We start from the raw sequence: 82,537 nt of genomic DNA on the forward strand, positions 1-82,537 counted from the left end.
CCGCCGCCAAAGCGGCCGGTCGGCGGCCTGCGCATCCTGTGGATCACCCCGATGCGCGCCCTGGCCGCCGATACCCTGCGCGCCCTGCAGGCGCCGCTGCCGGCGTTGCTGCCGCACTGGCAGGCCGGCATGCGCACCGGCGACACCTCCTCGGGCGAGCGCGCGCGGCAGATGAAGAGCTTGCCGCAGGTGCTGGTGACCACGCCCGAGAGCCTGTCGCTGCTGCTGTCGCAGGCCGATGCCCAGCAACGCTTCGACCGGCTCGACGCCATTGTGGTCGACGAATGGCACGAGCTGATGGGCAACAAGCGCGGCGTGCAGGTGCAACTGGCGCTGGCGCGGTTGCGCCGCTGGCGGCCCGAACTGGTGATATGGGGCCTGTCGGCCACGCTGGGCAATCTGGAGCAGGCCATGCGCGCCCTGCTGGGACCAGGCGCGGCCGGCGATGCCGGCGTGCTGGTGCAGGCCGGCCAGCGCAAGCGCATCGAGATCGATACCCTGCTGCCGCCCCAGGCCGGGCGTTTTGCCTGGGCCGGCCACCTGGGCCTGCAGATGCTGCCGGCGGTGGTAGCCGAGATCGAGCACAGCAACAGCACCCTGGTGTTTACCAATACCCGCTCGCAGTCCGAACTGTGGTACCAGAACCTGCTGGCGGCGCGCCCCGATTGGGCCGGCCTGATCGCGCTGCACCACGGCTCGCTCGACCGTGAAGTGCGGGAATGGGTCGAGGCCGGCCTGCGCGAGGGCCGTCTCAAGGCCGTCGTGTGCACTTCCAGCCTGGACCTGGGGGTCGACTTCACGCCGGTCGAACGGGTCTTGCAGATCGGCAGCGCGCGCGGCGTGGCGCGGCTGTTGCAGCGCGCCGGCCGCTCCGGCCACCAACCGGGACGCACCGCGCGCGCCACGCTGGTGCCGACCAACAGCCTCGAGCTGCTGGAGTCGGCCGCCCTGCAATCGGCGGTGGCCGCCGGGCGCATCGAACAGCGGCCGGTACCCGACTGTCCGCTCGACGTACTGGTACAGCACCTGGTGACGATTGCGCTGGGCGGCGGCTTCAGCCCCGATGCGCTGCTCGACGAAGTGCGCCAGACCTGGTCCTATCGCCACCTGCGCCATGACCAGTGGCAATGGGCACTGGACTTCGTGGTGCGCGGCGGCCAGAGCCTGACCGCCTATCCCGAATACCAGCGGGTGCAGCCGGACGAACAGGGCATCTACCGCGTGCCGGTGGCGGCCATTGCGCGCCGCCACCGCATGAACGTCGGCACCATCGTGGCCGATGCCAGCATGCATGTGCAATACCTGCGCGGTGGGCGTATCGGCACCATCGAGGAAGGCTTCATCGCGCGCCTGCGGCCGGGCGACCGTTTCCTGTTCGGCGGGCGCATGCTGGAATTCGTGCGGGTGCACGAGATGACGGCCTGGGTCCGGCGCTCCACCAGCAGTAGCGGTGCCGTGCCGCGCTGGCAGGGCGGCCGCCTGGCGCTGTCCGATACCTTGGCCCATGCCGTGCTGGACCGCTTGCAGCAAGCCGAAGAAGGCCACTACGATGGCCCCGAGATGCAGGCCGTCAAGCCGCTGCTGGCGATACAGCAACGCTGGTCGGCACTGCCCACGGCGCAACGCCTGGTGGTGGAACAGCTCAAGAGCCGCGAAGGACATCACCTGTTCTTCTACCCGCTGGCCGGGCGCCTGGTGCATGTGGGGCTGGCCGCTCTGCTGGCCTGGCGCATCAGCCGCGAGCAAAGCGCCACTTGGTCGATCTCGGTCAACGACTACGGCTTCGAGCTGCTGGGCGCCAAGCCGCCGGACCCGGCCCTGTTGATGCCCGAGGCCGCGGCCACGCTGTTTTCCGACGACCACCTGCTGGCCGACGTGCTGGCCAGCCTGAACGCGACCGAGTTGTCGCAGCGCCGCTTTCGCGAGATCGCCCGCATCGCCGGGCTGGTCAGCCAGGGCTATCCGGGACAGGCAAAGAGTACGCGCCAGTTGCAGGCGTCGGCGGCGCTGTTCTTCGAGGTATTTCGCAAGCATGACAGCGGCAACCTGCTGTTGACCCAGGCCCAGAGCGAGGTGCTGGAGCAGGAACTGGAGCTGCAACGGTTGCGCCAGACGCTGGCCGAGCTGCGCAGCCGCCGGTTGCAACTGATGCCACTGGCGCGCCCGACGCCGCTGGCCTTCGGCTTGATGGTCGAACGTTTTCGCGAAAAGCTGTCGACCGAGAAAATGTCGGACCGGGTAGCCCGCATGCTGGGAGAACTCGAACGCGCGGCCGACCGGAGCATGCCATGAGCAGCGACCGCTTCGAGGTCGAGGGCCAGCAATTGACCATGCTGCCCGAACGCGCCCTGTTGTGGCAGCAGCGTGCGATCCTGGTGGTGGCAGACGTGCATTTCGGCAAGGCCGCTGCCTTTCGCGCCAGTGGCGTTCCAGTGCCGCACGGCACCACGCGCGCCAATCTCGACGCGCTCGATGCACTGGTGGCGCGCCATCGGGTACGGCACATCGTATTCCTGGGGGATTTCCTGCATGCCCGCGCCGGCCGCGCGCCGGCTACGATGGCCGAGCTGGCGCAATGGCGCGCCCGTCATGCGTGGCTGGAACTGACGCTGGTGCGCGGCAACCACGACCTGCACGCCGGCGATCCGCCGGCCGCGCTAGGCATGCGCATCGTCGACGAACCATGGCACCTGGGACCGTTGGCGTTGTGCCACCATCCGCGGCAATTGCCGGGCGCCTTCGTACTGGCCGGCCACGTCCATCCGGTCTACCGCCTGGCCGCCGCCGGTGACGCCCTGCGCCTGCCCTGCTTCGTGGTCGATCGGCACGGCGCCCTGTTGCCGGCCTTCGGTGCCTTTACCGGCGGCTACCAGGTCACGCCGCAAGCCGGGCAACGGCTGTACCTGGTGGCCGACGATCGCATCCTGCCGTTGCCGGCGTTGCCGGCCTAGAACTTGACCTAGAACTTGGACGACAGGCCCACGTTCCACTTGCGCTCGGGGTCGCCCGAATCGGGCAGCAAGCCCTTCGAGTAATCCAGGCTCACGCCGATGTTCTGGTTGAGGTTGTAGGTCAGCACGGCCTTCCAGTAATGGATGCTGCGGTCGCCCTGCAGCGCCTTGAGGCCGGTAAAGGTGGTGGTGAAGTCGAACGGCAAGGCCGGGTTGGTCGAGGCCAGCGTGAAACCGGCCTGCGCGCCCAGGCGGACGAAATCCTGGTGCTGGTCGTAGACCGCCGGGTCGCCCCGGTCGAGATAGGTACCGTTGCGGCTCTGGCCGATCAGGATCGGCTTGACGGCCAGGCCGTTGCTCCAGCGCACGAAGTCGTTCAACCACCCCTGGCGCACCGGCGTATAGGTGAAGTTGACGGTCAGCAGGCGGCTGCCGTCGGTATTGTTGATCAGGTAGTCGGGCCGCGCGGTGAGGTCTTCGGTATTGCCCGAGTCGGCATGCGTGAAATGGAACCCCGACAGCATACCGAACTGGCTGGTGCGGGTGGTGGTGGCATTGGGGTTGCCATCGGTGTAGACGGTGACCCGGTTCTGCTTCAGGCCCACGTAGGGCACCGCCTCGTAGGTGCTGCCGGGCTCGCCGAAGGAGCGCTTGCCGAACGAATAGCCGGTGTAGACCACGATGTCGTTGGTACGCGACTGCGCCACGTCATCGCTGGCCAGCGACAGGCGCGCCCGCTCCACCGAGGCATAGCCGGCCGCATTGCTGCGGTCGATCGAAAGCTGGTCGGGGTTGCCGCGCACCCGTACATTGTCGAACCAGCTGGGTTCACGGGCCGGCGCGGCAGGCGCGGCCGCGGGCGTGGCGGCCACGGTAGGCTGGCCGGCGGTCCCGGTGGCGGCGGCGGCCACCATGCTGGCGGCGGCTGCCGAATGCGGCAGGCTCGGGCGCGCCGCGGCCGCGGTGCAGACCAGCGCGGTGGTATTGCCCTGCGCCAGGAAGGCCCGAGCATCGGACTTGCCGCTAGACTTGAATTGCGCGTCCTTGCCGTCGAGCAGGCCTTGCAGGTCCTCGCCGAGGTGATCGACGTTGCAGCTGTCGCCGCTGCAGCTGGCCGCACCGGCGCTCTTTTCGGCCGCGCGCTTGGCCAGCAGCCACGACGCCAGCGCACGGTAGGAAGACAACGGCGCCGGATGATCGCCCACCGACAGGTAGGCGGTACTGACCGGATAGGTCTTGAGCAGGTAGGCCGCCAGTTTTTCCTTGTCGAGTGCCTGCCCGGGGGCGCAATCGATGGCGCCGGGCCCGCCAGCGCTGGAGCCGGCGGATTGGGCGTGGACGACGGCCCAGGGCAAGGAACACAGCATGACTGCTGCAAGCGAATGCATTTTGCGTTGCATGGGTTTCCTCTTGAGGGGGATTGAATGGCGTTGCAACGGCACAGGCCGCAGCCGGCACGGCGACCGCCCGGGACCGGCAGGCGACACTGCGCTCAGGCAGGCCAGCTGATCGGTGGACGGTCAAACGCAGGTATGGATGCGCTGCAGCGCAAAATGTTCAATTCGGCTGCAGTTTTTTACGCGGCGACGGGACGCCACTCGAGTTGGCCCAGCAGATGGCGATGGATGATGATCTTATAGCTGTCCAGATCGAAGCCCGGGCGGTTTTTCTGCGAGCTGCGCATCGTCAATTGACGATGCTCGTGGTCCAGCGTGCCCAGGTAGCGCCACTGGTCGACCACATGCACCTGGCGCAAGCCATCCTGGTGCTCGACGATGCCCATGCGGCCGACGAAGGGCCAGGGCACGATACGCAATTCTTCCAGCGCTGCGTTCAGGCGTTGCTGGTGGTCATGGTGCGACTCCTCGCCGGTGCAGGCGCCGCGGCAGCGACGGATCTGGCGGCCGAAGCAGGCCATGCCCTCGCCCGTGGACGGCTCCAGCCCGGTGACGAACGAGCACAGGCCGTGTTGCGCCACCAACTGGTGCAGCGCCTCCTGGGCGGCGCGTTCCGATCCGAACACGCCGAACAGCGGATGATTGGCCGCCACTTCGTGTTCCGACACCCGCGCCACGCCGGGGCGGCCCTCGGCATCCAGGCGCAGCGTAAACAGGCAACGCTTGTCGCGTGCCTTCTTGTTATGCAATGGGCGCAGTTCGCGCAGCAACTGGGCTTCGAGCAGTTCGGCGCCGATCTCGCCGGCGCAACGGTGATGCTCCACGCGGCGGGTCTGGCGCACCAGCATCTGCTCGTCGTGGTTGTTCAACTGGGCCAGCACGCGACCGCGCAGGTTCAGGCTGCGGCCCACATACAAGGGCATGTCGTTGGCGCCGCGCAGCACGTACACGCCGCAGGCCTGCGGCAGGCTGTCGATGCTGGCGCGCTCGATATGGATCGGATAATTGGCGGTGGCAGCCCGATGCGCTGCCGGCTGGGCGGCATTGAAGGTGGCGGTGGTGCGCTGGCCGTCGCGGTTGCGCGCCATCGCCGGTGCGCCCGGCATCAACGCCGGGTAGCCCCCACCCAGCAAATGGCTGGTCAGCATGTGGTTGAGCGAGTGGCGATAGCTGGAGTGATTCATCATCTGGGACATTCTTATATCTAAGCTTGCAGTACGGGAGCGCGGCGATGGCACCCCCTGAAAAAGTTAAAGTGGATTATGAAGTTCAGGCGCCAACTGCTCAGTCGGCAGGACGATGAAGCTCATGTAGGACATCGCCTCTAATCGTTGCAACCGGGAAATATCGTTGACATCATGTCAAGCCTGTTTCCTGGCCGGGGTACGGCTCTTGGCGGTACCGGATCGGGCCGTGCCCTTGGCCGTGGCGGTCTTGGCGGTGCCTTTCTTTGCCGTGCTGCGCTTGGCGCTCGGCTTGGCCGCCTTGCCGGTCCTGGTTGCCTGCCTGGACGTGGGAAGTGCATGGACCGTGGCCTGCTTGTCGGCGACCTCCCTGCCCTTGCCCTTGCCTTCCAGGCTACTCTTGAGCAAGGCCATCAGGTCGACCACCTTGCCGCTACCGGCGGCACTGGCCGGCGCGGATTGCGCGTCGGCCTCGGCCATTTCGTGGGTCTGCCCGCTCTTGATCTTCTTCTTGATCAGCGCCAGGACGTCATCGCGATAAGTATCGCGAAACTGCTCCGGGTTCCATTGGCTCGACATCTGGTCGATCAGGGCCCGGGCCATATCGACCTCCTGCTTCGACACCCCCGACTTCCTGGCATTGCGTGCCGGCAATTTCAGGTCATCAGGCGGGCGCAGTTCGGTCGGATAGCGCAGCGTGATCAGGTGCAGCAGGTCACCCTGGGGAATCAGCGCGGCCAGGTGCTGGCGGGTACGGATGACGATCTGGGCGATGGCCATCTTGCCGCTGGCTTGCAGCGTCTCGCGCAGCAACGCATAGGCCTTGTCGCCGCCCTTGGTGGGCGCCAGGTAATACGGTTGCTCGTAATACAGGATAGGCACCGATTCGATCTCGACGAAGCTCTGGATATCGACACTCTGGGTGGCCTCGACGTTGGCCTGGCGCAGGTCTTCGTCCGACATCAGGACGAACTTGCCGTCTTCGTATTCGTAGCCCTTGACGATGTTCTCCCAGGCCACCTCGCGGCCGTTCTTCTTGTTGTAGCGCTTATACCCCACCGGCGACAGGTCGCGCTTGTCGAGCATCGTGAAGTCGAGCTCGTCGTGTTGCTCGGCGGTGTACAGCTCGACCGGGATGTTGATCAGTCCGAAGCTGATGGCGCCTTTCCATAGTGCACGTCGCATGGCAATTTCCTCCCTGACCAGATGCCGGCAGTATCGTGCGCAAGCCCCGCCGACACAGTCGGCCTGAGGATGAACTTGCCGTAGGACAGCCAGTTATCGCACGCGGTTCGGGCCCGCCGCGTGGCCTGGCTTATGAGTTCTCCTACAGGCATTTACCGCTGGGTCCGATATGGACGAGTCGCCGGCTGGCATAACCTGATGCTCTTCGTTGTCATCGCCAGAGGAGCCCTCATGACCGCCACCGTTGCAGACATTCTTGTCGATACCCTTTACGAGATCGGCGTGCGCCAGATCTTCGGGGTGGTCGGCGACGCCTTGAACCCCTTGACCGAGGCACTGCGGCGCGACAAACGCATCGAATGGATCGGCGTGCGCCACGAAGAAGGCGCCGCCTTGGCTGCCGCCGGCCAGGCCAAGCTGACCGGGCGCCTGGCGGTGTGCTGCGGCACCACCGGCCCCGGTGCCAACCACCTGGTGGCCGGGCTGTATGAAGCCCGCAAGGACCACGCGCCGGTGCTGGCCATCTCGGGCGGGGTGCCGGCGGCGCGGCGCGGCACCGATTACCTGCAGGAAAACAATCCCGATATCCTGTTTCGTGACGTGGCCGTCTATACCCAGACCGTCACCAGCGCCGAGCAGGCGCCAGCGGTGATCCACCAGGCCATCGCCCAGGCCCTGGCGCAACAGGGCGTGGCGCACCTCAATATCCCGGCCGATGTCATCGGCGCCAAGGTCGGCCAGCCGGTGCCCAGCGTCAATACGCTGCAACCGCCGCTTGAACTGGCGCCGGCCGAGCAGTCGCTGGACGCGGCCGTGGAACTGATCGACGGCGCCAAGTCGGTGGCCATCTTCGCCGGCAACGGCTGCCGCGACGCCATCGACGATGTGCTGGCACTGGCCGAGAAACTGCAGGCGCCGGTAATGCATACCTTCAAGGCCAAGGACATGGTGGCCTACGACCACCCGCAATGGATCGGCGGCGTCGGCCTGATCGGCGGCGCCCCCGGCACCGATGCCCTGCAGCGGGCCGAGGTGGTGTTGATGCTGGGCACCGACTATCCCTATTCCGAATTCCTGCCGACCAAGAGCCGCATCATCCAGGTCGACCAGCGCGGCTTTGTACTGGGTCGCCGGGCGGCCGTCGAAGTGGGTATCACCGGTTCGGTGGCGCCCACGGTGAGGCAACTGCTGGCCCGCGTGACGGGCAAGACCGATAGCGCATCGCTGCAGCAGGCCAATGCCGAGCGCGAGAAATGGAACGCCACGCTGGACACCAAGGCCGAGGCCAAGCGCCACCACAAGAAGATCAAGCCGCAGCGCCTGGCGCGCGAGCTGGGCGAGCATGCCCGCAGTGACGCCGTGTTCGTGGTCGATACCGGGGTGGTGACGCTGTGGTGCGGCAACTGGATCCGCCAGCGTGCGCGCCAGCGCCTGCTGGCTTCTTTCAACAACGCCGCGGTCGGCACCTCGCTGGGCCAGGCCAACGGCATCCAGAGCCTGGACCGCAAGCGGCAGGTGATCGTGGCGGTCGGCGATGGTGGCTTCACCATGCTACTGGGCGAGTTCATGACCAGCGTCGAGCACCGCCTGCCGGTCAAGGTAGTGGTCTTCAACAATCGCCAATGGGGCCTGGTCCATCTGGAGATGGAAGAAGCCGGCCTGCCCGCCTTCGACGGCGCCGAGTTTCCCAACCCCGACTTTGCCGCATTTGCCGTGGCCTGTGGCGGCGCCGGCTTTACTGCCCGCACCCCCGACGAACTCGAGGCCGGCATCACGCAATTGCTGGCCGCGCCGGGGCCGGCCGTGCTCAACGTGTTCATCGACCCCGACGAACTGCCCAGCATGCCGCACATCAAGATGGAACAGATCCTGCGCTTTGGCCTGGCCAAAGTGAAGGAAAGCCTGATTGCGATGAAAGGAGCCTGACATGACCCATCCCGACGCTACCGACCACCAACGTCGCCAGCAATATGCGCAAGAATTGCACGCCCGTTTCGAGGCCTATCGGCTGGGGGCCATCGAGCACTGGCCGGTGGCCGAGCAGCCGCTGACCGAGACCGCTTTTGCGGCGGCGCGGCGCGAGCTCGAGCTGATGACGGGCGCCATGTTGCACCCCGGCGAAAAACCACGCGACCTGAGCGCGCCACCGGCGGCCGGAGGTGCGCAGTATGAAGATGTGACCCCGGCGCCATGGCCGTGAATTCTTCCGGCTTTCTTACACTCGCTTGGGCGGCCATCTTATAGCCGCCAACGATGGGTGACGGTAACCTGCAATGACTGGCACTCTAAAGGAGAATCCCATGACTGAAAAAAAACAGGAAACGCGCCCTGTCAAGTACGACACCCCGTCGGAAGTGGCGCTGGACGAGGCAAGTGAGATGAGCTTTCCCAATAGCGACCCGGTGGCTACATCCAACATCACGCGCATCACGAAGGCGCCTGAGATGCCGCACGCGGCAGAGGATCACCAGAACAGCCACCAGGTCAAGCAGTCCGAAAAGGCCGGCAAGACCTGAGGCATGGCTGCTGACACCAGGGCGGCCCGCAGTTCCGGCCGCCTTTTTTGCGTCGCGCCGATCAATTGCAACTTCATAGGAGAATCCCATGGCAAATCGTTTTGACAATCTCAAGGTAGCGGTGCTGGTCACCGATGGCTTCGAACAGGCGGAGTTGCTGGAACCCAAGAAGGCGCTGGAGGCGGCCGGCGCCACGGTGCATATCATTTCCGACCGCAAGAGCAGCGTGCAAGGCTTCAAGCACGTCGACAAGGGCGAGGTGGTGTCGGTCGACAAGTCGATCGACGAAGCCCGCGCCGAAGATTATTCGGCGGTGCTGTTGCCGGGCGGCGTGGTCAATGGCGACGCCCTGCGCATGCTGCCCCAGGCACGCACGTTCATTCGCGCCGCCAACGATGCCGAAAAGCCGATCGCCTCGATCTGCCACGGCGGCTGGTTGCTAATCTCGGCAGGCATCGCCAAGGGACGCACCGTCACCAGCTGGCCCAGCCTGCAGGACGATTTTCGCAATGCCGGTAGCCAGTGGGTCGACCAGGAAGTCGTGCGCGACGAGAATTTCGTCTCTTCGCGCAAGCCTGACGATATCCCTGCCTTCAACAATGAATTGCTCAAGCTGCTCGATGAACAGCAACGTCGCGAGCAGAACAGCCCTGCCGTTGCCGCCACCGATGGCGACCCTACCATCGCCCAGAAAGGCCGCCTCAGCGCCAAGGGCACCGCGCCTGCGGCCCCGCCGCAGCACGAGAACGAAGCCTTTGCCGTGGCGCGCGGCCAGGCCGAGCAAGACGCAGGCTGAGCGCAGCGTCGGCCCCCGCCGGGGGCTGGATCAAGTGGCCAGGCCGGACGTACCCGATACAGGGCCCTGCACAAGCAGGGCCCTGTTGGTATTGGTCGTCATGGATCGGATTTGTCTTGAAAATGCCGCAGGAAGGCATGCAATGAACAGGCCGAGCCGTGTGAACTCACGGGCATTGCGGCAACCTGCCAACGAGGCTCGATTGCTGCGTGAAGTCAGCTGAAGTCAGCTGAAGTCAGCTATTGACGATCTCGCCGCCATTGGGATGCAACACCTGCCCGGTCATGTACGAGGCACCCTGCGTGGCGAGCAGCACATAGGCGGGTGCCACCTCGTCGGGTTGGCCAGGGCGGCCCAACGGCACGTTGCTGCCGAATTTCGCGACTTCCTCGGCGCTGAAGCTGGAGGGAATCAGCGGCGTCCAGATCGGGCCCGGCGCCACCGCATTGACATGGATGCCGCGCTCGGCCAGTTGCAGGGCCAATGAACGGGTAAAGGCGACGATGGCGCCCTTGGTGGCAGCGTAGTCGAGCAGGTGCTTGCTGCCGCGATAGGCGGTCACCGAGGCGGTATTGATGATGCGCGCGCCCGATTGCAACAGCGGCAGCGCGGCGCGGATCATGTAGAACATCGAAAACACGTTGGTGCGGAAGGTATGCTCCAGCTGCTGCGGCGAGATGTCTTCGATGCTCGCCTGGGGGTACTGCTGGGCGGCATTGTTGACCAGGATATCGAGCTGCCCGAATTTCTCGACCACGGCCTGCACGGCAGTCGTGCAAAAATCGGGATCGGTGATATCGCCCGGCAGCAACAGGCATTCGGTGCCGTATTGCTGCGCCAATCGCTGCGTTTGGCGCGCATCTTCGTGTTCGTCCAGGTACACCAGCGCCAGGCGGGCGCCCTGCTGGGCGTAGGCCAAGGCGACGGCGCGACCGATGCCGCTGTCGCCACCGCTGATCAAGGCCACCTTGCCGGCCAGTTGCGGCCCGGTTGGCGGTGGGGCGTAGCGCGGCGCGGGGTCCATGGCCGCTTCACTGCCCGGCTGATGGGACTGGTGCTGGGGAACGAGCGTATCGGACATGCGGATTTCCTAGTGATGCGGCTTGTGCGTGGCTTGCTGCGTCTTGCGTGCCAAGGCCACCAGTTGCTGGGCAACCTTTTCGGCCTGCTTGCGCTTGCTGCAAATGCGCACGCCGCAATTGGCTACCGCCATGTCCCACAGGTGATCGACGTGGATGTCGACATAGGCGGCGTACTTATGCTTGTCGAGTTTGGCCACGCGCGGGACGAACTTGTCGAATGCCAGTTTCATGCTGCACTCCTTGGAGAAATGCAAAACGCTCATGCAAGTTGGGCAGCATCGCATGGAGTGCGATCCTGCCCGCTTCAAACCGGTCCCGGCGCGACAAGTCGATTACTTGACGGCGTCGACCTTGGCCTTGAGATCGTTGCCCATCTGCAGATGTTCTTGCAGGTCAGGCAGGGTCTTGACGGCAAAACTGCGCACTTCCGGATCTTGCGCCGAGGTGCTTGCCTTCTGGAACAGCTTGACCGCATCCTTGTGCGCGGTGACACCGATCATGCTGGCGTAGCGCTTGTCGAAGGTGGTACCGCTGAGCTTGTCGAGGATCGCGATCTTGCCGCGCTGGGCCATGCTGGGCTCGCTGGGCACGCTGACATCCTTGCTCGAGGCCAGTTGCTTCAGGTCGGCGCCGACCTTGGTATGTTCGTCGATCATCTTCTGGGCGAATTTCTTCACGTCAGGGTTCTGGCTCTTCTCCAGTGCGATCTTGCTGGCGGCAACCTCGGCATTGCCGGCTTCGGCCGCATTGACCAGGAAGCTCTTGTCCTTGCCCTTGACGCTCTGCGCATGGACGGCACCGGCGGCCAGGGCCAGGCCGGCGAAACACAGGGCGGCAGCGCCGGCGGCGCGGCGCAGTCGGGTTGGCGATTGAGTCTGGAGTTGCATGGCGTTTCTCCTATGGTTATTGAATACGGATTGCTTCACTGTAATGGCTGTACGGTGGCGCTTGCATCAGACAGCGCCAACGACGGGTGTAAGAATCCCGGAAGCGCCGGTAAGTGCCAGGCAGCAAGGATCGACCCGGCCGAGCTTGCTTCACTGGTCGTTGCGACGGCGGTTGCGCAGGTAAAGTACCTGGCCCAGCAAGGCGGTCAACAACAGGAAGATGTTCGATACCACGAACACCACGTCTCCCTGCAGCATGCTGTAGGTCACGAATCCAGCCGATGCCACCAGTTGCCCGGCGAACAGCCAGTGCGACACGCCCTGGGTAGAGCGACTGCGCCATTGCTGGTAGACCTGCGACGAAATCGTCAACAGCAGCACGATGGTGGCGCCCCATCCAATGAGGTCGGTCAGTTCAGGTTTCATGGCGTCATCATGAGCCTCCACCGTGGCCATGGCAGTCAGCCGGGTGCGCAAGTTGCTGTAGGACAGGTCCATGGTCAGTGCTTCGGGTATGCGCATGCGCGAATCGGCTGACTGCCATTAAGGCGATTGATGCATTGCATCATGGGCGCGCCTTGCCTAGTCTGGTTGCAGATCCCCTTTTCCCTGCCTTTTCCCTTTTATTCCTTTTTATCATGGAGAACGACATGCACCCTACCCGCACCATTGCCGATGTCATGACCCGCAGCGTGCACACGTTGCGCCCTGACGATTCCATTACCCTGGCCGCGCGCACGATGGACGAGCTGGATATCGGCGCCGTGATGGTACTGGACGGCGAACAGCTGGCAGGCCTGGTGACCGACCGCGACATCGTGCTGCGCGCGGTGGCACCCGACCTGGGCCGCGACAGCACCTTGCGCGATATCATGAGCCACGATGTGGTGTGGTGTTACGAAGATGAACCGGTCGACGATGTGCTCGACGACATGGTCCAGCGCCAGATCAGGCGGGTACCGGTGCTGGATCGCCAGCGCCAGCTGGTCGGCATGGTCAGCCTGGGGGATATTGCAGCCAAGACACAGAATGCCGGCATCGCTGGGGCGCTGGGCGAGATCTCGCTACCGGCCGCGCCGCGTCGCCGCAGTGCGACATCAAATGCTGGCGAACTGCCCGAAGTGGTCAATGCCGACCTGGCAGAGGTCAACCTGGGCCGCAGTTAGACTTGCCATGAAACGGCGCATTCTGTAAGGGTTTTTCTGACACGGCAATACGGCACTGTCCGATCTTTTTTTTTGCGCTGCGACTATATGATTCGTTCACGTACTCGAAACCGATGGACAAAAGCTTCTAGCCGGAACGTCCCCCTCCGACCGGCCATGAACATGTCCTCCCCCAATCGGTTTATCCCCACGAGTCGTTTCATAAGCAGAAATTCATCAGAGATTCCCCCGATCTTTGGCGTCTATATCCCCTCCCCCTCTGGCCGCCTCCCCCGGGCGGCCATTTTTTTTCCTCTTGCCAGCGCCTATCAGAGATGCGCGCTTTGGTCGTCGCGTACGGCCCCGTGGATGCCGCGTTGTGTCTCGACATATTCGACCGCCTCGCGATAAGCCGATTCGCGCAGCTCATGCAGGCTATCCAATACATGGGTATGCGCATCGCCGCCATCGGCCGCGCCGATCAGCACCACGCCCCTGAACCCGCCCCCGGGCAATTCCTCGACGCCGGCCTGCAGATTGGGCGCGGGCCATTCGTGTACGTTCTGCCCGCCGGGCAGATCGACTGGTATCGACATGCGGTTCTCCTTGTGTGGTTGAGTTGCCTGGCCTGGTTCGCACCAGCCCCGACTTTATCGCTGCTTCCTCAAAGCTTAGTCATTTCCCTTCGGCACCACCATGAGACGAGTCCTTCAATAGGCGTAAGATGACTTGAAGATGAGCCGCAGGGCATTGCGCCAGCGACCGGCTCGTCCATTGCCACCGGGAAATTTAATGCCGATCGATTATCTTCGCCAACTGACCAGTCCTACGCGCTCGGAGTTGTCAAATCGCCACCTGGGCTATTGCCTGGCCTTCGTTGCCGGTGCCGTCAACGCCGGCGGCTTTCTGGCAGTCGGCCAATATACATCGCATATGTCGGGCATCGTTTCGGCGCTGGCCGACAACCTGGTGCTGGGCCAGGTCATGCTGCTGGCCAGCGGGGCCGCTTCGCTGCTGGCCTTCATACTGGGCGCGGCGACAGCGGCGGTGCTGGTCAACTGGGGGCGCCAGCGCCGCCGGCACAGCGAGTACGCCATGCCGCTGCTGCTGGAAGCCGGCTTGCTGCTGGCCTTTGGCGTCATGGGGCACCAGTTGCAGGGACAGCACCTGCATGTCGTCACGGCGACGGTGGTCTTGCTGTGCTTCGTGATGGGCTTGCAGAACGCGCTGGTAACGAAGATATCCCGCGCCGAAATCCGCACCACCCACGTCACGGGCCTGGTGACCGACCTCGGCATCGAGATCGGCCGCATGTGTTACTGGCGCGTGGCCGCACGCACCGAGCGCGCGCTGGCGCCATCGCCGCGCAGGTTCTTGCTGCTGGGCATGCTGTTGCTGATGTTCTTTTGCGGCGGGGTCATTGGCGCCATCGGCTTCTCGGCTATCGGCTTCATGGCCACGCTGCCGCTGGCCGCTGTGCTGCTGACGCTGGCACTGGTACCGGTGTGGGACGACCTGGTCCATCACCAGGCCCGATAAACGCAGCGGCCAACAAAAAAGGCGCTCAGCGCGCCTTTCCGTTTTTTTCTTGTCAATTATCTGCAGTTCAAGCCTGGTGCTGCACCACGTTGTCCGATTGCGGCTGCTGGGACGAGGCCGATGACGACTGGGGCGTGCTTTGCGTCATCTGTGCCGCGCCGTTGGCTGCATTGGCGTTCTTGCGACCATGGCTGTTCAGGCCACCCTTACGACCCGCTTCGCGTGCCTCGGCCGAGGTGAACTCATGGGCAGCGCCCTTAGCATGGGCTGCCTTGCCGCCCATGCTCGCAATCTGACGTTGTTTCTGCGGATCCATCGCTGCAAAGCCACGGTTGCTGTTGCTACCGGGATTTTGTGCATTTGCCATGTCTGACTCCTTTGTCTGTCTGGAATGGTCGGATGAGGGTTCAATTAGCGTACAGCCGGCCGATCGAGCCTTCTGTCCACGTTTGCAGTGTAGAAAGCATCGACGGATGTAACTATCAGTCAAGGCCATCAGCTACTGTAGGCCTCGACCGTAGGAATTGAAGGAATCGGTGAAGATGAGCTTACCGTGCGGCAATCAACCGCGCCCGTTGCCCTCCAGGCCGACCAGCTCGCATCACAGGGCGCCCGGTCTTGTGACCGCGCTGTTCCAGCCGAGTTTGCTGTAGAGCCGGTAGCGCAATAGGCCCAGGTATTCGTGCAACGCCACCTCGGTCACCATGAAGTTGTAACTGCAGGGTATCCAGCAAGGAATGGCCGCCAGGTAATCGGCGCGTACCGGCAGGGCCGTGACACCGGCGTGCTCGAAATAAAGCAGGCTTCGCATCAGGTGCACGCCGGAACTGACCAGCAGCACCTGGTCGTGCGCCCGGTCCCGCAGGACAGCCGCGGTGAATTGCGCGTTCTGCCACGTATTCATGCTGCTGGACTCGAGCACCAGGTCTGCCCTGTCGATTCCCAACTCGTTCAGGTAGACGCCATAGACGGCAGCCTCGGAGGCGCCATGATGGCGGGCATCGCCGCCGCTGACGACGACGGTGCAGCGGTTGCCGGATTGCCTGCAGTGGCGGTACAAGGCCAGGGTCTTGCTCAACCGGCCATGGCCGAACATGCCGACTTCCACGCCATTGCCAGGCAGCACCTGTTCGGTGCCCACCCCCAGCATGACGATGGCGTTGCGCGGTTGCCAGTGCAGCTGTGCCGGGCTGGCAAAGGGCGCCTGCAAGTGTTCGAGCAGGCGCTGGGGCAGTATGCCGCAACCGATGGCCAATAGCAGGACGAACGCGGTCGCCATGAGGGTCCGGCTCAGCAGCAAGCGCTGGTACCGTCCAAACACCCCTGCCACCAGCAGGATAAGGAGCAAGGTAGTCAATAGCATGGGCCTCGTTATACCCGCATGTCCTGGGCGGGACAATGGAAGAACTTTGCAACCACAGGATCTTTGCTGTCTCCGGCAGGCCGGGAAATCCCTGCTATGTCCATAAGGCGATCAAGCACAAGACAAGGCAAGGCTGGAATAGAAGAACCAAGTACTGTATATTTATACAGTACTGAATTTTTCGATATTTTTTGAGAGCCTACCTTTTTCATGCTCAGCTCCAGGTCCGGCATGGGTGCTCCCGAGCGCATCCATCCTTCGTTATGGCTAGCCTCCCAGCTGGCGCGCGGTGGCGCGCGCGGGGTGCCGACCGGCTTCGATGCGCTGGACGCGGAGCTGCCCGAGCGCGGCTGGCCCAACGGCATGCTCATCGAGTTGCTGCTGCCCTACAGCGGCATCGGCGAACTGCGCCTGTTGCGTCCGGTGCTGGCCGACCGCCCCGAGGCTGGCCAGCACGGCCGCATCGCCCTGCTGCAGCCACCGCATCCGGTCAATGCGCCCGGCTGGATGCATCTGGGCGTGACGCCGCAGCGCCTGCTGCAGCTGCAGGCGCAGCAGCGCGATGCGCTGTGGGCGGCCGAGCAGGTGCTGCGGGCCGGATGTTGCCATGCGTTGCTGATGTGGCAACCACGACTGCGCGGCGAGGCATTGCGGCGCCTGCAACTGGCCGCGCAATCCAGCGCCACGCTGTTTTTCATGATGCGCCCGATGTCGTGCGCCGCCGAGTCCTCGCCGGCACCCTTGCGGCTGGCGCTGCATCCGGCGCGCGATGGCCTGGAAATCGGGTTCATCAAACGTCGTGGGCCACGGCGCGACAAGCGCCTGTTCATTCCTCTGTCGCCTTCTCCGAATTTGCAACGCCATGTCCCTGTGGATCGCCGTTCACCTGCCATTGCTACAGCTCGAAGTCTTTCGCCCGAACTGGGACGATGAGATCGCCGCCGTGGTATTCCACCAGGACCGCGTCAGCGCCCTGTCGGCGGCGGCGCGCGCGCAAGGCGTGGCCGAGGGCATGCGTCGGGGCAGCGTGCAACTGCTGTCGCCCCAGGCCAGCTCGCACGAACGCGATATCGCCCGCGAGAGCGTCCTGTTGCAGGACACCGCCCTGGCGCTGCTGCAGTACACGCCGCAGGTCACGCTGGCCGAACACGACTGCGTGCTGCTGGATGTGGGGGCCAGCCTGCGCCTGTTCGGCGGCATTCGCGCGCTGTGCCGCAAGGTGCGCACCAGCATCGCCCGCCTCGGGCTGTCGGCCACCCTCAGCTGCGCCGTGAGCGCCACCGGCGCCTGGTTGCTGGCGCGCTTCGGTTACGTGCGCACGCTCGGCATGGCTTCGTTGCATCGCCGTCTCGACCGCTTGCCGGTGGCCCTGCTCAGCGCCGCCCTGCCGCACCTGGACTGGCTGCATGGCCTGGGTTGCCGATGGCTGGGTGAACTGCGCCGGCTGCCACGCGCCGGATTGCAACGACGCTGCGGCAAACCCATGCTGGACATGCTCGACCGGGCCTACGGCCAGGTGCCCGAACTGCATCGCTGGATCAGTGCCCCGCCGGCGTTCCGGATGCGCCTGGAATTGCCCGACCGTATCGACCAGGCCGAGCTGCTGGAACGCCACGCCCAGCGCCTGTTGACCCAATTGGCCGGATGGCTGGCGGCGCGCCAGCTGGCGCTGCAGCAACTGCGCCTGCTGCTGGAACACGAACGGGGTCGCCAGGCCATCGCACCGACCGACATCGTGCTGTCGCTGGCCGCGCCCACCTGGCAGGAAGACCACCTCTTGCTGTTGCTGCGCGAACGACTGGCGCGCGGGCAATTGGGCGCGCCCGCCATTGCCATGGTGCTCAGTGCCGAACGGGTGGCGCCGCGGGCGCCGGTGAGCGACACCCTGTTTCCCGAACCGGGTGGCTCGGTCGACGACCAGCGCCGCCTGATCGAACTGCTGGTGGCGCGACTGGGGGCGCAACACGTATTGCAGGCGGCCCCCGAAGCCGATCACCGCCCCGAAACCAGCAACCGCTGGCTCAGCGTGCTGCAGCGCCCGGCACCACGCCACGCATTGCGCGCGGCTGCCTCGCACCTGCCGCCACGCCCCTTGTGGCTGCTTGATACGCCACTGCCACTGGCCCTGCACGATGACTTGCCGGTCTACCGCGGCGCGCTCACCATGGCCTCGCCGGTCGAGCGCATCGAGGCCGGCTGGTGGGAAGGACAGCCGGTGACCCGCGATTACTACACCGCGCATGACGCCAGGCATGTCTATTACTGGATCTTCCGCCAGTGGAGCGCCGGTCCCGCCAGCGGGGCGCCGGCGCAATGGTTCCTGCACGGCCTGTTCGGCTGAGATCGCCATGCAATCCTCCCTGCCCCTGCCGCTGGCCTCCTATGCCGAGCTCTACTGCCGCAGCAATTTCAGCTTCCTGCATGGCGCCTCGCATGCCCAGGAGTTGGTGGAACGCGCCATCGAGCTGGGTTACCAGGGCCTGGCCATCACCGACGAATGCACGCTGGCCGGGGTAGTACGCGCCCATGCCGCCCTGCTGGAACTACGCAAGAAGCATATCGGGCTCGACTTCCGGTTGCTGATCGGCAGTTGCTTCCGGCTCACCTGCGATGCCTCCGATGCGCCCCTGGCGGCCATGACGCTGGTGGTGCTGGCCCAGAACCGCGAGGGCTACGGCAACCTGTGCGAACTGGTCACGCGCGCCCGCACCCGCGCCGCCAAGGGCAGCTACCTGCTCACACCCGACGACCTGGCCGCACCACCGCCGTCGCTGTCGCACTTGCGCGCCCTGCCCGACTGCCAGGTATTGCTGGTGCCGGACTATCCAGCCGACGAGGCCGTGCTCGATACCCAGTTGCGCTGGTTCACCCGCTTGTTCGGGCCGCGCGGATGGCTGGGACTGGCGCGGCTGTACCGGCCACTGGACGACGTGCATCATGCGCTGCTGGCCCAGGCTGCATTGCGTCATGACGTCGGCCTGGCGGCCGTGGGCGAGGTGCTGATGCACCATCGCATGCGCAAGCCCCTGCAGGACGTGCTGAGCGCCATCCGCCTGGGGCAGCCGGTGCAGCAATGCGGTTACGCGCTGGCGCCCAATGCCGAACAATGCCTGCGTCCGTTGTCGCGACTGGCGAAGCTGTACCCGTCGGCGGCACTGGCGGCGACCATCGAGATCGCGCGCAGCTGCAGTTTCTCGATGTCGGAACTGGCCTATGAATATCCGGACGAAGTGGTGCCGCTGGGCATGACGCCGGCCCAGTACCTGCGCCAGGAAACCCTGGCCGGCGCGCAGCGGCGCTACCCGCGCGGCGTGCCGGCGGGGGTGCGGCAACAGATCGAGACCGAACTGGAGCTGATCGCCAAGAAGGACTACGAGGCGTACTTCCTGACGGTCTACGACCTGGTGGTGTTTGCCCGCGAGCGCGGGATCCTGTGCCAGGGCCGCGGCTCGGCCGCCAATTCGGCGGTGTGCTATTGCCTGCACATCACCGAGGTCAATCCGGTCGAGACGCGGTTGCTGTTTGCGCGCTTCATCAGCGAGCAGCGCAACGAGGCACCTGACATCGATGTCGACTTCGAGCACCAGCGCCGCGAAGAAGTGATCCAGCACATCTACCGCAAGTACGGTCGTCGGCGCGCGGCCCTGGCTGCGGCCGTCCACAGCTATCGTCCGCGCGGGGCGTTGCGGGAAGTGGGCCGTGCGCTCGGGGTCGATGCGGCACTGGTCGACACCGTGGCCAAGACCCAGCACTGGTTCGATTCGCGCGAGCAATTGCTGCAACGCTTCACCGAGGCCGGGCTCGACACCAGCCTGCCGCAGGTACAGCGCTGGGCCGAGCTCAGCGCCGCGCTGCTGGGGTTTCCACGGCACCTGTCGCAGCATACCGGCGGCTTCGTCATCGCCCGCGGCCAGCTGTCGCGACTGGTGCCGATCCAGAATGCGGCCATGGCCGAGCGCTCGGTGATCGAATGGGACAAGGATGACCTGGAGTCGCTCAACCTGCTCAAGGTCGATGTGCTGGCGCTGGGCATGCTGAGCGCGCTGCGTCGCACGCTGGAGCTGGTGAGCCTGTGGCGTGGCCTGCCGCAGGTGATGTCGATGTTCGATATCCCGCGCGACGACGCCGCCACCTTCGACATGATCTGCCGGGCCGATACCATCGGCGTGTTCCAGATCGAGAGCCGGGCCCAGATGAGCATGTTGCCGCGCATGCAACCGCGCAACCTGTACGACCTGGTGGTGCAGGTGGCGATCGTGCGCCCCGGCCCGATCCAGGGTGGCATGGTGCATCCCTATCTCAAGCGGCGTGAGCTGGTGCGCAACGGCGGCAGCTTCGATTACCCCGACAATCGCCAGAAGAGCGGCCGCATCGAAGAAGTGCTCAAGCGCACGCTGGGGGTACCGATCTTCCAGGAGCAGGTGATGGAGGTCGCCATCGAGGCGGCCGGCTATACCCACGACGAGGCCGATCACCTGCGTCGCTCGATGGCCGCCTGGAAACGCAAGGGTGGCATGGGGCCACACTTCGAGCGGCTGGTCGGGGGCATGCTCGACAATGGCTATACGCGCCAGTTTGCCGAAAGCCTGTTCCTGCAGATCCAGGGTTTTGGCGAATACGGGTTCCCCGAAAGCCATGCGGCCAGCTTCGCGCTGCTGACCTATTTCAGCAGCTGGCTCAAGTGCCACGAACCCGAAGCCTTCCTGTGCGGCTTGCTCAACAGCCAACCGATGGGGTTCTATTCGCCGTCGCAACTGGTGCAGGATGCGCGTCGCCATGACGTCACGGTGTTGCCGGTCGACGTCACCCGCAGCAATTGGGAATCGACCCTTGAAATGCCGGCCGCCGGTGGCCGGCCAGCGGTGCGCCTGGGCATGAGCCTGTTGCGCGGCATGCCGCTCGAGGCGGCCCTGCGCATCGAGACCGCACGCGCCGGCCAGGCGTTTTCCGATGTGTCGGACCTGGCGCATCGTGCCCACCTCGATCGCGCCGCCCTGGAGGCCCTGGCCTGCGGCGACGCCTTGCAGCGCCTGGCCGGCCACCGGCGCCATGCCTTGTGGCATGCGGTGGGAGCGGTGCCCGACCGCGACCTGCTGCAGGCGGCCCCACGCCAGGACGAAGCCGCCGAACTGCGCGCGCCCACCGAAGCCGACGATATCCTGGGCGACTACCGGGCCACCAACCTGAGCCTGCGTCGCCATCCGCTGGCACTGCTGCGCCCGCAGTTGCAACGGCGCCGCTTCATGACGGTGGAACAACTCGATACGCTGCAAAATCGCCAGTTCGCCTGCTGCTGCGGGATCGTGACGGTGCGCCAACGCCCCGGCACGGCCAAGGGCGTGATCTTCATGACGCTGGAAGACGAGACCGGCTCGGCCAACGTCATCGTCTGGCCGGCAGTGCTGGAGCGGCAACGCAGCGAAGTGCTCAATGCGCGCCTGCTGGGGGTATTCGGCAGTTGGCAATGCCAGGGCGAGGTGCGCCACCTGGTGGCGGGCCGGCTGGAAGACCTGACCCACCTGCTGGGCCAGCTACAGCCGCGCAGCCGCGATTTTTGCTAGCCACCGCCTGCTTACGCGGGCTGGGCCAGGCGGTAGGCGTCGCGCCCTTCGTGCTTGGCGCGGTACAGGGCCACGTCGGCCTGGTGCACCAGCGCGTCCCAGCCCAGCATCTGGCCCGGGCGCAATACCACCAGGCCGACGCTGATGGTGACGGTGGCGCCATGCTCGAACCGATGCTGGCGCACCGCCTCCACCAGGCGCTGGCCGATGCGGGCCGCCTCGCCTTCGTCGAGGCCGGGGAAGACGGCGCAGAACTCCTCGCCGCCGTAGCGTCCCAACAGGTCGCCCTGGCGGCAGTTCTGCTTCAGCAGCCCGGCAATGGCCGTGAGTACCCGGTCACCGACCAGGTGGCCGAAGGTGTCGTTGATACGCTTGAAGTGGTCGACGTCGATGAAGGCCAGGGTCAGGCTTTGCCGCTGGGTCACCGCCTGCTGCAGTGCGACTTCGCCACAACGCACCAGCTCGCGCCGGTTGAGCGCGCCGGTGAGTTCGTCTTCGGTGGCCAGGCGTTGCTTGTCGGCCACCAGCCGCTCGAAGTACAGCAGCAGCAGTGCCGCCGAAAACAGCAGGCTCCCCCCCATCGGGATCATGTAGATCAACAGCACGCCCAGCGAACTCATCTGCGGCGGCTCGAACAAGGCCGGCTGGCTGGCCGCCAGCACCATGCGCGCGATATAGGCGCCGCTCAGGGTGAGCACCGAGGCCAGCCCCATGCCGCGTCCGAAGCCCCAGCGTGCATAGTGGCGCGCGGCCGGTCCCGACAGGCCCCGTACCAGTTCGATGAACACCAGCGTGAAGACCAGTTGCATGGCCGCCACGGCCAGGTAGGCGCGCCGGGTGAAGCTGACGTCCTGCGCCAGCAGCCAGCCGAACAGCACCGCAAACAGGGCCACCATCAACCAGTTCCACAGCTTGGCCGGGCGCTGGTAGAAATGGCGCAGGCCGCTCCAGGCCGCCACCGATCCGGCAAACAGTGCGGTATTGCCCAGCAGCAGCGCGCTTTGCCGCCACACGCCGGGTGCCGCCATATAGCCCGACACCACCACCACGATGCCCAGCGCCACCAGCACCCCGGACAAGGCCCAGTAGCGCGTGCAGCGCTCGCTGGGCGTGCTGGTGAAAACCCCGGCCATGACCAGGCTGCTGCACAGTTGTACTATCGCCAGCGAAGTGCTGGCAGTGAAAGGATCCATCCGACAATCTACGGCGTGTTGATACGAAGGCGGCCAGTGTAACCGATTGGATTGAGCAGGTCGCTGCGTCGTCGCGGCGCGGCCACGCCGACGGCCGACATTGACATGGCGCAGGCAGCGTGACGACTTGAGCGGCGATTACGCCACCTTGGCGTGACCGGCCATGGGCCTGGCGGCCAAACCGATGAGCCGGGCGCGGCGTGGTTATAATCAGCCCTTTCTCCTCACGGCCGCCCGGCGGACCTATCATGAAGTTCGATGTCGCCATCGTTGGCAGCGGCCTGGCCGGTCTGTCGGTTGCACTGCACCTGGCCGCCACGCGCCGCGTGGTGGTCATCTCCAAGGGAGAACTCAAGGATGGCGCCAGCAATTGGGCCCAAGGCGGTATCGCCGCCGTACTCGACTCGGGCGACAGCCACCAGCAGCATATCGACGACACCCTGGCCGCCGGCGGCGGCCTGTGCGACGCCGCCGCCACCGGCTTCATCGTCGAGCACGGCAGGCAGGCCATCGAATGGCTGATCGACCAGGGGGTGCCGTTTACCCGCGACATCCAGGCCGAGCTGGGGTTTCACCTGACGCGCGAGGGCGGTCACAGCCAGCGCCGCATCATCCACGCCGCCGATGCCACCGGCCAGGCGGTGCAGCTGACGCTGGAAGAGCGGGTACGCCAGCACCCCAACATCACGCTGCTCGAACACCATTGCGTGGTCGACCTGATCCGCCAGCGCACCGCGCTGGGCTGGTCCTGCAGCGGGCTGTACGTGCAGGACCGGCAAGCGCAGGTCTTGCCCATCGCCGCCCACCGTACGGTGCTGGCCACCGGCGGCGCCGGCCAGGTCTACCTGCACACCTCCAACCCGGAGTCGGCCACCGGCGACGGCATCGCCATGGCCTGGCGCGCCGGCTGCCGGGTGGCCAACATGGAATTCATCCAGTTCCATCCGACCTGCCTGTACCACCCCGAGGCCCGCTCGGTGCTGATCAGCGAAGCGCTACGCGGCGAAGGCGCACTGCTCAGGTTGCCCGCCACCCTGGGTGCGCTGGGCGGCCAGCGTTTCATGCCCGAACACAGCGCCAGCGCCGAACTGGCACCGCGCGACACGGTGGCGCGCGCGATCGACTGGGAGATGAAGAAACACGGCCTGGCCCACGTCGACCTCGACATCAGCCACCAGCCGGCGGCCTTCATCGCCGAACATTTCCCGACCATCATGGCGCGCTGCGCCGGGCTCGGGATCGACATCACGCGCAGCCCCATCCCGGTAGTGCCGGCGGCGCACTATACCTGTGGCGGCGTGGTCACCGACCTGGCCGGCCGCACCGACCTGCCACACCTGTACGCCGTGGGCGAGACCGGGTATACGGGATTGCACGGCGCCAACCGCCTGGCCAGCAATTCGCTGCTGGAATGCCTGGTGCTGGGACGGGCCGCGGCCATCGACATCGAGCGCGCGCTGGCGACCAGCACCGCGCTGCCGGCCGCCGCCCCCCGCTGGGAGCCAGCCCAGGTACGGCCGGGCGAAGCCGACGGCGATGCGGCAGTGGCCATCGGCATCAATCGCGACGAGCTGCGCCGCTGCATGTGGGACTACGTCGGCATCGTGCGCAGCGACGCCCGCCTGCAACGGGCCCAGCGCCGCATTGCGCTGCTGCGTGAAGAGGTCGACCTGTTCTATGCGCGCCTGCCGGTGTCGCGCGCGCTGCTGGAATTGCGCAACCTGATCGATGTCGCCGCACTGATCGTGACCAGCGCGCAACTGCGCCGCGAAAGCCGCGGCCTGCACTTCAGCCTGGACCAACCGGGCCAACTGCCGCGCGCCCTGCCCAGCGTGCTGCCGGGCCTGGCACCGGGTCCGTGATGCCGATCGTACCGCGCCTGCTGCTGGCTTGCCTGCTCGGCGCGGCCTGGCTGCCAGCGAGCCACGCCGCGCGTATCGATGCCGACGCCGATGCCCAGGCCGATGCCGATGCGCGGCATCCGCGCATCTGCCTGGCGCTGTCCGGCGGCGGCGCGCGCGGCTATGCGCACCTGGGCGTGCTGCAGTACCTGGAGCAACTGCACATCCCGATCGATTGCATCGCCGGCACCAGCATGGGCGCCCTGATCGGCGGCCTGTATGCCAGCGGCATCGATGCCGACCAGTTGCAGCGGCGCCTGGCCGATATCGACCTGTCCGACATCGCCTTCGACCGCAACGACCGCGCCCGCCTGCCGCAATCGCAGCGCGAGGACGAATACCAATACCCGATCGCGCTGGCGGCCGGTCTCGACGGCGGCAAGCTCAAGCTGGCCTCGGGCCTGGTCCAGGGCAACAGGCTGCTGACGCTGCTGCAGAACTGGACTGCGCGCTACCCGGCCAATATCGATTTCGCGGCCTTGCCGATCCCGTTCCGGGCGGTGGCCACCGACCTGGGTGCGGGCACCGAAGTGGTATTGGAGCAAGGTTCCCTGCCGCGCGCCATGCGCGCCAGCATGGCGGTGCCGGGCCTGTTCGCCCCGTTTCGCATCGGCCAGCGCACCCTGGTCGATGGCGGGCTGGTGGCCAACCTGCCCGTGCAGACCGCGCGTGACATGGGGGCCGACGTGATCATCGCGGTCAACATCGCTTCGCCACTGCAGCCGGCCGACACGCTGCAGTCGCCCACGGCGGTGGCCCAGCAGATGCTGGCAATCCTGATCCAGCAGAACGTCAAGGCCCAGAAAAGCCTGCTGGGCGCGCAGGACATCCTGATCGAACCCAGCCTGGATGGCGTGTCGTTCACCGATTTCGCGCGCGGCAAGGACGGCATCAACGCCGGTTGGGAAGCCGCCCGGCAGCACAGCGGGCCATTGCTGGCGCTGGCGCTGCCTCCCCGGCAATGGCAGCAGTACCTGGCGCGACGGGCCAGCAACCCCATTGCCCTGGCGCCTGGCACCCGCATCGACGCCATCGAGGTCAATAGCGGCACCCGGGTGCCCAGCGCACACGTGCAGCAGCAACTGGGGGTGGCGCCGGGCGACCGCTACGACGGCCAGGCCATCAACCAGCGGCTCGCGCAATTGTCGATGGACGGCGACTTCAACAATGTGACCCAGGAGCTGATCCGGCAAGCCGATGGACGCAACCGGCTGGTGGTCGACGCCGAGGACAAATCCTGGGGGCCGCAATACCTGCTGTTCGGCCTGGGGCTGTCGAACAGCTTCATCGGCGGCGGTGGCTACAACCTGCAGATCGGCCATCGCTACCCGTGGCTCAATGCCAGCGGCCTGGAGTGGCGCAACGACGCCATCCTGGGCAACCGCGTGGCCAGCCTGCAGAGCGAACTGCGCCAGCCGCTGGGTGGCGGCACCTACCTGGCGCCCTATGTCGAACTCAACCGCCGCCGTGTCGACCTGTATGCCGATGGCGCCGCGTTGAAGGCCTCGCCCCTGAACCAATACCGCATCGACACGCTGTTGGGCGGCATCGACCTGGGGGTGCCGCTGGGCCACATGGGCGAACTGCGCCTGGGCGCCGGCTATCGCTATTCGCGCTACGCGCCCACCTATAACGAGCTGACCTACCCCACCCTGTCGAGCCGCCAGCCGCTGGCGCGCCTGCGGCTGACCATCGACCAGCTCGACGATGCGCTGTTCCCGCGTCGCGGCCACTATTTCCATGGCGAGGCCAATCGCGGCTTCGGCGGCAACGACACGCGCTACAGCACGATAGAGGGGCGCACCCTGTGGGCCTTCGGCAATGGCGCCGACACCATCAATGTGGCGCTGGAAGGCGCCGGCAGCGTGTCGGCCGACGACAGCAGCGGCGACCTCGGTTTTTCGCTGGGCGGCTTCCAGCACCTGTCGGCCTATGCCAAGGACCAGTTCTCGGGCAACTACCTATTGTATGGACGGCTGACCTACCTGCGCGATCTGTCGCGCTACCAGATCGCCGGCTTGCGCAACCCGGTGCTGGGCACCAGCTTCGAGCTGGGCAATGTCTGGCAGCGTCGCGCCGGCTTCGGCGACGGCCCCTATCGCCAGAGCATCAGCCTGTTCGTCGGCGGCACCAGCCCGGTGGGGCCGCTCTACTTCGGCACCGCGCTGGGCCAGCAAGGGGTATGGAACATCTACCTGCAATTGGGACGGGTGTTCTAGGCATCGGCCGCACCGCGCTCGCGCCTGCGGCTGCGGAACTCCTGCGGCGGCAAGCCGAAGAAGTCGAGGATGCTGTTGGCCACCAGGTCGCGGTCGTTGTCCACGCAGATCATGTGATAGCTGTTTTCCAGCACCACCACCCGTGCATCCGGCATCCGGGCCTGCAGGAAATCGGCCGAGCGCAGGCTGGTCAGTTCGTCCTCGCGCGCATGCACCACCAGCGTGGGCGCCTGGATATTGCGCGCACCGGCCATGGCCCAGGCCCGCAGGCGGTCGACCTGGCGCACGCAGATCAACGGCACCCAGCGATAGTGAAAATTGTCGCCGCGCTCGAACTTGGCCTTGACCACCGCCCGCACCAGCGTGTTCTTGATGCCGAAAGGCTCGCCCTCTTCCACCTTCATGCGCGTGGCGACCCCGGGAATCCGGTAGAACAGGCCGCGCAGGCTGCTGTACCAGGGGGTGGACCACCCGTCGATATAGATCGGCGGCGCCAGTGTCACCAGGCGCCCGGTCGCGGCCGTATGCCGCACCCGCTCGGCCAGCACCAGCGCCACCAGCGAGCCCATGCACATGCCCATGATGTGCAGCTGCTCGTACTGCGGCTGCAGCGCGCGGTATTGCGCCTCGACCGCATCGACCCACTGCTCGGCACGCACCCGGACCAGGTCTTCGGGTCGGGTGCCGTGGCCGGCCAGCGTGATGGCATGGGTCTCGACCCCGCCCCGCTGCAGGATCTTGTGCAGGCTGCCCAGGTCGTATTGGGTGCCGCCCAGGCCGTGAATCAGGATCGCGCCGATGCGCCCGCTCATGGCTGCGCCCCAGGCGCCGGGCCGACCTGCCAGGCGCCGGCCACGATGGCCAGGCTGTCGTCGGGGTCGAGCATGCTGCGGCTCATGTCGGTCACCTCGCTGACCTGCCCGGCCGGCAGCAGCAGGCGCAGGCTCATGCCCGGACGGGCGTCGTCGCTGTCGTCGTCGAGCCAGCGCTGGCGCAGTCGGGCCTGATCCAACGGATGCACATGCGCCAGCACCTGCTCGATACTGGCCAGGGCCTCCGGCGCCAGGCCGAGCAAGCCCTGCACGTCACCCGACCAGGTCACGCGGCGGCGCACCGGATCGATGCAATAGACCAGCTGGCGCGATACCGTCAGCGCCAGTTCGACATCGTCGCGCCAGGCCGCGGCTTTTTCCTGGGACTGTTCGCGGGTGGTCTTGAGGGTACTGATGAGCAGTGACAGCAAGGCTGCCACGGCCAGGTAGATCTGCAACTCCAGCAGTGCATTGCTGGAATGCAGCTGCACCAGTTCCACGAAAGGGCCCCGCCCCAGCGAGTTGTAGACGAAGGCGATCACCGCCAGCGCCACCACCGCCAGCGAGCCGCCGCGCCCACCCCAGAGGATGGTCACCAGCGCCACGAAGAACAGCGGCAGGTAGGTGGTCGAGAAATTGATGTCCAGCAGGATGCGGTCGATCTCGCTGCCGAAGGCCAGCCAGGCGGTGATCAGCAGGCCGACGAAACTGGCCAGCCCGAGCAGCAAGTCGGTGCGGTCGATGCCGCCCGAACGCACCGCGCGAAATCTCGACCAGCCCGCCAGCACCGGCGTGACGATCAGGATGCCGACCAGGTCCGACAGGCTCCAGACCCGCCATGTCGGCCAGAACGGCAGCTGCTGCGTGGCACTGAACCAGAGCGCGCCGAACAAACCGCTGGCCAGGCTCGACGCCACCCCCACCAGCAACAGGGCGCGCACGAAATAGAGCCCCTCCAGCGGGAAAGGCGCGCGTCGCACCAGCCACACGGCGATGGCGGCCACGCCGATCTCGTCGAGCGCCAGCAAGGCCATGCGCCAGGTCTCGCGTTCGGCCACCCCGCCCAGCAGCAACTGCGCCACGAACAAGGCCGCCAGCAGGGGCCCCCAACGCAGCCCGGGGGTCAGCATCAGGGCCGCCACCACCACCCCGGCCGGCAGCCACAGGTAGCCGGACGCGACGAAGGCGTCGTTGAGTCGATACGAAAGCAGACCGAGGACAAAATAAAGCAGCGCCCAGGCGAGGGGCGCAAAGACACGACTGGACTGGTCGGGAGTCACGAGGGATCCTTGGAGATACTTGGTGGGCGCATTTTAACAGCGCGATACCGCACGCCAGGTCAGGCAGGGGTGGCACCGGTGAAAGATGCCGCTGGCGACCACGGCCGTCGACGCGGCACTGCGCCGGGCGCATCGACATCGATGTGCGCCGGACAGCCACGCCACGCCCGCCCGAAGGACGACCTTGCGCAAGCTCATCCATGGCGACACGGATCAGCTTTACTAACACCCAGGTCAGAGTTACGAAGCCTCATTTCTCGCTCGACATTAGAAACTTCTAACATTTATCAGCGCCAGTTATTCCCCTCTTATCCCAGTTGCCTGGCCATGAAATAGGTGCCAGAATGCGTCGACAAAAATAACAAAAAGTGGAATCGGGCAAAATATCCAATAAATCTACATGGGGGGAATTGGTAAATGAATAACAAGATACGAGGTAATAAACTTGCGTCCTTGACCCTGGTCGCCGGACTCGGCCTTGCTGCGATGTCGCCGGCCGCGATCGCGTGCTCGGGCGACTCCCCGGTGTTAGCCAGCGTCTGCATCATGGCAGTGCCGGCCACCTTCGGTTCATTCAACAGGACCTACATGCTGGCCGCCGGGCAGCAGATGTCGATCAACCAATCGACCGCACTTTATTCTCTCATCGGCATTACCTACGGTGGCAATGCCTCGACCACCTTCAACTTGCCCGACCTGCGCGGAAAGGTAGTCATCGGCGCGACCCTGCCCAACGACACGACCATCCCACAGGTCTATCCGGCCGGGACCACCGGCGGCAACGCCACCATCAAGTTGGCGGTGGCCCAATTGCCGCCGCATGTCGTCACGATCGCAGCGCTGCCGGTGAACCTGACCGGCGTCACCGCCACCACCACCCTGGCCAGCCTGGCGGCCACCGCCGACCTGTCCGGCGTGGTCATCACGGGCCCGGCGAGCGGATTGACGGTGGGCGCATCCTCGACGGCCAGCGGCCTGACTTCGCCGTCGGGCAATTACCTGGGCAAGTCGAACGGCACGGCCGGCAATATCTATTCGTCGGCCACACCGGACGTCACCCTCAATGCCGCCACCATCGGCGGCAAGCTGTCGGTCACCGTCGATAAAGGCATCGGTGCGCCGGTCACCGTAAGCGGCACCGCCACCACCACCATTGGCGGCACCGCCACGGCCAGCGGCGCCAGCGCCGTCATCGGTGCCGGCATGGAGGTGCCGACGATGCCACCCTATCTGGCATTGACGTATTACATCGCCGCTCAGAATGCCCTCTACCCCTCGCGGGACTAGGCATTGCCATGTCGCCATTGAACCGCGTCAGCGACGCGGTTCAATGGCGAATTTCATCGGGATTCGACCGTGCGTATTCTCGCATCGCTACTTTTTCTGCTGTCGTGCAGCCAGGTTCAGTCATCGCCCCGGGATCTCGCCGCCGAGCTCAAGCCCGCCCAGACCGCCCTCGCCGCCAAGGATTATTCCACCGCCTACGATGGCTTGCTCCAATTCGCCGATCGCAATCCCCTGGCGCAGTTCACACTGGGACTGTTCGAACAGCAGGCATGGGGCCGCCCCGCCAATGCCGCCGTCGCCTGCGACTGGTTCGCAAAGGCTGCCCTTGGCAAGGTTCCGGCGGCGCAGCAATTGCTGGGCGATTGCCTGGCGCGCGGCATCGGCCGAGCGGTAGACGGGCCGGCCGCCTTGCACTGGTATGAGCAGGCGGCCCGATCGGGAATTGCCTATGCATGGTGCTCGGCCGGCGAGTTGTACATCGCGGGTGTGGTGGTCCCCAAGGACACCGCGCGCGGGATCGCGCTATGCGCGGCGGCCGCCCAGGCCGGTTCACCGCCGGCCATGCTGAGGCTGGCCGACTATTATCGGGAAGGCCGCGACATGCCAGCCGATCCGCGCCTGGCGCGCTATTGGTATCAGCAGGCCGCGCAGCAGCACCAGCATGAAGCGCAGTTCCGCCTGGGCATCATGCTCAGCGAAGGCCAAGGCGGTGACGCCGATGTGGTACAGGCCCGGGCCTGGCTGGAACAGGCCGCCACCGAGGGCTACGCACGTGCCTACCTGCCGCTGGCCATCCTGTATGCCAACGCAACGCCGGACCCCGCCACGGGGGCGCTGACACCGGATGACCTGGCCAAGGTGTACATGTGGAACAGCGCCGCCAAGGCCACCACCACCAATCCGGCGCAGCTGGCCGAGATCGCGCGCATCGAGAAACTGTCGCTGGCGGCGATGCCGGCACCATGGAAACCGGTGCTGGACCGCCGCGTGGCGGAGCACCTCGCCCGGCACGACGGTGCCGGCACGCCCTGACCATTTTTTGCTTCACCGTTGCCACCAAGGGGAATCATATGCAACGCCACGCTGCGCTCAACCGTATCTATCGCCTGGTCTGGAGCCATGTCCATCAGACCTGGGTGATCGTCTCCGAACGGACCAGGGGCCAGGGCAAGCGCGCCAGCCGCCGGCTGCTGGCTGGCATGCTGATGGCGGCGGCCCACGCGGCACAGGCCGGGCCTGCGGGGGGGCAGATCACCGGCGGCAGCGGCAGCATTGGCCAGGTCGGCAACACCACCACCATTACCCAGACCAGCCAGGCCCTGTCGGCGAATTGGCGCAGCTTCAATACCTCCACCCAGGAAACGGTCAATTTCGTACAACCGTCAGCCAACGCCATCGCGGTCAATCGAATCCTGGACGCCAATCCCACCCAATTCATGGGCCAGCTCAATGCCAACGGCCAGGTCTATTTGATCAATCCCAATGGCATCCTGTTCGGCGCCGGTTCGCAGATCAACGTCGGCGCCTTGGTGGCGTCCACGCTCGACACCAGCGATGCAGGCCTGGGCGGCGCGGCACTCAACTTCAGCGGCGCCGGCCGCGGCAGCATCGTCAACCAGGGTGACATCGTCACTGGGGCCGGCGGCTATGTCGCCTTCATCGGTAACACTGTGCGCAACCAGGGCACCATCACCGCGCCCGGCGGCACCGTCGCGCTCGGTGCCGGCAGCGATGTGACGCTGGCATTCGCCGGCAACAGCCTGGTGAAAATGCAGGTCAACCAGAACACCCTTGACAACCTGGCCGAAAACGGCGGCGTGATCCGCGCCGACGGCGGCGCGGTCGTCCTCACCGCCGGCGCGCGCGACGCGGTACTGGCCAGCATGGTCAACAACACCGGCATCATCCAGGCGCGCAGCGTGCGCGAGGTCAACGGCAGCATCGTACTCGACGCCGGCAACCTGGGCACGGCCAGCAATGGCGGCACGCTGGACGCCTCCGGCAGCAACAGCGGCCAGACCGGCGGCGCCGTCCACGTCCTGGGCGGCCAGGTCGCCCTGGCCGGCACCAGCCGCATCGACGTGTCGGGCGATGCCGGCGGAGGCACGGCCCTGGTCGGCGGCAACTTCCTGGGCGCCGGCCCGCAGCAGAATGCGCAGAACGTCACCGTGGCCGGCGGCAGCCTGATCAACGCCGATGCCGTCAACACTGGCAATGGCGGCAACGTGGCCGTCTGGTCGGACCTTACCACCAACTTCGACGGCGTCATCAGCGCACGCGGTGGCGCCACCAGGGGTGACGGCGGCGCGGTCGAGACCTCGGGCAAGAAACTGCATATCGGCAGCGATTCCTCGGTGTCCACGCTGGCCTCCCATGGCACATATGGCAATTGGCTGCTGGATCCGCAGGACTTCACCATCGCCCCCAGTGGCGGCGACATGACCGGTACCCAGATCACCAATGCCTTGCAACTTGGCAACGTGACCATCAAATCGTCCCAGGGCGGCACGGCCGGCAACGGCGACATCAACGTGATCGGCGGCGACCTGATCGGTGGTAACAGCTGGACCACCGGCACCACACTGACGTTAAGCGCCTATCGCAATATCAACGTACTGGACTATGCCAATATCGACGCCAACGCCGGCACCGGCAGCATCGTGCTGCGTGCCGACAACACGGCCACCGGCGTGGGCACGGTCAATCTCGATGCCAACACCGTCAACCTCTTCGGCAACAGTACCGGCACGGTCAAGATCTACTACAACCCGACCAGCTATGCCACGCCAACAGATTATGCGGGTATGCAGGGTGGCGGCTTCCAGACCATCCAGAACGCCAACCTGAGCACCTACATGCTCATCAACCTGCATGCCGGTATTGTCGACAAAACCTATGACGGGACTACGGCAGCGACGATCACCGGTTTCTCGGTCACCGGCGCGGTACCCGTGGGCATCACGATCCAGACCACCGGCGCGTCGGCCAGTTTCTCCGACAAGAATGCCGGCGCCAACAAGACGGTCACCGTCAGCGGCGTGACCATGACCGGTGCCAATGCCAGCCGTTATTTTCTCAACGGCCTCGACAGCGCCACGGCGAGCATCAATCGTGCCAATCTCAGCCTATCGGGCATCACCGCCAACAACAAGACATACGATGGCACTGCCTCGGCCACGCTCAGCGGCACCGCAGTGGTCACTCCCCTCGGCGGCGACAGCGTCACTCTTGCCGGCACCGGCATCGGCAGCTTCGTCAACAAGAATGCGGGCACCAGCAAGGGCGTGAGCGTGTCCGGCTATACCCTCACGGGCACCGACGCCGGCAACTACACCCTGATCCTGCCTACCGGCCTGACCGCCACTATCAATCGTGCCAACCTGAGCGTGACAGGCGTCACCGCCGCCAGCAAGACCTACGACGGCAGCACTGGCGCCGTGCTGGCAGGCACTGCCAGCGTCACCGCATTGGGGAGCGATTCGGTGTCGGTCGCAGGCACGGGCGTTGGCACCTTCGCCGACAAGAGCGCCGGCATCAACAAGGTCGTCAGCGTGAGTGGTTATTCGCTCGCCGGCACCGATGCAGTCAACTACAACATCGTGCAACCGACCGGCCTGGTGGCGAGCATCAATCGCGCCAACCTGGTCGTGTCGGGCATCTCGGCCGCCGACAAGACCTACGACGGGACCTCCTCGGCCACGCTGGGCGGCGCGGCATCGGTGAGCGCCATCGCTGGCGACATCGTAGCCCTGGCGGGCACCGGCACCGGCACCTTCGTCAACAAGAACGCCGGCACCAACAAATCGGTCACGGTGAGCGGCTATACCTTGAGTGGCAGCGACGCCAACAACTATAACCTGGTCCAGCCCGCCGGCTTGGCCGCCACCATCAGCAAAGCCGACCTGGCATTGAGCGGCCTGGCAGTGTCGGACAAGGTCTATGACGGCACCACCGCTGCGACGTTGAGCGGCACCGCTTCGGTGTCCGCCATCGGCAGCGACGTGGTGTCGCTCGGCGGTAGCGGCAGCGCTGCCTTCGTCAACAAGAACGCGGGCAGCAACAAGGGCGTCAGCGTCAGTGGCTACACGCTTTCCGGCGCCGATGCCGGCAACTACAACCTGGTCGCGCCCGGCAACCTGAGCGCCACCATCAACAAGGCCGACCTCGTGGTCAACGGCGTGAGCGCGGTCAACAAGACCTACGACGGCACCAATGCGGCGAGCTTGGGCGGCGCCGCTGCGGTGAGCGCCATCGGCGCCGACGTGGTCAGCGTCAGCGGCACCGGCAGCGGTACTTTCGCCGACAAGAATGCCGGTACCAACAAGGCCGTCAGCGTCACCGGCTATACCCTTTCCGGCACCGACGCCGCCAATTACAACGTGATCCAGCCGACCGGCCTGAACGCAGATATCGTTCGCGCCGACCTCGGCGTGTCGGGCGTGACGGCGGCTGGCAAGGTCTACGATGGCACCACCGCCGCGGTCCTGACCGGCACTGCCGCAGTGGCCGCCTTCGGCGCTGACGTGGTCAGCGTCGTCGGGACCGGCGTGGGCACCTTCGCCAACAAGAACGCTGGCAGCAACAAGGCCGTCAGCGTGACCGGCTACACATTGTCCGGCGCCGACGCCAGCAACTACAACCTCGTGCAACCTACCGGCTTGAGCGCGACCATCGGCAAGGCCGATCTCGCGCTATCCGGCCTCAGTGCGTCCGACAAGGTGTATGACGGCGCCACGCAGGCGAGCCTGGCGGGCACGGCCAGCGTCACGGCCATCGGCAGCGACGTGGTCACCCTGGGCGGCACCGGCAGCGGCGCTTTCGCCGACAAGAACGTGGGCAACAACAAGGCGGTGTTGGTCAGCGGCTATACCCTGAGCGGCGCCGACGCCGGCAATTACACGCTGGTCGTGCCCTCCAGCCTGACGGCCCGCATCACCCCGGCCGCCCTCACCGTGAGCGGCATCACCGCTGCCGACAAGTCCTTCGATGGCACCACCGCGGCCACGGTCGACAGCACTCAGGCGACGCTGGCCGGCCTGATCGGCAGCGACGTGGTGACCGTCTCGGCCAGCGGCACCTTCGCCGACGCCAACGTCGGCAATGCCAAGGTGGTCAACCTGAGCAACGTCTTCGGCGGAGCCGATGCCGGCAATTACGCCATCGCGCCGCAAGCACAGGCCGTTGCCAGCATCACGGCGGCGCCGGTCATCCCGCCTGCATCGCCGGTCATCACGCCTGCGTTGCCGTCCCAACCGACCACGATCACCGCCGGCGCCTCGCCGTCGACCCGGCAGATGCAGGACATCGTGACGCAGATACAGTCATCGGTGCTGCCGCCGCAGGCGGCGACCGAACCACGCGCGCTGGAACTGTCATCGACCATCCAGGTATCACGCCGCAGCGATGACGAACCTGGGCAGCAGGCACCGTCCGCCGGCCGCGCTGCCGCCCAGCCGATCAATACCAGCACCGGCTTCGGCACGCCGGCCCCGATGTTGAACATCCAGAACGGCGGCATCCAACTGCCTCCCATGGCCACCAGCATCACCGAATAAAACCGCCCATTCATGACAATCGCAGACCTGTTGCCGTCCTTCCCCAAAACGACACTGGCCGCATTGCTGCTGGCCGCCCTCGAAGCGCATGCCGCCGGCCCGGTGGTCACACCCGATGCGGGCGCGATCCTGCAGCAGTTGCAGCCGTCGGTGCCGCCCACGCCGCAATCCGGCCGGCCGGCCCTGCAAATCGAACCGAAGAATGCCACCGGGGGGCCGGCGACGGCGCCGTTCGAGGTGCGAGAGATCCGCATCACCGGCAATACCGAATTCGCCACCGACGTGCTGCACGCGCTGGTGGCGGACCAGCAAGCAAGACAGCGCACACTGGCGCAGCTCGAAGAAGCAGCCGCACGCATCACCGACTTCTACCAGCGTCACGGCTTTCCGCTGGCGCGCGCGCTGATCCCGGCCCAGACCATCAGCGCCGGTGTGGTGGTGATCCAGGTGGTCGAGGCGCGCTACGGCCGCATCGACGTGGACAATCGTAGCGAGGTCAGCGACGCGCTGGTGCAGGCAACAGCAGCTTCCCTGCAGCCCGGCCAGGTGATCGACGAACGCCATCTCGACCGCACGTTGCTGCTGCTGTCGGACATACCGGGCGTGGGGGTGAACGCCGTGCTCAAGCCGGGCGCTGCCGTCGGCACTTCCGACCTGGCGCTGGAACTGGCGCGCGCGCCGGTGGCACTGGCCAATGCGGCGCTCGACAATTACGGCAACCGCTATGTCGGACGGATGCGGGCCAGCGGCAACCTGAACCTGGTCAATCCGTTTCACCACGGCGATGTACTGAGCCTGTCGGCAGTCAGTTCCGGTGAAGGCATGCAATTTGCGCGGCTTGGGTATGACACCCTGATCAATGGCCTCGGCACGCACGCAGGCGTGGCCTATTCGTTCGTGCATTACCGGCTCGGTGGCAGCGTCGATGCGCTGGGTGCGCATGGCACGGCCGGGGTGGCCAGCGCCTGGCTGCGCCAGCCCCTGCTGCGCAGTCGCCAGGCCAATATCTATGCGCAGGCGCAACTCGATGCCAAGCAGCTGCGCGACAGCATCGATGCCGGCGGCACACATACGGATCGTCACCTGGACAATTGGGTGCTGAGCCTCAATGGCGATAGGCGCGACAGTATCCTGGCCGGCGGCATCAGCATCTGGAGCCTGGGGTGGACCATTGGCCGCGTCGATTTCGACGACACGGCAGCGCAAACGGCGGATGCGGCCTCGGCCCGCACGCGCGGCAGTTTCTCCAAATGGAACCTGAACTTCTCGCGGCTGCAGGCGTTGGGTAACAGGGATATCGTCTATTTCAATGCCGCGCTGCAGTGGTCGGACGGCAATCTGGACTCGGCCGAGAAAATGACGGTGGGCGGCCCCTACACGGTGCGCGCCTACGATATCGGCGCGGTCTCGGGTGACACCGGCGCCTATGGCACGCTGGAATGGCGCCACGACCTGGGCTTGTCGATGCCGGGCAAGTTGCAGACGGTGGCCTTCATCGACAGCGCGCGGGTCAGGATCAATCGCCATCCGTGGAGCAGCGGTGAAAACAGCGTCAGCCTCTCCGGCATTGGCGCCGGACTGAACTGGGATGGCCCCGATTCGTGGAAGGCGGCCTTGTCGGTGGCGACCTCCATTGGCGCTCATCCCTCCACCGTGGCTGCCCCCGCCAGCGCCCGCGCCTGGCTGACGCTTGGCAAGACCTTCTGAGCGCGGCCATGCGCTGCCGGCAATCCCGGGCCTGGCCAAGCGTGAGCGACGATTGCCCGATCGACCCGATAGGTCGCGTTAGCGGACGATGCGCAACGAAAAATCGGCAGCCCGGATATCCTTGGTCAGGCTGCCGATCGAGATCCGTTCAACCCCGGTTTCTGCAATCGCGCGCACGGTATCGAGGCTGATGCCCCCCGACGCTTCCAGCAGCGCACGCCCGGCATTGACCGCCACCGCCTCGCGCATCATCTCCAGCGAGAAGTTATCCAGCAGGATCGACACGGCGCCGGCGCCCAGGGCTTCCTGCAACTCGCCGATGCTCTCCACCTCGACCTGGATCGCCACCCCGGCGTCGAGCTTGTGGGCGGCGGCCATGGCGGCGCTGATGCCACCGGCGGCGGCGATGTGGTTTTCCTTGATCAGGATGCCGTCGTACAGGGCCAGGCGCTGATTGGCGCCGCCCCCCACCCGGACCGCGTACTTCTGCGCCAGGCGCAGGCCCGGCAAGGTCTTGCGGGTATCGAGGATGCTGGCGCCGGTGCCGGCGACGACGTCGACGTAGCGCCGCGTGGCACTGGCCACGCCCGACAGCAGCTGCAAGAAGTTGAGTGCACCGCGTTCGGCGGTGAGCAAGGCGCGCGCCGGACCTTCGATGATACAGACCTCGCTGTCGGCCGCCATCAGGTCGCCTTCGGCATGACGCCAGCCTACCTGCAGGCGCGGATCGAGCCGGGTCATCACCGCCTCGAACCAGGGCGCACCGCACAGCACGGCGGCTTCGCGCACGATCACGCGGGCCGTGACGAATTCGTGCTCGGGCACCAGCATGCCGGTGAAATCACCGTCGCCGACGTCTTCGGCGATGGCCTGGTTGACATTGGCGTCGAAGGCCGCGAGCAAGGCCGCATCGAAGGGCGCAAAGGGATTGTTCAAGTTGCTGGCCACGGTGATGCTGGGGCTGGTCTTGATGGCGTGGAGGGTTGTCATGCCGGGCCGATTCCTGCAAACAGTTGCTGTTCGTCTTCAAGCCGCGCGCCGGGGCGCACATTGGCTTTCCTGTTGGCTGCGAAATCCAGCATGCGGTCGATGCACAGCACGGCGCGACGGCCGACGGCTGGATCGACGACGATTTCGTTGGCTCCGCTCTGCAGCACCTGCAACAGGTTCTGCAGACCGTTCATCGCCATCCACGGGCAGTGCGCGCAACTCTTGCATGTCGCACTGTTGCCGGCCGTGGGGGCGTCGATGAATAGCTTGCCTGGCGCAGCCAGGCGCATCTTGTGCAGGATGCCGTTGTCGGTGGCGACGATGAACGACGGCGCGCTGGACGCCTGCACCGCAGCGATCAGCTGCGAGGTCGAACCGACCACATCGGCCTGCGCTACCACCGCCGCCGGCGATTCGGGATGCACCAGCACCAGCGCCTCGGGGTGTTCGGCGCGCATCAGTTCCAGCTCGCCCCCCTTGAATTCGTCGTGCACCAGGCACGACCCTTGCCACAACAGCATGTCGGCGCCGGTCTGCTGCTGGATATAGCTGCCCAGGTGCTTGTCGGGCGCCCACAGGATCTTCTTGCCCTGCTGGTGCAGGTGCTGCACGATCTCCAGGCCGATCGACGAGGTTACCATCCAGTCGGCACGTGCCTTGACCGCGGCACTGGTATTGGCATAGACCACCACCGTGCGATCGGGATGGGCGTCGCAGAAGGCGGCGAACTCATCGGCCGGGCATCCCAGGTCGAGCGAACAGGTGGCGTCCAGGTCGGGCATCAGGATGCGTTTTTCCGGACTCAGGATCTTGGCCGTCTCGCCCATGAAGCGTACCCCCGCCACCACCAGCGTGGTGGCCGCGTGGTCGCGCCCGAAGCGGGCCATTTCCAGCGAATCCGACACGCAGCCGCCGGTTTCCTCGGCCAGGTCCTGCAGGTCCGGATCGACGTAATAATGCGCCACCAGCACCGCCTGCTTCTGCTTGAGCAAGGCCTTGATGCGGGCCTTCAGGTCGGCCCGCTCGGCCGCGCCCGGTGTCGGTGGGACGCGCGCCCAGGCGTTGGCGGTGCAGCTGCCGCCGGTCTCCATCTGCGGCCGTTCGTATTGGACGACCTTGCTTGCGGTTGCGTGCATGGCGGGAGTGTGCGTTGGGGTTACTGGATACCCTGGCTGGCCAGGTAGTCTTCGTAGTTGCCACGGAAGTCGACGATCTCGTCTTCCTTGACCACCAGGATGCGGGTCGCCAGGGACGACACGAATTCACGGTCATGCGACACAAAGATCAAGGTGCCGGCATACTTGTCGAGGGCGATGTTGAGCGACTCGATCGATTCCATGTCCATGTGGTTGGTGGGCTCGTCCATCAGCAGCACGTTGTGACGGCCCAGCATCAGCTTTCCGTACATCATGCGGCCCTTTTCGCCGCCCGAGAGCACCTTGACCGATTTCTTCACGTCGTCGCCCGAGAACAGCAGGCGACCGAGGATGGAGCGCACCGCCTGGTCGTCGTCGCCTTCCTGGGTCCACTGGCCCATCCAGTCGGTGAGGATCTCGCCGGCGGCGAACTGCTCGGTCGGATCCTGGGGCATGTAGCCGACATCGGCGTTCTCGGCCCACTTGACCACGCCGTGGTCGGGATGCAGGCCGGCCACGTCGCCACCGATGCAGCGCAGCAGCGTGGTCTTGCCGGCGCCGTTGGCACCGATGATGGCGATCTTCTCGCCGGCCTCGACCATGATGCTGAAGTCCTTGAAGATCGGACGGTCATAGGACTTGCCGATGGCCTGCGTTTCCACCGCCAGGCGGTGCAGCTTCTTCTCGCCCTCGAAGCGCACGTAGGGGTTGACCCGCGACGACGGCTTGACGTCCTCGACCTTGATCTTGTCGATCTGCTTGGCACGCGAGGTGGCCTGGCGCGCCTTGGACTTGTTGGCCGAGAAGCGGCGCACGAAGTCCTGCAGTTCGGCGACCTTTTCCTTGGCCTTGGCGTTGACCGCCAGTTGCTGCGCGCGCGCCTGCGACGACGCCAGCATGTATTCGTCGTAGTTGCCCGGGTAGACCTTCAGCGTGCCGTAGTCCATGTCGGCCATGTGGGTACAGACCTGGTTCAGGAAGTGGCGATCGTGGGAAATGATGATCATCGTGGAATTGCGCTCGTTGAGCACGTCTTCCAGCCAGCGGATGGTGTCGATGTCCAGGTTGTTGGTCGGTTCGTCCAGCAGCAGGATATCGGGGTTCGAGAACAGCGCCTGCGCCAGCAGCACGCGCAGCTTCCAGCCGGGCGCCACGTTGCTCATGGGGCCGCTGTGCTGCTCGATGGGCACGCCCACGCCCAGCAACAGCTCGCCGGCGCGCGCTTCGGCGGTATAGCCGTCGTATTCGGCGAACTTGGCTTCCAGGTCGGCCGCCTTCATGTAGTCGTCGTCGGTCGCGTCCGGGTTGGCATAGATGGCGTCGCGCTCGCTCATGGCGGCCCACATCTCGACGTGTCCCATCATGACCACGTCGAGCACCCGCATTTCCTCGAAGGCGAACTGGTCCTGGCGCAATTTGCCCAGCCGTTCGTTGGTGTCGAGGCTGACATTGCCGCCACTGGGTTCGAGGTCGCCGCCCAGGATCTTCATGAAGGTCGACTTGCCGCAGCCGTTGGCGCCGATCAGGCCATACCGGTTGCCGTCGCCGAACTTGACGGAAATGTTTTCAAACAACGGCTTGGCGCCGAACTGCATCGTGATATTGGCTGTTGAAAGCACTGCGAAACCTTTTTCTGAATTGAAACTGGCGCGGATGCGGCCATGACCGGCACTGCCCCGATCTGCCACCACGCGCGCGAAACCCTGCATCTTACCATCGCGAGCCGGCCCCGGCTTGCCTGGCGGGCAAGTCGCCCATTTTATTTCCGCACGGCAATCGATGCTGCCATACGCACTACAATGGCGGGATTTTAACGGAGCCCCGGCGCTCCAAGCTGCTTTGCAGCCTCCACCCTCGACGCATGAAAACAAGCACAACACTGATCGGCACGGCCGTGCTGGCGCTGGGCCTGGCCCACGGCGCCCAAGCGGCCTACAACGTCTGGACCAACGAATACACGCTGTCCCGGCAGGACCTGCAGGGCGCGATCGCGCCGCAGTTCCCCCGCAAATTGAAGTACATGGACCTGTTCGACGTGACCTTGAGCAATCCGCGGCTGGCCATGGATGCGCCCAACAACCGGCTCAGCACGGTGGTCGATGCCCAGATCGCCAACCAATGGCTGTTGTCGCGCCCGGTCAACGCGGTGCTGACCATGAGCAGCGGCTTCAAGTACGACGCGCCGTCGCGCTCGCTGCGCCTGGACGCGCCCCGGGTCGACAATGTCGATTCGAAAGACGTGCCGCCGCAGTACGCCCAGCAGTTGAGCGCGCTGGGCAATGCCGCCGCCGACCAGCTACTGCGCGACTATGCCGTCTACACATTCACGCCCGAGCAGTTGCAGATGAACGGCAAGCGCTTCGAACCCGGCAAGATCACGGTGATCCAGGACGCCGTGAAGGTCGAGATCATCGAGCAGTAAGGGTCGGATAACCCGACAGGGTCAAGGTGAAACCGTCGGCGCCGCGACTGTCGAGGACGGCATGGCCGCCCACCGGCAGCGTCACCAGGTCGCGCACGTGGCCGAAAGGCAGGCCGGTGACGATGGGCGTGGCGATGCGAGCGCGCAAGAACGCCAGCATCTCGGCAAAGTTATAGCCATTGTCGATCTCGGCCAGTCGGTAGCTGGCAAAGTCGCCCAGCACGATGGCCTGCTGGCGCGCCAGGATGCCGGCATGCTCCAGTTGCAGCAGCATGCGCTCGACCCTGAACGGATGTTCGTTCACGTCTTCCAGGAACAGCACCCCGCCCTCCACCTGCGGCATCCAGGGGCTGCCGACCAGGTGCGCCACCATGGCCAGGTTGCCACCCCACAGCATGCCCTCGCATTGCAGCGCGGGGCTGTCGGGATCGGTACTGCGGTCGCCCGCGCTGCCGCCGCGATGCGAATCGATGCTCACCCCGGGCGAACGCAGCGTGTTCCAGAACTGGCGCAGCGCGTCCCACTGCGGCTCGGTCGCGCCGAAGTCGCCATTGAGCATGGGGCCGGCGAAGCTGCTCGCGCCGGCCTTGAGCAAGGCCAGGTGCAGCGCCGTGATATCGCTGTAGCCGACCACCAGCTTGCCGCTGGCGGCCAGGGTATCGAGCTCGAGCAGCGGCAGGATGCGCGAGACCCCGTACGAGCCGCGCAGCGCCAGGATCACCTGCACCTGCGGATCGGCGGCCGCGGCCATCAGCTGCGCCGCCCGCGCGGCATCGCTGGCGCCGAAGCGCAGGTAGCGCTGCTCGTGCCGATAATAGTTGCTCACGGTGCAACCCATCGCCTCGAGCAAGGCCACGCCGCGGTCGACCGCGGCCGGGTCGGGCGCATAACCGCTGGGCGCTACGATGGCAACGTGGGTGCCGGGCGGCGCCAGCATGGCGGGGCTGTCTGCGGATCGGGTCATGGCCGTGCGTCCTCGTGTTGGTCACCACTGGCGGCGAGCTGTCGCTGCTGCTTCGATTGCGCGCGACGCATGGCGAAGAAGTCGCGCAGCAGCTGCCCGCATTCCTGTTCCATCACGCCGCCCTTGAGCGCCGTATGGTGATTGAGCTGCTCGTGCTGGAACAGGTTCACCACCGAGCCGCAGGCCCCGGTCTTGGGGTCGGTCGCGCCATAGACCACCCGCTCCAGGCGGGCATGCATCATGGCCCCGGAGCACATCACGCAGGGTTCCAGCGTCACATACAATTCGCAACCCGGCAGCCGGTAGTTGCCCAGCTTCTCGGCCGCCTGGCGCAGCGCCATGATCTCGGCGTGGGCGGTCGGATCGTGGCGTCCGATGGGATGGTTGAAACCGACGCCGATGACTTCGCCATCCTTGACCACCACCGCGCCCACCGGCACCTCGCCCAGCGCCCAGGCGCGATGGGCCTGTTCCAGCGCGGCGGCCATGTGGCGCAACTCGTCGGGCCCGACGGCCTGAGGCAGTTCGCTCATGGTCCTAGTCGGAAGTGACTTCGGCCCAGCAATTGGGCGTTTCGTGCAGCACCACCTTCTGCAGGTGCAGGCCGGTGCCGTAGCGGTCCTGGTAGGCCGCCTTGAGAATGTTGAAGGCGGTGCGTGCCAGGTTCTCGACGGTCGGGATGCTGTCGATCACCACCGTCTTGTGCCCCGGCAAACTGGCCAGGAAGTCGCGCACCGGCCGGTCTTTCTCGTATACCAGGAATGCGTGGTCCCAGACATCGACCAGGTGCTGCTTGGCCAGCGCCTTGATATCGGAAAAGTCCATGATCATGCCGTTGTCGGAATTGCCCTCGATATCGATCACGGCACCGGTCAGGGTGATCTCGAGCGTATAGCGATGGCCATGCAGGTTGCGGCACTGGCTCTTGTGGTCGGGGATGCGGTGACCGGCATCGAATTCGAGTTTGCGGGTAATGGTGAGCATGAAGGGTCTGGATCAGGGAATCTGCAGCAGCTTGTGGGTCTGGATGCTCAGCTTCCACTTCGGGTTGTCCTTGACCATCTGGATGGCCATGGTGGTATTGGCGGCGGCGTCGGGACCATCCATCGGTTGCAGCAGGAAGTGGGCGAAATCCAGCTTCTCGTAGTCGGCCAGCGGCTGGCCGGCCTGCGGCACCACCACCTTCAGTTCGCTGCCACGGGTGACCTTGAGCTCGGCTCCCATCTTGGGACTGACGCAGATCCAGTCCACGCCCTCGGGCACGGCAATGGTGCCATTGGTCTCGATGGCAATCTCGAAGCCGACCGCGTGCATCGCCTCGATCAGCGGGCCGTCCAGTTGCAGCAATGGCTCGCCGCCGGTGAAGACCACGTACTTGCTGGGTGCATAGCTGGCCGGCCAGAGGCTGTCGATCATCGCCGCCAGCGCGCTGGCCGACTTGAACTTGCCGCCGTTCTCGCCGTCGGTGCCGACGAAATCGGTGTCGCAGAAACGGCAGGTGGCGCTGGCGCGGTCCTGCTCGCGCCCGGTCCACAGGTTGCAACCCGAAAAACGGCAGAACACGGCAGGACGGCCCGCATGGGCGCCCTCGCCTTGCAGGGTATAGAAGATTTCTTTGATGCTGTAGGTCACGATAGTGGAGTGGCGCCGCGAACGGGCCCGAAAGAAAACAGCAGTCGGCCACGCCGATATCATCGCAAGCGACCGATATCGGGGCAGGTTTCTCGACCGCCCAAGGGCGGCATTATAGCCGCTCGGGCGCGCCCATGCAGCCGGCGGGCACCGACACCGTCGCTGTGCTGTTGTTTTTGGCCAGTCGATGATGTCACGGCGGCAATGGTCGGATTCCCGACGCACAGGGCCGATATGCCGCTCTGCAGCCATGTCCATGCCCGTGATGACGCCCGTTTGCAACGCCAGGACGGCAGCATCGATCAATCCCTGTTAGCATTCGCCGCCAATTACCTCGCCAAGTAATGCAAGGATGCCAGTAAGCCAATGAATCAGATCAGCAAGAAAATGACGATGTCGCGCCGCAGCCTGCTGCTCGGCGGAATCACCCTGCTGGGCAGCTACGTTGCCCTGTCGAGCCTGCCCTCGTGGGCCGTGCCGCAAGAAGACGCGGCCTTGCAGGCGCAGTTCATGCGCCTGTCCAACCTGCTGGTCAATCACCGCCTCGACCCGGCCGTGGGCGCGCGCATCCTGGCCGTGGCCACGCAGGAACACACCGGCCTGCCGGCCATGATGAGCCAGCTCATCGGCATCGCCGAGGCGCGCAAGGCGGTGGTGGTGGAAGACTTCTTTGGCGATATCCCCGAAGGCCCGCTGCAGACGCTGGCGCACTGGATCATCTTCTGCTGGTACACCGGCAGTTCGTCGGCCAAGCGCGACGCCCGGGTGTTTACCTACGAACAGGCCCTGACCTACCAGACCACGGCCGACGTGGTGGCCATTCCATCGTACGGCCTCAGCGGGCCCAACCGCTGGAGCCAGGTTACCGTGGCGCTGGCAGACATGCCGCGCTTCTGAACGCACTTTACAGCCCGAGTCAATTCGTATGAACAGCAATAGCAACGCCGACGTCATTATCGTCGGCACTGGCGTGGTCGGGGTCCTGATCGCAGAACAACTGCTCGACGCCGGCATCTCGGTCCTGATGCTGGAGGCCGGCCCGCGCGTGGCACGCTCGGAGATCGTCGAGAACTTCCGCAACCTGCCGCTGGCGCTCAAGGGCGATCCGTCGTCGTGCTACCCGCCCCGTCCCTGGGCGCCGCACCCGATGCCTTCGAGCGACAAACCGGAAGACCAGTACCTGGAACTGACCGGCCCCGACAAGTACGCCCAGACCTTCATCCGCTACGCCGGCGGCTCGACCTGGCACTGGGCCGGCACCTGCTGGCGCCTCACGCCGGACGACATGCGCCTGCATTCGCGCTATGGCGTGGGCCGCGACTGGGCCTTCGGCTATGACGAACTGGAACCCTACTACACCCGCGTGGAACACAAGCTGGGCATCTGCGGTCCGTCCGATCCCCAATTGCAATGGCCGCCCCAGCGCTCGCAGCCCTACCCGATGCCGGCCCTGCCCTTCAGCCCCGGCGAACAACGCTTCACCGAGGTGGTCAAGGCGCTCGGCTATCGCAACATCCCGACCGCCCAGGCCCGCAACAGCGGCATGCCCTACGACGACCGCCCTGCCTGCTGCGCCAACAACAACTGCGTGCCGGTGTGCCCGGTCGGCGCCAAGTACGACGCGGCCACCGCGCTGGGGCGACTGGAAGCCAAGGGCGCCACCATCCTCACCGATGCCGTGGTGTACCGGGTCGACACCGATGCCCGCAACCAGGTCGAGGCAGTCAACTACTTCGATGCCAACAAGCAGACCCACCGCATCAGCGGCAAGATCTTCGTGCTGGCCTGCAATGGCATCGAAACCCCCAAGCTGCTGCTGATGTCGGCCAACAGCCGCAACACGCGCGGCCTGGCCAACAGCTCCGACCAGGTCGGTCGCAACATGATGGACCACCCGCAGCTGACGATGACCCTGACGCTATCCGAGCCGTACTGGTCGGGCGTGGGCCCGGTGGTCAACAGCGGCATCATGGAAACCTCGCAAGGCGACTTCCGCTCCGAGCATGCCGGCGCCTACTTCCGCTATAACAACTTCGCCCGCAACCGCTTCGTCACCTTCGGCGCCTTGAAGAAGGGCCTGGTGGGACGTGCGCTGGACGAGGAAATCCGCCGCATGTCCGGCTGCACCGCCGACATCGTGCTGGCCCACGAGGTCTTGCCCGATCCCGACAACCGCCTGACCCTGTCGTCCAGGAAAGACTGGCTGGGCCTGCCGCGCCCGGCCATCCACTACGATGTGGGCGACTACACCCGGCGCTCGGCCGAGACCTACTCGTTGCCGATCGGCAAGCGCATCGCCGAGGCGATGGGCGCCATCGATATCAAGGTCAGTCCCAAGTTTGCGCAGAGCAAGCACATCATGGGCGGCACCATCATGGGCACCGATCCGGCCAATTCGGTGGTCGACGCCGAATGCCGCGCCTATGACCACCAGAACCTGTTTCTTCCGGGCGGCGGCGCCATGGCCAGCACCGCCTGCGGCAACAGCACCATCAGCATGGCAGCGCTGGGCCTGAAAGCGGCCGACGCCATCGTGCGCCAGATGCGCAAGGCCTGAGATGAAGACACTAACGAACTCCCTCCTGGCCGCCCTGTTCTGCACCGCGGCCCTGACCGCCCAGGCCGATACCGCCAGCGACGCCGAGCGCGCCGTCATCGAACGCGGCCGCTACCTGGCGGTGGCGTCGGACTGCATCGCCTGCCACACCGCGCCACGCGGCAAGCCGATGGCCGGTGGCACCCCCATCGCATCACCGGTGGGCACGATCGTGGCCACCAATATCACGCCCTCGAAGCAGTTCGGCATCGGCAACTATACCGAGACGCAATTTGCCGACGCCTTGCGCCGGGGCGTGCGTGCCGATGGCGCCAGGCTGTATCCGGCGATGCCCTACACCGCCTATTCGGTCATGACCGATGCCGACATCCACGCGCTGTACCGGTACTTCATGAAGGCGGTGGCGCCGGTGGACCAGGCCACGGCCGAGACCCGCCTGCCCTTCCCGATGAACATCCGCACATCGATGCGCGGGTGGAATGCGCTGTTCCTCAATGACAAGCCGCTGCCGCCGGCCGACGGCCGTAGCGAACAATGGTTGCGCGGACGCTACCTGGCCGAAGGCCCCGCGCATTGCAGCACCTGCCACACCCCACGCGGCTTGCTGATGCAGGAAAATCTCGACCTGCAGCTTTCCGGGGCCCAGGTCGGCCCTTGGTATGCGCCCAACATCACGCCCCACAAGACCAGCGGCATCGGATCGTGGAGCCAGGCCGAGCTGGTGAGCTACCTCAAGACCGGGCGCGTCGAGGGCAAGGCGCAAGCCGCCGGCAGCATGGCCGAAGCCATCACCCACAGTTTCAGCCATCTCACCGACGACGACCTGCAGGCCATCGCCGTCTACATCCGCGACCGGCCGGCCATCGGCGACGACCAGGGCCAGGCCCGGGGCAACCGCTTCGAGCAGGGCAAGGCCGGCAATGCGCTGGCCGGTTTCCGGGGCATGCCAACCGGCGCGGCCACCGATGAAGAGGTGCCCGGCGCGCGGATCTTCTCGGCCAGCTGCGCGTCATGCCACGGCTATAACGGCCAGGGCACCAAGGACGGCTACTACCCGAGCCTGTACAGGAACTCGGCGACCGCCGGGGTCAATCCCAATAACCTGATCGCCACCATCCTGTATGGTGTCGAGCGCGACACCGACAGTGGCGGCCACGTGTTCATGCCGCCCTTCGGCAACCAGCCCAACGCCCTCAATTCCCTGAGCAACGATGATGTGGCGGCGCTGTCGAACTACGTGCTGAAGTACTACGGCAATGCCGGCGTAAAGGTCACGCCCCGCGAGGTCGAGGTGATCCGCCAGGGTGGGCCCCGCTCCAGCCTGCTGCTGGCAGCGCGCATCGGCATGGCGGTCGGCGCCCTCCTGGTGCTGGCACTGCTGGTGTGGCTGCTGGCGCGCAAGAAGCGTGTGCGCCCGATCAACGAAGACGACTGGAAGTAGGACCAACTGCCACGACGGCACGGCGAGATGCGCCGTTGCGACTGGTTCGCAACGGCGTTTTTTTTGGGCAGCGGCAAAACAGCTCATCTTCATCTCATCTGACACCGGGTGCCGGAAAGCTCCTATTTTTATCGGCCGGTGGCTTCCCTATGCTAGCGGTGCTCTGTACGCCTGTACGCCACGTTCAGGCCAATCAGTCCCCTCCCCCGCAAAGCCACCGATGAAAGTCCGCCATGCCGACCAAGAAAGAGAACGCCCCCGCATCAAAAACCCCCGCCAAGAATAATAAAACCGCGCCCGGTTCCGGTTCGCTGCTGAGCACCGTATCGGGCCCGGCCGACGGCAAGGCCCCCTTTTCGGCGGGCGAACGCTCGCCCACGGCCCTGCTGCAAAAGATCACCGGCACCAATGCGCTGGCCGCGGCCCAGGAAGCCAACGCCAACAAGCCCGGCGAATATGGCGCTGAAAACGCCATCGCGCCCGCCGGCGCCACCGTGCCCGCACCTTCGCCGGTGGTGACCGGTTCCACCGTCAGCGAAGCCGAGGCCTCGGACAAGGTCGGGGATGGCACGCCGACGCCCGGCGTCAATGCGCTGGCCGCCTCGCTCGACCGCGTGCGCGCCGACGACAGCGAGCAAGCCCTTACCAGCAACCAGGGCGTGCCGATCGCCGACAACCAGAATTCGCTCAAGCTCGGCTTGCGGGGCCCGACCGCGATGGAAGATTTTCTGCTGCGCGAGAAGATCACCCACTTCGACCACGAGCGCATCCCCGAACGCGTGGTGCATGCGCGCGGTTCGGCCGCGCATGGTTACTTCGAGTGCTATCGGGCGCTGACCGACATCACCTGTGCCGCGCCGTTCGCCGAAGATGGCAAGCGCACCCCGGTATTTGCACGCTTTTCGACCGTGGCCGGCGGCGCCGGATCGGCCGACACGGTGCGCGACGTACGCGGCTTTGCCGTCAAGTTCTACACCGACCAAGGCAATTGGGACCTGGTGGGCAACAACATCCCGGTGTTCTTCATCCAGGACGCCATGAAGTTTCCCGACCTGGTGCATGCCCTGAAGCCGGAACCGCATTTCGGCATGCCGCAGGCGTCCAGCGCCCATGACACCTTCTGGGATTTCGTCTCGCTCATGCCCGAGTCGACCCACATGCTGCTGTGGCAGATGTCGGACCGCGCGATCCCGCGCAGCTATCGGATGATGCAAGGTTTCGGCGTGCATACCTTCCGCCTGGTCAACGCCGAAGGCCGGTCCGTATTCTGCAAGTTCCACTGGACCCCGAAAGCCGGTACCCATTCGCTGATCTGGGACGAAGCCGTCAAGATCGGCGGCGCCGATCCCGACTACCACCGCCGCGACCTGTGGGAAGCGATCGAAGCCGGTGCCGCCCCCGAATGGGAGCTGGGCCTGCAAGTGTTCTCGGAAGAAGAAGCCGAGGCCATGCCGTTCGACATCCTCGACCCGACCAAGATCGTGCCGCAAGAGCTGGTGCCGGTGGTGCCGGTCGGGCGCATGGTGCTGAACCGCAACCCGGACAACTTCTTTGCCGAGACCGAGCAAGTGGCCTTCTGCACCGCCCACATCGTGCCGGGCATCGACTTCACCAACGACCCGCTGCTGCAAGGGCGCATCCACTCCTACCTCGACACCCAGATCAGCCGGCTGGGCGGCGTCAACTTCCACGAGCTGCCGATCAACTCGCCACTGCGCGCCGTGCACAACAACCAGCGCGACGGCATGCACCGCCAGACGATCAATCGCGGTCGCGTGTCGTACGAGCCTAACTCGCTGGGCGGCGGTTGCCCGTTCCAGGCGGGTGCTGCCGGCTTCCACAGCTTCCCGCAGCCGGTAGAGGGCGACAAGACCCGCGCCAAGCCCGAGAAATTCGCCGACCATTACTCGCAGGCCACGCTGTTCTGGAAGAGCCAGACACCGGCCGAGCAGATGCACATCATCAACGCCTTCCGCTTCGAGCTGACCCGGGTGCAGACCCCGGCGGTGCGCGAGCGCGTGGTGTCGTTGCTGGTCAATGTGGACGCCACGCTGGCGCAACAGGTGGCCGACGGCCTCGGATTTGCGGTCCCCAAGGCAGCCCCGGTGCTGGTTCCGGCGCAGGCCGACTACACCGAGTCCCCGCCCTTGTCGCTGACCTCCTACCCGGGCGAGGAAGGCATTGCCACGCGGCGCGTGGCGATCCTGGTGGCCGATGGCGTCGATGACGCCGGCATCACCACCATCTATGAGCATTTGTTGAAGGAAGGTGCGGTGCCGCGCCTGGTGGGCCAGAAGCTGGGCCCTGTCAACACATCGCAAGGCAAGCAGCTGCAAGCCGAGATCACCGTCTCGGCAGGACCTTCGGTGCTCTACGATGCGGTGGTACTGCCGGATGGTGAACAGGCATCGACGCTGCTGGCGGCCGACCCGCAGGTAGCCGAATTCGTGCGCGACCAGTACCGCCACTGCAAGCCACTGCTGGCACTGGGCAGCGCCACGGCCATCATCGACGAGGCTGGCTTGCCGGATGTACTGCCCAATGGCGATGACGATATGTCGCTGGTCATCGGCGAAGCGGCAGACCTGCCGGAATTGCTGGCCCAGTTCGTGACCGCCCTGGCCGGACCGCGCGAACTGGGACGAGAAGCGCTGGCCTGATCGGCTGTTGTAGCGCTTGATCGGTCGCGGTTCCGCTACCTCCATGGTAGCGGAACCGTGTGTGTAATGATCCAGCCAAACCTCTTCAATCTATGCGGCTAATGCAGGTACCTCAGCCAGGGTCTTCACACCAAGTGCCTGATCAACTATCGATAAGGTAATGATCTGCGAGTTGTTTGCATACTTATAGTACGATCAGCCTTGCTGATCCAACCTCCTCAAAACGCTATAAAAATCCCGCCAGCGCTACAGAGAGAAAATAATCAATGTCCCCAAAAACGATCCGACACATTTCTTGGCAAACATGCTTAAGGCCGAGCAGCATGCCAACATCACGACCGCTTGTTTATTGAAAAATAGCGTTCTATTAGCAAATTACCTTCCCGCTTCCAACCCAGATCGGGATTCGTGACTGTGCGCCGCAATCGCTTTTCAAAGTTGTCTCGCACGATATTTGGCCGCAACAATTTTGGATTGATAATCGTACAGAATTGGGCAGCGGAACGAATTGCGGAAGTAACGGTATCAGAGAGTGCGACTAGAAGAACAGCATCGGTGTTAGTGTCGAGCTCTGCCGTTATTGATTCCCCCATCGCTCCCAAGCCAATAACCACATATGAATCTGGCCGACCAATCTGTAGAGACAGCCTCGAAACATCAACGGACTCAGGCCAATGATGCAGAACACGTGCTAGCAGCGCAGTGAAATCAAGGTCAGCCTCAGCTTTACTCATTTCCTAATCCTCCCATCAGGCCAGATACTGTTCGGCATCTTACCCGTTTCCCCAAGACCTTCTATCTGGCCAACGCTTCCACTGAGATCAGTCGCCCTCTCGCCCGCCTGATTTGTCCTATAGCTGTTCCAAATCGAGCTGGCCTCTAGATGTTGCATCGCACGTTTCCTCCATGAAAACCTGTGCCGCTGTTTGTATAAGCCAAACACCGCAAATACATGTTGTTAAAATTTTTATGAATTCAGGCCAGTGGCAAAAGAATACAAGGCTAAAACATGGCAACTACAGCGCTAGATAACTATTCAGTATTTATAACAATTTCGCGAAGAACGAATTGACCAGTTAGATCGAACCACAAAAACTAGCTGCCTTTCGAGCCCTCCAAAATGACGCCTTTGGACAATAAATTAAACGCAATCAAGGACCGTCCGCAGAAGTGTTTCTCGATCAGGCTCGCTTATATATTTAGACGGAATGTCACCGACAACTCCCCGCATGAAGTGCAAAAGGATTTTTTTACGCTTGGCTTGCGATGCCGACTGCCATTCCGCAAAATCAATATTTCGCTTTATCGCATAAGAGTTTTCTTTCTTTTTGAATCTTTTTGCACCTTGAACCTTCGCCAAACTTGGGTTGAGAACAACTGGAATTAACAGGATACTCGCCAGTGAAAAGTCTTTGCTGAAAGCTGATTTTCTAGCCGCATGTCTCATTTTCTGAGAATAGTCAATGATCAATCTACTATCCACATCAAACGAGCTCACTGGAGATATCGTGAAATTAAAAGTTGCCGAGTCACCCTCCGTATCGAGGGGGGCTCCCGCCTCGGTCAAGTTCTTGATTAACCTCGCACCTGCTTTACTCATTGTTCCCTAACATTGTTGGATGCCATGCGCCATATCATTAAACATGTACGCGAAGGCCGCTGTAACTGCTCCGCTCTCAAACTTATCTTCGCCCAAAACTGCTCCGAGACCACCTGTGGTGGTTAAGTAATTCCGGACACCTCGATAGGTTCTGGCTATCTATGAATTTCGATCTCTTCATGTGTAGAACTCCTCGGTCAAGAATATTTTATTGCTGACGACGCTGGTTTTAAGGGGGAGATTAATAGCTCCTAGCCATTACCAGGATTGCATAAATGGAGTCATCTGGGTATTGCGTCACTCTGAAAGCAGAAAGCACAATTCGCGCTATACAGGCTGAACAGGGAAAATTTGATCTGTTTCTTATTTGTACTTTTGAATGGACTCAAGCAAATCCCGGAAAAAATTCTCTGTTAGTTTAGCGCCATATAGATCTGATACTTGCATAAACCTATAGCACTCAGACACGCGCTGCTCCGCCAAGTCAAATCCCGATTTTGTACATGACACCAAATAGGCGATTTGGCAAAAGCGAGCAAAATAACTGGTGTTAAATTTCCATTCAAAAGGGGGGATATCTGACAGATAAACATCAAGCAAATTTTTCTCAGATCGCACCGGCAATAGCACCTGTTCCTTAAATAACTTAAACGGACCTGAGAATAGAGTCATCAAATCGGACTCTTTTGTGTCTTTACTTAGGCGATAGTTTATTGATTCCCATATCATCGGCAAAGTAAACCAGCAATAGGGCCTCTCTTTATTCATCTGTTCTATCGCGAATTTTATTTTGCGTGAAAAATTCGATATCTCATTTAAAAAAATAAGCGAATAGCTGGGGAGTTAAAACCAAAGTCAAATTCATATCTTTGTGTCCATGAAAGATAACGCACTGCTATAAGTGCTTCGACATCGGTACCGTAGCTATCATTACAAACAAAATAACTTTCCGTACTTGAATTAATTTTCTGCCCGGGAAGGAGGGCAAATCCGAAGCTTTCCAACTGCTCAATTAGTGCGCGGTGTTTTTTCATTTGACCTTCAAACCAGGAATAACATCTAGGGTCACGCCTTTTAACCTTAAGGCCGATTGCAATGCCGCGCTTTGAAAAGATGTAGGAATATTTCCCATTCCAACCCCAACATAGCCAAAAGATGTGATTATTCCCCACCTAGAGCTTGCGCCATCATCATATACGGCAATATCAAAGGCCACCTGTTTGGCGTTCAAGTTAAAAAATCCCAAAATTGATGTTTTCACCTCAACGCCGACTAATTGCCCGTCCGGATCTCTGGCTTTTACAACGACCAGCGGCCGCATCAGGCCCTTGGTATGAAGACCCCGGCTGAGGCATTTGCGTTAGCCGCATAAAGTGAGCAGGTTTGGCTGGGTCATTACAACGGCGCGCGTTTCTGGTCCACTGTAGTGAAACCCAGTTCGCGAAACTCGAAGGCAACCCGACGGACATGTTCTGAAATGGGCATTTTCTATTCCCGCTGCCGAGTGTCATGATTGCGTCGGGACGATTGCGCTTTGCCCTTCACCGCCGTCTCATCTCCGGTGGCAGCGAGCCCAGCGCGATCAACTTGTCCGGCAACGCCAGCCGCTCGATGAGGCGACGGGCATCGAATGGGGCGCGAACCTTTATGTCGTTGTCGAAATAGCAATAGATATCGCGCTGCGCGCGTCGCGGTGGCGCCGCGTCGAGCACGCGCCGGCCATTCTCAGGCTGCTTGCCCACCGCCCACGCGCCGATGCGCTGCGTCCAGTCGTCGATGGCCTGGTCGCTGTAGCCGCTCTCGTAGAGGCGCTTGTCGCCATGCAGGCGCAGGTACAGGAAGTCAGCCGTGACGTCCTGCAATGACGGCCATTTCTTGGCGGCGTCGGCTACCACCAGCGCCACCTTGTACTTGCGCAGCAGGCGGATGAAGACTGGGTCGACGAAGCTGTCGTGGCGGATCTCGACGGCATGGCGCACGCGGCGCTGCCGGTCGACCTCGAGCTGGACGCGGCCTTTCATTCGGGGCTCATGGCCGCGGGCCAACGCCTGCGCCTGCTCGGTGTCGTGCGGCAACAGCGCCAGGAAGTGCTCCATCAGCTCTGCATCGAACACGAAGCTGGGCGGGAACTGCCACAGGAACGGGCCCAGTTTTTCGCGCAGGTTGAATACGCCAGAGGCAAACACGTTGGCCAGGGCCGATTCGATGTCGCCGCGCAAGCGCAGCGTATGGGTGATGTAGCGGTTGCCCTTGTGGCTGAAGACAAACCCTGCCGGCGTGCTGTCATACCACTGCTGGTAGCTTTCCGGGCGCTGCAGGGCGTAGAACGAACCGTTGAGTTCGATGCTGGGCAGCGCACGCGACGCATAGCCGAGCTCGTCGGCCTGCCGCAGGCCCTCGGGATAGAAGCTGCCGCGCCACGGCGTGTAGCGCCAGCCGGAAATGCCGATGTGGATCTTGCCCATGATGGCCTCGTGGTTGGACGTGGCCCTGTGTGACTGCCAGGCTCAGAATTGGTGCCAACCGGCGCCCAGCACCAGCGGATTGGGCAAGGCGCAGCGCCGCTGCCGACCGTCGTTGGGCCACAGCTGCATGCGCAGCATGGCTGGCGTCGACCAAGGCATATCGAGGATCGCGTCGCGCTCGCGCTGCCAATGCCCGAGCTCGACCCCGGCCCGCACGGCATCGAAGCAGCGCGAGGTCTCCTCACGCAGGATCTGCCACAGCACGGTCGAGCGCGGCAGGTATTGCTGCGTCAGCGCCAGCGCCAACGGGTGCAGGTGACGCATGAAACAGGTATCGATCAATCCCGCCCGCGCAGCCATGCCGCCACCCGGAACCTGCGGCACCCGCTCTGCCGCGTCGACTTCGCGCATCAGCACAAACAGCGGCCGACCGCCGGTGTCGAACAGCATCAGGCAGCGCTGCGCATCTGCCGACAGCACCACGCCGTGCCGCAGGTACAAGCCGATCGCCGGCTGCAGCAGCGCGGATGCATAGGCGCCGAACCAGGCGGCGACGACGGCGCCATCCGGGCGACGACCGCCCTGCTCCAGCAGTTCGCACACCAGCGGTCGGCCGTCGACAGGCCCCTCGGCCACCAGGCTGGCGCCGCAAATGGGTAGCAGGCCTTCGGCACGATCGAAGCCGATGCCCTGGCCCGACATGCCTGCCCAATGGTCCAGCAGCAGCGCCATCTCACGGGGCGAGCAACTATGACGCAGGCGCTCGATGAGGCCCGCGCCGGCTACCGCCTGCACCTGCGCCAGTACCTCGGTGCGTGCCACGATGGCGGCTGCCTCTGCTCGCATTGCGGCCAGCAGGTCGGCCTTGACCTGCGGCAGCCGGACGGCGCAACTGGCGTCGCCCTCCAGGAGCAACTCGAGCAACCCGACCGGGTCATTGCCCGCGATGCGATCGCCATTGCCCAGTACCAGCGCCACCTCGCCACGGCACATGACGGTGCCGGCAGGCGCCACCTCGACCTGCTCGAAGAACAGCAAGGCGGGCCGTTGCCACAGCGGTAGCCAGCCATTGCAGGTGCCGGGTGTCACCACCAGCTTGCTGCGGTCGAGCAGGTCTTCATCGAACAGTGCCCGCACCAGCCGCCGCAGCGTCACGTCCTGCGCCGCCCGCCACGCAGCCTCGGGGGCGCATGCTGAAAGATCCTGGTCGGTAGCGCCCATTTCCGTTGGCTCGCAAGTCGTTGAACAGACATCACGATAGAAATAGCCGGCAGGGCCACCAATAGAAGTTATGCGATTAATTGTGAGGATCTCGACGGCTCTGCCGGAAGCGTGGGTTACAAGCGCATTGAATTAATGTCGACGCGCCGAAGAAATACCGCCATGCGCACTGGTATCGGGCCCATCGAGACTATCCTGCGGGGCCCATTGCCCCATTGCTCCATTCCCCATTGAAGCCCCACTTGCTTGCCTCCCCTGGTTTTCCGCTATGGACGACATCGAAAAAACAATCGCCCTGGAACTGATCCACCAGGCCTGCGGACTGGAAGGACATCGATTCACTACCGACTTTCCCATCCCCGCCGAGGCCTGGCTGCTGTTTGCCCGGCGCCGCCGCTTCCACCGCCCCCACGCCCTGTTGCTGACCCCGCACCTGGAAGCCGGCATCAGCGGCCTGCGCTCGGCCGTGGCACGGCTGCTGCCGGCGCTGGAGCGGGCCGAGGGCGAACGCTACATCGCCACCAACGAATCCCATCTCCTGGTGGGTCTCGACTTCTACGACCTGCTGGCCTTGTTGCCTGCCACGCGCTGGTGGCAGCAACACATCGCCAACGCTTTCGGGCCGGACCCAGCCGCCCACGCCGCCATGATCGCCTGCGACTGGCTGCGCAGCGATGCACTGGCCGGGCAAGTCGGCCGCGCCCTGGTGCAGTCGATCAAGGACGCCGCCAGCCTGAGACGATTTGGCGATATCGGGCCGCGGCTGGTCGCCGCCGAGGGCCACGCATGGAGCACGGCCCAGCACGCGGCGCTGGCCGGCCTTTTGAATATCGCCTGCCTGCAGCTGGCCCTGTCGCTGCTGGGCATCAGGAGGCCGGTCCCCAATCTGGAGCTGGGCGTTGCCCGCAAGGCGGCGCGGGTGTTGTCGGTGCTGGCCCGGTGTCTGGCCGGCTATCGCGCCCACCCGCATAGCGTACCGGGGCGCGACGGACGGCACCCCGCGCTGTGGCAGGTGTCGTGCAATCGCGCGGCCGAACATGCGGTGCTGGCCAGCCGCAAGACCATCAAGGCCGACGCCGCGATGCGCTTGTTCGATACCGGCGGCCGGGGCATCCGGTGGGCGGTGATCGATTCCGGCATCGACGCCCGGCACCCGGCACTGGCGCGCCCCGAGCAGCTGGACCCTGCGCACCACATCCGCGACGGCCTGTGCCTGCCATCGCTCTCGCGGGTGATCAGGACATTGGACTTCACCCGGCTGGCCGCGATCACCAGCGGCCGTGTTCCGCCGGCGCTGCTGGCGCAGTTGCAGCAACGCCATGGCACGGATGCGCAAGACAGGATCGATGCGATCCGCCGCGACCTGGCCCGGGGCCGCATGCTCGACTGGACCGCACTCGAACCACTGCTCGAAGTGGACCAGTCGGACCCGGCGCACTATATCGCGCCGGTCGACCAGCACGGCACCCATGTGGCCGGGATCATCGCCGCCAACTGGCAGACCACCACCTACCAGGCGCCCCCTGCCGGCCCGTCGGGCGCACGAACCGCGGCCACGGGCCCGGTGGCGCCTGCCACCCCGCCCGAGCTGCTGCACCTGGGTGTGCTGCACGGCGTCTGCCCCGAGATCGAATTGCTGGACTTGAGGGTATTCGACGGCGACCACGACAGCGACGAATTCGCCATCCTCGGCGCCTTGCAGTATGTCCGCTTCCTGAACCAGAGCAAGGACCGGCAGTACGTACATGGGGTCAATCTGTCGTTGTCGCTGCGTCACGACGTGCGCAACTACGCCTGCGGCAATACCCCGGTGTGCCTGGAATGTGATCGGCTGGTAGGCGCCGGCATCGTGGTGGTGGCCGCCGCCGGCAACCTGGGCTACCAGCGCGGCCAGGCGCACGCCCAGCCCGATGGCGCCTATCGCAGCCAGGGCATCACCGATCCCGGCAACGCCGCTGGCGTCATTACCGTGGGCGCCACCCACCGTTCGGACCCGTACCAGTATGGCGTGTCGTATTTTTCCAGTCGCGGTCCCACCGGCGACGGCCGCTGCAAACCCGACCTGGTGGCGCCCGGCGAGAAGATCGTCTCGACCGCACTCGACGCGGGCGTGGCCACGATGGACGGTACCAGCATGGCCGCGCCGCATGTATCGGGGGCGGCGGCGCTGCTGCTGTCGCGCAATAACGAATTGATGGGCAAGCCGGCCACCGTCAAGCGCATCCTGTGCGACAGCGCTTCCGACCTGGGCCGGGAGCGTTCCTTCCAGGGCGCCGGGCTGCTGGATGTGCTCCGGGCACTGCAATCGGTATGAGTCGGCAAGCAGGGAAAATCGCCATGACCGACGCCGTCTTCACGCTGGAAGTGCTCAATGCCTTTCATGGCGACTGCCTGATACTGCACTACGGCACCCACGACGAGCCGCGCCTGATGCTGATCGACGGCGGACCGAACGGCACCTTCGATACCGTGCTCAGGCCGCGTCTGCTGGCGTTGGCTGCCCATCGCGGCAAGTCATTCAGGCTCGATCACATCATGATCAGCCATCTGGACGACGACCATATTGCCGGCATCCTGCAGCTGGTCGATGAGATAGAAAGCGGCGATGCGCCCTGGCAGGCGCCCAGCTTCTGGTTCAACAGCTTCGATGACGGATTGCGGCAGGCGCCGCCGGCACTGGCGGTGGCATGCGCCGCACTTGGCCGGGGCCCGGGTACGGCCGGCAGCGGCGCGGTGCGCCAGGCCAGCATCCGGCAAGGTCGCCGCCTGCGCGACGCGGTGACCCGGCTCCAGGCCACGCAGAACGGCGGCGCCAGGCATGCGTTGCAGGCCAACGGCGCCGCACCGGCATTGCCTATCCCAGGATTGGCCTTGACGCTGGTCTGCCCGGACCGGCGGCATCTCGACGATCTTGCCGCCCGTTGGATGCGCTCGCCCGGCAAGGCGGCGCAGACGGCGGCCTACGTCGACCAGTCGGTGTTGAACCTGTCGAGCCTGGTTGTGGTGGTGCAGCCGCAAGGCGCCGCACCGGGGCCGCGGATGCTGCTGACCGGCGACGCGCGCGGCGACCACATCCTGGCCGGCCTCGAGGGCGCCGGCCTGCTGGCCGGCAGGCCCACCCATTTCGAACTGCTGAAGGTGCCGCACCACGGCAGCGATCGCAACCTGTCGCTCGACTTCTTCCAGGCCATCACCGCAGACTACTATGTCATCTCCGGCGACGGCAGGCACGGCAACCCGTCCGAACAGGTGCTGGACTGGATAGCCCGTACCGCTTCGCCCCATGCCCGCGTTTGCCTCACCTATGACCACAACGTCCGTTACCCCGACTATGGCCGCTCGGTCGCCAATGTACTGGCCAGGCACCCGGCGCTGGCACGACAGCTGATGGTCAGGCAGCCCGGAGAACTGCTGATGCGCATCGATCTGCTCGCCCCGTTGCGCCGCTGACGCGCCGGCCCGGGCGCGCCGCCGTCGCTGGCCGGGCTAATGCGCCGCAGCGCGGGCGCGCGCCTGGTGCAGCTTACGGTAGCTGTCGATCAGGCGCTGGTGACGGTCCAGCCCTTCGAGCTGCATGCTGGTCGGCGTCAGGCCGAAGAAGCGCACGCTGCCGTCGACCGAACCGATGGCCGCATCCATGCGGGCGTTGCCGAACATGCGGCGGAAGTTGGCTTCGTAGTCGGCCAGTTCGAGTTCGTCGTCCAGCAGCACTTCGAGCACCACGTTCAAGGCCTGGTAGAACAAGCCGCGCTCGACCGAATTGTCGTTGTACTGCAGGAAGGCCCCCACCAGTTCGTGGGCCTGTTCGAACTGCTTCAAGGCCAGCTGGATCAGCAGCTTCAGCTCCAGCACGGTCAACTGGCCCCATTCGGTGTTCTCGTCGAATTCGACGCCGATCAGGGTGGCGATATCGGAGTACTCGTCGAGCTCGCTGTTTTCCAGCCGCTCCAGCAGTGCCGCCAGGCTGGCGTCGTCCAGGCGATGCAGGTTCAGCACATCGGCGCGGAACAGCAACGACTTGTTGGTGTTGTCCCAGACCAGGTCCTCGACCGGATAGACTTCCGAATAATCGGGCACCAGGATGCGGCAGGCGGTGGCACCCAACTGGTCGTAGACCGCCATGTAGCTCTGCTTGCCCAGGTCCTCGAGAATGCCGAACAGGGTCGCCGCTTCCTCGGCATTGGAATCTTCGCCCTGTCCCGAGAAGTCCCATTCGACGAATTCGACATGGGACCTGGCGCTGAAGAAGCGCCACGACACGATGCCGCTGGAATCGATGAAGTGCTCCACGAAGTTGTTCGACTCGGTCACTGCGTGACTGACGAAGGTCGGCTGCGGCAGGTCGTTCAAGCCTTCGAAACTGCGTCCCTGCAGCAATTCGGTCAGGCTGCGTTCCAGCGCCACCTCGAAACTGGGATGCGCGCCGAAGGACGCAAACACGCCGCCGGTGCGCGGATTCATCAGGGTCACGCACATCACCGGGTAGATACCGCCGAGCGAGGCATCCTTGACCAGCACCGGAAAGCCCTGCTCTTCCAGCGCCCGGATCCCGGCCACGATGCCCGGGTATTTCGCCAGCACCTGCTGCGGCACGTCGGGCAGTGCCAGTTCGCCTTCCAGGATCTCGCGCTTGACCGCCCGCTCGAAGATCTCGGACAGGCATTGCACCTGCGCTTCGGCCAGCGTGTTGCCGGCGCTCATGCCATTGCTGACGTACAGGTTCTCGACCAGGTTGGACGGAAAATACACCACCTCGCCATCCGAGTGCCGCACGAAGGGCAGCGAACAGATACCGCGCGCGGCATTGCCGGAGTTGGTGTCGACCAGGTGCGAGGCCTGCAACTCGCCATCGGGGTTATAGATATCGAGGCAATACGGGTCCAGGATTTCCGCCGGCAGCGTATCGCCCGGGCCCGGCTTGAACCAGCGCTCGTCGGGGTAATGCACGAAGTCGGCATTGGCGATCTCTTCGCCCCAGAAGGCGCCGCCATAGAAGTGGTTGCAATTGAGCCGTTCGATGAATTCGCCCAGGGCCGAGGCCAGCGCGCTTTCCTTGGTCGCGCCCTTGCCATTGGTAAAGCACATCGGCGAATGGGCATCGCGGATGTGCAGCGACCAGACATTGGGCACGATATTGCGCCATGAAGCGATCTCGATCTTCATGCCCAGGCCGGCCAGCAGGCCCGACATGTTGGCGATGGTCTGTTCCAGCGGCAGGTCCTTGCCGGCAATATAGGTGCTGGCCCCGGCTACCGGCGCCAGGCTCAACAGCGCCTGGGCGTCGGCGTCGAGATTGTCGACTTCCTCGATGACGAAGTCCGGCCCTTCCTGCACCACCTTCTTGACGGTACAGCGCTCGATGGAGCGCAGGATGCCGCGCCGGTCGACCTCGGCGATATCGGCCGGCAGCTCGACCTGGATCTTGAATATCTGCTTGTAGCGGTTCTCGGGGTCGACGATGTTGTTCTGCGACAGGCGGATGTTCTCGGTCGGGATATTGCGCGTATTGCAGTACAACTTCACGAAGTAAGCCGCGCACAGCGCCGACGACGCCAGGAAATAATCGAACGGCCCTGGCGCGGAGCCATCGCCCTTGTAGCGGATGGGCTGGTCGGCAATGACCGTGAAGTCATCGAACTTGGCTTCGAGACGCAGCTTGTCGAGGAAGTTGACTTTGATTTCCATGGGGGAATTCCAAAAATGGTGCTGATGAGGTGATGCCATTGAAGCGAAAGCCCCGTCAGGACAGGGCTTTGTGTTCAATCATGCAACGAACTGGTTGATGGGGACGAAGTTTATCCCAGCCTTCCTCAAGAGGCCATCTAAAGCCACCTTGGCGCTGGCCTCAGGCAAAGCCGCCGTTGGCGCGCACCACCTGGGAATTGACCCAGGCGCCGTCGGGGCCGGCCAGGAATGACACCACGCCGGCGATGTCGTCGGGCGTTCCCAGGCGTTGCAGCGGCGCCAGGTTGGTAACCTGGGCGATCTGCTCCGGGGTCTTGCCGTTGAAGAACAGGTCGGTGCCCACCGGACCCGGTGCGACCGCATTGACGGTGATGCCGCGCCCGCGCAATTCATTGGCCAACACGTGAACCAGGCCCTCGACCCCCGCCTTGGAAGCAATATAAGGGCCATAGGACGGAAACGACTTGGCGATCACGCTGGTCGACAGCGCGATGATGCGCCCGCCCTCGCCCAGGTGCGCGGCGGCCTGGGCCAGCACCAGGAACGCGCCGCGCAGGTTGGTGGCGATCACCCGGTCGAAGTCGGCCAGGCCGGCTTCGGCGATGGGCGTCATCGGCATGATGCCGGCGCTGTTGACCACCACGTCGATGCGGCCAAAGGCGGCCTTGGCGCCATCGAACAGCGCGCTCACATCGGACTGGCTGCCGACGTCGCCCTGGATGGCAATGGCCTGTCCGCCTGCGGCTTCGATGGCAGCCACCGTTTGCTGCGCCCGGGCGGCATTGCCGGCGTAGTTGACGACCACGGCGAAACCGTCGGCCGCCAGGCGCTGGGCAATGGCCTGGCCGATACCGCGCGAACCGCCGGTGACGAGGGCGACCTTGGAAGGGGTGGCTGCGTGCATGGTGTGCTCCTGATCATGGGTGAATGGTAAATAAAAGAGTGAATAAGGCGCGATGCCCTGGGAAAGCATTATTGCGGTTAATCAGATTGGAATAAATAGTGCAGAATTGCCATATAAATTCAACCAGCCACAACAATCCCCATGGACCGCTTCGATACGCTGCAATTGTTTACCCGCATCGTGGAACTGGGCAGCTTCAGCCAGGCCGCCGCTGCGCTGGCTATTCCGCGCGCCACCGCCACCCATGCCATCAAGCAGCTGGAAGCCAGGTTGAGCACCCGGCTGCTCGATCGCACCACGCGCCAGGTACGTCCGACCCTCGACGGCCAGGCCTTCTATGAGCGATGTGTCCATGTGCTCAGCGAGCTGGACGACGCCGAGAGCGCGTTGCGGCACGTGGCAGCCAGCCCGCGTGGCACGCTGCGGGTGGATATGTCCAGTATCCACGCGGCCCATGTCGTGCTGCCCCGCATCGACGACTTTCGTCGTCGCTATCCGGGCATCGACCTGGTCGTCAGCAGTGGCGACCGCCTGATCGACCTGGTGCGCGAAGGGGTCGATTGCGTCATCCGCGCCGGCGTGCCGCGCGATTCGACGCTGGTGGCACGGCGCCTGGCACTGATGCCGCAGTTGATCTGTGCCAGCCCTGCCTACCTGGAGCGCTTCGGCACGCCGCAACATCCGGAACAACTGTCCAGCCATCAATCGGTGGGTTTCTTCTCGAGCGGCAACACGGTGCACCACGGGATCGACCTGGTCGTCGACGGCGAATTGCGCAACTTCACGCCCGGCGGCTGGATAGCCACCAACGATGCCCAGGGCTACAGCGTATGCGCACTGAGCGGATGCGGCCTGGTGCAGCTGCCGCGCTACCACATCGAGCACCACCTGCGGCAGGGTCGCCTGGTCGAGGTGCTCGGCGACTGGCCAAGTCCGGCCATGCCGCTCTCGGCGCTGTACCCCTATCACCGGCAGCTGTCGCCACGGGTGCGGGTGTTCGTCGACTGGCTGGCCAGCCTGTATGAAGAGAAGTTCGGGTCGCTGGCTGCCAACGGCATGGCTTGAGCAGCGCCGCCTGTTACAGCGCCGGCAAAAGGAACTCCCCTGCACTGCTCCCCACTCATGGCACATGAGTCGCATTCGGTGCGGCCAGGCGCCTGGGCGCCGATAACGCCCGGCGACCCGGGCAAGGCCAAGCGCGGCCCCGTGCCACGCCTTGCCTGGTCGTTCCACGATGCAAATGGCTTTGCAGTAAAGACACAGGTGGTCCATGAGAATCCCTTTCTTCAGTAATTTCCTCGGTGCGATACGTGGAGAAGTGGCGCCTGCAAAAACACACTACACGCCGCCTGCTCTTGCACCGCGCACGCAAGGTCCGGCACTGCGGGACCCGCCGCCACGCCGTGGCGCCATGGAAGCCTCCATCCGGCAACAGCATTGGCAACTCGAAAATGAGCGCGCATCAGGCGGAAACCGGCTGCGGCGACGCGGCGCCGTCTATTCCGCTGCGGCCAATCAGCAGGCGCAACCGACGATGCGCTATCGCAGCGTCGCCGGCGCCATCTGGCGCAACCCCTTGGGCAGGCCGGTCGATTCGCCTTTCCTGCAGAACATGTCGACCGCGCAACGGCTGAACCTGTCGATCGGCAATGCCGAGCGCAACCGGCAACTGCAAGCCCGCCAACAGGAAGCGCGGCAGGTCCGGCAGGCCATCGAGGAAAGCCTGGTCCAGCAGGCCATCGAGGCCAGCCTGCGGGACATGAAGCCGGCGCCACCCGGCAACCGTCCTGCGCCAACCTCGATCAGACCCGCCCCCATCGCCCGGCGGCCCCTGCCGTCCCCGCGTTTTTACCAGCAATTCCAGGCGGCGCAGGCCGCCCTGCAACGGGGCGAACCCAGCGGCAACATGTGCGGCGCATTGGCGCTGGCGCACATGACCGGCACCCAACCGCAATGGCCGCAACTGCACCGGCTGGCGATGAGCGACCTGTCGCGGCACACGGCACCCGGCCGGGCCAGCGAGGCGCAAATCAATGCCGCCCGCAAGACCGTCTACGATGGCGTCTATATCGAACACCTGCAGGCCCTGCTGAAAAAGAACCAGGTCGCGTTCGACACCTTGAGCGCCATCGATCCGGCCGACATCGACCGCGTCTTCACCTCCGGCCGCTGCAAGGGCGTGACGTATGGCTATGTCCGCCCGGGCGGCACGGCGCATTTCGCCGCATTGCGCAAGGATGCATCCGGACAGTGGTGGGACATGGACAGCTATCACGAGCAGCCCCGCAAGATTGCGTCGGCCTCGGCGTTCCTGAAGCAGAAATGCCAGAGCGAACTGCAAGCCGGTCGGGCGCTCGACCTGATCTATACCGACCGCTGAGGGCTGGTGCGGTGCGTTCGGCACGCGACAATCGGCAGTCGACAATCGAAAATCGACCCGCCGCGACGAGGCTCCAGCGCTGCTCGTTCGCCGGCGATCAATTCCCGGCCTTGCCTGGATTGGCGAGGCTCGCATCTTCCGGCAGGTCCAGCCCGGCGGGATTCAATTGCATCTCGTCAGGCACCATGAATTTCCAGTCGCGATAGGCAGAGCGGTTGCCCAAGGCAGCCAGCTCCGCGGGAAAATTCCCGATCTTGACCGGTTTTTCAGCCGACAGGCTATGCACGCCGATGATGCCCCGGCCATCGATGGTGCGAACCGTCGCCCACTCGGCCTTGCCGGTCATCGGGTCGATATAGAGCTTGCGCAGGTAGCGGCGCGGGTTGGGAAAGCGAGGATCCTTCAACAGGTCCTGCAGCGACGACGGACTCCTGGAGAAGCCGAACGGCGTGGAATTGGCATAGGCAATCAATGCCTGGCGAAATTCCATGCCGATGTTGAGCAGCTCTTCTTCGGCGGCACGGCGCTGCTGTATCTTCCCCACGTACAGGGTCGAGGTCGATACCAGGCCGATGATGGCAATCAGGATCAGGACCCCGATATAGGTAAATCCGTCGTCGGCAGTCAATGGTCGGTGCGGGGACATGGCCATCTGCCGGATCACAGCGCCGAAAAAGGCGTGCCATCCTGGCGCAGGCCCGGCGCTCCGCTGTGCAGATCGTAGACGCCTCCCTGGCCCGGGTCTTCGGGAGGGATGATGACCCAGGTGGTGCTGCTCTTGGTGAGGGGGTCGACCGGCACGACCTTGAGGTATTTCTTCTGCACCAGCTCCTCCAGTGTCGCCGGGTAACGCCCGGTATCCGTATGGAATTGATCGATCGTCTCGCGCGTCAGGCGCAGGTTCTCGACCAGGATGGTTTCGCGGGCGGTATCGACGCTGTGAAAATAACGTGGCATGGCCAGCGTGGCCAGCAGCGCGACGATGGCCATCACCACCAGTAGCTCGACCAGCGTAAAACCTCGGCGATCAGGCATGTTCGGGCTCACCATTGGCGATAGGCGATGCCGTTCAGGCCCACCTTGTCGGAACTTGAATAGATATCGTAGACGTCTTCCCCTTCCTGCGGGTCGGTCGCCTCGCTGGCGTAGCTCCGCTTTTTCCAGGTGGCCGCATCCGGCCCGTCGTTGGACCCCGACATCGGATCCTTGGGAATGCGGCGCAGGAAATAGATCTTGCGGCCCTGCGGGTCGCGCTGGTCGACTACCCCATCGACGAGCACCTCGAGATTGCGCGGATAGCCGCTACCGCCCGACGGATTGGGAATGCGCCCTTCGTCGCTGGCCCGCTTGTAGGCATCGATGCCATGCCGGATGCTCCACAGCGCATCCTTCAGTTCCCGCTCGCGCACCCGCTGCACCGCCAGCTGCGACATCGGCAGGATCAGCGTCGACAGCAAGGCCACGATGGCCAGCGTGATCATCAACTCGATGAGCGTGAAGCCCTTTGCCGGCGCTCTCATGGCGTGATCTTGATCGACATCCCGGACGTGCTCGCGTCGCTGACGGATTGGCTGCCCGCGCCCATGGCGTTGAACGAAGGCAGCCTGAGCTGGGTCAGGTCGGTGGGCGCCAACGCACGGAAACTGACCAGCACGGCCGGCGCGGCTATCGTGGCGCCATCCATCTTGCTGGCCCGCGCGGTGTTGACCGTGATCGTCCCGTTCGCACCGACCTCGCTGCTAAAGCCAGTGGGCGCCCCGCCCTGCTTGAGGAAATCGCCCTCTGTCACGCTCAATACCTGCAGTGCCTTGCTGTCGAAGCCGATGGTCATCGCCATTTCATTGATCGGCTGGCCGGATTGCACCATCAGTTGCGCCACGAACGTGTCGCCGGCCTTGACGCTGTCGGGCGCCCGCCAATGGACGCGCGCCGATTGATTCTGGCCGCCGGCATCGCCTGCGCTGCCGCCTTGCGGCAGGGCATCGGCCACCGGGGCCCGGTCCGCAACAGGCGCATTCATGGCCGGCGCCGACGTCGATGCTGGCGTGGGCGCCGCCGCTGGCGCACGGTCGGGACGGGTACGGAAGCTGTTATCGGTGCCCGACCTGAACTCGGAATCTGCCGCATCGGGCCGCTGGATATTGCGGATCAGGTGGGGCGTGATCGACAGCACGATCTCGGTCTTGACCTTGTTGGTCGACTGGGCACCGAACAATCGCCCAAGCACCGGGATCTCGCCCAGCAGCGGTATCTTGTTGGCGGTATTGCGATCTTCATCGTTGATCAGCCCGGCCAGGATCTGGTTTTCGCCATCCTTCAGGCGCAGCACCGTACTGGCCGTGCGGGTGCCGATTTCATAGGCGGTCGTGCCGGACTGCGTCTTGACCTGGCCGCTGATGCTGCTGACCTCCAGCGCCACCTTGATGGCCACGTCGCTGTCGAGATAGATGGTGGGTTCGACATCGAGCTTGAGACCGACATCGACATAGTTGATCGATTCCGAGATGAACCCGGTGGAGGTGGCGGTACTGGTGATGTTGGGCAACCGCTGACCGATCAGGATCTTGGCCTTTTCATGATTGCGGGCGCGGATACGCGGATTGGCCAGCAGATTGGTATCGATGTCGTCCTGGCGGGCATTGATCGTGGTCGGGTCCAGGGTGGCGCCGATGGTCGAGCCGTTGAGCCGCCGCAGGTCGTTCAAGGTCAGCGTACCGCCGGAAACCGACGACAGGGGCGTCAGGCTCACACTGCCAGGCCAACGCACACCCAGCTCCAGCAACCGGCTGCGCGAGATCTCCAGTACCGCCACCTCCAGCATCACCTCCGGCTCGGGCACGTCTTGCAGCGCCGCCAGCCGTTCGGCCAGCTTGATGACCTCGGGCGTGTCGCGCAGGATGATCATGTTCAGTTTTTCGTCGACCACGATATCGCGCGACTTCAGGATCGTGCGCAAGGTATTGGCAACGGTCTTGGCCTCGGCGTTGCCCAGGAAAATGCTCTTGATCAACAGTTCCTGGTAGTCCTTGGCCTTGGCGGCGGTGTTGGGATAGACCAGGATGGTATTGGCATCGAGCGTGCGGGATTCGAGCTGGTTGGTCAGCAGCACATAATGCATGGCCGATTCGATGGTGCTGTTGCGCAGGAAGATCGAGGTGCGCTGCTCGAGCTGGACCTCCTTGTCGAAGATGAAATTGAGGCCGGAACTGCGCGAGATGACATCGAATACCTGGCGCAACGCGGCGTCCTTGAACTCGATCGTGATCGGCTTGCGGTAGGCGGCCGACAGGGTATCCTCGGCCTTGAGCGCTTCGGCGCGCTGCGCCACCGCCTGGCGCAAGCCCTGCGTGCTCTCGCCGTCCGGGTTTTCCCTGGCCAGCACCGACAACCGGTCGCGGGCGCCGGCCAGGTCGTTCCTGGCCAGGGCAGCCTGGCCCTCGGCCAGCAATTGCCGATGCTTCCGGGTGCGCTCGAGCATCTGCAGCGCATCGCGCGCGCGCACATTGGTGCCATCGATAGTCAACACCCGCTGGTACAACGCCCTGGCCTGGTCCTCGTTGCCGGCCGCCGCCTGCCTGTCGCCCTGCTGCAGCATGCCGTAGATGGCGCGCTCGCGCGCCTGCAGATAGGTCTTCTGGTATTCGAGGTTGTCCGGCTCCTGCGCCATGGCTTGCTGCAATTGCGCCAGGCCACCCTCGATGTTGTCCTGCGCGATCATCTCGCGTCCGGTCGAATAGGCCGACCGTCCCGCGCAGGCCTGTAGCGACAACGCGATCAGCAACACGCTGCACACCAGGCGCGTGCGGCGACCGAATGCCGAGCGGCCTGCCGCAACCGGTGACAACGGGCCGGCCGATGAGCTCATTGCGCCTCCCCGATCATCATGGTCTGCTTTTGCGACGAAGGAAGATAAGTCAACATCAGCCTTGGCGGCACGATGGACTCGACACGATACTTGCCGTCGATCACGGTTTTTTCCCTGGCGATAAAGAGTTGATCCTGCTGTGACAGATAGACCTCCCAGACACCGTCTTCCTGCTTCTTTCCGACATAGGTCAGCACCGGCACCGATGCCGCTGCCACCGCCGCCGCAGGCAGCGGCGCTTGCGGTGACGGCGACGCTGCGGGTGCGCCCCAGTTCTGGCGCGCAAACAGGTCGCCATTGGCCGCGCCGGCTTGTTCGCCGATCAATTCGCTGCGCGGCTTCAACGCCTGGATCACGGGCTGCGCAGCATCGCCGGGCGTCCTTGCAACCTGGTTGTTCTGCGGCATGTTTGCCTGGCGGGCATCGCGCGGCTCGACGTTGCCGCGCGCCGGCAGTTCCACCACCTCTTGCTGCGCGGTCTTGTCGCCGAAGAAAGCCAGCCAGGCCGACACCAGCAGGCCCAGCGCCATGAGCAGGTGCAGTGGCTTCATGATCCGGCCTGCCTGACGGCAGGCACTGCCGCGCCGCCTGCCGCACCCGCGCCCCGGCGCGCGAGATACAGGGTCAATTGCAGGTTGACCTCGATCACCTCGCTGGAAACCTCGGTGCGCTTGAACTGCAACTCATCCAGCGAGGCGAACGGAATGGCCAGCAGCAGCTGCATGCAGAACTGGCGCACCGCCTTGTACGACCCCCTGACCGGAAACCGGACCCGATAGGCAGTGAAACCGCCGGCCTTTTCCTCGCTCATCCGATAATCGGCCTGCGCCAGGCTCAACCCGCTTGCCGCGGCGAGCGAGAAGATGGTCTTGACCTGCTGCTCGGCATAATCGGTATCGCCAAGGCTGTCGTAGAAGGCCTTGAGCCGGTCGCCCTCGCTGATGGCCGGCGTGGCGATGACGGGATACATCGGCGCCTGCATCGATTTGCGCAAGTCGAAAATGGCCGCCTGCTGCACGCCCAGCTGCTGGCGCAGGTAGGGCACGCCCCACAGCCATGCCGACAAGGCCAGGCCCCAGAACAATGCCGCCAGCAGGTTCACGGCGCCGAGCTGCGACACACGCAGCTTGGCCTGCAAGAACAGGCGCCTGAGGGACTGGATCGCCATGGTCATGGCCTGGCCACCGGCCAGAATGCTTCGAACTGAAAACGAATCGGCTTGCCGGGGTCTCTCTCGATCACCTCGTGCCGCAGCAAGACCACCGAATCAAAGAACTCCGATTTCTTCAATTGCTCCAGATAGGTCAGCATGGCCGGGCCGTCCTGGGCTTCGGCCACGCACTTCATGGTGCGTTTGACGGCGTCCGGCTCCATCGACAACAAGGCGACCGAGCCGGGCGCAACCTGCTCCATGGCGTCGAGGACTTCGCGCCACGGCAGGTTCAACTGCGAGATCGCCTGGTTGACCGCATTGGCGCGCTCGACCGACACCGTTTCGCGCCTGGCCGGCACGCGCGGCACCTGCAGCAGGACCTTGCTCTGCTGCAGCCGTACCACGCGCTGTTGCCCATCCTGGTACACATTCCATCTCGAATGCACATCTGCGGCGACAAACAGGCACAGCAACAATCCGGCGCCCATCATCAGCCAGGCCGGCCATCGGGTATCTGCCACGGCATGGCGCCAGCCGCGCGGGGCGAAATCGATATGCAAGCGGCTCATCGGGCCCCCTGCATGGCCAGCAATACCCCGGGCGACGATGGCAGGCCACGCAATTCGGGGGCCTTCAAGGGAATCACGTGAAACGCCTCTCCCGGTGCCGTCGGCCACGCCGGGGGCAAGGTTCCACACAGGTAGATGCGGGTCGGCGCCGGCCTTGACCGCACCAGCGCGTTGCGCGTGAGCTGCTCTTCCAGCCACGACGCATTGTGCTCTTCCTGGCCGTATGCCAGCAGCGTGTCGGCGTCGACCGGTCGCTTTCCCTGCAGCGCCGAGAACGTGATCCGGTTGTGATGCACCAGGCCGAACCAGCTGTCCGGGGCGATCCGGGTGTGCCATTGGTTCCAGGCGCCCACGAACTGGGGCACGATGCCGGTCAGGTGCAATCCGTGCCGGCCGGCGAATTCGTGGAGCGCATTGATGAGCCAACGCGGCATGGCGCAGGCCATGAAATCGTGGCTGACGCTCCAGCTTGCCTCGATCGCCCAATCCGCCGGGTCGAGGTCGTAGAGCCGTTGGAACCGCAAGGCGGCGATCTCCCTGCAATCGGCCAGCCGGCTCACGTTCGCCGGCAACGTCACGCCGAAGTAATGGACCCACTCGTCGGACAGCACGACGCTGGCCCAGCCCGAACCCAGGTCGATCTCGGCCAGCGCCGACTCGAGCACGCGCATCAACTGCGGGGCCGAATCGGTTGGCCCGAAGAATCTGGCCTCTTTGAGCATCATCACCCGCGGCCCGCGCCAACGACTGGTTTGCAGCACGCTCACGACGTTCTTGGACAGGCCGATGCGCAGCGTAGACAGGGTCCAGTCAAGCATGCAATGTCACCCGCTTGATTTCATCGAGCGTGGTCTCGCCCGCCTTGACCAGCTCCAGCGCGGCCTCGCGCAGGGTACGGGTACCGTTCTCGCGGGCCGCTTCCTTGACCTGGCGAATCGGCCGTTTCTCGATCACCATCTCGCGGATGGCATCGTTCAGTACCAGGATCTCGGCAATGGCGCGGCGCCCCTTGTAACCGGTTCCGCGACATTCGGCGCAGCCGGTGCCGTGCAGGAAGCGGTATCCGACCACATCTGCCGGCGTCAGGTTCACGCGCGCCAGCGATTGCTCGGTGGGGCGATAGGCCGACCGGCAATGCGGACAGTTCAGGCGCACCAGGCGCTGCGCCCAGATGCCGTTGAGGGCCGACAGGAAAGCATAGAGATCGACCCCCATGTGCGAGAACCGGCCGAAGACGTCGAACACACTGTTGGCGTGCACGGTGGTCAATACCAGGTGACCGGTCAGCGCCGATTGCACCGCGATCTCGGCCGTCTCCCGGTCGCGGATCTCGCCCACCATGATCTTGTCGGGGTCATGCCGCAATATCGATCGCAGCCCCTTGGCAAAGGTCAGCCCTTTCTTTTCCTTGACGGGAATCTGCAGGATGCCGGGCAATTGATATTCGACCGGGTCCTCGATGGTGATGATCTTGTCGCGCCCGTTGTGCATTTCCGCCAGCGCCGCATACAAGGTGGTGGTCTTGCCGGACCCGGTCGGGCCGGTCACCAGCAGCATGCCGTAAGGCTCGTGCGCCAGCATGCGTACGGTGGCCAGCGAGGCGGTATCGAAGCCCAGCGAATCGAGCGTCAGCACGCCTGCGTCATCGGTCATGGATTGCTTGTCCAGGATCCGGATCACCGCATCTTCGCCATGGATGCTGGGCATGATCGAGACCCGCACATCGCTGTCGCGCCCGCCCGATTCGACCCGGAAGCTGCCATCCTGTGGCACCCGCCGCTCGGCGATATCGAGCTCTGCCATCACCTTCAGGCGCGAAATGGCACGTTGCGCCTCTTCCACGCCATGCACCGTGGTGACATGGTCGAGCACGCCATCGATGCGGTATTTCACGCCCATGCCGGTAGCGGTACTTTCCAGGTGGATATCCGAGGCGCCCGCCCGCAGCGCGTCATAGAGCGTGGAATTGACCAGTTGCACCGCCGGGCTGGCGGCCCCCGAGACCGAGCTGAACGACAGCACCGTGGTCGCCTTCCGATCCCGGTGGCCGTCCGAGCCGGGCGCACCCAGCTGGTCCACCGCGCGTACCGACTCTTCCTGCTTGGCCAGATAGGTCTGCAGGTCCGCTTCCAGGGCCAGGCACAGGCGCGTGCAGCCGCGCGAATGCAGCCAGCGCTGCACATCGATATCGAACGGGTCGCCCAGCACGCCGACCAGGCCCGAGTCGGGCGAGCGCAGCACCAGGCAGTGTTTTTCCATGGCCTTGGCCAACGGCAGGATCTCGAATGCCGGCTGCATGTTGAGCATGCCCGCCACTTCCAGCACCGGCAACTTCAACAACCCGCCCACGGCCGCGATCAGGCCCCGTGGCCCCAGCCCGCTGGCCGCTTCCAGCTCCTTGAGGATGGAGTTCTTCGAGCGCGCCGCGGCAGTGCGCGCCTGCTCCAGCACGGCCGGATTGATCAACGGGGACATCGCCATGGGCGCGTTCATGACATGCTCCCCGCGAGATCGAAGATCGGTATGTAGAGCAGCACCACGATGGCACCGACGATGATCCCGATGGCAGTCATCAGGGCCGGTTCGAACACCTTGGTGAAGCGGTCGATCCAGCGCGCGATCTCGCCGTCGTAGAATGCCGCAGCCTGTGTCAGCATCTGCCCCAGTTCTCCCGAACGCTCGCCGGCACGCAGCATGCGCAGCGAGACCGGGGTGGTCAGGCGCCGCTGGCTGAACGCGGTCGACAAGGGCATCCCCGACTGGATGTCCTGCATCGCCAGGTCGATCTCTTGCTGCAACGTGAGGGTGACCACGCTGCGCGTGGTCTGCAGGGCCGTCACCACCGGGATGCCTCCTTCGAGCAGCATCCCCAGCGTCAGGTACAGGCGCGACAAGGTATAGACATGCAGGCGCTGGCCAAAGCCCGGCAGCCGCCCCGCCCGCTTGAGCAGCCAGCCGCTGGTGATGGCCTGGTGCAGGGCCGCGCCGGCGCCCAGCAGGCTCAACAGCACCGCCGCAATGGCCAGCTGCGCATGGCGCGTCATCACCCGTCCGGCATCGAGCAACATCTGCGACAACCAGGGCAGGCTACGCCCGGCACCTTGGTAGACCTCGGCGAATTGGGGCACCACGTAACCGATCAGGAACAAGGTGACACCGCCGCCCACCAGCAACAGGATCACCGGATAGATCAAGGCGCTGACGATCTTGTTGCGCACGCCATCGATGCGCTGCTGGTAGTCGACATAGCGCGCCAGCGACTGCGGCAGGCTGCTGGTACCCTCGGCGGCCTGCACGATGCCGGCATAGAGGGTGGAGAATATGGCCGGCTGTTCGCCCAATGCGGCAGAAAAGCGCTTGCCCTCCTGCAGGGCTTGCAGCAGACGACCGAGGATCGCGCGCGCGCCGGCGTTTTCCTCCTTCTCGTGCAACGCCTCGAGGGTCTCGACGATACTGAGGCCGGCACGTAACAAGGCCAGCAGTTCCTGGCTGAACAGCAGGACCGAAAAGCCCGAGACCGCGCGGCGCCCCGGCAGCACCTGCCGCGTGCCGACCACCGAGAGCGCACGCAAGCCCTGCGCCTCGGCCTGCCGCCTGGCATCCGCTTCGTCGATCGCCGCCAGTGTCACATGGGTGATCAGGTCATCCGCAGACAGGGCTCTCACCTTGAACCACATGAAGGAATTCCGTCGAGAGAAAAGTTACGCCGTGTACTCAGTTGCTGATGTCGGCCGCATCCCCGTCGCCGCCGGCCTTGCCATCGGCGCCATAGGAAACGACCTCGATCTCCTTCTTGCTGCCGGGCGAGCGATACACATAGGGATTACCCCAGGGATCAGGGGGAATGTCCTTGCCCAGGTATGGCCCATTCCACTGTGCCGCGGCGGCCGGCTTGACCAGCAAGGCGGGCAGTCCCTCTTCGGCAGTGGGATACCGGCCCACATCGAGGCGATAGGCATCCAGGGCACGTTCGAATGCGCTGATCTGGGTCTTGGCCACGGTGGCCTTGGACTTGCCGAGCTGCGAAAAATATTTGGGCCCGACGTAGGCCGCCAGCAAGCCGATGATCACGATGACGACCAGCAACTCGAGCAAGGTAAACCCTGCTGGCGAAGCGCGTCGGACGGACCTGTTGGTGCAAGGTTCAGTCATGGATATGCGATGGTGTGACATCGTCAGGACGAGGGTAACAACGAATCCAGGAACGCCATTCGGCCTTCCTGACGAAAACGAAACTTTTCCAAGCCTGATCAGGTACCGACCACGGCCGATGGAAACACGACTAGCTACACCGATACATGAACGCCCAGGGATTCCCCCCTGATATTCACTGTCCCTCCGAAACCTCGTTGTTGTTGAAACCTTGTTCGTTTCATCAGCGACTGCAATTTTTTTTAGTTTTTTTTCATTAAATCACTTTGCTTTATTTGGCGTCAAGCAATGTTCAAATTAAAACTTTTTTGGTGATTAAAAGTTACCTTCCGGGGGGCGTCCAAGGCTAAATGGCCAAGCTCGACCATTGAAGCAACGCAAATGAGCGGTGTAGATGAGCGGGATAGGGTCGGGAATCCACCTGCCACCCGCAAGGCAAAAATGAGTCCGGAAGAGCTCGCAAGGCAACCGCCCGAACGACATTGCAATTTTTGCAACAATCCGATTGCCGTGCGTTACATCCCCGCCAAGAGGCCTCGCTTGAGCGTGCCCTGCTGCCTGTGGCCTGGATCACTCTCTATCTTCCATCTTGGGGCGGGCAGGTCTGGCCGACCGGGATGCCTTACCAGGGATTGCATTCCCCACAATGACGCCGGATCGATTCGGCCAGCCCGACACTTCCTCGACACCGGCCCTGCTGTAGGCATGGCCAGGGATTTTAATGGGTCATTACACGGCAGCATCGGTGATCGACGCCTGCCTTCCCGGATCGTGCAGGAATGCAGGTGGCGGGGTTGATATCCCGCGCGCGCCGTATTTGCCACACACTATCATTTCAGTTGAAACAGTGAAGGAATGGCGTGAAACCTTGGCGTAACGCAGCCGGAGCAGCATACACACATACCGAACCCGATGTTCGGCCAACCCAAGGAGAACACCATGCGTACTTACCTCACTTCCGCTGTCGTCGTCGCCGCCCTGTTTGCAACCTCGGGAGCCTACGCCGCAGAGGTGGTTATTCCCCAGGGCATCGATTGGGCCATGTGGAGCGACTGGCTGCGAGAAGCCGCTGGCTCGCTGCCTGGCTGATATCCGGATCGAACCTGACGAGAGCCCCGGTGTACCATGCCGTATATCTTTTGGTGCCGGGCTGTCTTCTGGACGTATCGAGTAATCGAACGACAGGTGATGCATCGATGCCGATGAGCCGCTCACACGCCAGCAACAGGCGGGGACCGTCCCGATCAGGTGATGCATCTTCTGCTGCCTTGGGCAGCGACGATATTTCGCAAGCGACCGGCCGACCGGCCGGTCAGACGGTCCGTTCAAGCAGCGTCGCCGCCATTTAGTTGACGCCCAGACGCATGCCGTCGATAGCGGAAGTAATCACGTATCGGCACTTCCAGCCAGCGATAAGACGCCATGCCAGCCAGGACCGTGACCAGTGTCGCCAGCAGGACAAAGAGGTCAGGATCCAGATGTGGATACACCGCATGCATCAGCCGCGCACAGGCAGCAACGGTAAAGACCTGCAGTAGATAGATAGAGAAAGAGGCGTCCCCCATGGCAACCAGCCAGCGTGGCAGCGCCCTGTCTCCCAGGGCGGCGCCGCACCATACCAGCAAGCTTGCGGGAATGCCCAGCCACAAGAACCGGTAATTTTCCTTGAGCAACGTCACCATGGCAGCGGCGATGACGAGTGCGAGGCCCTCCACCTTGCCGACACGCCTGGTCTGAATCCACCGCGCGACCAGGATGCCCGCCAGGAATTCGAGCATGAACGGGGAAGTCAGAAAATTCACCGTCGGGGTCGATGAGGGCATCAACGCGCCGAGGCCAACCAGCGTCGCAATCGCGACACATAGGGCATGCCAGCGATAGCGGCGCAACAGCATTGCCAATGCGGTACAGAGATAGAACAGCATTTCAAATTCCAGCGTCCAGCCAACATACAAGATCGACCCTGACTCATGCAGGAAAGAGACGAAGCCCAATGAAGCCAACAATCTTGTCCAGCTGAATTGTGCGCCGGCCGCGTGCAGCGCAAGCGGTACTGCGATCAAGATAAAAAGCCAGTAGATCGGGACAATACGTTCAAGCCGACGACGCAGAAATTCACCGGGAGTGAAATTGCTGTTGGCGTAGAAAATAACAAAACCGGAAATCACAAAAAAAAGATCGACGCCATATGCACCCAGGCTGAGTAGCTCGCTTGAACGCGCGGGAAAGTCCGAATACTTGCTGGTGGCGACGGATGAATGGAACATGACGACCAGAATGGCGGCGACAGCTCGGAGCAACTGGATATAGCTTAATTTTTTCGTGCACATTCTCGTCCTTGGCAAAGTGTCGGCGAACTTCGTAAGTGCCCGAAAGTTCCAGCTGGAGTGAGTCGCTTTGATGTATTAGGTTTTTTATACAGCCGCAATCGATATCGGAATTCGCCGAATTTAACAGCGAGCGAAGAGTCCGCTTATTGGATTCATCTAAAATGTAGATAAACAGGAATTTCGCGAATGACTACTTAAAATAGTTGCGAATAAAAAATCGCGAGCATTTTTTATTAATATTTTGGTAGCCGACTCGTAACTGGTAGAGCGACGTTCAGAAACCGATCGACAACAAAAAAAGCGACTCACAATGAAGCGAGCCGCTTTTCTTCTTCCAGATCCGTGGTGTGATGAATAACCTGCAATGACGTGTAATGACCTGCAATGCGCCAGCTTTGGGTAGCCAGGCTGAACAAGATCTGCATCGTGACGTTGAGCAGTGCCAGGCCGGAAGAAGCGGGTTTTCGGCTGCGCAGTTGAATTCCACTGATAACCTCATGAAATTGCCAACAGACGTCCATAGAAAAATCAGCGCATTTTATTCCTCCAACGTTGCATATTTAAATCAAACAGTAAGAGAAACGCTAACAGGTCTGTCATACGAAGAGCAGTTTTTCGAAGGTATGATCATCATCAACCAAGCTATCAATGGAAAATTAAAATGAACCAAGTTGAAGTGAATGCTCTGCAAGAGCAATTTATTTTTCACTGTAAAGAGTACTGGAAAAAAATTAATCTCGGTGATGCCGATGCTGCAAATAAATTAACCAGAAGAAACGACGAAATCGTTGCTGGTTGGGAAAAAAAATTCACAGCCAGTAAGTTTTTATTGCCTTTATTAGCCCATGATGATGAGGAGGTGCAATTCGCCGCGGCAGCTTATTTAGTAAATTTTCCCGAGAGGAATGATGCAATAGCCGTACTGCGAAAATTTGCGAACAATCTGAATGGGCTCGTCACTCCCTCTGCGAGAGCAGTTCTGCGCTTACACAAAGTTCCTCTACAAGAAGCTTAAAATCGGCAGATATCGACACTGATTGAATGTTTTTTCGCGGCGCTGGTGATGCATCCCCCATTAGCGCTTACTCAGATCGGCAGGCCCTGCCACCAACATTAAACTGATGTAATGACCCAGCCAAACCTGCTCACTTTATGCAGCTAATGCAAACGCCTCAGCCGGGGTCTTAATACCAAGTGCCTGGTGCGGCAGTGGGTAAACACCAAGGGCGACAAACATGAAAAATCTTCAAATAATCGATGGCGCAATAAATTGCGTATATGACATCTTTTCTGCGACCGACGAGGAGTTCGAGTTGATCTTCCCGCGCGGGAAAAATATAGCGTTTATTGACGAGGTATATTTGAATACCGATTCACAATTACTCGACGCAGCCTTTCAGAACATATGGAAAAGGCCGGTCAAGAAATCGGAAGCTCACGGTATTCACGGAACAATTTTCTACGAGCTTGAAGAGAAAAAAATCTTTTACCCGACAAGACGCGATGAGGAGGCCGTCAATCCTGATGGCTCAAAATTGCGGTAGCCATCGACGGGATTGAAGCTCAATGATGCCTTCGACACTGAACTGCCGAGATCGATACCATCAAGGATGGCACGACAAGTATCGTTGCCAGCCAGATCACCTATCGACCGTTTGAGGATGTAGCATCCTTCGTCAACGGCGCCAACCAGACCGTCAGCCGTACTCGCAACCTGGATGGGCAAATGAGCAGCTATACCCTCGGTAGTCGCTCTTATAGCATTACCAACAATGCGGCGGGACAACCCACCGCGATTGCAGAATTGGCCAACCGTTCAAACAGCCAGAGCTTTTCCTACGACAACCTGGGCCGCCTGGCTCAATATAGCGGCACCGGTGCCGCACATTCCTTCACCTATGACGCCACTGGTAACCGTACGATAAAAGGTACGGGTTCCACGATCACCAGCTATGCGGTCGCGGCTTCCAGCAACCGTATTACCCAGGTCAATGGGACGCAAAGCTTGCCCTATTCAAGCGATACCAACGGCAGCATCGTCAACAATGGAAATGTGCAATTTTCCTATGACGTTCGGGGACGCATGAAAAGTGCCGACACCGTATTGGGCAATGTCCAATACATGGTGAATGCACTGGGCCAGCGCGTGGCAAAGACGATACAGGGAACGACCACCCTGTTCCACTACGACACCGATGGAAAATTGATCAGTGAAAACGTCGAGTCGAGTCAGTTCTGGACCGATTACGTCTATCTCGGCGATTTGCCGATTGCACTATTCAAATAACGCACCAGACGCATTTCATAAAAACGAAGAATACGCGGCAGACGGCTGCGGTAAAAGGTAAAACGTGTCAACTCCATTTCGCACTGCAATGTACCGAACCAGGATCCCGGCAATACGGGTAAAACCTTTGAATTGAATTTCAGGTTTCCAGGGCAATACTTCGATAGAGAGACCAATCTTTATTACAACCTGAATCGGGATTATGATCCGCAGTTTGGTAGGTATGTTCAGTCGGATTCGATTGGGCTGGATGGGGGCATTAATACGTATGCATACGTCGGAGGAAATCCGATCACATATCGTGATCCAGCTGGGCTAATTGCTGGCGTCGATGATGCCGTTATTATTGGCGGCGCTGTAGTCGTTGGAGGGGCAATAGCTGGGCGAATAAGCCCCCAAAGTACTGGACGTCCCAACTTTGCAGGTGTTTTATGCCGAATTGCTCCGTTGGCATGTGCGGCAGCGGCCATTGCAAATGAAGTCAATCAAAATGTTCAAAATAATGGGAAAACTTGTCCGGCTGCACCGGGTACCATCGTAGGAGATCAAAATGATCCTCGTGCCGGTACGAGCAACAGTGGTAAGCGACACACAAGTGGGCCGCTAACTCCAGGCAATGGGGGAGCGGCGATGCATACGCAGATTTTGATCGACTAACCGGAGGCTGGAAGGCCATTCCCGGACAGTGATGGAGGCAGCAAAATTCCTGGCGCGCAGGTCGGTGATAACGGAATCTGGATACGGCCTGGAACCAAAAATCCCAGCGATGACCCTCGGATTGAAATTCCAGGTAACGGCAGCAAGTTGCCCGAAACGCTTCACTATTAATCTAGAACGCACTATGAAGAATGTATTGAGCTTTGATGTGGACAATGCTTCAGCACTGTCAGATGCATTAAACAATGGATTGCAAGCATATGCGACCGACTGCCCAAGGTCCGGACTACCGACAACATTGTGGTTGCAGTTGTGTAATGGGAGAACGCTGAGGATTCGGCCAGAAATGCATGATCTCAGCGGTTGGAATGAGATTGGCACGCTCACTTTTGAAGAGGTCGGTCTAGCAGATGCACCTGAAATGACACGTTTGCCAGTATCTTGGGCAGACGTGCAATCAGTTCAAAAGCTTATCTATAAATCAAACGAATGCGAAGCCGAATGCGGACTTGCTGTAAACACGACGAGTGGGGACACGCTCATAGTTGTGACTGGGGCAGATGTCTATACGCTAGCCATTGAAGCACCGTTTCACCATCAAGTCTTTACGCCAGAGAATGACTTAATTACGTATTTTCGCGAGGAGTTTTAGCAAGGTCGGCAACGTGCGGTTTTCGTGGCAGTTTTTTGATAAGGAGACGAATCTCTTTTATAACTATTCCCGAGATTATGATCCGAATACGGGGCGTTACATTCAATCTGACCCAATTGGGCTGAGTGGCGGTATTAACACCTACGCATATGTGGAGGGGAACCCGGTTTCCTTAAGCGATCCGTTCGGCTTGGATCCGTGGTATCGGAATCCTCTGTGGAATTACCGCGTACCGGCACCAGAGCCTGGTTTAACCCCTGCTTGCGTTGAGTGCATATTCATCCCGATTGCCAAAACGGCAAAAGCGATTAGCGATATCTGCCGACCAGGTTCTTCCGACCATGGTCCGCCTGCATCTGGGCCTGTAGGGCGGAGAGGCAGCCTGATGCAGGTCGAGACAGGTACGAATTCTCCTGCAAACATCTCTGGAAGAGATTACACGGCGCATGCATTAGATCAGATGCAGGGACGTGGATATACTCCTACAGTAATTGAGGATGCCATCAATACCGGTTCATCATCCGTAGGAAATACAGCAGGAACGACGGTGTACACAAATTCGAGTAACGGTGTCAGAGTGGTTATTGATAACAGTTCCGGGCGGGTCATCACCACGATTCCAACTGGTAGATAGAGAGAAAAAATGTCTAAATATGATTCGTATGATGTCCATTTATACAAACGTATGCTCCAAGCGATTGGGGACTACCGAAATGGCAATCTTGGCCTAAGTCAGTTGATCTCCAATCTGGAGGGCTTACTAGGTTTGATTGAAAAGCCCGAGCAAGAATGGACGGATCAATTTTTTCGGCATTGGATGGTGTTGGAAGAAATTTTTGCTGTTGCTTTGGATCGAAATAAAAAGGAATTTGATGAGCATGATCAATCAGCAATTAAGCAGTCACTTGAAAATTTGGAAGAAATAATTAAGAGTCAATTAAGCTGAATTCCCGACTGAATTTGCCTCCGTATAACCGGACACAGTCCCTTACTAGGTTATTAAATCTGCCTTGCGCCTAAATTCCCGTGGGGAACGGTGTAATGACCCACTGAAAACCTGCTCAGTAGATAATCCTGAAAGGACATTAAATGAGCAAGGTAATGAAAGAAGAATTTAACGTTGGAAAGCCAAGCGCAAAGCCGAGCTGGTAACGAAAATAATCCAGGGGAAAACGACGATGGCTGAGCCAGCCGGTCATTCGATATTACGCCGCTAGCCGCGTCATTGGCGGGTGATTGACTTCACCACAACCAG

The 82,537-nt window shown here is 63.4% G+C and carries 75 protein-coding genes and 1 pseudogene; 35 read left to right on the forward strand and 41 right to left on the reverse strand.

Features of this window, described 5'->3' with window-relative positions; genetic code table 11:
* Positions 1-2,292 (forward strand): ligase-associated DNA damage response DEXH box helicase (locus tag PMI40_RS12580; RefSeq protein WP_008115868.1); only part of this gene is annotated, 2,292 nt, incomplete at its 5' end.
* On the forward strand, positions 2,289-2,951 hold the full coding sequence (gene pdeM, locus PMI40_RS12585) for a ligase-associated DNA damage response endonuclease PdeM (RefSeq protein ID WP_008115870.1): 663 nt from the start codon (positions 2,289-2,291) through the stop codon (positions 2,949-2,951). The genes PMI40_RS12580 and pdeM, both read left to right, overlap by 4 nt.
* An 8-nt stretch (positions 2,952-2,959) precedes the next feature.
* Here the strand turns inward: pdeM and PMI40_RS12590 are convergent, their stop codons facing one another.
* From PMI40_RS12590 to PMI40_RS12600, 3 genes are all read right to left on the reverse strand, one after another.
* Complete coding sequence (locus PMI40_RS12590) at positions 2,960-4,351, reverse strand: hypothetical protein (protein ID WP_008115871.1); 1,392 nt, start codon at positions 4,349-4,351, stop codon at positions 2,960-2,962.
* Between the two features lie 176 nt (positions 4,352-4,527).
* Positions 4,528-5,544, reverse strand: coding sequence for a nucleotide excision repair endonuclease (locus PMI40_RS12595; protein WP_040501991.1), 1,017 nt, complete (start codon positions 5,542-5,544; stop codon positions 4,528-4,530).
* Between the two features lie 165 nt (positions 5,545-5,709).
* Positions 5,710-6,717, reverse strand: coding sequence for a Ku protein (locus PMI40_RS12600; protein ID WP_008115876.1), 1,008 nt, complete (start codon positions 6,715-6,717; stop codon positions 5,710-5,712).
* A gap of 231 nt (positions 6,718-6,948) precedes the next feature.
* Between PMI40_RS12600 and PMI40_RS12605 the strand changes: the two genes are divergently transcribed.
* From PMI40_RS12605 to PMI40_RS12620, 4 genes and pseudogenes are all read left to right on the forward strand, one after another.
* Positions 6,949-8,643 (forward strand): thiamine pyrophosphate-binding protein, encoded by a 1,695-nt coding sequence (locus tag PMI40_RS12605; protein WP_008115878.1) that lies wholly within the window; start codon positions 6,949-6,951, stop codon positions 8,641-8,643.
* A gap of 1 nt (position 8,644) precedes the next feature.
* Complete coding sequence (locus PMI40_RS12610; protein ID WP_008115880.1) at positions 8,645-8,917, forward strand: hypothetical protein; 273 nt, start codon at positions 8,645-8,647, stop codon at positions 8,915-8,917.
* 100 nt (positions 8,918-9,017) lie between these two features.
* Positions 9,018-9,233 carry a hypothetical protein gene (locus tag PMI40_RS12615; protein ID WP_008115884.1) on the forward strand — a complete coding sequence of 72 codons (216 nt, stop codon included), beginning with the start codon at positions 9,018-9,020 and terminating at the stop codon, positions 9,231-9,233.
* A gap of 88 nt (positions 9,234-9,321) precedes the next feature.
* Positions 9,322-9,864, forward strand: a pseudogene (locus PMI40_RS12620) (type 1 glutamine amidotransferase domain-containing protein); the annotation flags it as partial.
* A gap of 400 nt (positions 9,865-10,264) precedes the next feature.
* Here the strand turns inward: PMI40_RS12620 and PMI40_RS12625 are convergent.
* From PMI40_RS12625 to PMI40_RS12640, 4 genes are all read right to left on the reverse strand, one after another.
* On the reverse strand, positions 10,265-11,110 hold the full coding sequence (locus PMI40_RS12625) for an SDR family oxidoreductase (RefSeq protein WP_008115890.1): 846 nt from the start codon (positions 11,108-11,110) through the stop codon (positions 10,265-10,267).
* A 9-nt stretch (positions 11,111-11,119) separates the two neighbouring features.
* A complete protein-coding gene (locus PMI40_RS12630; RefSeq protein WP_008115892.1) occupies positions 11,120-11,341 on the reverse strand; it encodes a hypothetical protein in 222 nt (73 codons plus the stop codon).
* Between the two features lie 102 nt (positions 11,342-11,443).
* Complete coding sequence (locus PMI40_RS12635) at positions 11,444-11,998, reverse strand: DUF4142 domain-containing protein (protein WP_008115894.1); 555 nt, start codon at positions 11,996-11,998, stop codon at positions 11,444-11,446.
* Between the two features lie 150 nt (positions 11,999-12,148).
* Entirely contained in the window at positions 12,149-12,520 is a 372-nt protein-coding gene (locus PMI40_RS12640) for a SemiSWEET family transporter (RefSeq protein ID WP_008115895.1), read from the reverse strand.
* Positions 12,521-12,648: 128 nt separating this feature from the next.
* Between PMI40_RS12640 and PMI40_RS12645 the strand changes: the two genes are divergently transcribed.
* Positions 12,649-13,164, forward strand: coding sequence for a CBS domain-containing protein (locus tag PMI40_RS12645; RefSeq protein ID WP_008115898.1), 516 nt, complete (start codon positions 12,649-12,651; stop codon positions 13,162-13,164).
* A 308-nt stretch (positions 13,165-13,472) separates the two neighbouring features.
* On the opposite strand, the gene PMI40_RS12650 is transcribed toward PMI40_RS12645, so the two are convergent.
* Complete coding sequence (locus PMI40_RS12650; protein ID WP_008115900.1) at positions 13,473-13,739, reverse strand: hypothetical protein; 267 nt, start codon at positions 13,737-13,739, stop codon at positions 13,473-13,475.
* A gap of 196 nt (positions 13,740-13,935) precedes the next feature.
* Here PMI40_RS12650 and PMI40_RS12655 point away from each other — a divergent pair, with 196 nt between their 5' ends.
* Positions 13,936-14,682 carry a YoaK family protein gene (locus PMI40_RS12655; protein WP_008115902.1) on the forward strand — a complete coding sequence of 249 codons (747 nt, stop codon included), beginning with the start codon at positions 13,936-13,938 and terminating at the stop codon, positions 14,680-14,682.
* Positions 14,683-14,749: 67 nt separating this feature from the next.
* Here PMI40_RS12655 and PMI40_RS12660 read toward each other — a convergent pair whose 3' ends face one another.
* The 3 genes from PMI40_RS12660 to PMI40_RS23875 all read right to left on the reverse strand — a co-directional run bounded on the left by PMI40_RS12660 (position 14,750) and on the right by PMI40_RS23875 (position 16,257).
* Positions 14,750-15,049, reverse strand: coding sequence for a KGG domain-containing protein (locus tag PMI40_RS12660; protein ID WP_008115905.1), 300 nt, complete (start codon positions 15,047-15,049; stop codon positions 14,750-14,752).
* Between the two features lie 234 nt (positions 15,050-15,283).
* Positions 15,284-16,045 carry a YdcF family protein gene (locus PMI40_RS12665; protein ID WP_008115908.1) on the reverse strand — a complete coding sequence of 254 codons (762 nt, stop codon included), beginning with the start codon at positions 16,043-16,045 and terminating at the stop codon, positions 15,284-15,286.
* A gap of 8 nt (positions 16,046-16,053) precedes the next feature.
* Positions 16,054-16,257, reverse strand: coding sequence for a hypothetical protein (locus tag PMI40_RS23875; RefSeq protein ID WP_157221518.1), 204 nt, complete (start codon positions 16,255-16,257; stop codon positions 16,054-16,056).
* On the opposite strand from PMI40_RS23875, the gene imuA reads away from it, so the two are divergent.
* Genes imuA through PMI40_RS12680 form a run of 3 tightly spaced genes read left to right on the forward strand, consistent with a single transcriptional unit; the run spans position 16,256 to position 21,606 of the window.
* Positions 16,256-16,978 carry a translesion DNA synthesis-associated protein ImuA gene (gene imuA / locus PMI40_RS12670; protein ID WP_051001807.1) on the forward strand — a complete coding sequence of 241 codons (723 nt, stop codon included), beginning with the start codon at positions 16,256-16,258 and terminating at the stop codon, positions 16,976-16,978. The two genes, PMI40_RS23875 and imuA, sit on opposite strands and share 2 nt — an antisense overlap.
* Positions 16,908-18,386: a DNA polymerase Y family protein gene (locus tag PMI40_RS12675; protein WP_040501994.1), complete on the forward strand. Its 1,479-nt coding sequence runs from the start codon at positions 16,908-16,910 to the stop codon at positions 18,384-18,386. Before imuA ends, PMI40_RS12675 begins: the two co-directional genes overlap by 71 nt.
* 7 nt (positions 18,387-18,393) lie before the next feature.
* The gene (locus tag PMI40_RS12680) at positions 18,394-21,606 is read left to right on the forward strand and encodes an error-prone DNA polymerase (protein ID WP_008115915.1); all 3,213 of its coding nucleotides are present in this window, start codon (positions 18,394-18,396) and stop codon (positions 21,604-21,606) included.
* An 11-nt stretch (positions 21,607-21,617) separates the two neighbouring features.
* On the opposite strand, the gene PMI40_RS12685 is transcribed toward PMI40_RS12680, so the two are convergent.
* Positions 21,618-22,799 carry a diguanylate cyclase gene (locus tag PMI40_RS12685; protein WP_008115919.1) on the reverse strand — a complete coding sequence of 394 codons (1,182 nt, stop codon included), beginning with the start codon at positions 22,797-22,799 and terminating at the stop codon, positions 21,618-21,620.
* Between the two features lie 248 nt (positions 22,800-23,047).
* Here PMI40_RS12685 and nadB point away from each other — a divergent pair, with 248 nt between their 5' ends.
* Both nadB and PMI40_RS12695 read left to right on the forward strand, forming a co-directional pair.
* Positions 23,048-24,661 (forward strand): L-aspartate oxidase, encoded by a 1,614-nt coding sequence (gene nadB, locus PMI40_RS12690; protein WP_008115921.1) that lies wholly within the window; start codon positions 23,048-23,050, stop codon positions 24,659-24,661.
* Entirely contained in the window at positions 24,661-26,919 is a 2,259-nt protein-coding gene (locus tag PMI40_RS12695) for a patatin-like phospholipase family protein (protein ID WP_008115923.1), read from the forward strand. The genes nadB and PMI40_RS12695 overlap by 1 nt, the downstream gene beginning before the upstream one ends.
* Here the strand turns inward: PMI40_RS12695 and PMI40_RS12700 are convergent.
* Both PMI40_RS12700 and PMI40_RS12705 read right to left on the reverse strand, forming a co-directional pair.
* Positions 26,916-27,731: a carboxylesterase gene (locus PMI40_RS12700; RefSeq protein ID WP_008115926.1), complete on the reverse strand. Its 816-nt coding sequence runs from the start codon at positions 27,729-27,731 to the stop codon at positions 26,916-26,918. The two genes, PMI40_RS12695 and PMI40_RS12700, sit on opposite strands and share 4 nt — an antisense overlap.
* Positions 27,728-29,011: an MASE1 domain-containing protein gene (locus tag PMI40_RS12705; protein WP_008115928.1), complete on the reverse strand. Its 1,284-nt coding sequence runs from the start codon at positions 29,009-29,011 to the stop codon at positions 27,728-27,730. Before PMI40_RS12705 ends, PMI40_RS12700 begins: the two co-directional genes overlap by 4 nt.
* A 417-nt stretch (positions 29,012-29,428) precedes the next feature.
* Here PMI40_RS12705 and PMI40_RS12710 point away from each other — a divergent pair, with 417 nt between their 5' ends.
* The 4 genes from PMI40_RS12710 to PMI40_RS12725 all read left to right on the forward strand — a co-directional run bounded on the left by PMI40_RS12710 (position 29,429) and on the right by PMI40_RS12725 (position 37,560).
* A complete protein-coding gene (locus PMI40_RS12710) occupies positions 29,429-30,298 on the forward strand; it encodes a phage tail protein (protein WP_008115930.1) in 870 nt (289 codons plus the stop codon).
* A gap of 69 nt (positions 30,299-30,367) precedes the next feature.
* Positions 30,368-31,330 (forward strand): tetratricopeptide repeat protein, encoded by a 963-nt coding sequence (locus PMI40_RS12715; RefSeq protein WP_008115932.1) that lies wholly within the window; start codon positions 30,368-30,370, stop codon positions 31,328-31,330.
* Between the two features lie 38 nt (positions 31,331-31,368).
* Positions 31,369-35,853, forward strand: coding sequence for a YDG domain-containing protein (locus PMI40_RS12720; protein WP_008115935.1), 4,485 nt, complete (start codon positions 31,369-31,371; stop codon positions 35,851-35,853).
* Positions 35,854-35,865: 12 nt separating this feature from the next.
* The gene (locus tag PMI40_RS12725; protein WP_008115937.1) at positions 35,866-37,560 is read left to right on the forward strand and encodes a ShlB/FhaC/HecB family hemolysin secretion/activation protein; all 1,695 of its coding nucleotides are present in this window, start codon (positions 35,866-35,868) and stop codon (positions 37,558-37,560) included.
* Between the two features lie 78 nt (positions 37,561-37,638).
* Here the strand turns inward: PMI40_RS12725 and nadC are convergent, their stop codons facing one another.
* Genes nadC through PMI40_RS12740 form a run of 3 tightly spaced genes read right to left on the reverse strand, consistent with a single transcriptional unit; the run spans position 37,639 to position 41,305 of the window.
* Positions 37,639-38,550, reverse strand: coding sequence for a carboxylating nicotinate-nucleotide diphosphorylase (gene nadC / locus PMI40_RS12730; RefSeq protein WP_008115939.1), 912 nt, complete (start codon positions 38,548-38,550; stop codon positions 37,639-37,641).
* A complete protein-coding gene (nadA, locus tag PMI40_RS12735; RefSeq protein WP_008115941.1) occupies positions 38,547-39,686 on the reverse strand; it encodes a quinolinate synthase NadA in 1,140 nt (379 codons plus the stop codon). The genes nadC and nadA overlap by 4 nt, the downstream gene beginning before the upstream one ends.
* Before the next feature lie 20 nt (positions 39,687-39,706).
* Positions 39,707-41,305, reverse strand: coding sequence for an ABC-F family ATPase (locus PMI40_RS12740; protein WP_081496459.1), 1,599 nt, complete (start codon positions 41,303-41,305; stop codon positions 39,707-39,709).
* A 242-nt stretch (positions 41,306-41,547) separates the two neighbouring features.
* Here PMI40_RS12740 and PMI40_RS12745 point away from each other — a divergent pair, with 242 nt between their 5' ends.
* Entirely contained in the window at positions 41,548-42,108 is a 561-nt protein-coding gene (locus PMI40_RS12745; RefSeq protein ID WP_008115945.1) for a DUF1439 domain-containing protein, read from the forward strand.
* On the opposite strand, the gene ldcA is transcribed toward PMI40_RS12745, so the two are convergent.
* From ldcA to queE, 4 genes are read right to left on the reverse strand one after another with little or no spacing between them, the layout of a single operon-like run.
* Positions 42,095-43,072 carry a muramoyltetrapeptide carboxypeptidase gene (ldcA, locus tag PMI40_RS12750; RefSeq protein ID WP_008115947.1) on the reverse strand — a complete coding sequence of 326 codons (978 nt, stop codon included), beginning with the start codon at positions 43,070-43,072 and terminating at the stop codon, positions 42,095-42,097. The two genes, PMI40_RS12745 and ldcA, sit on opposite strands and share 14 nt — an antisense overlap.
* Entirely contained in the window at positions 43,069-43,605 is a 537-nt protein-coding gene (tadA, locus tag PMI40_RS12755; protein WP_008115948.1) for a tRNA adenosine(34) deaminase TadA, read from the reverse strand. The genes ldcA and tadA overlap by 4 nt, the downstream gene beginning before the upstream one ends.
* Before the next feature lie 4 nt (positions 43,606-43,609).
* Entirely contained in the window at positions 43,610-44,056 is a 447-nt protein-coding gene (gene queD, locus PMI40_RS12760) for a 6-carboxytetrahydropterin synthase QueD (RefSeq protein ID WP_008115952.1), read from the reverse strand.
* A 12-nt stretch (positions 44,057-44,068) separates the two neighbouring features.
* Positions 44,069-44,704, reverse strand: coding sequence for a 7-carboxy-7-deazaguanine synthase (gene queE, locus PMI40_RS12765; protein WP_040501997.1), 636 nt, complete (start codon positions 44,702-44,704; stop codon positions 44,069-44,071).
* A gap of 366 nt (positions 44,705-45,070) precedes the next feature.
* On the opposite strand from queE, the gene PMI40_RS12770 reads away from it, so the two are divergent.
* The 4 genes from PMI40_RS12770 to PMI40_RS12785 all read left to right on the forward strand — a co-directional run bounded on the left by PMI40_RS12770 (position 45,071) and on the right by PMI40_RS12785 (position 51,362).
* Positions 45,071-45,601 (forward strand): sugar dehydrogenase complex small subunit, encoded by a 531-nt coding sequence (locus PMI40_RS12770; protein WP_008115959.1) that lies wholly within the window; start codon positions 45,071-45,073, stop codon positions 45,599-45,601.
* Between the two features lie 28 nt (positions 45,602-45,629).
* Positions 45,630-47,261: a GMC family oxidoreductase gene (locus PMI40_RS12775; RefSeq protein WP_008115960.1), complete on the forward strand. Its 1,632-nt coding sequence runs from the start codon at positions 45,630-45,632 to the stop codon at positions 47,259-47,261.
* 1 nt (position 47,262) lies between these two features.
* Positions 47,263-48,702 carry a cytochrome c gene (locus tag PMI40_RS12780; protein ID WP_008115962.1) on the forward strand — a complete coding sequence of 480 codons (1,440 nt, stop codon included), beginning with the start codon at positions 47,263-47,265 and terminating at the stop codon, positions 48,700-48,702.
* 233 nt (positions 48,703-48,935) lie between these two features.
* Entirely contained in the window at positions 48,936-51,362 is a 2,427-nt protein-coding gene (locus tag PMI40_RS12785; protein ID WP_008115964.1) for a catalase, read from the forward strand.
* Between the two features lie 332 nt (positions 51,363-51,694).
* On the opposite strand, the gene PMI40_RS23880 is transcribed toward PMI40_RS12785, so the two are convergent.
* The 6 genes from PMI40_RS23880 to PMI40_RS12795 all read right to left on the reverse strand — a co-directional run bounded on the left by PMI40_RS23880 (position 51,695) and on the right by PMI40_RS12795 (position 56,648).
* Complete coding sequence (locus PMI40_RS23880) at positions 51,695-52,096, reverse strand: hypothetical protein (protein WP_157221519.1); 402 nt, start codon at positions 52,094-52,096, stop codon at positions 51,695-51,697.
* A gap of 407 nt (positions 52,097-52,503) precedes the next feature.
* On the reverse strand, positions 52,504-52,962 hold the full coding sequence (locus PMI40_RS23885) for a hypothetical protein (protein ID WP_157221520.1): 459 nt from the start codon (positions 52,960-52,962) through the stop codon (positions 52,504-52,506).
* Positions 52,963-53,777: 815 nt separating this feature from the next.
* Positions 53,778-53,996: a hypothetical protein gene (locus tag PMI40_RS23890; RefSeq protein ID WP_157221521.1), complete on the reverse strand. Its 219-nt coding sequence runs from the start codon at positions 53,994-53,996 to the stop codon at positions 53,778-53,780.
* On the reverse strand, positions 53,993-54,283 hold the full coding sequence (locus PMI40_RS23895; RefSeq protein ID WP_157221522.1) for a hypothetical protein: 291 nt from the start codon (positions 54,281-54,283) through the stop codon (positions 53,993-53,995). Before PMI40_RS23895 ends, PMI40_RS23890 begins: the two co-directional genes overlap by 4 nt.
* Before the next feature lie 220 nt (positions 54,284-54,503).
* Positions 54,504-55,427 (reverse strand): DUF72 domain-containing protein, encoded by a 924-nt coding sequence (locus tag PMI40_RS12790; protein ID WP_008115966.1) that lies wholly within the window; start codon positions 55,425-55,427, stop codon positions 54,504-54,506.
* Between the two features lie 42 nt (positions 55,428-55,469).
* Positions 55,470-56,648 (reverse strand): IucA/IucC family C-terminal-domain containing protein, encoded by a 1,179-nt coding sequence (locus tag PMI40_RS12795; RefSeq protein ID WP_008115967.1) that lies wholly within the window; start codon positions 56,646-56,648, stop codon positions 55,470-55,472.
* Positions 56,649-56,916: 268 nt separating this feature from the next.
* Here PMI40_RS12795 and PMI40_RS24190 point away from each other — a divergent pair, with 268 nt between their 5' ends.
* Entirely contained in the window at positions 56,917-58,962 is a 2,046-nt protein-coding gene (locus PMI40_RS24190; RefSeq protein ID WP_008115970.1) for a S8 family peptidase, read from the forward strand.
* 23 nt (positions 58,963-58,985) lie between these two features.
* Positions 58,986-60,098 carry an MBL fold metallo-hydrolase gene (locus tag PMI40_RS12805; RefSeq protein WP_008115972.1) on the forward strand — a complete coding sequence of 371 codons (1,113 nt, stop codon included), beginning with the start codon at positions 58,986-58,988 and terminating at the stop codon, positions 60,096-60,098.
* Between the two features lie 36 nt (positions 60,099-60,134).
* Here the strand turns inward: PMI40_RS12805 and PMI40_RS12810 are convergent, their stop codons facing one another.
* The gene (locus PMI40_RS12810; protein ID WP_008115974.1) at positions 60,135-62,333 is read right to left on the reverse strand and encodes an OsmC domain/YcaO domain-containing protein; all 2,199 of its coding nucleotides are present in this window, start codon (positions 62,331-62,333) and stop codon (positions 60,135-60,137) included.
* Between the two features lie 160 nt (positions 62,334-62,493).
* Positions 62,494-63,237 carry an SDR family oxidoreductase gene (locus PMI40_RS12815; protein ID WP_008115976.1) on the reverse strand — a complete coding sequence of 248 codons (744 nt, stop codon included), beginning with the start codon at positions 63,235-63,237 and terminating at the stop codon, positions 62,494-62,496.
* Positions 63,238-63,378: 141 nt separating this feature from the next.
* Here PMI40_RS12815 and PMI40_RS12820 point away from each other — a divergent pair, with 141 nt between their 5' ends.
* Both PMI40_RS12820 and PMI40_RS12825 read left to right on the forward strand, forming a co-directional pair.
* A complete protein-coding gene (locus tag PMI40_RS12820) occupies positions 63,379-64,302 on the forward strand; it encodes a LysR family transcriptional regulator (protein WP_008115979.1) in 924 nt (307 codons plus the stop codon).
* 346 nt (positions 64,303-64,648) lie between these two features.
* Positions 64,649-65,617 carry a hypothetical protein gene (locus PMI40_RS12825; protein ID WP_157221524.1) on the forward strand — a complete coding sequence of 323 codons (969 nt, stop codon included), beginning with the start codon at positions 64,649-64,651 and terminating at the stop codon, positions 65,615-65,617.
* Between the two features lie 97 nt (positions 65,618-65,714).
* On the opposite strand, the gene PMI40_RS12830 is transcribed toward PMI40_RS12825, so the two are convergent.
* From PMI40_RS12830 to gspG, 11 genes are read right to left on the reverse strand one after another with little or no spacing between them, the layout of a single operon-like run.
* Entirely contained in the window at positions 65,715-66,263 is a 549-nt protein-coding gene (locus PMI40_RS12830) for a type II secretion system protein (RefSeq protein WP_008115983.1), read from the reverse strand.
* Between the two features lie 14 nt (positions 66,264-66,277).
* Positions 66,278-66,652 (reverse strand): type II secretion system protein, encoded by a 375-nt coding sequence (locus PMI40_RS12835; protein WP_008115985.1) that lies wholly within the window; start codon positions 66,650-66,652, stop codon positions 66,278-66,280.
* Positions 66,653-66,660: 8 nt separating this feature from the next.
* Positions 66,661-67,137 carry a type II secretion system protein gene (locus PMI40_RS12840; RefSeq protein WP_008115986.1) on the reverse strand — a complete coding sequence of 159 codons (477 nt, stop codon included), beginning with the start codon at positions 67,135-67,137 and terminating at the stop codon, positions 66,661-66,663.
* Complete coding sequence (locus PMI40_RS12845) at positions 67,134-69,482, reverse strand: secretin N-terminal domain-containing protein (protein ID WP_008115988.1); 2,349 nt, start codon at positions 69,480-69,482, stop codon at positions 67,134-67,136. The genes PMI40_RS12840 and PMI40_RS12845 overlap by 4 nt, the downstream gene beginning before the upstream one ends.
* Positions 69,479-70,033: a hypothetical protein gene (locus PMI40_RS12850; protein WP_008115989.1), complete on the reverse strand. Its 555-nt coding sequence runs from the start codon at positions 70,031-70,033 to the stop codon at positions 69,479-69,481. The genes PMI40_RS12845 and PMI40_RS12850 overlap by 4 nt, the downstream gene beginning before the upstream one ends.
* The gene (locus PMI40_RS12855) at positions 70,030-70,650 is read right to left on the reverse strand and encodes a hypothetical protein (protein ID WP_008115990.1); all 621 of its coding nucleotides are present in this window, start codon (positions 70,648-70,650) and stop codon (positions 70,030-70,032) included. Before PMI40_RS12855 ends, PMI40_RS12850 begins: the two co-directional genes overlap by 4 nt.
* A gap of 2 nt (positions 70,651-70,652) precedes the next feature.
* Positions 70,653-71,204 carry a hypothetical protein gene (locus tag PMI40_RS12860; RefSeq protein ID WP_008115992.1) on the reverse strand — a complete coding sequence of 184 codons (552 nt, stop codon included), beginning with the start codon at positions 71,202-71,204 and terminating at the stop codon, positions 70,653-70,655.
* Complete coding sequence (locus tag PMI40_RS12865; protein WP_008115995.1) at positions 71,201-72,022, reverse strand: hypothetical protein; 822 nt, start codon at positions 72,020-72,022, stop codon at positions 71,201-71,203. The genes PMI40_RS12860 and PMI40_RS12865 overlap by 4 nt, the downstream gene beginning before the upstream one ends.
* On the reverse strand, positions 72,015-73,697 hold the full coding sequence (locus PMI40_RS12870) for a GspE/PulE family protein (RefSeq protein WP_008115998.1): 1,683 nt from the start codon (positions 73,695-73,697) through the stop codon (positions 72,015-72,017). Before PMI40_RS12870 ends, PMI40_RS12865 begins: the two co-directional genes overlap by 8 nt.
* Complete coding sequence (locus tag PMI40_RS12875; protein WP_008116000.1) at positions 73,694-74,881, reverse strand: type II secretion system F family protein; 1,188 nt, start codon at positions 74,879-74,881, stop codon at positions 73,694-73,696. The genes PMI40_RS12870 and PMI40_RS12875 overlap by 4 nt, the downstream gene beginning before the upstream one ends.
* 37 nt (positions 74,882-74,918) lie before the next feature.
* Positions 74,919-75,356, reverse strand: a complete 438-nt coding sequence (gene gspG / locus PMI40_RS12880) for a type II secretion system major pseudopilin GspG (protein ID WP_008116002.1) — start codon at positions 75,354-75,356, stop codon at positions 74,919-74,921.
* 939 nt (positions 75,357-76,295) lie between these two features.
* On the opposite strand from gspG, the gene PMI40_RS23905 reads away from it, so the two are divergent.
* Positions 76,296-76,445 (forward strand): hypothetical protein, encoded by a 150-nt coding sequence (locus PMI40_RS23905; RefSeq protein WP_008116003.1) that lies wholly within the window; start codon positions 76,296-76,298, stop codon positions 76,443-76,445.
* A gap of 236 nt (positions 76,446-76,681) precedes the next feature.
* Here the strand turns inward: PMI40_RS23905 and PMI40_RS12885 are convergent, their stop codons facing one another.
* Complete coding sequence (locus tag PMI40_RS12885) at positions 76,682-77,686, reverse strand: acyltransferase (RefSeq protein ID WP_008116006.1); 1,005 nt, start codon at positions 77,684-77,686, stop codon at positions 76,682-76,684.
* 374 nt (positions 77,687-78,060) lie between these two features.
* Here PMI40_RS12885 and PMI40_RS23910 point away from each other — a divergent pair, with 374 nt between their 5' ends.
* From PMI40_RS23910 to PMI40_RS12900, 8 genes are all read left to right on the forward strand, one after another.
* Positions 78,061-78,351 carry a hypothetical protein gene (locus PMI40_RS23910; RefSeq protein WP_157221526.1) on the forward strand — a complete coding sequence of 97 codons (291 nt, stop codon included), beginning with the start codon at positions 78,061-78,063 and terminating at the stop codon, positions 78,349-78,351.
* Positions 78,348-78,701 (forward strand): hypothetical protein, encoded by a 354-nt coding sequence (locus tag PMI40_RS23915; protein WP_157221527.1) that lies wholly within the window; start codon positions 78,348-78,350, stop codon positions 78,699-78,701. The genes PMI40_RS23910 and PMI40_RS23915 overlap by 4 nt, the downstream gene beginning before the upstream one ends.
* A 220-nt stretch (positions 78,702-78,921) precedes the next feature.
* The gene (locus PMI40_RS12890; protein ID WP_008116008.1) at positions 78,922-79,230 is read left to right on the forward strand and encodes a hypothetical protein; all 309 of its coding nucleotides are present in this window, start codon (positions 78,922-78,924) and stop codon (positions 79,228-79,230) included.
* A gap of 182 nt (positions 79,231-79,412) precedes the next feature.
* A complete protein-coding gene (locus PMI40_RS12895; protein ID WP_008116010.1) occupies positions 79,413-79,973 on the forward strand; it encodes a hypothetical protein in 561 nt (186 codons plus the stop codon).
* A 132-nt stretch (positions 79,974-80,105) separates the two neighbouring features.
* Positions 80,106-80,630, forward strand: coding sequence for an RHS repeat-associated core domain-containing protein (locus PMI40_RS23270; protein WP_238540941.1), 525 nt, complete (start codon positions 80,106-80,108; stop codon positions 80,628-80,630).
* A gap of 31 nt (positions 80,631-80,661) precedes the next feature.
* Positions 80,662-81,282 carry a hypothetical protein gene (locus tag PMI40_RS23920; protein ID WP_008116012.1) on the forward strand — a complete coding sequence of 207 codons (621 nt, stop codon included), beginning with the start codon at positions 80,662-80,664 and terminating at the stop codon, positions 81,280-81,282.
* Positions 81,283-81,295: 13 nt separating this feature from the next.
* Positions 81,296-81,916 (forward strand): RHS repeat-associated core domain-containing protein, encoded by a 621-nt coding sequence (locus PMI40_RS24605; RefSeq protein WP_008116014.1) that lies wholly within the window; start codon positions 81,296-81,298, stop codon positions 81,914-81,916.
* Positions 81,917-81,925: 9 nt separating this feature from the next.
* Positions 81,926-82,228, forward strand: a complete 303-nt coding sequence (locus PMI40_RS12900; RefSeq protein WP_157221529.1) for a hypothetical protein — start codon at positions 81,926-81,928, stop codon at positions 82,226-82,228.
* Positions 82,229-82,537 lie beyond the last annotated feature (309 nt).

This window comes from Herbaspirillum sp. YR522, assembly GCF_000282575.1.
Lineage (GTDB): Bacteria > Pseudomonadota > Gammaproteobacteria > Burkholderiales > Burkholderiaceae_D > Herbaspirillum.

Excerpts from the sequence above, each read along its gene's own strand:
- PMI40_RS12900 (WP_157221529.1), top strand. The coding sequence starts at position 81,926 with ATGTCTAAATATGATTCGTATGATGTCCATTTATACAAACGTATGCTC.
- PMI40_RS12780 (WP_008115962.1), top strand. The coding sequence starts at position 47,263 with ATGAAGACACTAACGAACTCCCTCCTGGCCGCCCTGTTCTGCACCGCG.
- PMI40_RS12725 (WP_008115937.1), top strand. The coding sequence starts at position 35,866 with ATGACAATCGCAGACCTGTTGCCGTCCTTCCCCAAAACGACACTGGCC.
- PMI40_RS12835 (WP_008115985.1), bottom strand. The coding sequence starts at position 66,652 with ATGCCTGATCGCCGAGGTTTTACGCTGGTCGAGCTACTGGTGGTGATG.
- PMI40_RS12785 (WP_008115964.1), top strand. The coding sequence starts at position 48,936 with ATGCCGACCAAGAAAGAGAACGCCCCCGCATCAAAAACCCCCGCCAAG.
- PMI40_RS23910 (WP_157221526.1), top strand. The coding sequence starts at position 78,061 with ATGACCTGCAATGCGCCAGCTTTGGGTAGCCAGGCTGAACAAGATCTG.
- PMI40_RS12770 (WP_008115959.1), top strand. The coding sequence starts at position 45,071 with ATGAATCAGATCAGCAAGAAAATGACGATGTCGCGCCGCAGCCTGCTG.
- PMI40_RS12720 (WP_008115935.1), top strand. The coding sequence starts at position 31,369 with ATGCAACGCCACGCTGCGCTCAACCGTATCTATCGCCTGGTCTGGAGC.
- PMI40_RS12680 (WP_008115915.1), top strand. The coding sequence starts at position 18,394 with ATGCAATCCTCCCTGCCCCTGCCGCTGGCCTCCTATGCCGAGCTCTAC.
- PMI40_RS12855 (WP_008115990.1), bottom strand. The coding sequence starts at position 70,650 with ATGGCGATCCAGTCCCTCAGGCGCCTGTTCTTGCAGGCCAAGCTGCGT.
- tadA (WP_008115948.1), bottom strand. The coding sequence starts at position 43,605 with ATGAGCGAACTGCCTCAGGCCGTCGGGCCCGACGAGTTGCGCCACATG.
- PMI40_RS12700 (WP_008115926.1), bottom strand. The coding sequence starts at position 27,731 with ATGAGCGGGCGCATCGGCGCGATCCTGATTCACGGCCTGGGCGGCACC.
- nadC (WP_008115939.1), bottom strand. The coding sequence starts at position 38,550 with ATGACAACCCTCCACGCCATCAAGACCAGCCCCAGCATCACCGTGGCC.
- gspG (WP_008116002.1), bottom strand. The coding sequence starts at position 75,356 with ATGACTGAACCTTGCACCAACAGGTCCGTCCGACGCGCTTCGCCAGCA.
- PMI40_RS12830 (WP_008115983.1), bottom strand. The coding sequence starts at position 66,263 with ATGTCCCCGCACCGACCATTGACTGCCGACGACGGATTTACCTATATC.
- PMI40_RS23905 (WP_008116003.1), top strand. The coding sequence starts at position 76,296 with ATGCGTACTTACCTCACTTCCGCTGTCGTCGTCGCCGCCCTGTTTGCA.
- PMI40_RS12845 (WP_008115988.1), bottom strand. The coding sequence starts at position 69,482 with ATGAGCTCATCGGCCGGCCCGTTGTCACCGGTTGCGGCAGGCCGCTCG.
- PMI40_RS12840 (WP_008115986.1), bottom strand. The coding sequence starts at position 67,137 with ATGAGAGCGCCGGCAAAGGGCTTCACGCTCATCGAGTTGATGATCACG.
- PMI40_RS12825 (WP_157221524.1), top strand. The coding sequence starts at position 64,649 with ATGGAAGCCTCCATCCGGCAACAGCATTGGCAACTCGAAAATGAGCGC.
- PMI40_RS23875 (WP_157221518.1), bottom strand. The coding sequence starts at position 16,257 with ATGAAAAAGGTAGGCTCTCAAAAAATATCGAAAAATTCAGTACTGTAT.
- PMI40_RS12790 (WP_008115966.1), bottom strand. The coding sequence starts at position 55,427 with ATGGGCAAGATCCACATCGGCATTTCCGGCTGGCGCTACACGCCGTGG.
- PMI40_RS12865 (WP_008115995.1), bottom strand. The coding sequence starts at position 72,022 with ATGCTTGACTGGACCCTGTCTACGCTGCGCATCGGCCTGTCCAAGAAC.
- PMI40_RS12860 (WP_008115992.1), bottom strand. The coding sequence starts at position 71,204 with ATGAGCCGCTTGCATATCGATTTCGCCCCGCGCGGCTGGCGCCATGCC.
- nadA (WP_008115941.1), bottom strand. The coding sequence starts at position 39,686 with ATGCACGCAACCGCAAGCAAGGTCGTCCAATACGAACGGCCGCAGATG.
- PMI40_RS23915 (WP_157221527.1), top strand. The coding sequence starts at position 78,348 with ATGAACCAAGTTGAAGTGAATGCTCTGCAAGAGCAATTTATTTTTCAC.
- PMI40_RS12885 (WP_008116006.1), bottom strand. The coding sequence starts at position 77,686 with ATGTGCACGAAAAAATTAAGCTATATCCAGTTGCTCCGAGCTGTCGCC.
- PMI40_RS12870 (WP_008115998.1), bottom strand. The coding sequence starts at position 73,697 with ATGAACGCGCCCATGGCGATGTCCCCGTTGATCAATCCGGCCGTGCTG.
- PMI40_RS12810 (WP_008115974.1), bottom strand. The coding sequence starts at position 62,333 with ATGGAAATCAAAGTCAACTTCCTCGACAAGCTGCGTCTCGAAGCCAAG.
- PMI40_RS23895 (WP_157221522.1), bottom strand. The coding sequence starts at position 54,283 with ATGCGGCCGCTGGTCGTTGTAAAAGCCAGAGATCCGGACGGGCAATTA.
- PMI40_RS12685 (WP_008115919.1), bottom strand. The coding sequence starts at position 22,799 with ATGGATCCTTTCACTGCCAGCACTTCGCTGGCGATAGTACAACTGTGC.
- PMI40_RS12600 (WP_008115876.1), bottom strand. The coding sequence starts at position 6,717 with ATGCGACGTGCACTATGGAAAGGCGCCATCAGCTTCGGACTGATCAAC.
- nadB (WP_008115921.1), top strand. The coding sequence starts at position 23,048 with ATGAAGTTCGATGTCGCCATCGTTGGCAGCGGCCTGGCCGGTCTGTCG.
- ldcA (WP_008115947.1), bottom strand. The coding sequence starts at position 43,072 with ATGACCCGATCCGCAGACAGCCCCGCCATGCTGGCGCCGCCCGGCACC.
- PMI40_RS12850 (WP_008115989.1), bottom strand. The coding sequence starts at position 70,033 with ATGAAGCCACTGCACCTGCTCATGGCGCTGGGCCTGCTGGTGTCGGCC.
- PMI40_RS23885 (WP_157221520.1), bottom strand. The coding sequence starts at position 52,962 with ATGAGTAAAGCAGGTGCGAGGTTAATCAAGAACTTGACCGAGGCGGGA.
- pdeM (WP_008115870.1), top strand. The coding sequence starts at position 2,289 with ATGAGCAGCGACCGCTTCGAGGTCGAGGGCCAGCAATTGACCATGCTG.
- PMI40_RS12745 (WP_008115945.1), top strand. The coding sequence starts at position 41,548 with ATGAAAACAAGCACAACACTGATCGGCACGGCCGTGCTGGCGCTGGGC.
- PMI40_RS12665 (WP_008115908.1), bottom strand. The coding sequence starts at position 16,045 with ATGCTATTGACTACCTTGCTCCTTATCCTGCTGGTGGCAGGGGTGTTT.
- PMI40_RS23890 (WP_157221521.1), bottom strand. The coding sequence starts at position 53,996 with ATGAAAAAACACCGCGCACTAATTGAGCAGTTGGAAAGCTTCGGATTT.
- PMI40_RS12815 (WP_008115976.1), bottom strand. The coding sequence starts at position 63,237 with ATGCACGCAGCCACCCCTTCCAAGGTCGCCCTCGTCACCGGCGGTTCG.
- PMI40_RS12590 (WP_008115871.1), bottom strand. The coding sequence starts at position 4,351 with ATGCAACGCAAAATGCATTCGCTTGCAGCAGTCATGCTGTGTTCCTTG.
- PMI40_RS12630 (WP_008115892.1), bottom strand. The coding sequence starts at position 11,341 with ATGAAACTGGCATTCGACAAGTTCGTCCCGCGCGTGGCCAAACTCGAC.
- PMI40_RS12595 (WP_040501991.1), bottom strand. The coding sequence starts at position 5,544 with ATGTCCCAGATGATGAATCACTCCAGCTATCGCCACTCGCTCAACCAC.
- PMI40_RS12775 (WP_008115960.1), top strand. The coding sequence starts at position 45,630 with ATGAACAGCAATAGCAACGCCGACGTCATTATCGTCGGCACTGGCGTG.
- PMI40_RS12640 (WP_008115895.1), bottom strand. The coding sequence starts at position 12,520 with ATGCGCATACCCGAAGCACTGACCATGGACCTGTCCTACAGCAACTTG.
- PMI40_RS23920 (WP_008116012.1), top strand. The coding sequence starts at position 80,662 with ATGGAGGCAGCAAAATTCCTGGCGCGCAGGTCGGTGATAACGGAATCT.
- PMI40_RS12650 (WP_008115900.1), bottom strand. The coding sequence starts at position 13,739 with ATGTCGATACCAGTCGATCTGCCCGGCGGGCAGAACGTACACGAATGG.
- PMI40_RS12605 (WP_008115878.1), top strand. The coding sequence starts at position 6,949 with ATGACCGCCACCGTTGCAGACATTCTTGTCGATACCCTTTACGAGATC.
- PMI40_RS12660 (WP_008115905.1), bottom strand. The coding sequence starts at position 15,049 with ATGGCAAATGCACAAAATCCCGGTAGCAACAGCAACCGTGGCTTTGCA.
- PMI40_RS12645 (WP_008115898.1), top strand. The coding sequence starts at position 12,649 with ATGCACCCTACCCGCACCATTGCCGATGTCATGACCCGCAGCGTGCAC.
- PMI40_RS12710 (WP_008115930.1), top strand. The coding sequence starts at position 29,429 with ATGAATAACAAGATACGAGGTAATAAACTTGCGTCCTTGACCCTGGTC.
- PMI40_RS12820 (WP_008115979.1), top strand. The coding sequence starts at position 63,379 with ATGGACCGCTTCGATACGCTGCAATTGTTTACCCGCATCGTGGAACTG.
- PMI40_RS12890 (WP_008116008.1), top strand. The coding sequence starts at position 78,922 with ATGAAAAATCTTCAAATAATCGATGGCGCAATAAATTGCGTATATGAC.
- PMI40_RS12610 (WP_008115880.1), top strand. The coding sequence starts at position 8,645 with ATGACCCATCCCGACGCTACCGACCACCAACGTCGCCAGCAATATGCG.
- imuA (WP_051001807.1), top strand. The coding sequence starts at position 16,256 with ATGCTCAGCTCCAGGTCCGGCATGGGTGCTCCCGAGCGCATCCATCCT.
- PMI40_RS12655 (WP_008115902.1), top strand. The coding sequence starts at position 13,936 with ATGCCGATCGATTATCTTCGCCAACTGACCAGTCCTACGCGCTCGGAG.
- PMI40_RS24190 (WP_008115970.1), top strand. The coding sequence starts at position 56,917 with ATGGACGACATCGAAAAAACAATCGCCCTGGAACTGATCCACCAGGCC.
- PMI40_RS12875 (WP_008116000.1), bottom strand. The coding sequence starts at position 74,881 with ATGTGGTTCAAGGTGAGAGCCCTGTCTGCGGATGACCTGATCACCCAT.
- PMI40_RS12635 (WP_008115894.1), bottom strand. The coding sequence starts at position 11,998 with ATGCAACTCCAGACTCAATCGCCAACCCGACTGCGCCGCGCCGCCGGC.
- PMI40_RS12805 (WP_008115972.1), top strand. The coding sequence starts at position 58,986 with ATGACCGACGCCGTCTTCACGCTGGAAGTGCTCAATGCCTTTCATGGC.
- PMI40_RS12625 (WP_008115890.1), bottom strand. The coding sequence starts at position 11,110 with ATGTCCGATACGCTCGTTCCCCAGCACCAGTCCCATCAGCCGGGCAGT.
- PMI40_RS12615 (WP_008115884.1), top strand. The coding sequence starts at position 9,018 with ATGACTGAAAAAAAACAGGAAACGCGCCCTGTCAAGTACGACACCCCG.
- PMI40_RS12895 (WP_008116010.1), top strand. The coding sequence starts at position 79,413 with ATGAGCAGCTATACCCTCGGTAGTCGCTCTTATAGCATTACCAACAAT.
- PMI40_RS12675 (WP_040501994.1), top strand. The coding sequence starts at position 16,908 with ATGTCCCTGTGGATCGCCGTTCACCTGCCATTGCTACAGCTCGAAGTC.
- PMI40_RS23880 (WP_157221519.1), bottom strand. The coding sequence starts at position 52,096 with ATGAGTAAAGCTGAGGCTGACCTTGATTTCACTGCGCTGCTAGCACGT.
- PMI40_RS12695 (WP_008115923.1), top strand. The coding sequence starts at position 24,661 with ATGCCGATCGTACCGCGCCTGCTGCTGGCTTGCCTGCTCGGCGCGGCC.
- PMI40_RS12795 (WP_008115967.1), bottom strand. The coding sequence starts at position 56,648 with ATGGGCGCTACCGACCAGGATCTTTCAGCATGCGCCCCCGAGGCTGCG.
- queD (WP_008115952.1), bottom strand. The coding sequence starts at position 44,056 with ATGCTCACCATTACCCGCAAACTCGAATTCGATGCCGGTCACCGCATC.